This is a genomic window from Natronorubrum daqingense (genome assembly GCF_001971705.1).
Taxonomy (GTDB): domain Archaea; phylum Halobacteriota; class Halobacteria; order Halobacteriales; family Natrialbaceae; genus Natronorubrum; species Natronorubrum daqingense.
The window spans coordinates 2,616,096-2,727,003 of the sequence record NZ_CP019327.1; the positions used below are offsets into that span (position 1 = coordinate 2,616,096).

Genomic DNA, 110,908 nt, shown 5'->3' on the forward strand with positions numbered 1-110,908 from the left:
AGAACGGAATTCCGGTGGTGACGATGGGCGACGTCGTCAGACAGGAAACCGCCGATCGCGGGCTCGATCCCTCGAAAGACCACGGTAGCGTCGCGAAGGCACTCCGCGAGGAACACGGCCCGGCAGCGATCGCCGAACGCTCGCTGCCGATGATCGCCGACCGACTCGAGGATCACGAGACGGTGCTGGTCGACGGCATTCGCTCGGATACCGAAGTCGACGTCTTCGAATCGGAGTTCGACGACGCGTTCACGCTCGTGAGTATCGAAGCGCCCTTCGAGGTTCGTGCCGAGCGAATCGACGCCCGCGGTCGCGACCTCGGCGAGGACGACGGCGGGGAAGCCCTCGCGACTCGCGACGAGCGCGAACGCGGCTTCGGGATGGACGACGCGATGGCTCGCGCCGACGTCGTCATCGACAACACCGACTCGCTCGAGGCGTATCACGACCGAATCGAGCGGATTATCCACCAGCAGACGCACGATACGGAGGTCCACCACTCATGACCGATATCTACCGCGTCGACGTCGAGATTACGGCTCCGGTGTACGATACCGAAGTGACGAGTCGCGTCGCCGATGCCATCGTGAACATCTTCCCCAACGCCGATCTCGAGGAGGGATTCGGCGAGATCAGCGCCAGCGCACACTCGATGGATCACTTCTCGGAACTGCTCCATCGACAGGAAATCTTAGACACCGCACGCGGCGAATTCTTTGGAAGCCGTGAGGGAGACACGTTCTCCTTCGCACTCAAGAAACAGGCCGCATTCGAGGATCGGGTCAACTTCTCGGTCGGTGAACCGGACGAACTCGGCGAGATTGCCGTCCGCGTTCGCGTCGAAGAACCCACGCTCGAGGAGTACGTCGACCACATCGCCCCACCGACGGAAGACGGGCGCCCGATCGACCCCTGAGTCTCTCGCTGCGCGACTCGAGTCAGGAGTGGCTGTGTGCGCACGACGTTCTCGCTCGATAGACCTGCCAGCCACAGTACAACGAGCCGAGGGCGAAGATGACGACGGCACCCGCATACTGCGAGGTGGGGGCACTCGCGTACGCGATTGCGGCGAAGCCGGTCATTCCACCCGTGAACGCGAGTCCGGTCACGTGGGTCATGCTCGCCTCGAAGAGTGCCGCGAGGAGCAACACCACCGCGGCGTAGACTCCTCCCAGCCCCATGCTAATCTGGTCGATCCCGCCGTCTTGAATCGAACTGTGGAGTACCAACACCTGCAACACGACCAATACTCCGAACACGACGACGAGCGGACGATTTCGGGCGGCACGACGGCCCACCGTTGACCGACCTGACATACTGTTGCACTATTTCCGTCGGGGAGTTAATTCTTTCTCGAGTGTTCAGAGCGGAATCGAACGTTTCCGAACGGGGATTCGTGCCCGCGGTGAGGTCAGTTACTCGCCTCGACGTAGTGGCAACCGAACGGTTTCGACGAGAAAAACGATCGAATTTGCTCGAATTGTACTGGCTGGAACGATCGGTACGTTCGATACCGAGGGCCACGCGCACTTTCGATTAGCCGAATGGGCCCATTCCGCCCATGCCACCACCGCCGCCACCGCCGCCTTGCATCTGCTTCATCATCCGTTGCATCTCCTGTTCGGAGCCCATGCCCTGGAACTGCTTGATGGTCTTTTCCATCATCTTGTACTGCTGGAGTAACTCCCGAACCTTCTCCTCCTCGGTGCCCGACCCGCGGGCGATGCGTTCGATCTGGTTCGCGCCGATGGCCTTCGGATACTCCTTTTCGGCGTCGGTCATCGAGTCCATGATGACGCTGAAGGTTCGCATTCGCTCTTGGGTGACGTCCATCGCGTCGTCGGGCAACTGGTCTTTGATCCCGCCGCCGAAGCCGGGGATCATGTCCATCACCTGATCGAGGGGACCCATGTTGTTCATGGCCTCCATCTGCTTTTGCATGTCGTTCAGGGTGAACTGGCCCTGAAGCATGTCCTCTGGCTCCCAATCCTCCTCGTCCATCTCGGTCTGTTGCATCGCGCGCTCGACGCGCTCCGTGAGTTGTCCGAGGTCGCCCATGCCGAGCAGTCGGGAGATGAAGCCGTCCGGTTCGAAGCGTTCGACGTCTTGGACCTCCTCACCGGTCCCGAGGAAGGCGATCGACGAATCGGTCTGGTCGACCGCAGTGAGCGCGCCACCACCCTTCGCCGTCCCGTCGAGTTTCGTGATGACGACGCCGTCGATACCGATCGACTCGTCGAACTGCTGGGCCTGGTCCTTCGCACCCTGCCCGATTGCCGCGTCGAGCACGAGCAACGAGGTGTCGGGTTCGACGACGCCTTCGATCTGCTCGATCTCGTCGATTAGATCGTCCTCGAGCGCGTGGCGACCCGCCGTGTCCACGATGTGGACGTCGGCCTCGCTGGTCTCCTCGAGTCCCTTTCGGGCGATTTCGACGGGGTCCTCGGCGTCGGGGTTGCCGTAGAAGTCGACCTCGGCGCGCTCGGTCATCTCCTTCGCCTGATCGTACGCACCGGGCCGGAAGGTGTCGGTCTGGATCACGGCGGGACGGAGCCCCTTCGTCGAGAACCACCAGGCCATCTTCGCCGCGGATGTCGTCTTCCCTGACCCCTGCAGTCCGGCGAGCAGGATGGTCTGTTCCTCGAGGGGCAGATCCGTCGATTCGCCGATGAGGTCTACCAGTTCCTCGTAGACGATGCTGAGAACGAAGTCCCGTGCCGGCGTGCCGGCCGGAGGCTCTTCCTCGAGCGATCGCTCTTTGATGTTGTCCGACAGTTCCATCACGAGCGAGACGTCGACGTCGGCCGAAAGCAAGGAGCGTTGGATCTCCTTGACGATCTCCTCGATGTCCTCCTCGCTGAGTCGTGACTTCCCGCGGAGTTTGTCGAGGGTACCCCGCAGAGAACTCCCGAGATCGTCGAGTACCATTTGCCAGGACTACGGGGCGACGGTGTTAAAGGCTTTTTCTACGGTCGACAGCAGGGGTCCGGTCACTCGTCCGTCGCCTCCACTTCGTCCCACCACTGCTCGATTCGCGTTTCGACGGCGGCCAATACGACAGAGAGAACGTCTCTCGGGTGCAACGACGGCAACTCGAGATCGGTCGTGTCGTTCCCAGCAGGCGGCTGGTGGAAGTGAAGCCTGTCGTTGTGCGCGTTCGGATGGCGATCCCAGCGACACTCCCACCGTTCGTCACTCGCCATCGATTCGACGTAGTGAAACGAGAAATCGCCAGTCGTGAACCAACGGCAATCGAGCCTCCCTGCCGTCACCTTCGACGGGTACTGCTCGTCGTCGAGGCGCACACGAAGCTCCCGAGGTTCGTCGCTGTTTGGATCGAACACAGTCTCCTCGACGATGGGTTCAGCCGAGAACTGGCGCTCGAGCAACCGAAGCGTTCGACGGTCGGGTGGGCCAGTTGTCGGCTGGCCCCCGCTTTCGGGAGCCGTCATCTAAGCCGGAATGAGATGACCGTTGTTCTGTGAGATTTGCCGTGCGAGTTCGTAGAGGCGGATGTCTCGTTCCAGTGCGTGCCACTCGCTGAGTCGGTCCATTCGTTCGTGGACGCGCTCGTGATCGGCGTGATCGAAGACCGAGACTGCCGACGGATCGTCCGTTCCGAACTGGTCAACGAACTCCTCGCGACGCGCCTCTAACTCGCCGACGCGGTCGATAAGTTCGTCGACTGTCCGATCCTCGACCAACCGATTTGCTTCTTGCCACTCGAGATAGCTGTCGTTGCGCTGGTACTGGGCGGGCTGGACGCCCTGATCCGCGCGCACGATGCCCATCTCGGCGAGTCGATCGAGGTGCTTTTTCGCCGCGTTCGGCGAACACGCGGCGATCGACGCGATTTCGGCGTACGACGTCGACTCCGTCACCCCGAGCACAGTATCGTAGACGCGGTCAAACGTATCCGTTCGCTCGCGCCACCGGTCGCGGACCCCATCGACGGCGTCTTGGTCCGGCACCGGATCGAAATCGGTCATAGTCGTCGTACGCACTCGAGACTAATATGTGTTCACGGTCGCAAATATTTGCGTGCTGTGCGCCCATATTGGCACAGGCGCACTGTCGTCGATGCGTATTTCAGCCGTCCAGACCAACGCCTTCCTATGAGTAACGACGCAGATGTCGACCCCTCGACCTACGAGGGACTCGAGGACGCGGAGGTCTCGATGCGCGAGAACGACCACGGCTTGCACATCGCTGACGACGAAGTGACGGGCGTCTCGAGCCAGGGTCCGACGCCCGAAACGGCCCTCGAGAACCTCGCGGAGGCTGTCAAGTCCTACCGGGAAGCGACGGACGACGACCCGGGTGACGACTGGCTTTAGCTACCTGAAACCGGCCACCGCACGCTCGTGTTTTACGGACCTGTTCGTGGACGAATAGTGGTATGGACGAGTACGATATCGTCGTGGTCGGCGGCGGCTCCGGCAGTCAGGTCGCGACGGCAGCGGCCGAAACGGGCCTCGAGGCGGCCGTCGTCGAACCCGGCCCGCTCGGGGGTACCTGTATCACTCGAGGCTGCGTGCCGTCGAAGGCGCTGATTCATCGAGCAGACTTACTCGAGGAGATTCGACACGCCGAAGCGTTCGGCATTCCAGCCGACGTCGGGGAGATCGACTACGGCGCGATCACGGACGCGATTCACGACACGGTCTACGAAAAGGCGGACCGACAGGAGGCGAGCCTCGAGGACGCCTCAAACGTGACGCGCTATCGCGGCGAGGGTCGCTTCCTCGACGACCGAACGCTCGAGGTCGCGTTGAACGAGGACGCCGCCACTGGCGACGCTGCGGGCGATTCGATCGAGATTCGCGCCGACACGATCGTTCTCGCGGTCGGCAGCAGACCGATGGTTCCGCCGATCGACGGCCTCGACGAGGTCGACTTTCTCACGAGCGAGGACGCGCTCTTTCTGGACGATCAACCAGATTCTCTCGTGATCGTCGGCGGGGGCTACATCGGTGCCGAACTGGGGTACTTCTTCGGCGCGCTCGGAACGGACGTGTCGATGGTCGGGCGCAGCGAGACGCTCGTTCCGAGAGAGGACGACGACGTCAGCGAGTTCGTCACCGACTCGCTCGAGGACTACTGTGCGGTGTACGCCGGCTACGAGGCGAACGAGGTCGACCAGCGGGAGGACCAAACGGTCGTCACTGCCGTCCCTGCCAACGACGGCGGCGAGGGTGGAAACGGCGACGGCGACAGCGACGATTCGGTGGAACTCGCGGCCGACGACCTCCTGCTCGCGACCGGCCGCCGTCCGAACACGGACACGCTGGCCCTCGAGAATACGGGCGTCGAGGTCGACGATCAGGGCCACGTCGAGACGGACGACCGTCTCGAGACGACCGTCGACGACGTCTGGGCGCTCGGCGATATCCTCGGCGAGGAGCCGTACAAGCACGCGGCTGACTACGAGACGAGGATCGTCACGGCGAACGTGCTTGGAGACGGTGCTACCGTGCCCGAGGACGGCGAGACGGGTTCGGCGTTGGACGAGGGCGGCCGGACCGTCGACTACAGTGCGATGCCTCACGCGATCTTTACCACGCCACAGGTCGCGAGCGTCGGCCAGACGACGGGCGAACTCGAGGCGTCGGGAATCGAGTACGAGTCGACGAGTGTCCCCTTCGACGCCGCGCCGCTGGGATTAATTCGCGAGGCCGAGGGCTTCGTCAAGGTCCTCGCGGCTCCGGACGGCGAGATTCTGGGCTGTCACATCGTCGGCCCGGACGCGTCGACGCTGATTCAGGAGGTGGTCGTCGCGATGGACGCCGGTGACGGAACCGTCGACGACGTCGCCGACTCGGTCCACGTCCACCCGGCGCTCTCGGAGGTGGTGTACGCCGCGTTCGACGAAGCGTCCTCGAGTCGGTTCTCGACCGCGCCGGACTGGCGGGACGTGCGTTAATCGCTGGCCCCCGTTTCGACAGCGCCGTCGTTCGCCAGCCACTCCGTCAAACTCCCTTCGTAGAAACTGACGTCCTCGTAGCCCAGCGCGCGGAGGACGACGTAGGTGTGGCTGATCCGTCGGGCCGTGTTGCAGTAGAGGACGATTTCGCTCCCGCGCGTAATGCCTGAGGACTCGAGTACGTCCTCGAGTTCGGTCTCCGATTTCAGCCGGCGCGTCTCGTCGTCGACCACTTCGCGCCAGTTAAACCTGAGCGCGCCGGGCAGTCGGGCCTCCTCGAACTCGGCTTGCTCTCGAGTGTCGACGAAGAGCGCGTCGCGCTCGAGGGCCGCTTCGACGTCCTCGAGACCGATCAGTGGACTCTCTGCGCGAGAAAGCGGGTTCGGTTCGTACTCGGTCGGCTCGCGTTCGGGCGCTTCGCTTTCGGTTTCGTACTCGAGGTTCCACGCGCTGTAGTCGCCGTCGAGTAGGCGAACGTCGTCGTGGCCGTACTCGAGGGCAGTCAGCACGAACCGGGCCGCAAACACGCCGTGGGTGTCGTCGTAGGCGACGATGGTATCCCCGGGCGAGATACCGGCCTCGGAGAGCAGCGTCGCGAACGCGTCGGAACCGGGAAGCGTTCCGCGGTCGACGTCCGTCTCGTCTCGGTAGCGTTCGAAGGGGATATTCACGGCACCCGGAACGTGTCCGATGCCGTCGTACTCCCACGGATCTCGTACGTCGACGACGCTGAGGCGGTCGTCCTCGAGTCGATCCGCGAGCCAACCGGGGCCGACGACGAAAGAGTCGTCCATTGGCTGGAGGTTGCTGACTCACCCCTGAGAACACTCCGATTCCGACACCATTCCCCTGAGTACCGAGGTGGCGGCAATAATTGTGAGTACGTGCCGATTTTCCGAGTCGCGCACCCCGTCAGTTGACGGCTGGGACTATAACTCACCGTCCGTGAATGCGCTGGCGGATCGAGCGGAATTCGCCCGTCCGAGATAGCGGCAACAGTCTCCGACACGATCGACCGGCGTCCGAATTGTCCGCTTCGAGAGGCCCTATGACCCTCCCAGCCCACGTTTCGAGTATGGCAACAGAATACGCCAACGACGTACTCGTCACGGCTGAGTGGGTCGAAGACCGACTCGAGGAGTTCCAGGACGACGATTCCGACCTGCGACTCGTCGAGGTCGACGTCGACACGGAGGCCTACGAGGACGAACACGCGCCGGGCGCGATCGGGTTCAACTGGGAGACCCAGCTTCAGGACCAGACCACGCGGGACATCCTGACGAAGGAGGACTTCGAGGACTTACTCGGTTCCCACGGCATCAGCGAGGACTCGACGGTCGTCCTCTACGGCGACAACTCGAACTGGTTCGCCGCCTACACCTACTGGCAGTTCAAGTACTACGGCCACGAGGACGTCTACCTACTCGACGGCGGCCGCGAGTACTGGCTCGAGAACGACTATCCGACGACGGACGAGGAGCCGAACTTCTCGGAGACCGAGTACGACGCTGCGGGTCCACGCGAGAGCATCCGGGCCTACCGCGAGGACGTCGAGAACGCGATCGAACGCGGCGTTCCGCTGGTCGACGTTCGCTCGCCCGAGGAGTTCAGCGGCGAGATCCTCGCCCCGCCGGGACTCCAGGAGACCGCCCAGCGCGGCGGCCACATTCCCGGCGCGAAGAACATCTCGTGGGCGGCCGTCACGAACGACGACGGGACGTTCAAGGACTACGACGAACTCGAGGACCTCTACGCCGACGAGGATATTGACGGCGACGAGACGACCGTCGCGTACTGCCGTATCGGCGAGCGTTCGTCCGTCGCGTGGTTCGCGCTGCACGAACTGCTCGGCTACGAGGACACCGTCAACTACGACGGTTCGTGGACCGAGTGGGGTAACCTGGTCAACGCGCCGATAGAGAAGGGCGAGTAACGCGACATCGTCCCCTAACCGGCCCGTATTTTCCTTTTTTGAACGGTCGCTAGCCACGCCTCGAGCTATTCGGGTCCGTTCGATCGGCCATAAAATAACGGTCCGCGCCCGCGGTGGGTGCTACTCGAGTCGGGGTACGGACGTCTCAGTCGAGGTACTCCGACTCAAGGTCGGCTGGCGTGATGACGTCGATGTCGGCGTCGTCGATCGCCGACAGCGCGGCTTCGATCTCGTCGACGGAGTCGCCCACGTTTCGGTAGGAGAGCGTCGCGATCAGACGCTGGTCGGCGGCCCACTCGAGCAGTTGCTCGACGTCGTCGCCATCCGGGTTGGTCGTGCGGGGGGCGAGATGGGGGTTGCTGAGGTGGCCGTGGCCCGTGTAGCTACTCGCGAACGCCACGTCGGAGTACTCTTCGGCGAGTTCGACGGCGCTCTCGTCGTAGCGGTTGAGACCGTAGGAGTAGTAGCCGGCGTCGAAGCCGTTGTCCTCGAGCCACTCGGCCGCGTTGGCGAGTTCGTCTTCCTGTCCGCCTTCGTCGTGCTGGGTGAGGTTGGTTCCCGTCGCGCCGGCGCTCGCGATGGTCCAGCCGTCGTCCTGGAGGCCCTCGAGGTCGTCCTGCGAGAGGCGACCTTCGCTGCCCACGTAGTCGGTGGCGACGAACACGGTTCCGGGCACGTCGTACTCGGCGAGCAGCGGGGCGGCCTCGCTGGCGACGTCGTCGTAGGCTTCGGGGAACTGGACCATGACGGCTCCCGTCTCGGGGCGCTCGACGAAGTGGTAGTCGTCACACCACAGGGACAGTTCGCGCTCGCCGGCCCAGACGGAGATTTTCGTGTGGTCGATCGAACTCAGGTCCGGGTCGCCGTCGGTGTCGACGACGCCGAGGTCGCGGTGAGCGAACGGCCCCGCTTCGCGGACGCTACACTGGAGGAACAGCCGGTCGCCGTCGGTGTCCGTCAACTGGATCGTCGGGCTGACGTCGTGATCGCTCGCGAACGCCAGCGCGGGGAACTCGGTGGAGAGATCCCGCGGAGTGTCGAACTCCCGCTTGATCATGACGCGTTCGCCGTCGCCGTCGGATTCCATTCGGGCGGACTGGGAGCCGGCGTAGACGCGGTCTTCGTCGGCGCTGAGCGATCCTTCTTCGACCGTCCACTTGTCGAGGTCTTCGAAGTCGTCGAACGCGCCGGGTTCTTCGTCCACGGGATCGGAGGATCCGTTGTCGTCACCGTTACCGTCGTCGCTGTCGTCGCTTTCGGAGTCGGTCAGGGCGGAACAGCCGGCGACGGTGACCGCCGCCGCTGTCGCGAGGTATGCTCGTCGTTTCATTCCGATCGAAGACTGTTCGCCATCAATGATTGTTATGACTGCTCTAGAGTCTCGATTCCGTGAGTAACGGCTGTCTATCGACTCGAATGGGGTCCCTACCCTCCCCGTGAAACCGAGTGACTGCAACCGAACGACTATAACTCGAGTGAGCGCGGTCGCGACACATCTAACTCGCGGGCGAGCGAAACACCCACCATGACCGACGCTGGCGCGTTCGTCGACACCGTCCGTGAAGAAAACCAGACCGCCCTCTCCCGACTCGGTTCCTCGAAGTCCCTCTACGCCGAGACCGGCGGCGACATCGACACCGAACCGGTTCTCCGTGCGACAGCGGACGCCGAATACGCGGCCTGGCAAACGTTCAGCGGATGGGCCGAGGACGCAAACGGGGAGGCTCGCGAGGCCTTCGAAACCACGGCAGCGGAAGAACGAGACCACTACGAAACAGTTCTCTCCCACCTCGAGACCGATGAATACGACCCGGAGACCCTCCCTGCACTCCACGAGTATCTCCGCGGCCTCGAGTCGACGGTCGAGCGAGTCGGCGGATTGATCGGTCGCATCGTCGCGAGCAAACGCTCGAAAGAACAGGTCGTCGGCTACTTCGTCGGCGACGCGGATCCACAAACGGCGAGCGTCTTTCGCGAGTTCGGTTCGGATCTGGACGACCAACTCGAGCGCGCACAGGTTCTCGTCGAGTCCGTTTGCGACGACGAGTCGGACCGCGAGCGCGCGCTCGAGGCCGCGACGGGTGCGATCGAGGCCGCCTACGGCGAGTACGTCGAGAACATGGAGGAACTGGGCGCGAATCCGAAGCCGGTCTGCTGACGTCCCGTCGTCGCTCAGACGCCCTCGAGCGTCTCTCGGTACGCGTGAATCGACTCGAGGGCTTCCGCGATCAGGTTCGCGACGGCACCGCCTTCTTCGTCCGCAATTTCGGTGAGCACGTGCTCGTGACGCGCGAGTTTGCCGTGATCCGGTCCTCGGTTCGCGTCGGCGAGGGATTCGAACTGCGAGGACTGGCTTTCGAGACGCTGTTTCGTTTCGTCGTCCGACGCTGCGTTGGCTGCTTCTTCGAGTGTCGACGCGGCGCGCTCGAGGGTGGTTCGTGACATACGATCCGATTCGCTCGTCGGCGATAAAACAGTTTCACACCTGAAGGTCACGCTGGCAAACCCGGATGACGAACCGCTGGTATGCGCCGACTCCTCGGTGTCTCACTCGAGGCGTTCGATCCGACCCTCGAGTGCGAGGTCAGCGACCCCGTCGGCTACCAATCCGGCGACCGTGTCGTGAAAATTCGTTCGATAACTCGCCGGTCCGGCGTACTCGCGCTCAGCGGCTTGCTCGCCCGCGATACCGAAGGCAAGCGTGGCGTGGATGGCGGCAGTCGTCGGGTCCTCGAGTGCGCCCCGGAAGACGGCGACGGTCGCGCCGAGCATACAACCGGTGCCGACGACCGCGGCGAGCATCTCGTGGCCGGCGCTGAGCCTGATCGCCCCGTCTGCGGTCGCCACGACGTCTTCGACGCCGCTCGCGACGACCGTCGCGCCGGTCGACTCGGCGAGCGACTGCGCCGCTGTCTCGATCTCGTCGTACTCGCCGACCGATTCGACGCCTCGCACCTCGGCGTCGACGCCCGCGAGCGCGCTGATCTCGCCGTAGTTGCCCTTGACGACCGAGAAGTCGACCGCCTCGAGGAGCGACTCGGCGACCTCGCCTCGAGTCGGGGTCGAGCCGACGCCGACGGGGTCGAGGACGATCGGAATGTCGTGTTCGGCTGCGGTCTCCGCCGCATCGTGCATCGCCTCGACTTTCCCCTCGGGTACCTGGCCGGTGTTGAAGAGGATCGCGGCCGCACCGGCGGCCATCTCGCCGGCGTCGCCGGGCGAGTCGGCCATCACCGGAAGCGCGTTCCAGTGAAGGGTGAGGTTCGCGACGTCGTTCATCGTCACTTCGTTCGTGAGGTGCTGGACGAGTGGTGAGGTTTCGTCGATCGCTCGCAGCGAGTCGCCGAGTTCGGCCCCGGTGACGCTCGAGGGAAGTGTGCTAGTCATCGAATATCATTCAGTCCTCGACTGTCTTCGCCGTTTCGACCGCCTCGGCGAGTGCGGCCGTCGCGGCCGCCGGGTCCGTGGCGGCCGTAATTTCGGAGATGACGGCGACCCCGGTGGCCCCCGCTTCGACGACGGGTCCGGCGTTTGCGGCCGTGATTCCGCCGATTCCGACGACGGGAATCGAGACGCTGGCCACGATGTCGGCGACTCGCTCGGGTCCGACGCCGTCCTTCTCGGCGGCGACATCCTTCGAGGTCGTGCCGTAGATCGTTCCGACGCCGAGGTAGTCCGCACCGTCCGCCTCGGCTTGCCGGGCCTCTCCGAGCGTCGAGGTCGAGCAGCCGACGACGGCGTCGGGATCGAGAAGATCACGGACGGCGGCGACCGGGAGGTCCGATTGGCCGACGTGGACGCCGTCGGCGTCGATCGCCCGTGCGATGTCGACCCGGTCGTTGACGATCAGGTCCACACCCGCCTCGGCAGTCAGTTCTCGGAGTTCTCGCCCGAGTTCGTATCGGAATCGAGCGTCGGTGCCCTTTTCGCGGAGTTGAATCGCGTCGACGCCGCCGTCGATCGCCGCGCGAACGATCTCGAGGGTTGTCCGTCCCTCCGAGAGCGACGCGTCGGTCACGAGATAGGTGTGCCAGTTCGAGACAGTCATATCGGAGCCTCTGTCCGCCGAGATAAAAGAGACGATGGTCCACGTTCGAACCCGATAGACGCCCGATCGCTTCTCAAGCTGCGTCACTCGAGCGCCGAGGTGGGGCGAGTTTCCACGTCGAGAGCGCCGTGTTTCTCGACGATAGATCGTGGAATGTCTTCGAGTGCGTGGAGTTCGCGTTCGAAGAACTCGCGATTGGCACGCATCGTCTCCTCGTCCCACTCCCACCACTCGAGGGCGAGAAGCGCTTCCCTGACTCCGTTCGGAAATCGCCAGTTAATGCGTTCGGCTGGAACGCCGGCGACGACGGCGTAGGGGTCTACGTCGCTGGTGACGACCGATCCAGCGCCGATGACCGCGCCGTCGCCGACCGTAACGCCCGAGAGTATCGTCGCTCCGGTGCCGATCCAGACGTCGTTTCCGACCGTGATCGGGCCCTCCGCGGTCGGGGGTAAGTCGCTGTCGAGAACCTCATCGTAGAATCGAATCTGCATCGACGGCTGACTCATCCGGTGGTTCGTCTGTTGAAACGTCGATTCCCTGGCTATCGCACAGTACTTCCCGATCTCGACGTCTCCAATGAGATCGCAGTTCGGTTCGAGGTTCGTCCGCTTTTTGACGGTGACGTCGCCCCCGAGTACACACCCTCTGCTCAGGCGCGTCTGTGGCTCGAGTGTGACTTCTCCGCGGAGTAAACAGCCCATCGAGATTCGTGCCGACGGGGCGATATCGAGCGTCACCGACTCGGCGTAGCGATTGAGTAGTTCGTGTGTTGGAGGCGGGTATCCGAGTAGCGACACCGATCGTTCCACGAGCATACCGAGGGACATATCGCATGGACGACGAGTAGATAAATATCACTTGTCCACCTTTGTTGAACACTTTTCAAAAAGAGGGGTTCAACCGGCACGATAATTGTTCAGAGAGACATAAATTGCCTGTCCGATGAGGTGTGGAGATTCGTTGAACTGCTCCTCACTCACGCCGACGTTCCGACGTTCACCTCGTGATTTTCGCTCCCACCAACTCACTGTCTACTTTGTCATTCACTCGCTCGCATGTGCGTCTTCCTCGAGGACGCGCTCGCCCGCCCGAATCATCGACCGCCCGTCGTCGTCTTCGCGGACGGCTGGGAACGGTCGAATCGGATCCGGGTCGTCCGCTTTCTCGGTGAGTTGTCGACGCCACCAGGCGACGTCGTACCACTCGTCTTCGATGTAGCCCATCGCGGGGAAATCGACGGCACGTTCGAAGCCGAGTCGCTCGTGAAACCGTTCCGTCTCGGGATTGGGAACCGTCGTCACCGCGTACGCGTCGCAGACGCCCTGTCGCTCGAGCACCGCGAACAGGGACTCGTAGAGCGCTCGACCGACGCCCGCCCGACGCGTCGATTCGTCGACGTACACCGAGAGCTCGACCGTCCACTGGTACGCTCGGCGCTTTCGCAGTCGACTCGCGTAGGCGTAACCGACGACGTCCTCCTCGAGTTCACAGACGAGCCAGGGGTAGGTCTCGAGGGTCGACTCGATGCGCTCGGCCATCTCGGCGTCGGTCGGTGGGGTCTCCTCGAAGGTAACTGGTGAGGATTCACAAAATGGTGCGTAAATGTCACGAACGTCGGTCGCGTCCGCCGGTCGTGCGATCCGAATTCGGGGATCGGCGTTCATACTCGAGCGTTTTCGGGAGCCCTGATAAGCGCGCGGGAACGCTCCGATACGAGTCGGTCGCCGGTCGCCGATCACTCGGACCTGCGTGCCCGAATCCAGCGGTGGAGCCGTCCAACGTACCGTTGCCCCCCGGCGTACCCTCGCCGCCACGTCGTCGGTCGGAGCAGATACCGGAGGCCGAGTCCGGCCATCGTCACCCAAAAGACGAGTGCCTGCCAGACTCGAGTCGCCCGTTCGGAGTGGCGCACCGCTGGAATCGTTACGAATACGCCACAGGCAAGGCCGAGTACAGCGCCGATAGCAGGCACCGAAAGCGGGTGAAACACCTCGAGTGCACTCGCCAGGAGTGCGAACCCAGAGGCTGCGAGCCCGCCGTTGAGGACGAGGGGACGAACTGCCGTGGACGGTTTCTCCGCGACTGCGAGGGCCCGCCCGAGACGGATCAGCTGCCACCCGCCGAACGTTCCGAGTGCGGCCCCGAGTAGCAAGACGGCGTCCGGATCGGCGCTGCTCGCGACGACTGCGAGTGCACTCGAGACGACCGCCACCGAGAACGCGATGGTCGCGTGTCCGCTCTCGACTCGAGTGAACACCCACTCGATAAGTGCGAGGAACGCCAGCCCGACGGCGATTCCGACGACGATATCGACCAGATAGTGGACGCCGAGTGCGACGCGCGAGAGGCCGACGAGCGCGATGATCGCCGCTGCGCCGCCCAGTCGTTGACGAGACGTTCCGATCGACAGTCGCCGGGCGAGACTGACGTAGACGACCGTGGTCATGAGCGCGTGCCCGCTCGGGAAGCCGTAACCACTGGCCATGGCCGTCGCCTCGTACACCGGCTGAATCAGGCCGGGAAGCGCCTCGAGCGCCACGAGCGGCTGCCCGGGCCGTGGGAGTGCGAAGACGTGTTTCAGCGCCGTAATCACGGCGAGTCCGGCTATCGTGAGTCCGATGATAATCGCGCTGTCCTCGCGGTTGTCCGCGGACAGCCAGTACAGTGCACCCACGAGTATTGCGAGAAACCAGACGTCGCCGAGTTGCGTTAGGAGTGCAACGAGGAGGGCCGCCCACTCCGGAACGAATTCCTGTATGGGTTCGAACTCCCCGATTCCTCTGGACATAGCGGACACTACGGTAGACGATCACTAATCGGTATCGTCTCTGTATCACTTCGGGAACCCTGGCGAAAACGGACGATTCGAACGCGGCGCTCGGCGAGTACACTACTGTGTTCGCCACGGGTACGCCGTCACTTCTTTTCCCTCAGGTCGACGTTGGGTTCCGCATGGACGACCGCTCACAGCAGTTACTGGAACTCGACGACGACGAAACGGACGCGCTCGCACAGCGAGCACGCGAGTCCGAGTACGTCGACCGACTCGAGACGTTCCTCGTCGACGAGCGCGGCGTCGACGTTCCGGCCGAGAACACCCGCGCGTTCGAACGACGTGACGGCCTGCAGGTCGTCTCCGTTTCAGCGGACTCGAGCGTCGAGGACAGGCCAGCCGTCTCGATGACGGTCCACTTCGACGACGGCGACGTTGTGCAGGCGACGACCGAGCGTCACGACCCGGTTGCCGAAGGCACCGTCGAACTCGCGTTCCCGACCGAACTCGCCCCCGACCCGGAAGCCGCGGTGACCGACATCCTCGAGCCGGAGGGCCAGTCCGTGACCGTCACGGTCGACGAGGTTGACGACGTCACGGTGTATCTGATAACGTTGTAGCGAAAGCGGATAAACTCGAGTACGTGTGCCGAAAAGAGCGCACAACAGCGAAAATCGCTCGGCAACCCGAACCCGTTCAGTGACCCTGATCGTGCGGGTTCAGTGCCGTCCCGTACTGCTCAGCGTGGTCGGTGTAGTCGATGAACCGCGGCGCGTCGGGGTCGAACGGCCGCTCGAGACTCTCGAAGGCCTTCTTCTTGTCCCAGCCCTGGAGCTTGCCGACCGCCGACTTGTCCTCGAGATCGTGGTAGTCGAGTTTCGGTTCGGTGAGCTCCCACGCGTCGACGCCCTGCTCGGTCCGGAGGATGACGCTCGAGTACTCGTCGGAGCTCCCGACGGAGCCGACGGTGATGTCCGAACAGAAGCCGGTAAAGTCCGCACACTCGTCACAGCCTTTGAGCGCGGCGTCGTGGAAGTTCTCGACGTCTTCCTCGACGATCATGTTGCCGTCGTGGTCGTAGACCATCATCTTGCCGTGGAGCACGTCCATCTTGCCGATCTCGTCGGGTGAGATGTCGCGTTTTTCCTCCAACTGCTCGCCCATGAGGCTGTAGTAGTTGAAGTTCTTCGTACACATGAGCGAGATGGTGTAGTCGACGGCTCGGATGCCCTCGTTCTGGGCCTGATAGTCCCACTCGAAGTCCTGCAGGGCGCGGATGCCCTCGATCTCACACGGCGTGCCGACTAAGGCGAGCGAGAGTTCGTCCCAGTCCTTGTCGGGAAGCTTGTGCTCCCACTGTTTTAGGTCGAGGTTGCCGAGCGCGAGCGTCTGGTTGTAGACCGTGCCCGCGTTTTCGATCAGTTCTTCTTCCGTTGTCGCGAGGAAGCTCTCCGCCTTCCAGGCTTCCTCCTCGCTCTCGGTCGCGATCAGCGCACCGTCGATTTCGCCTTCCTCGAGCAAGGTCGCGAGGATGCCGGTCACGACGCCGCCGTCCTGTGCGCCGTCGGTCCAGTCGTCGTCGACCTTCGCCGAGAACTCCGTAATCGGGTCGCCGGCACCCTTGACGTTGTCCTCGCCGCCGGTGATCTTCCACTGGCGTTCATAGCGCATGCCGCCGCGGGGACAGAAGTCCCAACAGAGCGAACAGCCGGTACACATCTTGACGAGTTCCGGCAGGTCGTCCTCGCCGACGCCGATGGAGTCGGAGGGACAGGCGGCGACGCAGGTCCCACACTGGATACACCGACCCTCGTCGATGACGGCCTCGTCCAGTTCCATGAACCAGGTCTTCTCGTCCGGCGTCTCGATGTCGTTCATCTCCGAGCGAATCGAGTACTCCGGCGTGTCGAGGTCGACGCCGTCTGGCACGCCGACGCGCGTATCCGGCGAGTCGTCGTACACGTCCTGACTGACGTTTTCAGCGGGTTCGGTAAACTCGAGGTCGCCGAGTTCGCCCATCTCGTCGACGTTCGCCACACCCGCACCGTCTGTCGCAACGCGCTGGTCCTGTGACGACGTGTCCGGGCCCTGCGGTGACGAATCCGCGGTCTTCTCGCCGCACGAACAGGTGTTCGGCGAGCAACTGCCGCCGCTGGCGTCGTCTGCACTAGTCTGAACTGCACCCTCTCGAGCGTGGTCCGTTCCCTCTCGGGATCGCGGCGCTGCACTTCCCGATTCGGGGAACATGACTGCCTCATCGTCGTCGGTGTTCGACTCAGGAACGGCCGGGAACGTTTGCTCATCCTCGCGGCTCGCGTGTCGCTCCTCGCTCGCGGTTTCACCGCTCGCATCATCGAGGTCCTCGCTCCGCTCGGCCCCCGCAGCTCCCGCTCGCTTCTTCGAGGACTCGCTTCGCTCGTCCTCGCGGTCAGTCCCCATGGGCAACACCTCCAGCAACCGGGGCCTCGGCCCCTTGCATGATCGTCCGGAGACGCCCGTTGTCGACGCGGCGACACCACTCGTAAAACTCCTCGCCGTCGTGACGGTCGGCGTTGTAAGCCTCGAACAGTTGCTCTAAGGCCGGGATCACGGAATCGGCGGGAACGGCGCTCTCGATCCAATCGAGGAACTCATTGTCAGCGCCGAGTGAACCACCGAGGCCGAAGTCCATGCCTTCGACGATGTCGGATTCGCCGTCTTCGTCGATCTTGACGGTCTCGCCACGGAAGCCGATGTCCGCGATCTGGGGCTGAGCACAGGACGCCGAGCAGCCGGACATGTGCATTCGGATGGCCTCGATATCGTCGGGGACGTCGATTCGCTCGTCGAGTTCGCGAGCCCAGCGCTTGGTTCGCTTTTTGGTCTCGATGATCGCGTAGTTACAGAACTCGCTGCCGGTACAGCCGACGGCACCGCGAGAGAACGCGCCGGGATCTGGCTGGTAGTCCGCGGCGAATGGCTCGGCGAGGAGATCCTCGACGTTCTCCTCGGGGATGTGGCTGATGAGGAAGTTCTGGTCGGTCGCGAGGCGTACGGAAGCGTCCGCTGTGCCGTACTTTTTGGCCGCGCGAGCGGCCTCGGCGAACTCGGTGCCGCCCATTCGGCCGGCGACGACGTTGAAGCCGACGTACTGCAGTCCGCCCTGTTTCTGGTCGTGGACGCCGACGTGGTCGCCCTGGTAGCCGACAGTCAGGTTCTGACCCGCAGTCGGGAACTCGAGGCCGGTTCGGTCGCGGATCGCTTCCTCGAATTTGTCGGGGCCGAGTTGCTCGACGAGGTATCGCATGCGGCAGACGCCGCGGTTGTTTCGGTCGCCGATCTCTTTGAACGTCTGTGCGACGGCGCGACAGAACTCGACGGCGTGTTCCGGCTCGATGAAGAGGTCGAGTTCCGAGCCCATTCGCGGGCCGTCGGAGAGGCCACCACCGACGCGGGCGTGAAAGCCGTAGCGATGTTCACCCTCGAGTTCTTTCTTCGCGGGGACGAGTCCGATATCGTTGATCTGAGACTGCGCGCAGTCGTGTGCACAGCCCGTGATCGTGAGCTTGAACTTCCGCGGGAGGTTTGCGTACTCGCGGTTGCCCGTGAAAAACTCGGAGACGGCGTCGACGACCGGCTGTGCGTTGAAACACTCGTGGTCGTCGAGTCCGGCAGCGGGACAGCCGAGGACGTTCCGGGCGGAGTCGCCACAGCCCTGAACCGTCGTCAGGCCGACTTCGTCGTAGCGGTCCCACATCTCTGGCACGTCTTCGACACGAATCCAGTGTTTCTGGATGTCCTGACGGGTCGTGATATCGAGGTAGGCGTCGCCCCAGAGTTCGTTTTGCTCTTCCCCGCCGTACTCCTCGGGTGCGACGGCCAGGTCGTCGGTTACTTCGCCGATGACCTCGGCCTGTTCGGGCGTGAGCTTTCCGCCCGGAACCTTCGTCCGGATCATGAAGTAGCCCTCCTGTTTCTGGGCGTACATGCCGGCCCACTTCAGGCGCTCCCACTCGCCGTCACCGGCTCGCTCTTCGATTTCTTCGAAGGAGAGCCTGTCTTCTGCGTATTCGTAGACGTCGTCGATCACGTCGAGGGGGTGTTTGTTCTGTTTGTACTGCTCCGTCGTGTTCATCTGAACCACCGCCGGTGCGTCCACCGAGTGGCAAGCACTGTGTGCGGCGTCTCTCGTACGGTCATCTAGTAGCAAGTACTCACACCCGAACCCTATACCAGCCTGCAATTCGGCGAATCCTGACGTCGGTCCGTTCCACCAGCAACTCTTGCCTCATTCGGATCGACGTGCTACTCACTGCGACCCAAATTTACTGTAAATCGCAACTGAGACGCACCGATCCAGTCGTACCCGGAGAGAACTGTCATCGGTAGCGGTCACAATTGCCGATACGAATGCGGACGACTCGCGTCGAGTACCGACCCCCGACCGTCGTCCATGTCTCTCAGCAACGGCTGTATCACTCGAGAAACGACGATTCAAAGCCGAATTCGGCGTTACTCCGAACACGCGACGACGGTACCGGTCTCCCCACGCGGATCGGGTTCGAACTCGGGTTCGTCGGCGATACCCTGATTTCGTGCCCGAATCGTGACGTTTTCGTCGATATAATAGGTAACGCGCGTCCCTCGTTCGGTCGGGTTCGACCCCTGTGAGGTCGCCGTCGTATAATCGTAGACGATCGACACCACCACCGCCTCCGTCTCCATCTCTGCATCCGACTCGACATCTGGGTTCCCCTCGATTTCGGTCATCCGATTTCGCTCCAGATCGAAGTGCACGTCGTGTGCTTCCGAGCCGTACTCCTCGAGGAAGGCGTTTTGCCGATAGGCCTGCTCGAACTCGAGTGCGTACGTCTCGGCGTCGTCGCTCACCGACTCCGGTGCCGTGGGATACGAGACTCGCTCGAGCGCCTCGCCGGCTACGGGTTCCTCAGGATCCGGACGGTCACGGTCACCACAGTCGTACTCGTCGGGTGAAACCAACTCCGCATCGTCGTCATCTGTGCGTGCGAGTTGTCCGTCGAAACAACCGGCGAGGGCCGCTGTAACCGGCAGTACTGACGACAGGAGGGACCGACGAGTCCGGGGAGTTCGCATACTGTAAACTAAGTTACCTGTATTATGGGCTTTTCGTTTACTCGCTCGCTCGTGATTGTCACTCGTGGACTGGTACGGTCTCTCGACGATCGAAAAATAGGGCCGGGTTCGACGGCTACACGTCGTCTTCGAGCAACCGATCGATCATCTCGTCTGGATCGAAGCGCTCGATGTCGTCGTAGCCCTGTCCGACACCCAAGAAGAGAATCGGCTTCCCGGTGACGTGAGCGATCGAAATCGCGGCACCGCCGTTCGAGTCGGCGTCGGCCTTCGTCAAGATTGCACCGTCGATTTCGGCAGCCTCGTCGAACTCGCGAGCGCGATTGACCGCGTCCTGTCCGGCGACCGCTTCGTCGACGAACAGCGTCATATCGGGGTCGACGACTCGACCGATCTTCTCGAGTTGGTCCATCAGCCCTTCGTCGGTGTGGAGTCGCCCCGCCGTGTCGCCGAGCACGACGTCGATGTCGTTGGCTTCGGCGTACTCGACGGCGTCGTACAACACGGCGGCGGGGTCGCCGCCTTGTTCGTGACTGATGAGTTTCGTGTCGAGCGCGTCCGCGTGCTCTTGGATCTGCTCGTTCGCTCCGGCGCGGTACGTATCGCCGTTCGCCATCACTGAGGAGTACCCTCGTTCCTCGAGATACTGACTGAGTTTGGCGATCGACGTCGTCTTTCCGACGCCGTTGACGCCGGTGAAGATGATCGTGACCGGCGCGTCCTCGGCCGCGAGGCGTTCTTCGAAGTCGAACTGGCCGACGCTGATGACGTCGTAGATCGCGTCGTGCAGTGCTTCCTCGACGACCGCACCCGTCGAGGTCGTAAACGTCCGCGTCTCGCCGATCAGTTCCTCGCGAATGTTATCGAGAATTTCTTGGGCGACTCCCATCTCCACGTCACTCGAGAGCAACGCCAACTCGAGTTCCTGGAGTGGCCCCTCGAGGTCTTCTTCCTCGATGACGAACTTGCCCTTGACGAGCGAGCGCGCTTTCGCACCGAAGCCGGTTCCGTTATCCTCGTCTGCGTCCGCTGTGTCGGCGTCTTCAGTGCCGTCTGCGACCGAGGCACCTGCTGCGTCCTCGGTCTCGACGGCCCCGGTGTCGTCGGCATCCTCGACAGTTTCGCTTTCCGGTGTCTCCTCGCCGTCGACGTCCGGTTCCTCGTGGATCGGTTCCGAGGCCTCGTCGACGGTGTCTGTGTCGGAGGCTTCAGACGCCGCCGGTGTGCTGTCGACAGTCTCGGTCGAAGCGTGCTCACCCTGAGGCTCGTCCTCGAGCGCTGATTCGCTCGTCGCGATAGCTGTCTCGTCGCTCGCAGTCGCCGTTTCCCGCGTCTCGGGTGCATCCGCCGGCTCGTGATCGTCTTCTCGCGCGGTGGGTTCGTCTCCAGTCGACTCCGTAGTCGCCGCTGGGGCGTCCGACGTCTCGGGTGCTGTCGTCTCTTCGGCAACCTCGGAGTCTTCGTCCTCGAGTTCTTCCTCGTCGTCGACTTCCTCGACGTTCTCCTCAGCCGCCGCTTCGGCGTCTTTGCGGAAGCTCCCGAGTTTCTCCTTCAAATTATCGAACATGATGCGGATAGTCGCCCGACGTTATTCGTCGGGGTTCTGGCCCTGCATCTGTTGCATCTGCTGTTGCATCGCCTGCTGTTGGAGCTGTTGGGCCTGCTGTTCGAGTTCGTCACTTTCGGACTGCAACTCAGAAATCTCGCCGTTGACCTCGTCGATTCGGTCGTCGAGATTCTCCTGTTTGCTCTCGAGGGCGTCGATTGCGTCGTCCTGTTCGAACTCCGCGGCGTAGTCTGCACCGAGTTCGACGATCACTTCGTCGATGTCCTCGACCGTCGCGCGAAGGTAGGCACCGCCGCCGACCGGAACCTGCACGGTCGATCCGGTCTCGAGCGTCTCGAGCGCCTCGGTTGCCTCGTCGGCTTCGTCTTTTTGTTGTCGGATCGCTTCGACGTTCTGCTCGAGCGTTTCGATCTCCTCTTCGATCTCTTGAAGCTGCTGTGAGAGTTGCTGAAGCTGTTGTTGACTCATCGTTGTGCCACCTCCTCGAGGTCGATTTCCGTTCGCTTGAGTCCGTGTTCGCTCCCGAACTGGGAGAGCGCGTGTTCTCGAGCGACGGATTCGTTTACTGCGTCGATCGTCGTTTCGAACGACGAGTACCCGTCGCGGTTCTTGAACCGGCCGGTGACCGTATATTGATTCATGTCTCTCACTCCGGCAGGCAGTCGGAAGAATCTTCCCTTCCATCGGAGTCAGGAGTGTTCGACTTCCGACATTGATCGCCTCAGATCTGTCCGGGCTGTTGGCCGGACGGGTCGCTCGACACCGACTTCGACCCTCGCTTTCGCGAGGCGAGGTTCTGCGGGTCGATCCCGTCGAACTGTGGTGGCAGTTCGCCGCCGTCTGCGTACTGGTAGAGCGCCGTTTTCGCGATCGCCGTCGCAGCCGTGTGGACGACGACGAGCGCGCCCAACAGGAGAACGGTCACGGCGACCGAGTAGGGCAATACGCCACTGGGGTCCTCGAGGAAGAATAGCGGCGCCCCGATTCCCGTCGCGAGGACGACCAGCGCGAGCGGAACGATCACGAGGCCGATGCCGAGGCTGACGCCGCCGACTTCGCCCCACGTCTCGCGGAACGTTGTGACGCTCTCGCGCATCGACTCTCGGACGCCACCGTCCTGAAAGACGATCACCGGAACGATGAAGAACGTCATCGCAAACCAGGCGAAGCCGGCGATACCGCGAGCGATCTGTGCACCCAGTCCGTCTCGGCTCTCGAGAGCCTGGAAGATGAGGCCGACGACTGCACCGACGACGCCCCACGCGAGAATCGTTCGGTGGGACGCCCACGCGCCGGCGAGTCCGTCTCGGACGCTCGTCTCTTGGCCCTGAAACAGTTTTCCGACGGAGTGGACGAGCGCCGCGCTGAAGAACGTCGCCACGGCGGTCGCGACGAACATCACGCCGAAGGAAGCGAGGATTGCGACGACTTGAAACACGCCGTCGACCGTGCCGTCGGACGCGCCGGTGAACTGCTCGAGGACGCCGACGCCGATGCCGGCACCGACCAACGCGACTAGGAGACCGGCGATGAGGAGGGCGATTCCGACAGTCCACGTGAGCCCGTACAACAGCGGGAACACGAGCAGCCACTTCTCGCTGCGAAGGACGCCGAACGACGCTTTCGCGATCGTGAACCCGGTCTTGATCCGGGCGAAGATTGATTGGAGGACCATACATTTCACTTCACTGTTCACTCTTATAACTCTTCAGGAGCGGTTCGCTACTGCGAGTGTGCGCCGGTTTTGGGCTTCGTTCGACGCACGTCGTCGCACCTGAACTCGCCTGTGGCAAGCACCTGAACTCGCCTGTGGCAACGAATTTTGCGCTGGCGCACGCACGAACGAGTATGAGTCAACTCGAGCCAGCCGAATTACTCCCGAGCGAGCGCATGCAAACGCAGGTCCTCGAGGGCGAGGTGACCCAGATCCACCGCGGCCACCGCTACGCCGAGGTCGGCGACACGTTCACCATCGAGGGAACGACGTTCGAGGTGACTGACGTAACCGAACGAACGCTCGGCGACCTGACCGACGCGGACGCCCAGGCAGAAGGGATGGACGACCTCGAGTCCTACGAGCGACTTCTCGAGCGCGCACACGACTCCTTCGAGTGGGACGACGACAGCGACGTCGTTCGCCACCAGTTCGAACCCAAGGGCCACGAATAGCGCCGTTGGGAAGCGGAGACTCGAAGCCTCGAGCGGTGTCGTCACTACCGTCCCAACTGAAACGGATCACACGCTGCTCGCCAGACGGTTTAGCGATCAGGTGTACACTGACGTGCAGTGGCTACTATCGCCATTCGAGAAATCGAGAACGGGCGATCCAGCCCGTGAAAATGGGGAGTCACTCAAGATAGCCGAGCGCGTCTTCGATCCGGCCCAGCTCGGGTCCGGTCGTATCCTCACCGATGACGTAGCCGGCTTCGTTCGCGATCAGTCCGGAGCCGACAAGCGGTGCACCGTAGTTGACGGTGCCGACGTCGGCGCGAACGTCGAGTGCGTCCTCGAGGAAGTCGAGTTCCTCGTCGGTCGCTTTCGGGTGACAAAGCACCCCGGCGTTGGTCGCGACGGCGGCGGTGCCGACGGTGCGAACGCCCGCGAGGTCGCCGCGTTCGACGGGCACCTCGAGCGTGTCTTTGATCGTTTGGATCGTTTCCCGAGGGAGGTCCGGATGGACGTACGCGCCGTAGTCGTTCGCGAGGACGACGTTCCCCGCGGCGTTGATCTTTCCGGAGAGTTCCGTCACCGGAACGTCCACTTCGTCCTCGAGTCGTTCTCGTTCGTATTCGAGAATACGAGAACTGACGAGGAGTCCGTTCTCGTTACCCGTCGCTAACGCGCCGACCGTCGAGGAGCCGCCGACGGTCGTCTGAATTGCGGGCACCTCGAGTTCGTCGGTCAGGTCAGCGACGGTGTCGTCGTCGACGTCCGGTCGAACGAGCACGCAGGTGTCGGTCGCACGGGCGAAGACGCCGACGTAGGCTGACCCGACGAAGGCGAGTCGTTGCAAATTTAGTCGGCGACCTCGGCCTCGACGACGGCCTCACCGTCTTCGTCGAAGCGAGCCGCACGAACGCGAAGTTTTCGTGGCGGGTTGGAACGACCCTGTGACCACACTTCCTCGTTGATCGAGGGATCCAGTCGGATCGCCCCCTCGTCGACGGAGAAGTGTTTCGCGAGGTGTTCGCGGATGAGTCGCATCGCGAGGTCTGCGGCCTCGTGGTTGGCTCCTTTCTTGACGTCGCGCAGGGGAACGGTTACGACACGTTCCTCGAAATCACTTGCACTCATCGTTACTCGTCAGTGTCGTTACGCCGCCAGTTGCGTCGCTTTGGGTTTCGCTGGACTTCCATGTCCGTCTTCATCATAACCCACGCCGGAACGCGGCTGTTCTGGTTCTCGAGTTTGGCAAGACGCTTTTTCTTGCCCTTCGTTTTCTTACCCATAGTAGGCGGACGTAGCCCGCGGTGGCTTAAAATGTTGTCCATCTCGGCGCCAGCGTGCGAAGGCGACCCCACGCGGCCGTGTAGCGATCTCCGTGCGCTCGCGTCGGTCGGTCATTCGCCGTCTCGTGCGTCGCTCGTTCGTGCCCTTTCACTACGCTCGGTACCTCCCGATTTCTGGAGAGATGGTCGCTCTCGAAGTCCGATTACTCGAGCGAGAACGAGTCGACACTCGAGTACGTCGGCCCGTCGTCGGTGAGTGTGCTCTCGGTCAGGTGAATCGAATCGACGTGCATCTCTCCCACCGTCGGCTCGTGCTCGCGGACGACGTCCTGGACGAGTTCTTTCCCGCCGGCGTGGTCCATCCGCGCGAGCGTCACGTGGGGCGTGAACTCGTGGGATTCCGGATCGAATCCCATCGCGACCGTCCGCGACTCGACGGCTTCCTGGAGGCGCGTGAGTGGGTCGCCTCCAGCTTCGACACCGAGCCAGACGACGCTGATGTACTCGAGGCTCGGGAACACGCCCAGCCCGCCGAAGCGGACGGAAAACGGCTCGACGGACGCTTCGGAAACGGCAGCGGCGAGTTCGCGTCGGAGTTGACCTAGCCGGTCGTTGTCGACTTCGCCGAGGAATTTGAGCGTCACGTGTGCCTGTTCGGGATCGGTAAAGCGAAGCCCGCTCGCGTCGCGAAACTCGTCCTGAACGGTCGAAACCGACGCCGCGAGGTCGTCGGGAAGGTCGACGCTCACGAACAGTCGCATGTGCTGTCCGTAGGAGCGAATGCCTTTTCAACGATTTGGCGGTGGGGTGGGTTTCCCCGTCTCCTCACTCCTCGAACTCTCCCTCGAATTCCTCCTCGAGTTCGGAGAAATCTTCGATGACGTGGAAGCTGATTAGCTCTCCTGGCCCTTCCTGTGCGATTCCGACCACGAGTCGCTCCTCGTCCGGGTCGTCGACAGTGACGGTGTCGGTTCGTTCTGGACCGAGCGGAGTGTCGTTGTCGTCGCCGTCGTCGCTGTCCTCCCCGTCGTCCGCTGACTCGCCATCGTCACTCGCCTCGTCGGGTTCGTCCTCGAGTTCGACGCTGACCTCGTACTCGCCGGCATCGGACCAGGTATCGTCGTAGAACGCGGCCGCCTCGTTGTCCTCGTCGTCGCCGTCGCGGTCTCGCTCGAGGTCGAACGATTCCTCGAGTGCGACCTCGCCGTCCGGGTCGACGATTTCGATCGTGCCGGTAATCGGCTCGTCAGCGCCGTTGAACACGTTCACCTCCTCTAAGGTCATATCTGCGAGGAAGTCGACGGCGCTCGAACAACCCGCTACGGAAGCCACTGCCGCGGTGGTCCCGACGGTAAGAACGCGTCGTCGAGTGAACTGTCGTGAAACGGGGCGGTGCGTACTCGATGTATCGGGCGCCGGTGTCGGTTCGGAGGGGTTATCACGCGGAGACATTCGAGTTGTCGTACCAGCATGTTATATTAAATTCCTGCTATTTCCCCGTTCACTTACCAACACCAGTACCTCGAGAAAACAGACGATAGCTCAGTTTCGCTCCACTCTCGTTCGGACTCGACGAAACTGCTCGCACCGCAACAGGCGAACGCCTATTCGACGGTTTCATCGCTCGTGTTACCCCCCTCCTCAGAGATCGACTCGGCCGAACCGTCGATAGCCGAGTGCGATCGGGACGCCGATCCAGAGGCCCAGGACGAGCAGTGCCGTCCAGGAGTTGACGAACCACGGCGCGTCGGCCGCGAGATGCGCCCTCGAGCTATTGAACTCGAAGAGGCTGCTGACGAGGTGTCTGTACGCTTCGCTCGGTGAGAGGAGTTGCGCGAAGACGGCCCACTCGGGGAGGTCGTTCGCGACGGACAGATCGTAGCGATACAGGGCGACGGCGAACTCGTTCACTAACACGACCCATAGCTGGTCGAGAACGACGTAGGCACCGATCGAACCGAGTAGGACGCGTCGACCGGCCGTCGTCGACATCGAACAGGCGAGGGCGATGGCAACGAACGCGACCGTGTAGAGGACGCTCACGGCGATGAATGCCAAAAACGCGAGCACCGCGACAGACTCGTAGCGTCCCATGCCGACGACGCCGGCGGCGAGGAGGCCGACGGCCATCGGGATCACGATTACGAGCGAGCGCCCGATCAACTTCCCGAGGACGAAATCCAGTCGGGATTGGGGGAGTGAGAGCGCGAGAACGATCGTTCCCGAGGTGCGCTCGTGGAGGACGGCTTTGTACCCGACGACGAGTGCCACGATCGGCATCAGCCACGTCAGATCGGCGTACACGTTCTCGACGAACTCGTCGAACGAGCCAGAACTCGAGGCGAACGCGACGTGTCCGACGACGAACACCCCGACGAACACGACGAGTAAGAGTCCGATCGTCCGCGAGCGAATCGCGTCGCGAACGTCCTTTCGTGCGCTCGAGCGCCAGTTCATGCGAACTCACCGGTGTGTGAGGTGGATTCTTCGGTCATAGGTCGGTAGTGGAAAACCACAGGTAACTGAGCGTGAGCGGCACGACGAGCCAGGCGACGAACGCGACGAGTGCGAGCCACTCGCTGAAGTACCAGGCGTCGGAGCCCGCTGTGGTTCCCGAGCCGCCGGCGATGAGACCGTCGACGATCCGGGTGTACAGCCGCACTGGATTCAGGCTGAAGACGAACGCGAGTGCGTCCGGCAATCCGCCTTCGATCATGCCGATCGTCTCGAGGCCGTACTCGAGGCTGGATTCGACGGTGCCCCAGATAGCGACGAACAGGCCGTAGCTGCCGAACGCACCGATGGTCGCGACGTGTTTCGACGACGTGAGCATGGAAATCGAAACGGCGAGGCCCGTAAAGATCACGCCGTAACAGACGGTCACCACGACGAAAGCGATGTACCAGCCGAGCGAAAGCGAGCCGAAGGGGTAGACGACGAGCGCTCCGGCGACGGCCAACGCGGCGACGAGCGCCGTCGCGAACACCAGCGAGCGGCCGACGACTTTGCCGACGACGAGGTCTCGCCGACTGTAGGGAAGTGAGAGCAACAGCGTCAGCTTCCCGGACGTTCGTTCCTCGACGATGGCCCCGTAGCCGAGCACGACGCCGATCAGCGCCAGGAGGTAGTTGATGCTCTCCGTCAGAAACGAAAACCCCGCGAATTCGCGGGTCGTGATCGAGCCACCGGTGACTTCCGGGAAGAGATAGCCAGCCAACACGCACGCGCCGGCGAGCAGCCACAGGAGCCACCTCACCGCTCGCGACTCTTTTGTCGTCTCGAACTCGGTACGTGCAATCGTCACCCAGGACATTAACGATTTCCGTCCGTGTACTCGACGAACATCTCCTCGAGCGACGCCTCTTCGGTCTGGAAGTTCTCGACGTCGACGCCGGCGTCGTTGAGCGCGACCAGTACGTCCATCTTCGCGTCGTTCGAACAGGTGACTTCGACCCGATTGTCCGCTTCTTCGAGCCAGGCGTGTTCGACGCCCTCGAGCGATTCGATTCGCTCGAGAACGCCTGCATCGCAGCGATCGACGGTGATCTGGAGTTTCGTTCCGCCGCCGATCGATTGCCTGAGCCCGGAAATCGTATCCGTCGCGACGAGTTCGCCGCCGTAGAGAATGCCGACGCGGTCACAGACAGCTTCGACTTGCTCCAGGATGTGACTCGAGAAGAAGACGGTCGCCCCGCGTTCGTTCTCCTCGCGGATGATCGTCCGAATCTGCTTGATTCCGTGTGGGTCGAGGCCGCTCGTGGGTTCGTCGAGGACGAGTAGGTCCGGTTCGCCGACGAGGGCCATTCCGAGGACGAGTCGCTGGGACATTCCCTTCGAGTAGCCTCCCGCTGTCTGATCGGCGGCGTCGTGGATCCCGACCCGCTCGAGGACGTCCATCGGATGGACGTCGGCGTCTTTGGCCTCGATGGCGTACTCGATGTGCTGACGACCGGTCAGTCGGTCGTAGACGGTGTAGCCGTCGGGAAGGACGCCCATTCGCGCTTTCGCGTCGACTCCGTTTTCCTGGCAGTCGTGACCGAAGATGGTCACCGCGCCGGAATCCGGGTGAGCGTAGTCGAGAAAGACGTTGATCAGCGTCGACTTCCCCGCGCCGTTTGGTCCCAAAAATCCGAAGATTTCGCCCTCGTCGACCGTTAGATCGACGCGATCGAGTGCCCTAACGGTCCCGTAGCGTTTGGAGACGTTCTCGACCGTAATTGCAGCCATATCGCAACATAGTAAAAACTATCCTATAACTTTTACCTTTACTGAACCAATCTCATCTGTGATTTAACCGTCCTCCTAACGGCTCGTCTGTGTGGCACACGTCGCGACGAATCGTAATCGGTCGAACGGACAGGGGTAACACTCGAGGTCGCAGCCCTTAACAGTCCTCGACGCCACATTCCGCCAATGACTGACCGAGAGGGCGATCGCGACCACCGATTCTCCGAGGGCGAGGGGTTCGGTGACACCTACGACGAGTTCGATCTGGATCCGCCGGAACTGGGCGTCGACCCCTCGAAGGTCGACCCCGTCGACTCCAGGGTCGTCACCGACACGCTCGATTCGCACAACATCGATCAGGACGACGTCGCGGCGAGTGAGTTACTCGACGTCGGCCTCAACTACATGCAGATCAACCGCTACGAGCAGGCGACCGAAGCGTTCGAGCGGACCGCGCGCTTCGCCGACGACGAACGCATAACCCAAGAAGCGTGGGTGAACAAAGGCGTCGCCCACGCGGAACTCGAGGAGTGGGACGAAGCGATCGGGGCCCACCGAGAAGCGCTCAAGGTGGACGACTCGAGTGAACACGCCGCGACGGCCGAAACGAATCTCGCGTACGCGCTCTGGGAATTCGGCGAGACGGCGCAGGCGCTCGAACACGCCGAACGCGCCATCGAAATCGACGAACGCTTCGCCGAGGGCTGGTTCAACCGAGCCTTCTTCCTCTCGGAACGCGGCCTCGCAGAAGACGCCCTCCACTGCATCGACAACGCGATTCGCCTCGGCTTGCGCAATGCGAAGGTCCTCGAGGAAAAGGCCGAAATTCTCGAGGAGTTAGGCGAGTACGACGAAGCCGAAGAGATCGCAGAGGAGGCAAACGCGTTGCTCGAGCAGGCTGAACAGGACGTCATGGAAGAACGCCGAGACATGCAGGGGCAGGGACAGGGACAGGCTGCCGGCAGCGGTGGTCCCGCTGGTGGGCCCCCTCGAGAGAGTCTCGACGCACAGGATCTGACCGACCCCGGCCGCAGCGCTCCCGACGCCGACTCCGAAAACGGCGACGAGGAGTGGCGACTCGAGTAACGGATGATCGTCACAGAACAGGAGACGCCGGAGGGGTTGTTGGTCACGGTCTGCGACGAGGACGCCCTCGGCGAGACGTTCGAAACGGACGACGTATCCTTGACCGTCACCGAGGAGTTCTACGGCGGCGAGGTGGCCGACGAGGAGGCCGTTACCGATAGCCTCGCACGGGCGACCGTCAGTAACATCGTCGGGACGCGCTCGGTCGAGTTCGCGATCGAAGCGGGGTTCGTCGACGAAGCGAACGTCCTCGAGATCGGATCGACGCTTCACGCGCAGACGCTTCGGCTCTGATTCGAGGCTGGCGGGTATCGAACGTCGCTCAGAGATCCGCTCTTTTGAACCGGTAGTAACCGATCGCGATGGGAACGACCAGCCAGAACACTAAGACGACGAGGCCGAACCAGTCGTCCAGATAGAACGGCGCACCGTCACCGTAGCGCTCGGCGGGCGTCATCTGACCGGCTTCCCAGTCCTCGAGTCCGTACTGGAACGCGAAGGGAATGACCTCGCCTTCGACGACGTTGCTCGCCATCGTCGTGTAACTCGTTATCGGGTTGAACTGCTCGAGGAGCAGGTACCACGTCTGGGCTTCGACGGGCGGCCCGTCGCCGTAGATGAGGTAGTAGGGGCCGGCCGTGAGGAGTTCCCAGAGGGCGACGAAGATCATGTAGAGGCCGACGACGAGCGCCATGGATTTTCCGCGTGAGTCGACGCCGGCGGAGACGCCGACGGCGAGGCCGGCGAACGAGAGACCGAAGAGTAGCGTGAGGGCAGCGAACGCGAGGATATCCGTAAGCGGAACGGATCCGAAGAAGGCCGCCCCGAGGACGAGCGCGACGAGGAACGCGAGGACGATGGCCGCCCCGACGACGGCCATTCGGCCGAGGACCTTCCCGAAGACGACGTCGGTGCGATTGGGCGGGAGCCCGAGCAGGAGTTTCATGCTGCCGGAGCGTCGCTCGCCCACGACGGCCATGTACCCCGTGATCAACGCGGCGATCGGGATGATCGTCTGTAACGGGAGGCCCAAAAATCCGAGCATCTCGTCCGCGGCGACGTCGCCTCCGGTGTACCAGACCGCCGTGTACCCGACGACGACGATTCCGACGAGCAACGTCACAAGCACCCAGAGAAGCTTCGATCGCCCGGCGTCCTCGAACTCTTTGCGGGCGACGGTGGTGATGTGTGAACTCATTTCGCCACCTCGGATTCGGTCGCGACGGCACTTGCCGGTGATTCACGCGCGTCTCCGGCTTCGCCGCCGTTCGTCAACGCGGTGAACAGCGTCTCGAGCGAGACGTCCTCGATCTGTACGTCGTGAACCGTCGCGCCCGCGGCGTCGAGTTCCGTGACGACGGTCGCTTTCGCCGTCGGATCGGTGATAGTACACTCGAGGCTGCGTTCGGTTGCACTGACCTCGCTAATCCCGGACACCGAGCGAGCGATGTCGGGGAGATCGCCGACAGGATCGGCGAGCGTCAGTTCCATCGTCGCGCCGCCGCCAATGGATTCGCGAAGGCCGTCGATCGTGTCGACGGCGACCAGTCGCCCCTCGTTCAAGACGCCGATTCGATCGCAGACCGCCTCGACGTGTTCGAGAATGTGACTCGAGAAGAAGACGGTCGTTCCGCGTTCGGCCTCCGAGCGGACGAGGGACTGCATCTCGCGTATCCCGTGTGGGTCGAGCCCGGACGTGGGTTCGTCCATGATCAACAAGTCGGGATCACCGACCAGGGCCATGCCCGTCGCGAGCCGTTGACGCATTCCCTTGGAGTAGCCCCCAGCCGGTCTCCTCGCGTCGTCGGCAGATAACCCGACGCGCTCGAGGATCCTGTCGGGGTCGTCGTCGGCGGCTTTGGTTTCGATCGCGAACTCGAGGTGGCGACGACCCGAGAGGCGCGGATAGAGGTCGAACCCTTCCGGGAGGACCCCGACGCGGGGACTGATCGCGTCGGCTTGCGCTTGCGTGTCGTAGCCCAGCACCGTCGCCGTCCCCGCCGTCGGTCGAGCGAAATCGAGCAACATGTTGATGGTCGTGGATTTACCGGCCCCGTTTGGCCCCAAAAACCCGAAGACCTCTCCGTACTCGACGCTCAAATCGAGGGTGTCGACGGCGGTTAACTCACCGTACGTTTTCGTGAGTCCCGACGTTTTAATCGCAGCCATCGTATCTGTACGTTCACATGTATTGTATATAATTAGTCGGGTGCTCCGTTCGGACATCGAGAACCGTTGCATGTCGGAATCCAAAACTCATCCTGCGTTATTTTTCGGAACAGATCCAAAGTAGCCAAACTATTTTGGAAATACTGATATGGTCCTTGCGCTGAACAGTCTACTTGGCAGGGCACGAACAGTGGTTGGTTAGCCGTCCCTGCTGAGGCACCCACCCACCAGTCCGTTCACATCTTCGGTCCCCCTTTCGACGCGTTCTCCTCGAGCGACCGTTCGACGTCCGCGCGTCTCCTCACGCCGAGCGTTTCGATTTTCACACCCTCGCCCTGTCACGGACCGAAGGAGTGTTTTGTCTCGAGTCCCTCCCCGTACGTAATGAGTCATCAGAATTTCGAGGGTCTCGACGTCGAGTCCATCCGCGCGGAGTTCCCCATTCTCGAGCGGGAATTCGACGGCCAGCAGGTCGTCTACCTCGACAACGCGGCGACGACGCAGACGCCGGATCCGGTCGTCGACGCGATGAGCGAGTACTACCGCCGGCACAACGCGAACGTCCACCGCGGTATCCACCACCTGAGTCAGGAAGCCTCCGAACGCTACGAAGGGGCCCACGACCGCGTCGCCGAGTTCGTCAACGCCGACGGCCGCGAGGAGATCATCTTCACGAAGAACACGACCGAAGGCGAGAATTTGATCGCCTACGCCTGGGGATTGAACGAACTCGAGGCCGGCGACCGAGTGGTCCTCACGGAGATGGAACACCACGCCTCGCTCGTCACCTGGCAACAGATCGCCAAGCAGACGGGCGCCGAGGTCGAGTACATTCGCGTCGACGACACCGGGCGACTCGATATGGATCACGCCCGCGAACTGATCGACGACGACGCTGCTATCGTCTCGGCGGTCCACGTCTCGAACACGCTCGGCACCGTCAACCCCGTCTCCGAACTCACCGACCTTGCCCACGAACACGACGCCCTCTCCTTTATCGACGGCGCACAGGCCGTCCCCAACCGGCCCGTCGACGTGAGCGAGATCGACGCCGACTTCTACGCCTTCTCGGGGCACAAGATGGCCGGCCCCACCGGTATCGGCGTCCTCTACGGCAAACGGGACCTGCTCGAGGAAATGGAGCCGTACCTCTACGGCGGCGGCATGATCCGCAAGGTCACCTTCGAGGACTCCACGTGGGGCGACCTCCCATGGAAGTTCGAACCCGGGACGCCGCCAATCGCCGAAGCCGTCGGACTCGAGGCCGCAATCGACTGGCTCGAGGGAATCGGCATGGAACGAATCCAGGCCCACGAGGAGGAACTCGCCGCCTACGCCTACGACCGACTCGAGGCCGAAGGCGACGTCGAGATCTACGGCCCCGAAGGCGGCCCCGACCGCGGCGGCCTGGTGAGTTTCAACCTCGAGGGCGTCCACGCTCACGACCTCACCTCGATCATGAACGACCACACGGTCGCCGTCCGCGCCGGCGATCACTGTACTCAGCCACTCCACGACAAACTGGGCGTTCCGGCGTCGACTCGAGCGTCGTTCTACGTGTATAATACGCGCGAAGAAATCGACGAATTGGTCGCGGCGTTGGACGATGCGCGGCAGTTGTTCGCCTGAGCCTGAGTCGGCGTTCTCCGGCTTGGATGGACTTCTGTGACCTCGAGTACAGCCCCGTTACCGTACAGATTGTTCTACTCGAGAAAGAGAGAGCGACGTCGCACCATGGTGTGTCTGTGCGACGTCGACGGCCGAGAACCCACTCGATTACTCGAGCGAGATCACTCGAGGTACTGTTGTTCCCACGATCGTCGGTCTTTGATCTGATCGAGGCCTTGATCGCCGAGCGCGTAGTAGTTCGTTCGGCGATCGAGTTGGCCCTTTTCGACGAGTTCCTTGTTGACGAGCGTATCGAGATTGGGATACAACCGGCCGTGGTTGATCTCGCTGTTGTAATACGTCTCGATTTCGTCCTTTACTTCCTGCCCAGACGGCTCGTCAGCTCCGGCGATCACGTACAGAAGATCGCGCTGAAATCCGGTCAAATCGTCCATGTTACAACCACAGACGACACACCAACTGTCCGACTATTTGTTATCGTTCTCGTATCAACTGTTTCTTTACTGTGGTGGCGGTCTAACTGAGAGACAACTGGTGAATATCCGGTTCACTGCCGGTAACGGGCAATTACACGTCGGTTTTCGAAACTGTTCAGAAATCGTCAATATACTCCGCATAACGGATACTATCGTCTTTTCGAACCCAGATGGGGCGGATTGCACTGCATAAAACAATCACGGCCGCTATCCACGGCTCATTTCCAGGTTCGACCAACTGAATGCCACCACTGTCGTTGGACTCTCGACATATTTTATGCGGACGACAACGAGTGTGAATGACACTCGAGGACGACTCTCTGACTCGGGGATAGGTGTTAGCGGTGAGTGTCGAGTGTTCGTGTGGGGTTGCGACGTCAAGTTACCTGTGCGAGTAAGTCGAACGCCGTCTCTGAGTATCGGGTCGGCTGCGTTACTCGCCAGTATGCACGTACACTGTCCGAAGAATGGTTGGTAAACTGTGAAACCCGTTACCGAACGTGATTAGCCGTGTTACAGGCGGGTGACGTTGGTGGCGCGGGGGCCTTTTGGGGCCTGTTCGATGTCGAATTCGATCTCTGTACCTTCTTCGAGGTCCGGACCGCCAACGTCTTCCATGTGGAAGAAAACGTCGTCGTCTGCGTCGTCCGTCTCAATGAAACCGTAGCCGCCTGTGTCGTTGAAGAAATCAACGTTTCCTTTCGCCATTGCATCCAAAACAAACCCCGGGACACGTATAACAGTTGTGTTGTGCTCGTCCTCTCGAAGAACAGACAAACGAATGCTGAAAACTGCGGATAATTGGAGAATGTTCTGTAGTTTGGAGAACCTGGAACTATATTGGGACTGATAGAATATCCCTTAGACACGACAATTGCCCCGTAGCGTCGCTCGTGGTGCGGTGTGGCCGTACAAGGGGTGGTAGATGCGGACGCTGAAACCACCAATTCTGCTTGCACTCGTTTCTCGCTGTCCTGTGAACGAACTGCCAACAACCCCGATGCGATTGCTGATTCGCGACTTCTCGAGGGCATCTCGAACCGTTTAGGTAGCTCCGATGGATACGCCGTGTGCATGACCCAGTCGGATTCGCACTCGCAGACGCCCCCAGCGCCCTCGATTGCGCAGGTCGCGTTGATCGGGCTCTTCGTGACGGCGTTGGTGACGGCGCAGGTGACGGCCTCGAAAGTACTCGCGTTTCCCATGCCCTTTTCACTCCCGATTACCGGTGCAGAGTTGGTCCTGCCCGGCGCAGCGCTCGCGTACGCGTTGACGTTCTTGGCCAGTGACTGCTACGCGGAACTCTACGGTCGTCGGGCCGCACAGGTCGTCGTCAACGTCGCCTTCGCGATGAACTTCGTCGTTCTTCTCCTCATCTGGTCGACGATTGCGGCCCCAGCGGACGTCTCGAGCATCGACCCGGAGATGTTCGAGGCCGTCCTCGGCGCGTCGACGAACATCGTCCTCGGCAGCCTCTTTGCGTACGTCGTCAGCCAGAACTGGGACGTAATCGTCTTCCATCGAATCCGGGACCACACGGGTCGAGAGAAGCTCTGGCTTCGAAACATCGCGTCGACGGCGAGCAGCCAGGCGATCGACACGGTCATCTTCGTCGCGATCGCGTTCTCGCTCTCGCCGGCCCTGCTCGGCGTCGGCCCGAGCCTGGGAGCAAGCGAAGTGCTCGCCTTGATGGTCGGTCAGTACCTCCTGAAACTCGCGATTGCCGTCGTCGATACACCGATCGTCTACGCCGTGGTCGCGTTCGTTCGCGCTCGTAATCGAGGGGCCGCCGACGAACCCTCGCCGAGTTGACCCGGCGGCGTTGCTGACTCGGGGTCGATCGATCTCTCTCGACTCGTCTTGGAGACGGCGGCCGCGAACGGGGAGCGTTTAGTGGCCCGCTCGTAAGTGTCTGGTATGGACGAACGCGTACGCGAACACGCCGAGGTACTGGTCGAGTGGAGCGCGCGGGTCGAAGCGGGGGACGACGTCGTTCTCTCCGTCGGCCCCGATGCACACGAACTCGCGGTCGCAGTCGCCGAGCAACTCGGCGAGCGAGGTGCGAATCTGCTCGCGACGTACAGTTCGGGAGAGATTACGCGCGCGTACCTGCGGGCGCACGACGGCGAGTTCGAGGCGGATCCGGCCCACGAACTCGCGTTGGTCGAGAACGCCGACGTCTACCTCTCGCTCGGCGGCGGGCGAAACACCAGCGCGACGGCTGACGTTCCCGGGGAGACGCGACAAGCCTACCGAAGTGCCAGAACCGAGATCCGCGAGAGCCGACTCGGGACGCGCTGGGTGTCGACCGTCCACCCGACGCGCTCGCTCGCCCAGCAAGCGGGGATGGCCTTCGAGGAGTACCGAGACTTCGCGTACGACGCCATCCTCAGAGATTGGGAGTCGCTGGCCGAGGAGATGGGGCGGATGAAGTCGATTCTCGACGACGGCAGCGAGGTTCGGATCGTCTCGGAGGACACCGATCTCACCATGCAGATCGGGGGCCGAACGGCGGTCAACAGCGCGGCGTCGGTCGCCTACGATTCGCACAACCTCCCCAGCGGCGAGGTGTTCACCGCGCCGTACGCCACCGAGGGCGAGGTGACGTTCGACGTGCCGATGACGCTTCGCGGCGAGTCGGTCCGCAACGTCCGATTCGAGTTCGCAGACGGCGAGGTCGTCGACTACGACGCCGAACAGGGCGAGTTCGTGATCGGCGAGATTCTCGAGACGGACGAGGGCGCACGCAGACTCGGCGAACTCGGCATCGGCATGAATCGAGGCATCGATCGCTATACGGACAACATCCTCTTCGACGAGAAGATGGGCGAGACGGTCCACCTCGCGCTCGGGCGGGCCTACGACGCGAACCTTCCCGACGGGGAGACGGGCAACGACTCCGCCGTCCACGTCGATCTAATCGCCGACGTGAGCGAGGAGTCCAGACTCGAGGTCGACGGCGAAGTCGTTCAGGAAGACGGACAGTTCCGGTGGGAGTAACGCTGTTGTCTCCACTCGAGCGAGCGACGCACCCAATCTATCGGAGGCGTTCACAGCGCTAATTACGCTGTTAAGCGGTGCCTTCTCGCCTCTCGTGTCCTGGCAGAGACTGCATAATAATAGGTCGGTCTCGCCACAGTTCGTATACCGCCATAACCGGTGGCGGCCAGTAACCGGTCGGGGACTCGCTGCTCGTCCCACGTATCGATCGTCACACGCGACGATCGGTGTATTCCCTTCCAAACTCCCGACTCGCCCTGCCGGAGGCGATCCGTATCCGGCCAACACTGTCTCTCCGCAGCCGATCCATCCGATATACTCACCAGTCTCGAGTGGCTACGCTTCCTATGCGCGATCACCTCCGAGCCGGGGCCGCGATCTACAACGCGGGGTTCTATCACGCCGCTCACGACGCCTGGGAGGACTACTGGCTCGACCTCGAGTCCGGAACCGACGACGAGCGCCTGCTTCACGGGCTGATCCAGTTCACCGCCGCCGTCTACCACGCACGCGAACGCAACTGGGAAGGGGCCATCGGGCTGGCGGCCAGCGCTCGAGCGTACCTCTCGGGATTGCCCGCGGAGTATCGCGATATCGAACTCGAGTCCGTGCGCGCGTTTCTCGTCGCCCTCGAGTCCGACCCCGAACTGATCGAACGTCGGCCACCGATTCGACTGGTTCACGAAGGCGACGTTCCGACCCGATCATCGCTCGGATTCGAGCCGACGGCCATCGCGGCGACCGTCCTCGCGGACGAACTGGGATTCGAGGAGGAGCCGATCGAACGAGCGAGGTCGTACGCCAGACGGGATCTCGAGGCGGGCGACGACGGAAGCCGATTCGTCACGCTCCTGTTCGATTTCGTTCGCGAGGACGAGCATCGGGGAATCATCTTCCAGCGACTGACGGAGCACGTCGACCGGCGCGAGGCTCGAGAATCGGACGTCGAAGGGCTGTTCTGACCGTTCGGTTCGAACAGGCGATCACCGCGACCCTGGCGGTCGAAGCGTCCTCACTCGTGGCCGGCGATCGGTAACGGCTCGTAGGGCTCCTCGAGATAGCTCATATCCGATGCCGTCAGGTCGATTTCGAGGGCTTCGACGGCCTCCTCGAGGTGGTCGATGCTGGTCGTGCCGACGATGGGGGCGTCGACCCATTCTTTGTGGAGCAACCAGGCGAGTGAGATCTGGGCCATCGTGACGCCCTTCTGGGCGGCGAGTTCCTGAATTCGCTCGTTGATCTCCTCGCCGCCCCCGTCCAGGTACGGAATCTGTTCGAGGTACTCGTCGGTCTGCCCCCGGGTCGTCGACTCGAGGTCCTCGAGCGGACGGGTCCCGACGCCACGAGCCAGCGGTGACCACGGAATGACGCCGACGTCCTCCGTTCGACAGAGGGGAAGCATCTCGCGTTCTTCCTCGCGGTAGAAGACGTTGTAGTGGTTTTGCATCGTCGCGAATCGCTCGAGGCCCAGCGAGTCGCTCGCGTGGAGTGCCTCGGCGAACTGGTGGGCCCACATCGAGGAGGTGCCAACGTACCGCACCTTCCCCCGACGGACCGCGTCGTCGAGCGCTCGAAGGGTTTCCTCGATGGGCGTCTCGTCGTCCCAGCGGTGGGTCTGGTAGAGATCGATCGTGTCCATCCCGAGTCGGTCCAGACTCGCCTCGAGTTCCTGCTCGATGGCCTTTCGCGAGAGGCCACTCGAGTTGGGATTCGCGGGGTCCATCTCGGCGTACGCCTTCGTCGCGACGACCTGTGCGTCCCGGTCGTAGTCTGCGAGCACGTCACCCAGAATACGCTCGGAGTCGCCCGACGAGTAGACGTTCGCCGTGTCGAAGAAGTTGATCCCGAGGTCGATTGCCCGTTCGATGAGTTCCCGACTCTCCTCGCGGTCGAGCATCCAGTCTCGACCGGTCCCGAAACTCATGCAGCCGAGGCCGATCCGACTAACGGACATGCCGGTCGACCCGAGCGTCGTGTACTCCATACGTGTCGTTGTCACGTCCGAGGACAAAACGCCACGCCTCGAGGTGACCGGTTGCCGGCTTCGGCCGTCAGGGTAGTCTCTCGCTCGTGGCGCTTCGTCTCAGTCGTCGTGACGCGCCGAATTGTCCCGTGGTTCGTAGCCGAGGACGTCCTTCGCTCGCTCGAGTGAGTAGTACTTCCGGTCGTTGTCGGAGATGCCGTAGACAATTTCGTAGTCGTAGTCGGCCCGAATACAGCGATCGAAGAGGTGTGCACAGTCGCGATAAGAGAGCCACATCGCCTGTCCGCGCTCGTAGTCGATCGGCGGGTGACCCTCCGTGAGGTTGCCGATGCGGACGTTGACGACCGAGAGACCGTACTCGTCGTGGTAGTACCGACCGAGGGATTCTCCGGCAACCTTCGAGACGCCGTAGAGGTTCCCGGGTCGGGGAAGTTCCGTTCCGTCGAGCAGGTAGTCGTCGTGCGTCCGGTACAGGTCGGGCGTCCGCTCGTCGGTCTCGTAGTGGCCGACGGCATGATTCGAGGAGGCGAAGGCGACCTTCTCGACGCCGGCGTCGATGGCCGCCTCGAAGACGGTTTGCGTGCCGTCGATGTTGTTCGTCAGGACGCTCTCCCAGGGTGCGGTCTTACGAGGGTCGCCCGCGAGGTGGAGCACGACGTCGATACCGTCCATCGCCTCGCGGACGGTCTCGTCCTCGGTGATGTCCGCGACGACGAACTCGCCGGGATGGTCTTCCGTCGGCGGGTCACGATCTAACAACCGCCACTCGTGTTCGTCCGCGAGGCCCTCGAGGATGGCCTCTCCGACCCGCCCCGCAGCCCCAGTAAGCAGGACCGACTGTGCCATTCGTTCGGTGTGAGGGAGACGGGCGATAAGTACCATGCGGTTCCGCGTCGATGGAACCGATCGGAATGCCCTTCCCTGACGCCCGCGAGGACGCACGTATGTCGACCGAGACGAGTCCCACCGACGCCGAAGCCGCCTGTTTCGAGGCGGGTATCAAGTTCGGAACGCTCTACCACCAGTTCGCCGGCACGCCGATTTCACTCGAGAGCGCACCCAGTCTCGCCACGGCGATGGAAGACTCGATCGAAAACCAGCCCCACTGCGACCGCGTCACCGTCTCCGTTCGAACCGACGAACTCGAGGCCGCACTCGCCGAGTCGGCGGCCGACTACACCGAGTTGACGGGTCGGTTTCTCGAGGTGGAAATCGTCGTCGACTACGAGGGCTGTGAGGTCCTGACGCGAATGGAGATGGAAGACGGCTATCCGTTGATGCGCATCGATTCTGTTCGGGGTCGAACGTAGGCCATCGCCACTTTCGAATCCCACAGCAGACGCGAGACGAACCGATTGACTACCCTTTCGAAATCTCGCTGCTATTTCCGCGATATCGTCTCTCTCCAGGCAGGTTTCACTTTCACTTTCGGGCTACCTTTTAACCTCGGTCGTCGTGTAGACACCGACATGAGTCAAGCGACGCTCGGCGACGACGAGGAACTGTTCGGTGAAGCGGCCAACGAGATGCGCGAAGACGTGGAGTCATCGCTCGAGGACGCCTGGGACGCCCTTCCGGCGGCGGACGAGATCTGGGAAACCGACGCGGACAACGTGTTGGGCGTACTCAACGGCCTCAAAACCGCACTCGACGTCGGTGACGCCGAGGACCACCTTCGCGACGCCAAAAAGTGGTTCACGATGGGCCAGCGAGCGGACGCCTTCGAGGACGCCGACGACCTCGAGGCGGAAATCGAGACGCTCGAGGAAGCCATCGGGGACATCGCCGACGCGGGCGAGCAAGTCGGCGACCTCACCTCGACGATTCCAGCCCTCCGTGGCACGCTCGAGGATGCTGGATCCGTCGACGATGCCGACGCAGACGAGGAGTAACGAACCGATTCGCGGTCGTCGACACCGACGCCCGTCCGAACGTCTCGCGAACGCCGGTTGCAGTTCCTGAGCCGTTCGTCTCTCTGTTTCCGTCTCCGTCGCCCGTCGTGTCCCGCGTCCTATCGTCGCTCCGGCCGCGAGACGTCGCGGTCGGCGACCGCCTCGAGGAGGTCCGCGAGCGACGCTGCGGCCAGTTCGAGCAGTTCCTCGCCGCGTGCCTCCTCGCCCGCTTCCGGATCACCGACGACGCCGTTTTCCGTAAACTCCGCCGCATCGTAGGCCAGATTCGCGTGACTCTGCCACTCGCCCCAACCGTCGGCGCGGCCGTCTTGGGCCTCCTCGAGTCGGTCCTCGCGAACCAGATCGGGTGCGCAGTGGCGAAGGAGTGCCGTCTCGAGGGGCCCGCCGTGGCCCATATCGCTCGAGTGCTCGCCGACGGCCTCGAACCAGGTGAACGGGACGGCGTACGCGTCGCCGCTTCGGGTGAGTCGGCCGCCGACCGCTCGCAGCGCGTCGACGTTGCCACCGTGGCCGTTGACCACCACGACTCGCTCGAGACCGTGGTGAGCGAGGCTCTCGATCGATTCGCGGACGTAGTCTCGGAACGTGTCTTCGGACACCCACATCGTCCCGGGGAACTGGCGGTGTTCCTCGGCGATTCCGATTGGAATCGCCGGCGCACGGACGACCGCGAGATCTGTTTTCTCGAGGCCAGCGTCGGTGACGGCCTCCGCGGTGATCACGTCAGTTCCGAGGGGGGCGTGGGGGCCGTGTTGTTCCGTACTCCCGACGGGGACGACCGCGATGTCCGTCCCGAAGTCGCGAACGTCGGTCCACGTCGCGTCGCGTAAGTCCATGTTGGTGTACTCCCACGGGAGCGGCATGAAACTCTCGGTGACCGGGTTCTCGGTCCGCTCTCCTCTCTGTCCCCACGGTGGCCTGACGAAGTTCACTCGTCGGCCAGTGCGACACTCTTCCGATCACCGTACGTTTTCGAACACCAGAACCGAAAAATCACGTCGTAGCCTGCTGAACGGAACGAATTCCGGCCATCAAGTACTTTCCGCTGTCCGTTCTAGCGTCGGAGTGACTCCGCCGTGAACGCTGGTCTCTTTCGCGCTGGCTTCGATGCATTGCCCTTCGAAATCGCCCTGGTGGATACAGCAGGTACCATCGTGTACGCGAACGAAACGTGGGTCGAATTCGGCGACGCCAACGGGAACACCCACGATACCTGCTGGGTCGGTGAGAACTATCTTCGCGTTTGTCGCCGGGCCGACGACTCGACGGCGACGCTGGTGGCAGACGGTATCGAGGCATTGCTGGCCGGAACGCGGACGCACTTCCAACTCGAGTACCCGTGTCACTCTCCCGACGAGTACCGCTGGTTCCACCTCGAAGCGACGTCGCTTACGCACGACGGCGAACGGTACGCACTCCTCGCACACGTCGATATCACGGCTCGAAAACAAGCCGAACTCCAGCGGGATACGCAGATCGAACAACTGAAAACCATCGTCACGGTGCTCTCTCACGACATTCGAAACCCGCTCGGAGTGATTCAGGGATACGCTGCCAAACTCGAGACTGCTGAGGCTGATTCCGACGCGGTCGAAGCGATCCAGGAAAGCGCAGATCGGATCGCTGATATGATCGAGTCGATCCTCGAGTTCGCCCGAACACAGAGCCTCAACGATGTCTCTCGGGTTACCGTCGCAGACGTTGCGCGGGAATCGTGGGCGCAGACGGCGACCGTCGAGGCGTCGCTGACTATCGACTCGTCGGGCAGTGTCTAGTTAGGCCAGTTTGAGAAGTGAGCAGGTCGTAGAGTTAGTTTGGAACAATGCTCGTAGACCTGCTCAGCGAGAGCTACGCGGCGGAATTTGATGAATGTTGGGAGCGTGAGCGGACGGCGACGCCCGTCAGGGTGTTCGCAGTCCGTCTCCACGCGACCGGTTGTTCTCTTCGAGAGACACAAGCAATTCTTCGCTTGATCGGTGTGGAACGCTCTCATCAAGCGATCTGGAACTGGGTACATCGGCTGGCTGACAGCGTTCCAGACCCGCCGACGGCGAAGCCGTCGCGGGTCGCCATTGATGAAACCGCTGTCAGGATTAACGGAGACTGGTCTTGGGTATACGCTGCAATAGACTTGGACTCAAAACTAATTCTCGATGTCGCAGTGTTCGGACGTCGAGGCACCGATCCAGCTGCTGCGTTTCTGCATCGGTTGACCGAGAAACACGATCTATCCAATACCGTGTTTCTCGCTGATGGCTATGGATATCTGACTGCCCTCTCTCGATTAGGATTGAGCGGTCAGCTCGACTACGTTGATCGAAACCTGATCGAAAAGTGGTTTCACACCTTGAAGATGAGAGTTGACCGCTTCCATAACTCGTGGGTGGGCAGTCGGGCGAGCGTCAGAGAATGGCTTGAACAGTTTGTACACTACTACAACACACAACGACCACATCAATCACTCAACGGACAGACGCCAGCGGAGGTGCTAAACTAGACAGTGCCCGAGTTTGTGAATCATCACGATCGCATCCTCTCCGTCCCGATAGTACTCGGGCACCGTTCGCAACGCCTCGAAACCGAACTGTCGGTACAGGCGTTTTGCCCGCTCGTTCGACCGTCGTACCTCGAGTTTGACCGAATCGGCTCCCCGCGCGGCAAGGACCGCGAGCGCTCGAGAGAGTAGTGCCGACCCGACACCCGTCTTCCGATTGTCGGGGTGGACGGCGATATCCTTTACGTGGCCGAGTTGGCGGCCGAACCCGTCGGTGAGGTCAGCAACGATGTAGCCGGCGACGGCCCCACCCTCGAGCGCTACGAGAAATCCGGGAGAGCCCAAAAACCGTTCGAACGCGTCGTAGGGCCACGGCTGGGCGAACGATTCGTTCTCGATACGAGCGATCGCGAGTAAATCCGCACGCTCGGCGGGTCGAATGGAGAAGCCTTCGTCCGCGTTCACCCAGGAAGCCGGCCGTGTCACGGGTGGACGTACTCCCGGCGCGCTCAAAGAAGTAGCGCTGGCCAACGCGATGTCGGCCGACGAGACGGCAATCCACGCAACGGCGCCAGCACGCCCTACCACCTCACTGCGCCGGAATCGCGTCGGTGTCGAATTGCTCCGTCAGCCGCTTGAGTTCTTCGAGTGCGTCTTGTTCTTCCCGAAGATTCTCCTCGAGCAGGTCCGCACCTTCGTCTAGCCCGAGTTGATCTGCGAGTGGAATCAGGTTGCCGTAGGCCGCAATTTCGTAGTGTTCCGTCTTTTCCGCAGCCGCCATATTGTGGTAGTCGAGGACCTCCTGGGAGGGCGACTCGGCCGCAAACTCCTCGTACTCCTGAATGAGCCCCTCGATTCCTTCACACTCTTCTTTCTCGGGGGGCTCGCCGAACAGGTCGAAGACTTCCTCTAAGCGTTCGATCTGGGTTTCAGTCTCCTCGCGATGTTCGGCGAACGCCTGTGAAATCTCCTCGCGTTCGGTGTTCGACTCGAGGTCCTCGAGCGTGTCCATCAGCTGATGCTCGGCGTGATAGATGTCCTCGAGACCGTGTTCGAACAGGTCCTGAATCGTGTCCATGCTCATAGCGGGATCAGCCGATCGTTCGCCACTCGCGCGAAAAAGTCACGAGCCTGCGACGGCAGGTCACGAGGGCCGCCTACGGCTCGTCTCCACCGTCGTCACCGCCAGTTACTGTACTCTCGACTCGATCCGCGTACGCCTCGAGATCCGCCGCCAGCGTCCGCGCTTGATCGGACGTCAGTTCACACTCGATCAGATGCTTCGGCAGATGTTCTTCGGCGAGATTGTCGAGTTCGAACTGCAACCGGACGGTCGTCGGCTCGTCCGCATCGGTCGTCGCGTTTACGACCGCGACCGACTCCCACTCGAAATCCCGGCCCGTCGCCGTCGCTTCGACGTACTCGAGCGTCGTGTGTGCAGTGACCGAAATCAGTCGATCGGACATACCCTATCAACCATCGTCCGAATACTTAGCAGCCGCGACCAGGCACCATCGTCCATTCGATGTCGGGCGACGCCTCGTCCCGGTCACCTCGGACCCATTCGGTGACCCTCGAGTCCGTCTCTACTGCGCTACTTCGAACGGTCAGTCCAACCGGGCTACAAACTCGACCGGAGTACTGCCCCATGTTCCGGTTGTTTTTGCCCCTACACCGTGCCCGATCGAACATCCTACTGGAGTTCAACAACTGAACAGACCAATCGAGACACAGCTGCGACAGTCACGACCGCACGCACCTGCTGATACCCCAACCGACACACGACCACCTCTCGAGAGTGAATGTGACCAACCACAGGTGACGTCTACGTCGTTCACACCTCCCCCTCTCACCTCACAAGATAACACGCCGCTGAAAACTCCAGATTTTTACGTCAAAGATAGCGGCAGAACTAACCGATAGAGCCGAGTACGGGTATCGCTTGCGGGCGAAGCGGTACTTATGCCGATCCTGTTCGAAAGAGTAGCCATGACTGATGCGGGCAACTGCAACCCCGAGCCACTCGACTCTGAGGAAGACTCAACTAACCGTGACGACGCGCATCTCGACGACATCGAAGAGGGTGCCGGTTGCACAGAGATCTGGGAACACCTCGCCGAAAAGCGCAATGAGTGAGTCCCCAACGGCAGCATCGCCATTTATTACGTTGAGAGGGCTAGCAAGGTTATGACTGACAATCGGGCCGGCGACCGCTCACGAACCAGGCGCGATCGAAGGCGCTCAGTTCCAACGGATCGTGAATCACCCGTCGGTGAGCCAGTTATTCGTGGAGACGAATCAGTCACCGGTACACGAGCCCGTGACGCCGTCCAATTTGACCCAGATAATCCAGACAGCCTCGCCGATGCCGCCGAAACCGTCCGCGAATTTGCGAGTGGCTCGACGAACGACGACCACCTCTACATGCTCCGCGGCGCCGCCGCATGTGCCGCTCTCGTCCGCGGTGAAGGATCGTACAAAGCAGCAGCCGAACGTACCGACGGCGAAGCCACGATCTCCTTCATCCGAAAATGGGCCCGCGTTCACGACCTTCCTCGAGCAGTCCGCAAGCAGGTCGCACTCGGCGGAATTGCACCCACTGCTGCAAAACACATCGCCCGCGTCGGTGGCGAAGCGAGACACCTCCTCGCGTGGGCCACACTCGATGGGAACCTCACCGTCCGCGACGTCCGCGCGGTCGCAAGCGCCGTCAACGACGGCACCCCTATCGAACACGCCCTCGCCGACCACAACGTCACACTGGGACAACTCGAAATAACACTCTCTCCGACAACCTATCGCGATCTCCGCCGCCGCGCCTCGATCGACGGAACCAATCCCGGAGCGATCGTCACCGACGCACTCGAGCAGTACTTCGAGTAAGTGGTGACGAAGCGGTCACCAGATTACAAGTCGATGACGCTTCTTTCTCGTACCAGCAGCCACTGACTGACGAAGAAAGAAACGTTTAACCATTACTCGACGGAAGTAGCATACGAAGGGCCGGTAGCTCAGTCTGGCAGAGCGTCTGGCTTTTAACCAGACGGTCGCGTGTTCAAATCGCGCCCGGCCCGCTTTCCTGTCGCGAGCAAATTCGCGAGCGACAGGTAACGGAACCGGCGCGATTTGAAGTAGACCAGAAAGGCACAGCGAAGCGAGCATTTCTGGGCGTAGTTCACAATCGCGCCCGGCCCGCTTTCCTGTCGCGAGCAAATTCGCGAGCGACAGGTAACGGAACCGGCGCGATTTGAAGTAGACCAGAAAGGCACAGCGAAGCGAGCATTTCTGGGCGTAGTTCACAATCGCGCCCGGCCCGCTTTTACTCGAGCAATCACTCGAGCGACGGGTAACGGGCTTGGTATAATTTGAAGGAGACGGATCGAAGCCTGCACGACGGACCGAGCAAGAACGTCTCGGTATAATTTACGACAGTTAGATTGATACTAGCGAATTCTACGAACTGGCACCACACGAGTTAGTGTACGGTATTCCGCGGATCGGCTCCATAATGCAGTTCCAGGCTAGCTACCAAGAGGTTCCACCGACGCTTCAATTGCGCTGTAAGCAAGGTTAACGACTGCAAAGTCGGATCACGGGCCAATGTCACGATAAAATTACGAGAACTCAAGCCAAGGGCCGGATTTGAACCGGCGGTGGGCGGCTCTGCAGGCCGCTGCGTTCGGCCGGACTCTGCCACCTTGGCGCAATCTCGTCTTATCACCCCGTTCGTTTAAGCATAGCGGTACAGTACAGCCGTTGCTATCTAACTGTATTGGCTATACGCAAAAAACCCACAGAGCGATTGCTGTTGCTCTGTGGGCTTGTTATGAGTTCAATCCCGTGAGGGATTGAAAGAGTATGAGTGAAGGCGGCGAATCGGGGATCCCAGAGGCTCGCGCACTCCAGTACGTGCCGATACGCAGACGAGCTTATCTTCCGTGTTCGGGATGGGTACGGGAGGCACCTCGTCGCTCTGGCCGCCGTAACGCCGATCGACGGACTCGAACCGTCGCTAAACCGTAATCGGTGGTCTCCGACCGTGTGTATGTGTAGTCCAGTTTGCGTCCGGACCCGTTCACCGCGTCACGGATCCAATGCGATAATGTATGACTGTGTGGCTCGATCGATTAGTGCTCGCGGGCTCAACGCCTCGTTGCCTTGGCGCGTACACCCCGAGTCTATCGAACTCGTCTTCTACGAGTGATCTCAGTGGTATCTCTTTTCCAGGTGGGTTTCGAGCTTAGATGCGTTCAGCTCTTACCCCGTGGTGCGTCGCTGCCCAGCACGTGCCCTCTCGGACAGCTGGTACACGAGTGGCACCCATTCGTAGTTCCTCTCGTACTATACGAACGTTCCCGTCAGATACCGTAACACCCCCAATAGATAGCAGCCGACCTGTCTCACGACGGTCTAAACCCAGCTCACGACCTCCTTTAATAGGCGAACAACCTCACCCTTGCCTGCTTCTGCACAGGCAGGATGGAGGGAACCGACATCGAGGTAGCAAGCCACCCGGTCGATATGTGCTCTTGCGGGTGACGACTCTGTTATCCCTAAGGTAGCTTTTCTGTCAGCAATTGGCCGCATCAAGCAGCCTAATTGGTTCGCTAGACCACGCTTTCGCGTCAGCGTCCGTCGTTGTGCCGGACACTGTCAGACTTCCGTATGCTCTTGCGCTCTTTCCCGCGTCTCCGACGCGGGTGAGGAAATCTTGGGGCGCGCTCGATATCTTTTCAAGCGCGTACCGCCCCAGTCAAACTGCCCGGCTACCAGTGTCCTCCGCCAGGAGTGAGAGTCGCAGTCACCATCGGGTAGTATTTCAATGCTGGCTCGGTGAGCCGCTAGCGCGGCTACCTGTGTAACGCCTCCTACCTATGCTGCACAATGGCGACCACGTCTCAGTGACAGCCTGCAGTAAAGCTCTATAGGGTCTTCGCTTCCCCTTGGGGGTCTCCAGACTCCGCACTGGAACGTACAGTTCACCGGGCCCAACGTTGGGACAGTGGCGCTCTCGTTGATCCATTCATGCAAGCCGCTACTGAAGCGGCAAGGTACTACGCTACCTTAAGAGGGTCATAGTTACCCCCGCCGTTAACGGGTCCTTCGTCCCCTTGTAAGGGGTGTTCAGATACCCGCACTGGGCAGGATTCAGTGACCGTACGAGTCCTTGCGGATTTGCGGTCACCTATGTTGTTACTAGACAGTCGGAGCGCCCGAGTCACTGCGACCTGCCTCTTTCCGAGGCAGGCATCCCTTATTGCGAACGTACGGGACTAACTTGCCGAATTCCCTAACGTCGGTTATTCCCGACAGACCTTGGCTTTCGCTGCCACGAGTACCTGTGTCGGATCTCGGTACGGACTGTGTGCTTACCTTTTCACGGGCTCTAGGTTGACCTCTCTTTCGCTATCCAGCCATTCGATCGCTTCCTGCCATTACGGCTTCCACGATCTTCGACTGTTCGACCGGGCGAAAACCCGGTAGAGGCGGCCCCAAAGCGTCGGCTTTGAGTGCACACTGGCGTAGGAATATTAACCTACTTCCCTGTTGTCAGCTTCGACTTACGGGCTGACTTAGGACCGGCTAACCCTCAGCTGATCAGCATTGCTGAGGAACCCTTACTCGTTTGGCCGTCGAGGATCTCACCCGACTCACGCTGCTACTATGACCAGAATTTTCGTTACTGCACGGTCCACACGACCTCTCGGCCGTGCTTCCGCCCGAACAGTACGCCAACCTACAGGATCACTCCGTCAAGAGTGCCGCTAGGTCTCGGTGGTGGACTTGAGCCCCGATCATTTTGGGCGCCTCAAACCTCGGCCGGTAAGCTGTTACGCTTTTCTTAGAGGGTAGCTGCTTCTAAGCTCACCTCCCGGCTGTCTAGGGCTTGAGACCACCTTCGATCGCACTTAGTCCACACTTGGGGACCTTAACCCAGCTCTGGGTTGTCTCCCTCACGGTACACAGGCTTACCCCGCGCACCGGACTCCCTGCGTCAAACGACGTTCGTAGGTTCGGAGTTGGACAGGGGGGCACACTCCTCTCGGAGTGCGATCCCCCAATCCGTTGCTCTACCCCACGAACTATCTCGGCAGAGGTCATGCTTCGACATGTTTCGGTTGGAACCAGCTGTTTCCGGACTCGATGGGCCTTTCACCCCTAGACATAGGTCACGCGAGGGTATTGTAGGACACCAACGCTAACAGGCCTCCACGTGGCTTTCGCCACGCTTCACCTTGCCCATGCCTAGATCGTCCGGTTTCGGGTCGTGCCCGATTGACTCCCCGCGCTTGAACACGGCGGCCCTTGTGCAAAGCACTGCGGCCATGTCGGTTTCCCTACGCCTTCCCCGATACCCGGGTTAGACTCGTCAATCAGGCACACTCTCTGGTTCGTTTTTCAAAACGTACGACGGAACACCGGCTTCCCGTGATGCTTACTACAGGTTCGCACCTGATTCATTACTCACAGGACCTTGTGTGCCCCGTCGCTCTATCGCCAACTGATTTCACGCCCTATTGCACCTCCCTTCTGGGGGTACTTTTCAGCGTTCGTTCACACTACTTGTTCGCTATCGGTCTTGAGGAGTGTTTAGTCTTCCCAGTCGATGCCTGGGATATTCACGAGGGATATCCAACCCCCGATACTCTGGAGCTGACTCGTCTCATACTAATCTACACTACGGGACTGTCACCCTGTCTCGTGCTCTATTCCAAGAGACTTCCTGCAGATCTTCTGAAAGTGATCGTCAGTCCGAACACCACATTGCCCGAAGGCTTCGGTTTGGACTACATCGCGTTCCTTCGCCAGTACTAACGACATCACATTACGTTTTCTTTTCCTGCCGATACTGAGATGTTTCAGTTCTCGGCGTTCCCCATTGCGCGAAGCAATTGCGGTGGGGATTCCCATTCGGAAATCCTGAGTTCTTTCCCTCCGTGCGGGTCCCTCAGGCTTATCGCAGCTTGGCACGTCCGTCTTCAGCTCTCAAGCCGAGCGATCCACCAGCTGGCACAGTAGCCACGTTCATCGGATCGGGATTACATCAAAGATGTAATCGTTAAGTGACCCGGGAACGGGTCCAGTGGACGCCTGGACTACACGTACACACGGTCTCATCTGCACGCCGGTAGACGGCCGGCCTGCATTGACCCTTCCCAGCCACACTTGCGCGGGCTGGTGCATCGGTTCTGCTTCGGATTCAATCCTCGGGCCGTCTCCCACTTAAGAGACACGATCCGTGATTGACTCCGAGTCATGGACCCACAGGGATTCGAACCCTGGGCATCCTCCTTGCAAAGGAGGCACTCTACCACTGAGCTATGGGCCCACGTCCACCACTCGATGGTGGACACGAGATGACTGTTAGCCTTGGTAGTTCTGAGGTGCTCGATCGGCCTAACGGTGGGCGATCGAACGTGAACTGCGTGACGGATAACCGTCACGACTTCTGGGCTGGGGCAACGCCCCAGTCCCGGTCTGTGGAGGTGATCCAGCCGCAGATTCCCCTACGGCTACCTTGTTACGACTTAAGCCCCCTTGCGAAGCCCAGATTCGACCCCCGTACAGGGGCCTCATCCGGACCTCACTCGGGTGCTTTGACGGGCGGTGTGTGCAAGGAGCAGGGACGTATTCACCGCGCCCTTCTGAGGCGCGATTACTACCGAATCCAGCTTCATGAGGGCGAGTTTCAGCCCTCAATCCGAACTACGACCACGTTTCGGAGATTAGCGCCCCCTTTCGGGGTTGCATCCCACTGTCGTGGCCATTGTAGCCCGCGTGTCGCCCAGCACATTCGGGGCATACTGACCTACCGTTGCCCGTTCCTTCCTCCAGTTTGGCACTGGCAGTCCTCCTAATGTACCCAACCACCACAAGGGTGTTGCTGGCAATTAGGAGTGCGGGTCTCGCTCGTTGCCTGACTTAACAGGACGCCTCACGGTACGAGCTGACGGCGGCCATGCACCTCCTCTCAACGGCTCCAGTAAGCTCATCACACTGACCTTCACGGCACGTTGTCGATGCTGGTGAGATGTCCGGCGTTGAGTCCAATTAAACCGCAGGCTCCTCCGGTTGTAGTGCTCCCCCGCCAATTCCTTTAAGTTTCATCCTTGCGGACGTACTTCCCAGGCGGTCTGCTTCACGGCTTCCCTACGGCACAACACTGGCTCGTAGCCAGTGTCACACCTAGCAGACATCGTTTACAGCTCGGACTACCCGGGTATCTAATCCGGTTCGTGACCCGAGCTTTCGTCCCTCACCGTCGGATCCGTCCTTCCAGAGCGCTTTCGCCACCGGCGGTCCGTCCAGGATTACGGGATTTCACTCCTACCCCAGACGTACCCTCTGGATCTTCCGGTCCCAAGCCACACAGTTTCCACCGGACGCCTGCGCGTTAAGCACGCAGATTTCCCGATAGACTTGTGCGGCCAGCTACGGACGCTTTAGGCCCAATAATAGCGGTCATCACTCGTGCTGCCGGTATTACCGCGGCGGCTGGCACCGGTCTTGCCCAGCACTTATTCCACCACCACCTTACGGTGGTGAAAAGCGAGGACTATATGCCCTCGCACTCGGAGTCCCCTTATCGCACTCGCGTGCAGTGTAAAGGTTTCGCGCCTGCTGCGCCCCGTAGGGCCCGGTATCTTGTCTCAGATACCGTCTCCGGGCTCTTGCTCTCACAACCCGTACCGATTATCGGCACGGTGGGCCGTTACCCCACCGTCTACCTAATCGGCCGCAGCCACATCCTATGGCGCCTGAACGTTTCGCGCTCGCGCCACTTCCAGGCAGCGAGCGGTATTCCGCATTAGCCTCAGTTTCCCGAGGTTATTCGGATCCATAGGGTAGTTTGGCCACGTGTTACTGAGCTATCTGCTACGAGTCTGAACTCGTGCAACTAGCATGGCTAAATCGGACTCCAATAGCAATGACCTCCGGCAGGATCAACCGGAATGCTATATCTAACTCCCAGCCCCAATGGGCTGGGAGGGCTAAATTTGGCGGTGAATGTCGTATCCAAGATACACACTCACACATGGGTCCACGTTCGATGTCCCCCAGATCGTCGACCGATCAAGCGACACCGAACTACCAAGGCTAACATCAAATCCCATCTATACGGCGGACCGCAGGGGTGAGATTCTCATTTCCTTCGGATCTACTCCTAAGCCATCCGGGGTACATAACCCCTTCGGACCGGAGCGATCCATGCTGATGGAGCGAGTTGAACGCCCCATCGATCACATTTTCTTTTGCATTCCATCCGAGTTGCCTTATACACTTAAGGGCGTCGGATCGAAGCTCGCCGGAAGTCGCATCCGGCGAGCGATTACGATTCAATCTGAACGCCCTGGGACGTATAAGGGCACCGGATCGTCGAGCCAATCGACATCGACCCAACAGATCAACGGCAGATACCCCCATACGACACACCCCCTGGATGAACCAGCGGGATCGGTACAGGTGGATGGAGTGTCAACCTCCGTGCCGGGAAACGGCCAGAGGGGACGTAGCGGAGTGCGCCACGTCGTTCGCATTACTATCGGATGGTGGGTACATACATAAGGCCGTCGAACGAGACGGCCATAGAAACCCGCTACCATGGGACGATTTTACACTGTTCGAAGAACACTGCCATCGACGTACCGTACGCTCGAGGAACGGTCGCTACTCCAGAACGAGCACTAGCAGCCGTAGAATATCACGCGGGCGGAGGTCGGCCGGTCATTCCACCCTTGCAGGCACGGTCGGGCCGAATGAGACCCGCGTAAATTGGTCTCGAGCGTGCACGCGCAAGAACCTGTCGTGACCGAGTGCGACTGAGCCGGTGTGTACGTGCGAATGTATCGATGGCGATAAACCCCGCGCGTCGTAAGAGATACACGAATGGTCCGGGATCCGATCGCGTCGGAGTCAACGCCGCCAGCAGAGGAAATCTGTGCTGCGCTCGACGACCCCGATTGTCGTGAAATTATCCGGAACCTCGAGGAGCCGATGACGGCGTCGGAGCTCACGGCCGCGTGTGAGATTCCACAGTCGACGCTGTACCGGAAACTCGAGGTGTTGACCGATGCGACGTTACTCGAGGAGTCCACCGAAATTCGTCAGGATGGACATCACGCGAGCAAGTACGCGGTTGCGTTCAACGAGATTACGATCGTGTTAGACGACGACCGCTCGCTCGCAGTCCAGATCGAGCGTCCAGCTCGGACGGCGGACGAACGACTGGCCGAGTTGTGGTCGGAGGTGCGAAAGGAGACATGAGTCCGATCGATGTCGGTGGAACCGAAATTGCGCTCGCACTCGCGGTCGTCAAGACGCTCGTCCTCGTCGTCGGGAGCGCGATCACGTATATCGCGTTCAAGGCGTACAGACGGACGCGCCAGCGTGCACTCGGAATGCTCGCACTCGGGTTCGGCCTCGTAACGCTCGGACTCGTGCTGGCGGGGTTGCTCTACGAGTTGCTCAGCGTGCGACTCGCGACGGGGATCTTGCTCGAGAGTCTGCTCGTTCTCGCCGGGTTCGTCGTCATCGCGTACTCGCTGTACGTGCAATAAGAAAGAATACCGGGTCTGTTTTCAGCCGTCGTAGCCGGCTTCCTCCATAATTTCTGCGAATTCGTCGGTTTCCATAGCGCTCTCGTAGACGATGGCGGTCGCCATTCCGCCGGGATAACTTCCCTCGGTAGTGACGTGGTGGACCTTGTGGCAGTGAGCCGGGTAGATTCCGGGGTCGGCGTCGGCTTCGAACTCGAGGGTGTAGCGTTCGGCGGGTCCGATGGTGATGACGTCCTCTTCGTGCTGGGCAGATTCTGGAATCGGCGCGCCGTCCTTCTCGATGGCGGTGAACCGGTGACCGTGCGTGTGGAAGGGGTGTGATTCGTAGCCGTTGTTCGCGATGTGGAGGTGGACGGTGTCGCCTTCCGAGACGATCAGCGGCGTTCCGAGTTCGGGGTGGAACGTCGTTGGCGCGCTACGGCCGTTGAGCGTGTACGCGTCGGAGGATCGTTCGACCGGGTCGTACTCGGCGTCGCCGCCTGCTTCCCACTCGTGGAGGTCGGTATCCCAATCCCGCAGCGTGAAGAAGTACTCCCGATCCGGTGGTTCGTACCCCTCGGGATCGACGCGGAGGATCCCGTACATTCCCATGTCGAGGTGATTGTGCGTTTGGTAGTGACAGTGGTAGACGTGCGTGCCGGGGACGTCGCCTTCGAGCGTGTAGGTGTGGCTCTCGCCAGCAGTGACGTGTTCGCGGGTGCTGACTGGTGCGCCGTCGTCCTCCCAGGATTTGCCGACAGCGTGGACGTGGACGGTGTGTGAACGATTGTGATCGCTGTTGTCGTAGGTGAGTTCGAACGTGTCGCCTTCGGACAGTCGGTAGATGGGACCGGGAACGGACGGACCGAGGTCGTCCGCCTGCCAGGCCCAGACTTCGGGGAGCTCGACGGGACCGTCCGGCGAATCAGCACTGACGAGTTCGTGACGGGCCGGAACCGTCCGGAGGGTCGATTCGTACCCCTGATCGGCGATATCGACGATCTGTGGTGGTTCGGTGTACTCGTAGTCGGTGAGTGGTTCGTCCTCGCTTTCGTCATCAGTATCGCCGGTATCGTCGTCGCTCTCGAGCAACGACGCACAGCCGGCGAGTCCACCGAGTGTGCCCGTGGCTGCGATCGATAGGACGGTACGTCGGCGAATTCGGTGGGGAGTGGTGGGCGTCATGCCGTCAGTCGATAGTCGGGACCGGGGAGAGAAGATGAAAGCGAGAGTTCCCATCGGTCGGGAAGTTCGACGCATACTCCAGCGCGTAATGGAGTCATACGGTCCGAAAACGGGAGAGTCGGCGAAGTGAAATCTCGACGCGACGGCGGACTACCGGTTCAGCGTGTGAATCGCGTGGCCGAGCGCGTTCTCCGCGGCTTCCATCACCGATTCGGAGAGCGTCGGGTGGGCGTGGACCGTCGACGCGACATCCTCGAGCGTGGCGCCTAACTCGATCGCGAGACAGAGTTCGGCGATCAGTTCGGAGGCTTCGGGGCCGACGATACTGGCTCCGAGGACGTATCCATCGGATTCCTCGGCCACAATTTTGACGAAGCCGTCGGCGTCGCCGGTCGTCAACGCGCGACCGCTGGCCCGGAAGGGGAACTGTCCGACGACGGGGTCGTAGCCCGCTTCTTCGGCGTCGGTTTCGGTCAGCCCGACGGTCGCGATTTCGGGATCGGTGAAGACGACGGCGGGCATCGCCTGGTGGTCGATCGCGGCCGGTTCGCCGGCGATGACCTCCGCAGCGGTCTGTCCTTCCATGCTCCCCTTGTGGGCGAGCATCGGCTCGCCGGCGACGTCGCCGACCGCGAAGATGTGGTCGACGTTCGTACGCGCGCGCGTATCGGTTTGGATAATTCCACGGTCGTCCGTTTCGACGCCGGCAGCCTCGAGATCGAGCGTGTCCGAGACTGGTTCGCGGCCAACGGCGACGAGTACCTTCTCGACGTCGAGTTCGAGGCGTTCTTCGTCGATCGCTTCGGCGCTGCCGCCGTTGGCCGCCGCACCGTCGACGGGTTCGGCGACGACGCGGATGTCCTCGTCCGGTTCGTACCACTCGGAGGCGGTGTGCTCGAAGACGAACTCGATTCCCAGATCGTTCGCCCGCTGTTTGACCGGCCGTTTGAGGTCGTCGTCGTATCCCGGTAAGATCGAATCCAGCATTTCGACGACGGTGACGTCGGTCCCGAGTTTGGCGTAGACGCTGGCCAGTTCCATGCCGATGTAGCCCGCACCGACGACGACCAACGAGTCGGGGACGGAATCGAGTGCGAGCGCCTGTCGCGAGTCGATGACCGGATCGGCGTCGAACGAAAAGTCGGGAATCGCGATCGGACGCGAGCCGGTTGCGACGATCGCGTGTTCGAACTCGAGGCTTTCAGAGCCCTGCCCCTCGCCGCTGTGAGAGATTCGGGCGGTGTGCTCGTCGACGAACGTGGCGGTTCCCTCGAGCAGGGAGACTTGATTCGCCTTGCAGAGCTTCTCGACGCCGCTCGTGAGCTGGTCGACGACGCCGTCTTTCCACGAGACCATTCCCGAGAGATCGATCGCCGGGTCGGCGTGGATACCCATCTCCTCGGCGGTCGCGGCTCCGTGTGCGACGTCGGTCGCCGTGATCAGCGCCTTCGAGGGGATACAGCCGTGGTTCAGACAGGTACCCCCGTAGGCTTCCTTCTCGACGAGCGTGACGTCCAGATCGAGTTGCCCGGCGCGGATCGCAGCGACGTAGCCCGCGGGGCCGGCCCCGATCACCAGAACGTCCGTCGCGGTCGTGACGTCTCCGACGACCATCAGTTCGGTCCCTCCCTCGTGTGTCGTGTGTCAGCGTTCATAGGTCGTAGTAGTCGGTAGTTCTGCTACGGTCACTCGAGCAGTAGTAAGTGTGGGTTTTCGAGAGACTCCATCACGGTGTTCATAAACTGTGCGCCGATTGCACCGTCGATGAGTCGGTGATCGAACGACAGCGAGAGCGTCAGGACGGATCGCGGTTCGATCGTCTCGGTGCCCTCCTCGTCGGTCACGACGCGTGGCTTGCGTTTGATTTCGCCGACGGCGAGGATGCCCGCTTCGGGGTAGTTGAGAATCGGCGTCGCGTACTCGCCGCCGATGCCGCCGACGTTGGTGACGGTGAACGTCGATCCCTGCAGTTCGGTGGGACTAACCGTGCGCTCGCGGGCCTTCTGAACCAGTTCGTTCATCGAGGACGCGAGCGCTAAGAGCCCCTGCTGGTCGGCGTTCTCGACCACCGGCACTAACAGCCCGGCGTCGGTCGCGGTCGCGATGCCGACGTTGTAGTAATCGCGGTAAACGATCTCCTCGGCGTCGTCGTCGATGACCGCGTTCATCTCGGGGTATTCCTTCAGCGCTGCCACGACGGCCTTCACGATGAAGGGCATGTAGGTCAGCCGAATTCCGCGATCAGCAGCGCGAGGTTTCAGGTCCTCGCGAGCCTCGACGAGGGCGGTGACGTCGACCTCGTCGTGGTGGGTCACGTGTGGGGCGGTGAACTTCGACTCGACCATCGCGTCGGCGGTTCGTTTCCGGACGCCCGCGAAGGGTTCGCGGCGTTCGCGTTCACCGTCCGAGAAGTCGACACCGGTCGCGTCGGCCGCTCCGCCGGCCTCGAGTCCCTCACTCTCAGCCCCCTGTCGCTTGGCCTCGGCGTACTCGCGAACCGCGTCGGGGGTGACGAACGGTTGGCCGTCACGCTCTTCGACGGCGGGGACGGCGTCGATGTTTACTCCTTCCTCCTCGGCGATCCGACGAGTTGCGGGCGCAGCCAACGTCTGCTCACGGTCTGCGTCCTCGAGGTCGGTCGACGGAGCGGACGTGGCTCCGGAAACGGAGGAAGTCGTCGGCGTCGCCTCCGTCCCTGCTCGGTCGTCGACAGTGTCACTCGAGTCGCCAGCCGTCTCCGTGTCGCTCGACCCAGAATCAGGGGTTTCCTGCCCGCCATCGTCGGCTGCGCTCGCCGCTCGAATGTCGGCCGCGGTGATCCGACCGCCCGGGCCGCTGCCCCGCACGCTCGAGAGGTCGAGGCCGTCCTCGCGGGCTTTGCGTCGGAGTCTGGGCGGGACGAAGACGCGATCCTGGGGCGTTCCAGTCTCCTCGGTATCGGCACCGATCGCACCGGGACTGCCGGCCTCGCTCTCCTCGTCTGTCGGGGCGGATTCTGCGTCAGTTGTTGGTTCAGTTTCCTCGTCCGCGCTCGCGGATCCGCTGTCCGGCTCGGCCGTCTCCGCGTCCTCGCCCTCGAGCGCGAACGTGACGAAGACGTTGCCGACGGGGATCACGTCGCCTTCCGCGTAGTGTAACTCGCTGACCGTGCCGTCGACCGGCGAGGGAACCTCGACGAGCGCTTTGTCGGTTTCGACCTCCGCGACCGGTTGATCCTCCGTGACCTCGTCGCCTTCTTCGACCAGCCACGAGACCAGTTCGCCCTCCGCGACGCCCTCGCCGACGTCCGGCAGCTTGAACTCGCGAACCATCTCAGAACCCCACCGCGTCGCGAATGCCGTCTTCGATGCGCGCCGGTTCGGGCAGGTAGTAGTCCTCGAGCGCGTACAGCGGGAACGGCGTGTCGAAGCCCGTGATCCGTTCGACCGGCGCTTCCTGATAGAGCAGGGCCTCCTCCTGGAGCGTCGCGGCGATTTCAGCGCCGAGACCGCCCGTTTTCGGTGCCTCGTGAACCACCGCCGCGCGGCCGGTTTTCTTGAACGACTCGACGATCGTCTCCTCGTCGAGTGGCGAAAGCGTCCGCAGGTCGATCACCTCGGCGTCGATCTCGCCCTCGAGGTTCTCCGCGGCCTCGAGCGTCGGCCGAGTCATCGCACCCCACGTGTAGACCGAGATGTCGCTTCCCTCCCGGCGAACGGCGGCCTCGCCGATCGGTACCTCGTATGAGTCCGTGGGAACGTCCTCTCTGAACGCCCGGTAGATGAGCTTCGGCTCGAGGAAGATCACCGGGTCCGGATCGCGAATCGCGCTCGTGAGGAGGCCTTTCGTGTCGTAGGGGGTCGACGGCATGACGACCTTGAGCCCGGGCTGGTGGACGAACATCGCCTCCGAGGACTCGGAGTGGTGTTCCGGCGCACGGATCCCGCCGCCGTAGGGGGCGCGGACGACCAGCGGACACGTGTATCGCCCGCGCGAGCGCGTTCGGAGGCGCGCGGCGTGGGAGACGATCTGGTCGAATGCGGGGTAGATGAATCCCAGAAACTGCATCTCGGCGACGGGGCGCATTCCGTAGGCGGCCATTCCGATGGCCGTTCCGACGATACCCGACTCCGCGAGGGGCGTGTCGACGACGCGATCATCGCCGAACTCCTCGTAGAGGCCCTCCGTCGCCCGGAAGACGCCGCCGTTTTTCCCGACGTCTTCGCCCATGACGAGGACGTCGTCGTCGCGTTCCATCTCGGTGTGCAAGCCGTCTCTCACTGCTTCGACCAGCGTGAGACGCTCCGATTCGTCGTGCGTTTGCGATCGTGTCTCGTGTGTTGCCATGTTATCCTTCCAGGAGCTCGTCGTCGCCGTGTCGCTCGCGGATCGATTCGAAGTACTCGAGCTGTCGTTGTAAGCGTCGGGGCATACCCTCGTAAACGTGTGCGAAGATTTCCTCCGGATCCGGGCGTGTAACCGACTCTGCGGTGTCGATTGCGTCGGCGACGCGCTCCTCGATTTCCGAGTCGATTCGCTCGACGCGCTCGTCGTCGAGGATCCCCTCGTTGCGAAGGTACTGCTCGAGTCGCGGAATCGGGTCCTTTCCTTTCCAGTGTTCGACCTCCTCGTCGTCGCGGTAGACGGAGGGATCGTCGGCCGTCGTGTGCGCGCCGTAGCGGTACTGGACGGCTTCGATCAGCGTCGGGCGCGTCGCGCGGCCGGCCGCGCCGTCGCTCTCGACTGAGTCGGGATTCTTGGCCTTCTCGACGGCGTCTCGAGTGACCTTATAGACGGCGAGCGGGTCCATGCCGTCGACCTGGACGCCCTCGAAGCCGTAAGCCTCGGCCTTCTGGGCCAGCGTGGCGCTGGCGGTCTGGCGCTCTCGAGGAACGGAGATGGCCCACTGGTTGTTGTTACAGAAGAAGACGTTCGGGGTGTCGAAGACGCCCGCGAAGTTGAGCCCTTCGTGGAAGTCGCCCTCCGACGTGGCACCGTCGCCGAAGTAACAGAGGAACGCCTTCTCTTCGCCCTTGAGCTTCGAGGCCCAGGCGGCCCCCGTCGCGTGGGGAATCTGCGTCGCGATGGGGACTGCGACGGTGAAGATGTTCGCATCGTCTGGAATCTGGTTGCCCCGTTCGTGGCCCATCCAGTAGAGCAACGTTCGTTCCAGGCTCATTCCACGAACCAAAGCGGTGCCGTGTTCGCGGTAACTCGGGAACACCCAATCGTCGTCGGCGAGTGCGTACGCGCTGGCGATCTGAGAGGCTTCCTGGCCGGACAACGGGGGGTACGTCCCCATTCGGCCCTGGCGCTGGAGGCTCACGGCCCGTTCGTCGAAGTGACGAATCAGGCACATCTGCTCGTACATCTGGACGAGTTCCTCGTCGGTCAGGTCGGGGACATCGGCACCCTCGAGAACCCGTCCAGACTCGTCGAGAATCTGTACTCGGTCTCGGGGGCTGCGTTGTAGCGTACTCACGGGTAAACCCACCTGTACATACCCTAGGGAACAATCGCTCACAATAAAGGAGTTTCCCAAAATAGGGTATCAGAGAGGTATTTCTTTCACTCGAGTCCGTCAAAAGTGGACGTGTTTGATCAGTTTTGGCTAGTATCGTCCGAATTGGGGACGGCAAGTTTCGACGGCGAGGCGACGGCCGCGCGGGGCGCGCCGGTGAGCGACGTTCGCGTCGGTCGCAACGGAAGGGTGCAGACAGTACGAACGAGGCTGGCTCGAGCACGAAACAGGAACCGACGCGCTCGCAAACCGATACCGCTCCCAAACCGACGCGCACGCGAGTAGAGAATGAACTCGAGAGGAAGTTAGCTTCGAGAGTGCGTCTGGCCGGCACCGCCTGCACTTCGAGCCTCGGCTCTCGCCTCGGCGACGCTCTTGCCCTCGCGCAAGACGGCGTCGACGAACAGTTCGCCGGCCTTGTAGGACGAGCGAACCATCGGCCCGCTGGCGCAGTAGAGGAAGTTCAGTTCGTCTTCGGCGACGCGACGCCACGTCTCGTACTTGTCCGGGTGGTCGTAGCGTTTCACCTCGAGGTGATCGCTCGAGGGCCGGAGGTACTGTCCGAGGGTGACGATGTCGACGCCGCGCTCGCGCAGGTCCGCCATCGTCTGGTAGACTTCGTGGTCGTACTCGCCGTGGCCGAGCATGATCGACGTTTTCGTGTAGATGTCGGACTCGCGTTCGACCTGCTCGAGAACGGAGAGGCTCTGCTCGTAGCCCGCACGACGGTCACGGACGGGAAATTGCAGGCGTTCGACGGTTTCGACGTTGTGTGCGATGACGTCCGGTTCGGCGTCGATGATCTTTCGGACGAGGTGAGCTTCCCCCTGAAAGTCCGGAATGAGGACTTCGACGAGAATCCCCGGGTGTCGATCCTTGATCTCGCGAATCGTCTCCGCGAAGTGACCCGCCCCCTGATCCGGCAGGTCGTCTCGGTCGACGCTCGTCAGGACGACGTAATCGAGTCCGATCTCGGCGACCGCGTCCGCGACGTTCGCGGGTTCGTCGGGGTCGAGCGACTCCATTCCCCCGGTCTGGACGTCACAGAAGTTACAGGCTCGAGAGCAGCGATCGCCCATCAACATGAACGTCGCCGTGCCGCCCGAGCCCTCGCCCGTCCCGGCCCCGCCGGACCAGCACTCACCGAGGTTCGGGCAGTTGGCCTCCTCGCAGACGGTATGGAGGTTCCGCTCGCGCAGCGTCTCCCGAATCCACGCGAACTCCCGACCCGACGGCGGCCGCATCTTGAGCCAGTCGGGCTTGCGAGTGGTGCTCATACCGGAACGAGGGGAGCCACCGTGAAAAACCGTGGTGATCCGGGGGCCGTGGCTACCGAGAATTTCGAGACGAAGCCCCCTCGAGGCCGAGTACGGACCGGTTTCCACCACCGGGCAGGCCACTCTCGAACCGGTGCTATCGCCGCTGGCTACGATCGAAACCACCCCGTTCGTTTCGTTTGGAGCGGATGAGTTTCAGCCGAGAAGGACTGTATGGGCATCGTACTCCCGGTAGATTTACCAGAGAGAGTAGAATAGCCACGGTTCATGGCGTTCAGCACGACTCCCGACTGGTTTCACATCAGCGACGAAGACGATGTCGTCTGGGAGAGTCGGCCACATCCGATCACGATGGGAGTCGGGCTCCCCGCCGGACTCGTCCTCATCCTCTTCGGATTCGTCCTCGCCGGGTGGACCGCGAGCGACGGCGTCGGCGTTCTGACGGTGCTGGGCCTCCTCCTCTTGATCGCCGGCCTCGCCCTCGCCGGCGCTCGCTACCTCGTCTGGACGAACACCCGCTACGTGATCACGACCTCCGAGTTGTACAAGAAACACGGCGTGATCTCGAGGGACGTAACCCAGTTTCGCCTCGATCGCGTCCAGAACACGAGCCTCAACCAATCGATGATCGGCCGTGCACTCGGCTATGGCGACCTCACGGTGTACACGGCCGGGTCGGGCGACCCCGAGCTGACGTTCGAGCGCGTGCCGAGTCCGGAGCGGGCCTCGAGTCTGTTGAGCGACCAACTCGACGAGACATCGGCAAACGATCAAGTCGTCTGAGACCCCATACACCCGGATTCAACCGTTTTAGAGTGGTTTTGGTATTGTAGTTATTATTACATAAGTTTCCGTGAAAACCACAAGACTCATTATATCAACTGGCTTTCGGACCCGATACAATGTCACGATTGGCGACAGCCAACGACGGTCCAGCATCGCGTGGCTCGAGCGTCGCGGCGAGTGCCGGACTCGGCGTGCTGGCGGCCGCGATCGGCTACCTCGCGTCGTACGTGCTCATCATCGACGAGGCCCGCGAGGCCGTGGGCGACGGCGTCGCCGACTGGAAAGGCGTCGCCTGGTACTTCTACAACGCACATCTCGTTGACATCGAGACCAGCGGAGAGTTCGGCGCCTGGGGCGGAACTGATACCGCTAACCTCATCGCCGAATCAGGAAGTACGAGCGCGACGTTGCTGTACGTGCTGCCGCCACTCGTGTTGTTCACGATCGGGGCGATTCTGGCCGCCCAGTGGCACGTGAACGATATCGGCGGCGCAGTCCTCGCCGCCGCACCGGTCACGATCGGGTACGCAGTCGTCCTCAGTATCGGCGCACACGTCGCCGAATCCAGCAGCGAAGGGACGTTCGGACCGATCGAGATGAGCGGATCCGTTGCGCCGGAACTCCTCCCCGCAATCTTGCTCGCTGGCATCCTCTACCCGCTGGTGTTCGCGACCGCGGGGGCAGTCCTCGCGTCGACTCTCACCGGTCGATAGTCGGGTCGCGAAACCGAGACGCCTCCGTTTCGCTGCGTGACTCGAGTCAATCTCGCGACTCGAAGGAAACGCCTTTGACCCGCCGCTCCCCGTTTTCGTGTGATGGAGGTCGCCGAGGTTCTCCCCGAATTCGCCGACGCCTTTGCCTTCGAGGAGTTCAACCGGATGCAACGCGAGGCACTGCCCGGATTGCTCGAGTCGAACGAAAACGTGGTCGCGAGCGCGCCGACCGCCTCGGGCAAGACAGCCCTCGCGGAGCTGGCGATCTGTAAGGCGCTCGCCAACGGCGGGACGGCGCTGTTTATCGCCCCGTTGCGAGCGCTGACGAACGAAAAGGAAGACGACTGGGACCGATTCGAGAGCCTGGATTACTCCGTTTACGTCGTCACCGGCGAGCGGGATCTGAATCCGCGGCGCGCGCGACGCGCGGACATCCTCGTGATGACGCCCGAGAAACTCGACTCGGCGACCCGCAAACACGAGTCGCGACGGTACGACTTCGTCACGGATATCGACGTCTGCGTCATCGACGAGGTCCACCTGCTGGACGCCGACCGACGCGGCTCGGTGCTCGAGGTGACGGTCTCTCGCCTGCGCCGGCTCTGTGATCCCCGCGTGGTCGCGCTCTCGGCGACGATGCCGAACGTCGACGACGTGGCGGCGTGGCTCGACGCGCCCGCGGAGACCACCTTCGAGTTCGGCGACGACTACCGACCGGTCGACCTCAACGCTGGCGTCAAGACCTACACGCACGGCGAGAACTCCTTCGCGGACAAGTACCGACGGCTCTACCGCGCGATCGACCTCGCGGAGCCCCACCTCCGAGATGACGGTCAGGCGCTCGTCTTCGTCTCTTCCCGTCAGGACACCGTGCAGGCGGCCAAGAAGGCTCGAGACGAAATCGCCGAGCGAGACGTTCCGATGGGCGTTCGCGGCGACATCGAGTTCCACGACGAGTCGAAAGCCGCACTCGACAACGACACCCTCCGAAACTCCGTCCTCGACGGCGTCGCGTTTCACCACGCGGGCCTCTCGAAGACGGAGCGAGACCTCGTCGAGCAGTGGTTCAAGGAGGGTCACATCGAACTGCTCTTCTCGACCTCGACGTTGGCCTGGGGCGTCAACATGCCCGCGCGCTGCGTCGTGATTCGCGACACGAAGATCCACGACCCCCTCGAGGGCGAAGTGGACATGAGCCCCCTCGACGTGCTCCAGATGCTCGGCCGTGCTGGACGGCCCGGCTACGACGACGTCGGCTACGGCTGGGTCGTCTGCGACGGGTCGGACGCGGACAAGTACCGCCGACTACTGCGAGACGGCAAGGAGATCGAATCCCGTCTCGCGGAGACGCTCGAGACCCACCTCAACGCCGAAATCGCGATGGGGACGATCACCTCGCTCGAGGAGGTGATGGACTGGCTCGAGACGACCTTTTACTACGTCCGCGGCCAGTCGAAGCCCGAAGAGTACGACTTTCCGAACCTCCGCGGGCGCGTCCGCGACTGCCTCGAGGAACTGGTCGAGCGCGGCTTCGTCGAGATGGACGCCGACGATCTCTCGATCGAGGCGACCCCGCGGGGCGTTCTCGCCTCGAAGTACTACCTGCGCCTCGAGACGGCGGCGACGTTCGCGGAACTCTGTGATCGAGTCAGCGAGGACGGCGCGGTTCTCGAGGCCGACGACGTGCTCGAGGCCGTCGCGACGGCGGAGGAGTTCGACTCGGTGTCGGCGCGCCAGTCCGAGCGCGACGCGATCAGCGCGACGCTGGTCGGCCACGAGACGGGAGACCTCGAGGCGGGCCAGCGAAAGGTGCTCGCGATCCTGCGCGGCGCTGCGAACGGCTCGACGCCGACGGAACTCGCGAGCGACGCCTGGGTGATCCGACGCAACGCGACGCGACTCATCTCGGCGCTCGGCGCGTTCCTCGATCGACTCGCCGGGCCACACGCGGCGAACCTCGCCAAGCGAGTCGAAGCCAGAATAGAGAACGGCGTCGCCGAAGACGCGGTCGGATTGACGGCCATCGATCAGGTTGGCCCGGGTCGGGCGAGCAAACTCGCCTCGGAAGGGCTGACGACGCCGGGAGACATCGTCGAGGAGGGAATCGGCGGCCTCGTCGACGCGGGGCTGACGGAGGGGGTCGCCGAATCGGTCTACGAGGGTGCCCAGTCGCTGCCCTCGATCGAATTCGACTGGGGACAGTTCCCCGAAACCGTCGCAACCGGGGAGAACGAAGTCTGTGACGTGACCGTCAGGAACGTCGGTGAACCCGCCCGCGCGGGCGTCCGCGTCACCGTCAACGGCGTCGAGATGACCAGCACGAAGACCTACTTGCGAGGCGAGGAGACCGTTCCCGTGGGCGTCTTCGGTGCCGACGCCGAGGAACTCGAGTTCACCGTCACCGTCACGTTTCCCGAGGAGTCGCTGTTACCACTCGAGTCGACGCGGACCGTCGACGTCGTCTGAGACGGTTCGCCGTAATTGTGTATCGGTGCAACTGCAGACGTGTCGCGGTTGCACCGGGAGTGACTTTCAGTGGATCGTATGAGCGCGCACGAGTAACGGGCCCGGAATTCGCGCGTCGTGTTACTTTCACGTCGGCCAGTGGAGATGCTCGTGATGGAATCACAGAATCGACCGCGAGATCCGGCACCGACGATGGACGAGTTGGACGGCGATTACGAAGACCTCGATCCGATGGCGTTCGGGTTCGCCTGCGGGACGACGATGGCACTCAGCGTCGGATTGATCGGAATGCTCTCTCGAGTCGGTATCGCCGAGGAGTGGCGAGGGCTCTTCGCGGATATGTACCCCGGCTTCGAGTCGGACGACGGCGGCACCCTCGCCGGCGTCGTGTGGGCCGGTGCCGACGGCTTCGCGATGGGGATCACGTTCGGTTGGCTCTACAACGTGTTCCAGCGAGGCGGGCAACGACGGTGAACGCGACACGGTAGCGGTCGCACGTGAGATGGGCAAAGCCGCACTTAGCGTACCTCCTCGAGCACCGTCTCTCGAACCTCGGCGGGCGTTTCGACGACGTGGTCGGCCGACGAGTAGTCGAGGTCGTCGTGAGCCTCGATTCGGTAGGCGACGACGGTCGTTCCGGCTCGAGAAGCGGCTTCGATCCCGTTTTCGGAGTCTTCGACGACGAGCGAGTTCTCAGGCGAGACGTCCAGTTCGGCCGCCGCGTGTTCGAAGACGTCCGGATTCGGCTTGCTCGGCGCGTCGATGTCGTCGGCGCTGACGACGCGGTCGAAGGAACCCTCGAGGTCGAATCGCTCGAGAACCTGCTCGATCCAGTGGTGGGGAGACGAGGAGACGAGTGCCGTGTGGACGCCCCGCTCGTCGAGTTCCTCGAGTAAGTCGTGGAGACCGTCGAGGAGGGACACGCGTTCGGTGTAGACGGTTTCGGCGGCCGCGTCGAAGCGATCGATCCACTCGGAACGAGAGATTTCGGTTCCGTACTCGGTCTCGAGGTAGTCGTAGACGTCGCGAAAATTCATGCCGCTGGTTTCGGCGCGGTCGATGTCTTCGTCGGGGACGGCGTCGGGAAACAACTCCTCGTGTTCGAACGTCGACCAGTAGGTCTCGCTGTCGACGAGGACGCCGTCCATGTCGAACAACACTGCCTTCATTGTGACTGGGCGTACCCGACCGTCGCATTTAGCGGTTGGGCTGGATTCGGGTTTTGTTTGTGAGGGCGAGTGTGACTGCGGTCGAACCCCTCCGTCGATAGGTTTACCAACTGGTAAGGCAATACTTGTCACGAGAGAAGTACTCGGGGTGTATGTTCGCAAGTAACGCGCTCGAGCGGACCACGTCGATTACACGATACCATGGAATACGGACACACTAACGATAGGCATCGAACCGAGGGGAACGGATGAGCGAACGCGATAAGATTCTCGAGGGAGTCACCGTTCTGGATCTCTCGACGTTCGTTACCGGCGGGTTCTGCTCGGCGATGCTCGCAAATCAGGGAGCGGAGGTGCTCAAAATTGAACAACCCGGATACGGAGACGCGATTCGCCACTCCGGACCGCCGTTTATCGAGGGCGAGTCGCCGTACTACTGGACGGTCAACTACGGAAAGAAGAGCCTCGAACTCGACCTGAAAAACCCGCGAGCGAAGGAGGCGTTGTACGAACTCGTCGAGGAGACCGACATCTTCATTCAGAACTTCCGGCCGGGCACCGCAGAGCGACTCGAGGTCGATTACGACACGATCGCACAGCACAACGAGGACGTCATCTACCTCGCGATTTCCGCGTTCGGACAGACCGGCCCGTGGCGAGAGCGAGCGGGCTACGACCTGCTCATACAGGGAATGGGCGGAATCATGGACGTGACCGGCGAGGAAGGTCGCCAACCCGTCAAAACTGGGCTACCGATGACGGATCTCATCACTTCGATGTGGGCATCTTTCGGGGCGATGACGGCACTCTACCGGCGAGAACGGACCGGCGACGGCGAGTACATCGACCTCGGGATGCTCGAGTCGACGCTTCCCTGGCTCACTAAACAGGCCGGACAGGTCTTCGCGGGCAACGAGACGCGGCGGATGGGGACGAAAGATCCGGTGCTCGCACCGTATCAAACGTTCGAGACCAAAGACGGGTTTCTCAACGTCTGTATCCTCAACGAGAAGCTCTGGGGTGAGCTGTGTGAGGCGCTCGAGCGACCCGACCTCCCCGAAGACGACCGATTCGAGACGAACGCCGACCGCGTCGACCACTTAGATGCGTTAGAAGCCGAAATCGAAGCCACGCTCGGGACGAAGACGACCGACGAGTGGATCGAGATCATCGCCGAGGACGCCGGCGTCCCGGCCGGCCCCGTCTACGACGTTGAGGAAGCGTTGACGAATCCACAGATCGAGGCCCGCGGCACGATCACCGAACTCGAGCACCCCGAACTCGGAACGGTACCGGTCATCGAACACCCGCTGAAGTTCGACCGCGCGGAGACCGGATTCGACCGTGCGCCGCCGCTTCTCGGCGAGCACAACCGAGACGTATTCCGTGATCTGGGATACACCGAAGCCGAACTCGACGAGTTGGCCGAAGAAGGCGTCTTCGGCGCTCGAGAGGAAGAGTGATCGGGCGGCCATCCGGAATCAAAACCGGTGAGTTTGGTGACTCGAGGGAGCAGCCACGTTCCACCTCGAGTGCGGCCACGTTCCACCTCGAGTGCGGGTCGAGTTAGCCCTCTGCGTACAGCGAATCGAGGATGAACTCGTCGATGGCCGCTCGAGCCTCCGCCGGGGCGTCCTCGTGGCCGAGCGAGATGCGTCGGCCGCGTGCGGCGTGGATGACGTCCGTCACGAGTTGGCCCATCAGTTCGGCGTCGACGGCCCGGAACGCACCCTGCTCGATGCCCGTCTCGATGACGTCGACGATACTCCCGCGAATTCGGTCGTAGTGGTCGGTGAAGATTTTCCGGTGTTCGCCGTCGTTCTGGGCGTAGGTGTACAGTTCGTGGTAGACTTTCATCCGATCCCAGTGGGAGAACTCCTCGAACTCCGGGCCGAACAGGCACTGGTCGATCCGTGCGTCGAGTTCCGTGCGCGGGTCGGCGTCCTCCTCGACTTCCACGCTTCCCTCGTACTGCTCGATGACGTGTTCTAAAAACGAGGAGAGGAGGTCGTACTTTCCGTCGAAGTGATAGTGGATTACCTGCCGCGTCAGATCCATTTCCTCGCCGATGTCGCGCATTCGGAGGTCCTTGTAGCCGTGCTCGCTCAGCGCACGGAACGTCGCTTCCATGATCACCTCCTTCGTGTCCGCGGTGGACTCCCCCTCTCGAGCATCGCTCATACGCCTACTGCGGGTGATGGATATATAACAAATTTGTTCCAGAAACGCTCGAGGAGAATCCTTTACCAGACGGTAAATTTTTGCCTCCGTGGTTAGATTATCTACCCGACTATGTCACGTACGATCATACAACACGGGACGGTCGTCTCGCTCGATCCGGAGATCGGACAACTCGAGGACGCGGATATCCTGATCGAGGACGGGGAAATCGTCGAAATCGGAGCGGGGCTGTCCGCGGAGAACGCGGAGGTCATCGACGCGAGCGACCACATCGTGGTTCCCGGGTTCGTCGACTCGCACATCCACCTCGCACAGACGCAGGTACGGGGTATCGCCGGGGACTGGTCGCTCATGGGCGACTACTTCGACGACATGCTCGGCAACATCACCGGGCTCTACCAGCCCGAAGACATGTACCTGGGCGGCCTCTTCGGCGCGCTCGAGAAGCTCTATACGGGGACGACCACGGTCTTGGATTGGTCGTACCCCAACACGCCCGAGCACGCCGAACGGGCCGTCGACGCGCTGCAGGATACCGGGGTGCGAGCGGTGTACACCTACGGCCCGCCGGGTGACGACGCGGCGACGTGGTGGTTCGAGAGCGACGTCGGTCTCCCCGAACAGCAAATCCGCGAGTTCGACGCCGAGAAGATCCGCGACGACGACCGACTCAGCCTCGCACTCGGGTTGCGAGGGCCGGATTTCTGTACCGACGAGACCGCCCGCGGCGATCTGGAACTGGCCCGCGAACTCGACGCCCTCGCCACGCTTCACATGGGCGCTGCATGTTGGCCGTCCTCGGTCTACGGCGACGACTACCAGGGCTTTGGTTGCCTCGAGGACATGCTCGGCCCGGACGTCAATGTCGCCCACGGGAACCACTTTGCCCAGGAGGACATCGACCACGCCGTCGAGCAGGGGGTCTCCTTTTCGTCGACTCCGGAAGTGGAAATGCAGATGGGCCACGGCATCCCCGTCACCGAAAAGGTCATAGAGGCCGGTGGCCGGCCGGCGTGGGGCGTCGACGTCTGCTCGGACATCAGCGGCGACATGACCAGCCAGATGCGGATCGGCCTGCAAGTCCAGCGGATGTTCGAGAACCAGGCGGTCCTCGAGGGAGACGAGGAGGTCACGGAGCTCCAGACCACTGCACGGGACACCCTCGAGATGGCCACCATCGAGGGGGCGAGAGCCCTGAACCTGGAGGACGAGATCGGAACGCTCACGCCGGGTAAGCGCGCGGACATCGTGATGATTCGGACGGACGACTTCATGACCGCGCCGAGTCACAACCCAATTCAGACCGTCGTCTTCCAGTCCGACACTTCTCACATCGACACCGTACTCGTCGACGGCGAACCCGTCAAGCAAGATGGCGAACTGCGCAATCCGCTCGTCGAGGAGGAGTTCGACCGCTTCGTCGCGTCCGGCGAGCGACTGATCGACGAGGCCGGAATCGACCTCGAGTAACTCACACCCACCAATTCACTCACGATGCGACTCGGACAATACACGACGACGAACACGGAACAGCCCTGGTATGGCGCCAGGACGGACGAACAGACGGTCGTCAACCTCGCCGAGGCGGGCGCTGCCACCGGCGTCGACCTGCCCCGGCGGAGTACCGAATTGCTAGCCGGCCGGGAGTGGCAACGGAAGGCAGAACTCGCTCTCGAGCACGCCGAGGAGACTGGAACCGGCGTCTACGACCTCGACGGTCTGGACCGGCACGCTCCCGTAGGCGATCCGCAGAAGGTCGTCTGCGTCGGGCTGAACTATCGGGACCACGCAGAGGAGGGCGACAACCCGATTCCGGACGAACCCGTGCTCTTCTCGAAGTTTCCGACGACCGTGACCGGCCCCGGGAGTACGATCAGCTGGGATCCCGACCTCACCGAGAAGGTCGACTACGAGGCCGAACTCGTCGCCGTCATCGGAAAGGAAGCGCGACGCGTCGACGAGGACGAGGCCCTCGAGCACGTGGCGGGTTACGTGGTGGGCAACGACGTCTCCGCTCGCGATCTCCAGCACGGCGACGGGCAGTGGGTTCGGGGGAAGAGCCTCGACGGCTTCGCACCCATCGGGCCGGAACTCGTGACCGCGGATGAAGTGTCAGACCCTCACGACCTCGAGATCTGGGCCGAAGTCAACGGCGAGCGCTTGCAGGAGTCGACGACCGCGAACCTCATCTTCGGGATCGACGAGCTGGTCTCGTTCTGCAGCCAGGCGTTCACACTGAAACCGGGCGACCTCATCTTCACCGGCACGCCGCCGGGCGTCGGCGTTTATCGAGAGCCACCCGTGCTGCTCGAGGACGGCGACGAGGTGACGATCGGCGTCGACGAACTCGGGGAACTGACGAACACCTGTTCGTTCGATACGCAGTAGTCGGGAACACGACTTTCGGTTCAGTTTTCCTCGAGCGCGCCGACGGATTCGAGATGGTCACGGACCTCGATAAGGAACTGCCGATACCGCTCAAGGTCCTGTAAGGCGTTGTAGACGACATCATGCTCGATGATCTCTCCGTAGGTGTGTGCGAGGACGTTACGGAATCGAGCTCCCTGTGCCATTTCGGTGGCTGTCGAAGCCGAAAGGATGTCGAGTTCCTCGAGTGCGCGCATCGATTTCGGATTGCTCTTCGGCGGTGAGCCCCGTTCGTGTTTGACCAGTTCCTCCGCGATATCGATCGCTGCCTCGGTCATTTTCACGAACCTGCGCTCGACGATATCCTGGCTATCGGTGTCGGCGTAGTACTCCTTTCTGGGTAGTGACTGTTTCCGAGCAAGGATACCCAAGCTGACCTCGATCGTCTCGACAGCGTTCAGGATCCTGTTGAGTCGATCTGGTGGGAAGGGCTCATCCGTCATTCGTTGTGCGTCTCGCCGTCCGTTGCTGTCACAGCAGATCCGCTTAGATGTTCGTCGATTTTGGTTAGTGCCGCATCGAACCGTTCACGCGGAGACTGAGGGGACGACTCCGTCTCCATCAGCCGGTCTCGAAGGGCAGTTGCATGATTTGGATTACCGACGAGGAGTATTCCACGGTCGAAAACTGTCGCTGCCAGTTCCGGTGAAGCTCTGTGAAGATCCACGAGGTCTACCTCATCAGTCTCGAGTGTCTCACTGAGATCGGCACTCAGTCCGAAGAAGCGTTCGTTGTACTCCGGATCGGTCGGTTGGACGTCTTCGAGTTCGACTGCGAGATCAATATCACTTCGAGAATGGGTTTCTCCGCTCGCGTGAGATCCAAACAAGATCGCCAGTTGGATCTCGTGTTCCTGGAACACTTCCTGTAGCCTCTCGAGTGGGAGCGAGTCGTCGAGAGTAGCCTCCCTCCAGGTTCTCATCGTCCGAAAACACGTCCTCGGTGTACATAAACGCTCAGGGAATATCGATGGAACAGAGTACTGATCTCGAGATTGCGACTATACGCAAGGACAGAGAATAGTTTGCATACCTGACGAACGATACGGACAGGTGGACGACGAATCACTTCGGATCAACCCTTCTTTCTGCGGTGGCGCGCGCTGTCGGACGACCGAGTGTAAACGAGAGCGGCCGACAATGCTGCGCGAGGGATGAGCGAACGCAGTGAGCGAATCGGCTGGGGAGGGCGTGGCCATCCCGTGTGGCCATGTGAGGAGAGTCTGCTTCCGTAGTTATCACCGCGAAAGCCCTGGCCCCTTTCAGTCCCACCCGACGGTGGTTGGTCAAGGCTGCAGACTCGACGGCGAACGTTCCGTGACCTTCTCTACGTAACGATCGGTCGCCTCAGATCAAACACCCTCACTGAATACCAAAACCGTCGTACCAATTACTGCTAAACGTCGACAGTTCCCTTTGCGAAGCTCACTGGCCGATGTCGAACACGTCGCGCGGGTTCTCGAGCACCACCTGCCTGATGGCCTCCTCGTCGATCCCGTACCGATAAAGTTCGAAAATCGCCCGCTTCAGCGCGAACGGGTCCGTTCTCAGGACGTTGGCACAGTCGGTGTCGATCATGATCCGATCGGGTCCGTACTCGTCGATGGCGTCGGCGACGTCTGCAGCGTCGACGCCGATCAGCCACGAGTGACCGATCGTGTAGCTCAGGTAGCAGTCGGTCTCCGCCATCAGGTACTCGGTGTTGTTCTCGTCCGCGTGTGAGGCGACGACTCGCTCCTCGTCTAATCCGGCGTCTCGGGCCGCCTCGACGTCGATTTTTACCGCCTCGAGCGCGGGATTCTCCCTCTCAATGACCGGTTCCTGACCCAGGCCGGGGTTCTTCTCGTAGCCCGGCGTTCCGAGTTCCGGGCGGTAGGAACGGCCCGAATCGCTCGAGGTGTTCGGCGTGTGGAGGAGCACCGGCAGGTCGTGGGCGTCCGCGAGTTCCATCTGGGCCTGGACGACCGCGCGCTGCTCGTCGAGGCCCCACGAGCTAACGTGCTGGGAGGGGGTAACTCCGGTTTCGCCGATCGCGACGACCTCCTCGAGGTCGCAGTAGTCGGCCATCGCCTCGAGCAACTCGTCCGGGTTCTCGATCCGAACGCCCGTGTGGATCCCCAATCCGAGTTTGGCTTCGAAGAAGTGGTTCCGTTCGATCGCCCCGCGTCGGTTGATCGCGTCGTCCCAGAGGTAGCGGACGTCGGACGCCTGCACGGGTTTGTACGGCGTCCAGTGATAGCCCGAGGAGACCATCACCATGGATCGACACCCCGAGAGGGCGTAGCGCTCACGGTCGTCCCACGAGAGCGTGTGTGCGTGGTTGTGAACGTCGATCCACGGGAGGTTGAGAAGCTCCGTCGGGAGGTCGACGTCTCGGTCCTCGAGGTGCGCTGCGTCCGTCGGCCGGGCGGTCGGATGCGGTGAGGTCATGGGTAACGTAGCGTTTTACAGGCTGGTAAAACTTTATTGTGCGAGTGATACACAAACATAGTATGCCACTGTTGATCGGGACAGATGACGGTCTGTACCGAGTCGAAAGCGTGCCGTTCGAGCGTGAGGAAGAAGAATTGGTCCTCGAGTGTGGCGTCGTGACGGCGCTTCGATCGTGGGGCCACACCGACGGCGTCTTCGTCGCGTCCTCGAGCGGAGCGTACCGGTCGCTCGACGGCGGGGAGACGTGGGAGGACCTCAGCGTGCCGCTGGGCGATCGCTTCTGGCACGCCGGCGAGAGCGAGGTGTGGTCGATCCTCGCGACCGCGGACGGCGCGCTCTACGCCGGAACGAACGACCCCTACATTTACCGATCCGTCGACGAGGGCGAGTCGTGGTCGGAGCTGAAGGGATTCCGTGACCTGCCGTCTCGCGGCCACTGGGAGTCGCCGATCGATCCCCACTACGCGCGCTTGCGCGCACTCGAGACCGTGCCGGGACGACCCGAGCAACTGATCGCCGGCGTCGAAGCCGGCGGGATTCACCTGAGCGAGGACGGGGGACAGACGTGGATCGACCGCCGCGAGACCATCGTCGACGACGTCCACCAGATCCTGCCGATTACCGAAGACGTCTGGTTGGCGACGGCGGGATACCTCGACATCGACCTCGAGAACCTCGGACTCGGCCACGCGGTCGGCGAAGGGGGGCTCCATCGGACGACCGACGGCGGCGGGTCGTGGACCCGCCTCGATCGGGGCAACGACTTCTCGTACATCCGCTGCGTGTTCGTCCACGACGGCACCGTCTTCTTCTGTGGGGGCGAAGAGGCTCCGCCGGCGTGGGTCGACGACGACCACGAGGTCGCGCTGTTCGAGTCGACGAACTTCGGTCGCGACTTCGAACGGGTCTCCTTCCCCGGCGAGCCACACGAGATCATCGAAGCGTGGGCCGTCCACGACGGGGACGTCATCTGCGGCTCGGGACTCTTCGACGTGCCCGATCAACGCGACGACGTGAACGGCCGAATCATGCGCCGGACGGATGCTGGCGAGTACGAGACGGTCGGCCGCGTCGGGGCCAACGTCGGCCGACTCGAGGTTGTCAACGCCGGTTCGGAGGGTGAACGATGACGGAGCGGACTGCGCAAGCCGATCCACCCTCGTTCGTCGGCCGGGCACTCTACAGCGGCATTCTGGCGTACATGGCCATCGACGGATTCCAGAACAACGAGAAGCGCGTGGAGGTCGCCAGAGAGAAGGGGGTGCCCGCCCCGGACGTCCTCGTGCCGTTCGTCACGGGGATGCTCTTCGTCGCGAACGTCGGTATCTTGCTCTGGAAGTTCCCGCGGGCGTCCGCCGGCGCGCTCATCGTCTTCTTTCTCGGGACGACGCCCGGCATTCACGACTTCTGGACGATGGACGGCGAGGAACGCCAGGCGAACAAGATCAACTTCCTCAAGAACGTCGCCCTGCTCGGTGGCGCACTGTTGCTCCTCGAGCAGGCGGGGGATCAAGCCGAGTGATCGGCTAGAATTCGAGCCGAGTGATAAGCGGGGGCTCGAAGCGAGTGACCTGCTGGAACTTGAACTGGGTGATCAGCGGGGACTCGAGCCGAGTCATGCTCCCCACTCGAGAAACTTGATCAGCCGAAAATCTCGTCGCGCTCGTAGGCCATCTCCTCGCTCACCGTACTCGAGACGTCCGCGCCGAACTCGCGTTCGACGAGCCACAGCGCCAGGTCGAGGCCGGACGTGACGCCGCCCGCGGTCAACACGTCGCCGTCGTCCACGACCCGCTCGTCGACCACGTTCGCGGCGTGGGATGCGAGGTCGTCCTCCGCAACCGGGTGGGTCGCGGCGGGACGGCCCTCGAGCAGGTCCGCCTCCGCAAGCACCATCGCGCCAGTGCAGACCGAGGCGACCGTCGCGCCGTTCGTGAAGCGCTCGTCGACGGCGTCCGGCAGCTCGCCGTCGTCGACGACGGCCCGAACGCCTTCGTTAGCGGTCGTCCACCCGCCGCCGGGTACGACGAGGATATCGGGCTGGTCGAGGGTCCCTTGCGTCTCGACGCGCAGATCGTGACTCGCCGTCACGAAGTCGGAATTATCGAGCGTGACGAGGCTCGTCTCGAGGGACGCGCCGGCCTGGGCGGCGTTTTCGAACACTTCGTAGGGACCGATCGCGTCGAGTTCGTCGAAGCCGTCGAACAACACGATTTCTGCGGTGGTGTCGGCCATGTCGAAGGCGTCGACTCGCTCGGGCAAACGTGTTGTGCCGGCGCGTCGACAGCCGGATTCGCCGACAGGTCCGCGCTCGTGAGGGTCGCGGGTCGTTATTTGGCCCTCGGCGGCGGAGTCTGCGAGCACATGATTCGCGCATTCGTGTTGATCGACGTTGCGGCTGAAATGCCCGACTCGGTATGTCGAGCCGTCCGCGACAGCGACGACGTCCTCGAGGCCCACGTCGTCGCGGGGGACTTCGACGTGATCGCCGACCTCGAGGGCGACGATCCACACGACGTTCTCACGACGGTCACGTCGGACATCCGGCCGCTCGAGGGCGTCGGAACGACGCGAACGTACATCTGCCTCGACTGAATTCGGATCGTTTTTTCACGCGGCTGAAAAATTAGCTTCTATGGACGAACAACAGACCGTCGCCGCGTTCGTCGACGAGTACGACCTCGAGACGCCCCCCGAGTTCCGACTGCTCGACCTCGTCTCGGAGGTCGGCGAACTCGGGAAGGACGCGAACACGTCGACCGGCTACGGCGATCTGCCGGCCGAACTGACCCTCGAGTCGGACGAGATCGGCGACGTGCTCTTTGCACTGCTCGCGCTGGCCGACTCGCTCGAGGTCGACGCCGGCGAGGCACTCGAGGAGGCACTGGAGAAGTACGAGCGGCGACTGGACGACGGCGGGACGGCCGGTTCGGGCGAGTAGCACGGTTGTCGGGGTCACCCCCGGATCTCGTGGTCGAGATCCGCGACGGAGGTTCCACTTCGGACCGACCAGACCTCGAGCGGTGGCGCGTGCTGTGTCGCGGCGAGCGAGCAGCGAGCCGCGGGACAACGGCACGCGAGGGAGAGCGAGTGAGCGTGCGAACGAGTGAATCGGTTGGGGAGGGTGTGGAATCCCGAGGTGCCAGTGTCTCAGGAGACATCGTAAGTTGACGATACTCTGTCTCTCTTCGATAGATATCTCTCTTCGACAGATGTCTCTCTTCGACAGTGTAGAATCGAAACGTCGAATTCGAAACGTGCGTGTGAGTAGTTGCTGTTCCGCTTCTTGGAGCGAGTGTACCGACGACGAGACGACGAGACGACGAGTGCGCTGCAATTGCTGGACACGGTGATTTCCACGTCCTCCCCAGCCGATTCGTTCGGTCACTCCGCTCCCTCACTCATCCCTCGCGCAGTGTCAGTGGCGCACCCTCGCGAGACTCGAGTGCGCCACCAGCGCGCGCCACCGCAGGTCACGCAATCGAAGCGACGCGACGCCGTTCCAACACCGATCGAAAACGACGGTTACGGAACCACATCGGCCTCGACCGCGAGCACCGACGAGGCCGCCTCCCGGACCGCCTCGAGGTCGTCCGGCCGCGCGTAGACGCCCAGACGCCATATTTCGGCGGCACAGGCGTCCAATCCGGCGACCAGCGACGATCGTTCCTCGAGGCGCCGAAGTTCGCCGTCCACGACGATCCGAGCCCTGGATTCGGGCGAACTCGGTTCGGAGGGACTGTCGACGATGACCGCGGCGGGATCGACGCCGGCTACGTCGGCGATTTCGCGCTCGAGGTCGCGCGTGCGCTCGTACTCGAGGCCGGCGAATCGGTCGGGAACGTCGTCGCGTCGGGTCCAGACCGCCCGCTTATAGAGTCGGCGTTCGCGCAGACGGGTCGAAAACTCGGCCGTCGGCGCGTGGTCCTCGAGTGTGGCGAGCAGTTCGGCGTCGGTCAACCGGGCGAATCGCTCGGCATCGATCGCGCCGTCGGCGAGGAGTCGTTCGCTGGCGCGATCGAGCATCGCGCCCGCGATCCGCGAGACGTGGTGTCGGTAGACGGTCGCGTTCATCAATGTTCGGGCGATCAGCGCGCTCTCGGCGGTCGCGACGTCGTCCGCCTCGAGGGCGAGCGTGCCGTCGACGGTTTGCAGCGAGTACAGCAATCGCGCGTGGTCGATCGTGCCGTAGGGAACCCCCGTGTGGTGGGCGTCCCGGACGAGGTAATCGAGGCGGTCGACGTCGAGCGGGCCGGAGACGAGTTCGCCGAAGGGACCCCGGCCGTCGACGGTCGCCGCGACGGCTTCCGGGTCGAGACCCTGCTCCTCGAGGGCGTCTCCAAGATCGCTGTCGGTCAAGAACCACTCGATCTCGTCGTGGTGACGGCCGAGGTGGCGCTCGATGGCGGCTTCGGTCTGGTGGCCGAAGGGACCGTGGCCGACGTCGTGGACCAGCGCCGCGGCGCGCAGGCGCTCGGCGAGGTCAGCCTCGAGTTCCAGTCGGTCGACGGCGCGCGAGGCGAGGTGGTAGACGCCGAGGCTGTGTTCGAAACGGGTGTGGTTCGCGGAGGGATAGACGAGTTGAACCGTGCTCAGTTGGCGGATCGACCGCAGTCGTTGCATCGCTGCGGTGTCGAGGAGCGCCTCGGCAGTGGGACCGAGTTCGATGTAGTCGTGGACGCTGTCCTTGATCATCGTCATCTGCAGATGTGTAGACTCTCGAGGGGAACGCCTTAGACGCGATGGTTCGACGACAACTCGGTCGGAGCCGTCGCATTCGCCGGCGATCGGCGGTCACACGCGTACGCGCTCGGTTCGAGCGTGCGACCGCCACCGATCCGCCTACAGTACCAGTCGCTCGAGTTGTCGGTCCGCTACAGTACTAGTCGCTCGAGTTGGTCGTGGGTTTCCTCGATCGTCTCCGAGTTGTCGATCACGACGTGTGCTCGCTCGAGCGGATCGAACGACTCTCGGAGGAGCATGTGCTGTTCGAATTCGGCGTCGCTGATCGTCTCCGTCCGACTCTCGATGCGCTCTTTGACGACCTCGAGCGCGCAGGTTACGTGGACGAAGCGAATTTCGGCACCGACCTCCTCGGCAACCGTCGCCGCGCGTTCGCGCTTCTCAGCCGACTGGAACGTCGCGTCGAGGACGACGTGGTCGCCGGACTCGAGGGTGTTACGTCCGCGTGAGAGGAGTTCCTCGTACGTCGCGGCGCTCTCATCGGCGGTGTACGACGGGTCGGAGAACAGCTGTTTTCGAACCGCGTCACTGCGATATCGCGTCGCCGGGAATCGATCCGCCGTGTACGACGACGCCATCGACTTGCCGACGCCCGGGAGCCCGCAGTAGACGAGGAGCGTGGGGCGAGTCACGGGCGCTAGTGGGGGAAACGGATACTAAACCGGTCCGGTTCTCGAGTGCGTTCACCCCGACTCGAGCGACCGTGACAGAGATGTCGACGATCCGAAATCGATAGCAGGCTCGCGGATGTAACACACGATTCAACTGCAACTTGAATGGACAGAGACATATATTGACGGACGTTACGCAACTATCATTATTTTTATAGTGTCCGAATCCTCGTACTACGTATGCCGGAACACACGCGCGGTGGGAGTGGCACGCGACGAACGTTTTTGAAAACGACTGGTGCAATCTCGCTCGCCGGACTGGCGGGTTGTTTGAGCGAAACCGATCACGGTATTCGGTTCATCCTCAACCCGGCGGAAGAACAGACCGACATCGTCGAAGAGTACACGCCGATGAAGGAGTACCTCGAGGACGAAACCGGCGAGGAGATCGACTTAGAGCCGGCGGGAAGCTACGTCGAAACGCTCGAAGCGCTCGAGACCGAGCAGGGAGAGCTCGCCGACACCTCGCCGACGGGCGTCCCCGGCGGAGACGGGTTCGCGGACGTCATCGGGATGCGAACGGCGTTCGGCGGGAATCAGTACTTCTCGACGATCGTGACGCTTCCGGACAGCGACATCGAGGAACTCGCAGACCTCGAAGGCGAGCAGATCGCCGTCGGGGCCCAGCTCTCGGTGAGCGGAACGCTCGTGCCGGCGCTGATGCTCCAAGACGCTGGGCTCGATATCGGTGATTTCCCGAACACGCAGGACGCGCCTGATCTGGACATCAACGTCGCGGACGATCACGACACGGCTCGCCAACAGTTAGAAGACGACCCGGACGTCGTCGCGGCGACGACGGGTGCATTCGCATCCGCGCCACAGATTCCACAGGAGCAGTTCGACGAGTACGAGGAGTTCGTCGAACACTCGGCCGAGTACGAGGGTGCCGGCAGCGACATCGACGACGACGACAGTCCAGAACTGCGACTGCTCGACGTCTCGGAATCGCTGACTCGAGCCCCGATCATGGCTCGAAGCAACTGGGACGATCCAGCTCGCGACGAGATCGAACAGGCGCTGATCGACGCCGAAGAGGAGGACCTCATTCCGGAGGGAACCGACGAAGACCTCGAACTCTGGTTTACGGGTATCGACGAAGCCGACCGCGACGACTACGAGTACGTCGACGAGGTCTTCGACGACCTCGGCCTCGAGTTCGAGGACTTCGACGACGAGGACTAACCGGTTAGTACCGTCCGCGGATTTCGACGGCGATTAAACAGGCAGCCAGCAATACTAGATAGAGAGTACAAAATGGCCGGCATTCGTGTAGAGAACCTTACCAAAGAGTACGGGGACACGGTCGCACTCGATAACGTCTCGTTCGAAATCCACGAGGGAGAGTTCACCGTCGTTCTCGGAATCTCGGGATCGGGGAAATCAACCCTTCTCAGGTGTATTAACGGGCTTACGAAGCCTACGGAGGGACAGGTTGTTATCCAGGACGGACCAGTCGTCGCACCTCGAGAAGAGATCGCGATGGTGTTTCAACAACACAACATCATCGGCGGAATGAGCGCGTACTCGAACGCGCTGAGTGGCGCGCTGGGACGGAACGGACTGACGACGAGTCTCCTTCGAACTCACGACCGGGAGGACAAATTGCAAGCGCTCGACGCCCTCGAAACCGTCGGGCTGCTCGACGAAGCCGAACAGCGCGCCGGGCAGATGAGCGGCGGACAACAACAGCGCGTCGGAATCGCCCGCGCGCTCGTTCAGAACCCGGATATTATCCTGGCCGACGAGCCAGTTGCGAGCCTCGATCCGGGAAGCGCCCAGGACGTGATGCGGTATCTCCTCGAGGCGGCCGACGAGCGAGGGTTGACGGCGATGATCAGCCTCCACCAGGTCAACCTCGCCCGCCAGTTCGGACAGCGGTTTATCGGCCTCGCTGACGGGCAACTCGTCTTCGACGGCTATCGCGACGACCTCACGTTCGACGTGATCGACGACATCTACGGCGGTATCGATATGGAACAGTTTCTCTCCGGAGACGACACCGAGACCACGACCGAGGCGGTACGATGAGTACGGATTCCACGCTCGAGCGACGCCTCGAGAAGATCAAACTGACGCGCCGGATTCGGTGGGTTACGTACGCGTTTCTGGCGGTCGCCTTCGCCGCCGCGTTCTACGGCTCGCTGCTGTTGGTCAACTTCTCGGTCGGTGACCTCGTCAACCAGATGCCGACGTTCATCGATCGGGTCCAGCAGTATAACCCGAACTGGGAGTTCATCAGTGAGGCAAACCTCTTCCGCGAGTCGGGCATTACGCTCGCAATCGGCTTCGCCGGAACGGTCATGGGTATACCGTTCGCGTTGCTACTCGGCGTCCTCGGAAGCGGACGGGTCATGCCGTTCCCGTTTAACTTCCTGTTCAGGACGATCATGGGCATTTCACGGGCGATTCCGGCCCTGATCTGGTTCCTGATCTTCGTCCCGCTTGCCGGGCTGACAGCCGTGACGGCGACGATTGCCATCGCGGTGAGCACGGTCGGCAATCTCGGCCGACTGTTCACGGACGAACTCGAGGAGGTCAAAACGGGGCCGATCGAAGCGATGGAAACGACGGGGGCCTCCCAGTCACAGACCGTCGTATTCGGAATGCTCAGTCAGGTCAAGACGTCGTTCATCGCGTGGACGCTGTACATCTTCGAGGTGAACGTCCGGCAGGCCGTCACGCTCGGACTGCTCGGCGGTGGCGGTATCGGATACATCATCCAGGCTCGACAGGGAATGCGGGCCTACGGGGACATGATGGCCGGTATCGTCGTCGTCCTCGTCCTGATCGTCCTCGTCGAGATGGCCAGCCAGCAGCTTCGATCCTACCTCCGGGACGACGAAGAGGCAGACGGACTGGTCGAACTCGTCCTCGGACTTCCACAGCGAATGGCCGAATCGGTGCTCAAGTAACGACGCGATTTTCTTCTCCGTTTTCCGCCGAGCCAGCTACTCCGTTCGACTCGAGTGCACAGCAAACCCGAGTGCTCGAGCGCGCTGGACGAACAACGCTGCGACGTCTTCTCCCCGCTCGAGGACGGGAGGTTCGCACTCGAGGGTCGGACGCTCGTGGTCGCCGTTCGGGAGGTACCGTGCGAGTTCGTCCCGACCGACGGCGCTGTCGGCCGCGTCGACCAGTCGTTCGTCGGCGCTCGAGAGGTCGATTTCGAACGCCTCGCGGACGACCTCGGCGAGGTTGGCTTCGGCGCGGGTGTAACCCGGAAGACTTCGCTTGACCGGCGCGGGGACGTCCGCCAGGTACGCCTCGGTGGCGTCGTGGAGGAGCCCCCACCGGATCGCGTCCCGACTGCCCCCGCGCGCTTCGACCTCGTGGCTCACGTGAACCGAGTGACGAGCGACGCTGTAGAACTCCGTCCCCTGACCCGCAAATCGGGTGAGATGGGAGAGTGCGTGAGCGATGTCGTCGAGCGAAAGAGCGTCGGGATCGGCCTCGAGCGGCGTGATCCGTCCGCCGGTTCGCGTGTCGATCGTCCCGTGGCCGCCGTTCGCCTCGGCGAGGAGCGCCTGCAGTTCGCCCACGACGGCTTCGACTCGAGTCCGAAGAGCCGATCCGCCCTCGTGACTCGTTCGCTGCGTCCGTCTGAGCGTGGCGAGTTCGTCCTCGAGTTGCTCGAGTCGTCGCTCGAGGGAGCCGTTCTCGTCGCCGCCGAGACCATTCATGGGCTGACGTTCAGGGTAGATTGACAAAAGCGATCCGTTGAACGGCGGCTGCAGTACGCAAGGAAAACACACACCCGACTCGGCATCGTGTTCTCCTCATCACCGTGTTCGACGGACGCGAGGCGCTCCGATCCCCACCGAGTGCACACCGACGAGCGGTCGTTCTCGGCGTCTGCTCGACAGAACTGGCGTCGTTGGCTGGCTGTCTCGAGGAAACCGATCCCGGATCACCCGCATCGGGCGACGACGGCGACGACGCTGCGCGCGAGACGTCGTCCGACGAGGTGGAGACGATCGACGCGCCGGGGAGCACGGCGGGAACGGTCGCCGTCCCAGCACCCGAACGGATCCAACTCGTCAACTTCACGCGACGACTGTGTCCGACCAGCGAGGGGCTGCTGGCGGAGATCGACGACGCTCGCGCGGAACTCGCCGAATCCGAGTCGATCGAGGCTGACGAAACCGTCGACACGCTCTCCGTCATCGACGGCGACAGCGACGAACGACCCACGGAGGACGAACTAGCCGAGTGGTGGGACGACCACGACGGCGACTGGCCGATCGGGTTCGACGACGACGGCTCGCTCTCCGAGGCCCTCGAGATAGCCGTGCGCCCGACGACGGTCGTCCTCGACGACACCGGGACGGTTCACTGGCGAACCGAAGGCGACACGAGCGCAAGCAACATCGCCAGCGCGGTCGAATCGGCGCTCGAGGACGGTGACGGTGACGTCGATGCCGACGATGACGGTGATGTCGATGCCGACGATGACGGTGACATCGATACCGACGACACTGATAGCGACGACGAAACGTAACCACCGGGCAACCCGGCATCGCGTCGCTCGCCCTCGAGTTTAAATACGAACGGGCGGCCAACCGTGGCATGATCGACGACGCGATTCGCGTGCTCGCGGGTGACTGTACGGTCATCGCCGAGGACGCAGACCGCGAGGAGTACCGCGGGCGTGTGACGACCATCGTCAAACCCGATAACACCGTCTTAGTCCACGACAGCGACGGCTACCAGCCCGTCGCGTGGCTCACTCGAGCCGACAGCGTCTCGAGCGACCGCGCGGGCGACTTCACGCTCGTCGCGAAAAAAGACACGCAGACGCTGCGAATTGCCGCCCACGAGCAGGACGGCTTCGCGCACTATCCGGTCTCTCGAGCGGGAACGCCGATCGGGCACTGTCCGGCGTGTGAAGGTGCACTCGTGCGCTCGAACGGCGTCAACTGTGTCAGTTGCGAAACCCGCTATGCCATCCCCTCGGATGCGACGATCCGCGACGAGCACAGCGACTGTGCGTGTGGCTTGCCACGGATGCGCGTCGAGCGCGGCCTCGCGTTCGACATCTGTCTGGACCGTGGCTGTGAGTCCCTCGACGAGGCCGTTTCGACGGCCTTCGACCGCGAGTGGGAGTGCCCGGTAGACGACTGCGACGGCGACCTTCGGATCCTCCGTCGCGGCGGCCTCATCGCCGGCTGTGAGCACTACCCCGACTGCGACACCGGCTTCGTCGTTCCCACCGGCGTCGTCGACGGTGAGTGTGGCTGTGGGCTCCCGACGTTCGAAACCCGGAGCGGAACGCGTTGTCTCGACGCGACCTGCGAGCAGGTCCGAAAACGGACGCTCGAGGCCGAGTACACGGCTGGTAACTAACGAGCGGGTGAGCGCCGAGCAACACGGCTACCGATCGAGTGAGCGGCGGGCAGCACGAACTCGAGGCGTACCCGGCGAGAATCGATCCGCACGCACTTAATCCCGCACGCCAAAAGCCGGGTATGGGACTCGAGGGGCGATTCGACGAGGACGCTGGCGTGATCCGCGTCGGCGGCGACGCACGCCAGCGCTATCACGATTCGCGGGGGTACGGCTATCCGCTCGAGGGCAACGAGATCGCACTCGCACCCGTCGAGGCGGCACACCTGCTCTATCGCGGGGATCTCGACGCTGTCGTCGACGCCTCGAGCGGGGAGCGACTGGACTTTCGCTCGTTCGCGGCCCGCGAGCCGGGCGAGCGCTTCGGCGTTCGGTTTCTCGTCTACGCAGACCTCCGATCTCGGGGCTTCTACCTCTCGCCGGCCGCGGAGCCGTGGATCGACGTGCCGCCGGAGGGACCGACGGATTTCGCCGTCTTTCCCCGCGGCAAGGGGCCAGGGGACGGCGAAATCGAGCACGCCCTCCGCGTGATCAGCGAGCGAACCGACGTTCCGGCGGCCGGCCTTCAGGACTGCGTGCTCGCCGTGGTCGACGAGGAGAGCGAAATCACGTACTTCGACGTCTCGCAGCGAGATCCGACGGGATCGTCGAATCCGGACGCGTCGCTTCCCGATCGCTGCGAGGCCGACCTGTTGACCGACCGGGTCATCGTCTGGGAACCCCCACGCGACCTCTACGAAGCCACGTTCTACGGCCAGCCACTCGAGGGGCGAGAGTACGAGGAGCCGACGCTGCAGTGTTCGTTGCTCGAGGCGACCTATCTCGCCGAACGCGACGCGATCGACCTCGAGGTGGAGACCCTGCGAGCGCGCGGCGAAGCCGTAGAGGGCGAACGATTCGGGCGTCGGCTGACGGTGTACACCGAACTGCGCGAGCGAGAAATCGTCCCCAAGACGGGCTACAAGTTCGGCGCGGACTTTCGAACGTACGCCGACGTGGAGTCGGTCGAGAACCTCGGCCACTCCGAACTCTTGATTCGGGTTCACCCAGCCGATCACGTCTTCGAGCCGCGAGATCTCGCACTCGACGTTCGCCTCGCCCACGGCGTCCGCAAGACGATGGTGTTCGCGCTGGTCGACGGCGGCGAGATCGAGTGGTGGTCGCTCGAGCGACTGACGCCCTGAAGCGACTCGAGACTCCAGGATCGGGTTCCACGCGAGCGCAACCGTAAAAACCCCGACGGACGAGCATGGGAGCATGCAACTCGAGGTGATCGGCGTCGGCGGCGCGGGCTGTCGGCTCGCCGACGCGATCCGTGCGGCGGAGCCGGCGAACCACGCTTTTCTCACCGACGTCTACGCGTTCGATACCGACGAGGCGGCGTTAGGACGGACGGTGATTCCCGAATCGAACCGCCATCGCTACGGCGAGGGGGACCCAGCCCAGGGAGCAACTGACGGTGGGGACGGCGACGGCTCGAGCCCGATCGAACGCGGCTTCGAACGCGGACAGGAACGCGCCGACGAACTGCTCGAGGTGCTCGGACGCGGCGAGCCGTCGGCAGCCGACGCGTTTCTCGTCACGGTCGGCCTCGGGGGGACGACCGGCGGGGGAACGGTACCGGCGCTCGTCGCGACGCTCCAGCGGACCTCCGAGCAGCCAGTGTACGTGCTTGCGACGCTGCCGGCCGACCGGGAGTTCGACGCGTCAGCGGGCGAGACCGACGGACTCGCCGGTCACGCGAGAACGGCCACCGCCACTTCAGACACCGAACCACCGCGTCCGGAGGCAGCGACGAACGCCCTCGCCACGCTCGAGCGACTCGAGGGGGTCGCGAGCGCAATCGTGCTGTTCGACAACGAGGCGTGGCTTCGCCCGGGGGAAACGCTAAGCGACGCCCGAGATCGATCCAACCGGGAGGTTGCAACGCAGGTTGCGGCCGTGTTCTCGGGGAGTGCTGGCGAGTCGGGCGAGACGACCGCCCAGACCGTGATCGACGCGAGCGACGTCGAACGGATCGTGGGGAGCGAGTCCGCGTTCGTCACGCTCGGCTACGCCGAGCAGGCCGTCGAGACGACGAGTTCGCGCTTCGGGCTCGGCCTCCTCACGACGGAGCGCGACGTCGACACCGCCGAGGCCGTCAGCGCCGTCGAAACCGTGGTCAGGAAGGCGATTCGCGGCAAACGCAGCCTCGAGTGCGACCCCGAGGCTGCCGACCGCGGGCTGTTGATCGTCGGCGGCCCGCCGGCGTGGCTCAACCGGAAGGCGATCGCCGACGGTCGACGGACGCTCCAGACGGCGATCGACGGCTCCGGAATTCTCGGCGGCGACGCGCCGCGCCCCGACGGTGAGACGGTGTTCGCGGGCGTCGTCCTCGCCGGTATCGGGCCGGTGGAGCGACTCGAGGAGTTGCGCGAGACGGCGGGTACGAGATAACGTTCGCTGTCGCTCGCGCTCTACTCGGAGTCGGACAGCGCATCGCCGTCGGCGGTCGTAATTCTCGGTTCGGCACCGATCTGTGGCGCGTCCCCGTCCTCGAGCACGAGCATCGTCGCGGTTCCGACGGACGGCGCGTCCACGACATCGTGCCCGCGGTCCTCGAGGTCATCGAGCACGTCCGAGGGGTACGACGATTCGATCTCGAGCGTGTTCTCGGCGTCGTAGGGGACGTCGGTCGCCGGAAACGCGGTGCTGACGAATCGAGGGTGGGAGATGGCGTCCTGTGCGTCGAGTCCGAACTCGACGACGTTGAGAAACTGTTGGGTCTGGCCCTGGGGTTGGGTATCCACGCCGGTGTTTCCGCCCAGAATGTAGGGGTCGCCGTCGCGGAGGGCCAGGTAGGGATTCGACGTGTGCCGGACCTTGTAGCCGGGGGTGACCTGATTCGGATTCTCGTCCTCGAGCGCGAGCATCCGCATTCGGTTGTTGATGTGGATCCCGGTCTCGCCGACGACCAGAAACTGCGCGCCCAGGCTGGTCGTCACGGCTGCCGCGTTGCCCTCCTCGTCGACGACGTGGAACGTGGTGGTGTGGTCGGCGTCGCCGACGGAGGCGGTGGAGCTTGAAGCGGAGGCGTTCGTGTCCTCGAGTTCTGAGTCGATCGGCCACTCCATGGCCTCGTCCGTGTCGATTCGGTCGCCCTGGTCCGCCGCGTACTCCTCGTCGAGCAGTTCGTCGACCGGCACGTCGACTCGCTCGGGGTCGCCGACGTGGTGGTAGCGGTCGGCGAACGCGAGTTTGATCGCCTCGGCTTGCAGGTGTACCGCGTCCGCGTCGTCGGGCTCGAGGTCGGAGAGGTCGTACTCCCGCAAGATCGCCAACGCCAGGAGCTGCGTGATTCCCTGACTGTTCGGGGGATTCTGATAGACGTCGATCTCCTCGTCGTACTCGATCGAGATCGGGTCGACGAGTTCGGCCTCGAACGTCTCGAAATCCTCGTCCGTGAGGTACCCGTCGTGTTCCTCGGAGAACGCGACGATCTCCTCGGCGATCGGCCCGCGGTAGAAGTAGTCTCTCGCGGCCTGTACCGCCTCGGATCGACCCTCGTCGCGTTCGTCGTCGTACGCGTCGACGAGCGACTCGAACGTCTCCGCCATCGCCTCCTGGGAGACCGTCTCGTCCTCCGCGAGGAGGTCGCCATCCGGCATGTAAATCTCCGCCGCGTTGGGTCGATCCTCGATTGGGCCTGATTCGTCCTCGAGCCAGTTGGCCATCTCCTCGCTGACCGGGTAGCCCTCTCGAGCGAGCGTTGTCGCCGGCGAGAGCACCTCCTCGAGATCGAGCGCGCCGTACTCCTCGAGCCACAGCATCCAGCCGTCCCAGGCGCCGGGGACGACTGCCTGGTGCATGCCGTCTTCTTCGGCGCGCTCCTCGAAGTCTTCGACCGTCGCATCGGAGCCGACGGGACCGACGCCGTCCACGCTAGTCACCTCCTCGTCGTCGGCGTCGTAGTAGAGCGCCCAGGTGCCCCCGCCCAGCGCGGAGGAAAACCAGGGCTCGACGACGCTCAAGGCACAGGCGACGGCGATGGCGGCGTCGGCGGCCGTTCCGCCCTCCTCGAGGACCTCGAGGCCGGCCTCGGTCGCGAGGTGGTGCTGGGAGACGATCGTTCCGGAGCCAGATTCCACGTGCTCCTCGGAGTCCGTCCCCGGAACGTTGGTACAGCCGGCGATGGTCGCCGCGCCGATCCCGCCGCTGCTCGCGAGAAATGCGCGGCGAGAGCGATTGGTTCCCATAGGGGGTGGACGGCGCGAACGGGGTAAAATGGCGTGGGGTGTTTCGACGCGTAGTGTGACATTACGACTGCACGCGCCGTCGAACGTGAGTCGAGCGAGTCGAGGAGCCGCGTCGGAACTGGCTCCGTATATCGTTCACTCCGCCGAAGACGCAAACGCCTCGAGAAAGCTGTTTCCGAGGACGACCTCCGTTCCGGCGAGGCCGACCGAACAGAACACCGTGAGGTCGTCGGCGCTCGAGCGCCCGCGGTCGGGGTCCGCGAGTACGTCGGCGAGTTCGACGAGTTCGTCGTCGGTCTCGCGTCCGACGATCGTCGGTCGGTCGGCGGCCTCGAGTTGTGGTATCGAGTCCGTCGTGATCGCGTCGGCGCGCTCGAGCACCTCGAGTGGCAGTTCGTGTGCGGTTTCGAACTTCGGGCCGATGGTCGTGACGTGCGTGCCCGACTGGAGCCACTCTGGGTCGAAGACGGGGTCCGTGCTGTTCGTCGCACAGACGAGGGCGTCGGCCGATCGAACGACCGGTTCGGGGTCCTCGAGTGCACGGACGGAGGGGGCGACGTCGTCGTCGGCCGTCTCCGCGAATTCGCGTCGACTGTCCGGCGTCGGGCTGTAGACGAGGACCTCCTCAAAGTCGCGGACCGCACAGGCCGCGCCGACCTGCGCTCGAGCCTGAAAGCCGCTTCCCAGCACGCCCAACGTGGCGCTTTCCGCGGGTGCGAGTGCGTCGATCGCGACGCCACCGATCCCGCCGGTTCGCAGGCCGCCGACGGCGTGGCCGAGGAAGAGCCCCCTGAACGCGCCGGTCGTCGCGTCGAAGACGGCCACGAGTTCCGTGTGGTCCGCGCCAGTCTCGGGATGGGTCTCGTAGACTCGGAAGCCGGCCGCGTTCGTCGAACCGGTCGCCGCACCCGCGGTGAACACCAGATCACCCTCGCCGGCGGCGACACGCCAGCGCGGCGGGGCCTCGAGCGTTCCCGCGGCGCGCTCGGCGAAGGCGTCTCGCACGGCGTCGACGACCAGCTCGTAGTCGTACTGTGAATAGACGTCGCCGTCAGTGAGGATCGGAACGGTGGACATACGGAACCAGTCGGTCGCGGCGACTATAACAGTTAGAGCGACGCTTGCTGGAGAGTGGCCGGCTACGGCTCGCCCGGAATCGCCGCCCCCTCGTGCTCGAGAAGCCGTCGTTTCAGGTCCAGACCGCCGGCGTAGCCCGTAAGCGAATCGACGCCGACGATACGGTGACAGGGGACGATGACGGGGATCGGATTCCGTCCGCAGGCCTGCCCGACCGCGATTGACGCGCTCTCGAGGGCCGTCGCGACCTCGCCGTAGGTTCGCGTCTCGCCCGCCGGAATGTCTACCATCGCTCGCATGACCCTGCCCGTGAACCCCTCGAGATAGTCGACCTCGAGGTCGAACTCGGTGCGCTCGCCTGACTCGTACTCGCGGATCTGCTCGCGAACCGTCGCCGGGTCGGCGTCGATCCGCGACGCGTCGATGTCGCGCGTCGTGTCGAATAGCTGGATCTCCATGAGTGGGTATCGATATGGACGTGCGAGGTAATGGATCACACGGATAGTGTCGAGGCGCACGACGGCGAAGCCGAAGGCTTTTGCGCGCCCGAACGCGAAGAAAACCAGTAATGACCGGAGACGAGCCACTCGAGGGAGCCGAGTCAGGGGAACCGACGACCGATGGAGGTGAACGCTCCGTGCCAGCGCAGTCAGCGCTTCGTGCCGACGGCGGCGCTGCCGGAGCCGACGACGTTGCCCTCGATCCGTGGGGTTCCTCGAGCGTCTCCGACTATCGGAACCTCTTCGAGGAGTTCGGCATCGAGGAGTTCGACGAGGTACTCGGGGAGGTACCCCATCCACATTACCTGATGCGCCGAGGCGTCATCTTCGGCCACCGGGAGTACGGGCCGGTCGCGGAGGCCCTCCGGAACGACGAGCCCGCAGCCGTTCTCTCTGGCTTTATGCCCACGGGCGACCCCCACATCGGCCACAAGCTCGTCTTCGACGAGATCATCTGGCACCAACAGCAGGGAGCCGACGCCTACGGGTTGATCGCCGATCTCGAGGCCAATGCCGCCCGCGGCATGAGCTGGGAGGAGATCGACGAGCACGGTCGCGACTACCTGCTCTCCCTGCTCGCACTCGGTTTCGACCCCGAGGAAGGCACGCTCTACCGCCAATCCGAGAACCGCGAACTGCAGGATCTGGCGTTCGAACTCGGTGCCGAGGCCAACTTCTCGGAGTTCCAGGCGATCTACGGCTTCGACGGCGAGACCGACGTCTCGCACATGCAATCGGTCGTCACCCAGATGGCCGACATCCTCTATCCCCAACTCGAGGAGCCAAAGCCGACCGTCATCCCCGTCGGCCCGGATCAGGACCCCCACGTTCGACTCGCTCGAGACCTCGCCGAGCGGATGCGCTTTTTCAAGGTCTCGAAGGCCTACGCCAGCTTCGAACTCGAGCCTGCAGAGCGCGACCTCGTCGCCGGCTTCTACGAACGACTCAATCCGGCCGACTGGAACGACGACGACCTTCGGTGCGTCCACGTCGCGGAGGCGCTCGAGGAGACGCCGCTTTCGGACCTCGACGTCTCTGCCGACACGCTCGCGTCGGTTCTGACGAAACTCGAGGAAGCCGGAATGGAACCGGTTCGTCCCCGCACTCGATTCTTCGACCGGCGGGCGACCGAGGACGCCTTCGACGCCCTCATCGACGCCATCGAGGGCGAGAAACGGGTCTACGAGAGCCACATCGACGCCTTCGAGATCGAACTCGAGGAGGCGGCCGAACTCGCTCGCAAGGTCGAAGTCGACAACGGCGGCTACGGCTTCCAGCCACCCTCGTCGATCTACCACCGGTTTATGACCGGCCTGACGGGCGGCAAGATGTCCTCCTCGATTCCGGCGAGTCACATCTCGCTGCTCGACGACCCCGAAGACGGCTACGATAAGGTGAAATCGGCGACGACCGGCGGCCGCGAGACGGCCGAAGAACAACGCGAGAAGGGCGGGAAGGCCGACGAGTGTCCCGTCTACGAACTCTACGCGTACCTGCTCGCCGGCGACGACGACGAGTTCGCCAAGCGCGTCTACGACGAGTGCGTCGGCGGCGAGCGTCTCTGTGGCGACTGCAAGGAACAGGCAGCCCAACTTATCAAGGAATTCCTCGCAGAACACCAGGAAAAGCGCGCCGAGGTCGAGGAGTTGCTCGAGCGAGCGGACATCGAACTCGAGTCTCCGCGTCGTCGCTCGTAACGGATTTTGCGGCGAGTGGCTCCCCGTTCGTTCGATCCTCGGGATGGCTGCAATCGTGAAATCTCGAGCGACACAAGATTTTTCGAGTGGTAACTCGATGCGAGACGTATGGCACTCGAATCCCCCGTCCGTGTCAGGCGAGACGCCAGACGACTGCGCGACAGACGGGGATTCGGTTTCTTCTTCGCCCGGTGACGTCGGGCCGGTGGATCCCCGAACGCACACACCGTGTGATCGGGGCGAAACCGCACCGTCGAATCGGCTGTCGGGAGCACCGACGAGTATCGGAACCGCTAACTGAGAGACACGCAGCCATACGAACAAGCGAATGCAACTTCCCGAACAACAGGTCGCGGTCGTCGAGGCCGCGAGCGCAGACGAGGCCCAATCCGTCGACGCCCTCGCTGCGGCGACCGACCTCCCCCCCGAGACCGTCACCGGCGCGGTTTTCGCGCTCGAGGAGGAGGGGTTGGTCGCCGTCGACGAACGCGTCGACGAAACGATCGCGCTCACCGACGAAGGGCGCGAATACGCGGACGCACAGCTCCCGGAGATCCAACTCTACGAGGCCGCACTCGAGGCCGGTGCCGACGCCGACGCCGTCGGAATGGGCCAGGCGATCGGAACGAGCGGCCTCGAGGGGCCACAGGTCGACATCGCCCTCTCGAACTACGCCCGGAAGGGCTACGGCGTCGTCGACAGCGGCGAGATCACCGCCGATCCGGACGCCGACCCGACCGCCGACGCCGAGGCGAACGCACTCGACGCCCTCGCCGGCGAGGACGGCGTTCCCGCCGATAGCGTCGACGCGGACGAGGAGACCCTCGAGCACCTCGAGCGACGGGGCTTACTCGAGGTGAGCGAATCGACCGTTCGCGAGGTGACGCTCACCGAGGTGGGCGTCACGGAACTGATGGCCGGTATCGAGACGGCCGAGACGGTCGGCCAGGTCACGCCCGAACTCCTCACGAGCGGCGACTGGGAGTCGGTCGAGTTCGCCGAGTACAACGTCGAGGCCGACGCGGAGTCGGTCGAGGGCGGGCGCGTCCACATCCTCCGACAGATGTCCGAGCGGGTCAAAGACGTGCTCGTCGGCATGGGCTTTCAGGAGATGGACGGCCCCCACGCCGACGCGGACTTCTGGATCAACGACTGTCTGTTCATGCCACAGGACCATCCCGCGCGCACGCACTGGGACCGGTTCGCCCTCGAGCAGCCGACGCACATCGACGAGTTGCCGGAGGACCTCGTCGAACGCGTTGAGCGCGCCCACAGAGAGGGCGTCGGCGAGGACAGCGAAGGCTACCACTCGCCGTGGGACGAGGACTTCGCGCGGGCGCTCGCCCTGCGCGGACACACCACCTCGCTCTCGACGCGGTACCTTTCGGGGACCGAAATTGGCGAGATCGAACCGCCCGCACGATTCTTCAGCGTCGAGAAGGCCTACCGAAACGACACGCTGGACGCGACGCACTTGCTCGAGTTCTACCAGATCGAAGGCTGGGTCATGGCGGAGGACCTCTCCGTGCGCGACCTGATGGGCACCTTCGAGGAGTTCTACGCCCAGTTCGGGATCGAGGATATCCAGTTCAAACCCCACTATAACCCCTACACGGAGCCCAGCTTCGAACTGTTCGGTACCCACCCCACGACGGGCGAACTGATCGAGATCGGCAACTCGGGTATCTTCCGCGAGGAGATGTTAGAGCCCCTCGGCGTCGACTGCGACGTCATGGCCTGGGGGCTCGCCTTAGAGCGCCTCGCGATGCTCACCACGGGCGCGGAGGACATCCGCGACCTCCACGGCACGCTCGCCGACCTCGAGTTCCTGCGAAACGCGGAGGTGACCTACTGATGCCAACCGTCGACATCGACCCAGACGAACTCCGAGAACTGACCGGCCACGAGGAAACGAGCGACGACGATCTCATCGACGACCTCTTCGGCCTCGGCCTCGAGTTCGAAGGCCGAACCGAAGACGGCGAGTTCGAACTCGAGTTCGCCCCGGATCGACTCGATCGCCTCTCCGTCGAAGGCGTCGCCCGCTCGATGCGCTATCACTACGGCGACGCTCGAGGGGTCCACGTCCCCTCGCCGAACTCGGCCGAGTGGACCATCGAGGTCGACGAGTCGGTTCCGGTCGAGCGACCGTACGTCACTGGCGCGGTGATCCGCGACGTGAACCTCGATGAGGACGCACTGGACTCGCTGATCCAGCTGCAAGAAAAGCTCCACGCGACGATGGGGCGAAAGCGCGCGAAGGGAGCCATCGGGATTCACGATCTGACGATGCTCAAAGGGAGTACGGCGACGGACGGCGGCGGGTCGGCGATCCAGTACGTCGGCGTCGACCCCGAGGAGGATACGTTCGTTCCGCTCGATTCGGACGTCGAGATGACGCCGGCACAGGTCCTCGAGGACCACCAGACGGGCCAGACCTACGCCGACCTCGTCAGCGGCTACGAGCGCTACCCCGCGATCTACGACGATCTCGGGCTGTTCTCGTTCCCGCCGGTGATCAACGGCCGGCGCACCGAGGTCTCGACGGACTCTCGAGACCTCTTCGTCGAGATGACGGGCACCGATCAGTGGACAATCGACAAGATGCTGAACATCGTCTGCTACGCGCTCTCTGCGCGCGGGGCGACGATCGAGGATGTTTCCGTCGAATACCCCGATCACGAGTTGGTGCGACCGGATCTCTCGACGAAGACGAAGACGGTCGCACACAGCCGTATCGAAACCATTCTCGGGATCGATTTCGATCCTGCGGAAGTGATCGACCTGGCCGAACGCTCGGGACTCGATGCCATGAAACGCGAGGATGGAGAGACGGGCAATGGCGAAGAGAGCATCACGCCGCTGGCAGATCGAGATGGACTCGAGGAACGAGACGCCGCGAACAGCTCGGACACGCCCCAGGCACCCGACGACGCCGCGTCATCGGGCGACCTCGTCTACGAGGTCACCATCCCGCCCTACCGCGTCGACGTGCTCCACCCGCTCGACGTCATCGACGACCTCGGGCGCGCCTACGGCTTCAACGACCTCGAGCCCAAGTACCCCGACGTGGGCACCGTCGGCGGCCGCCACGAACGTTCGCGACTCGAGCGGGCCGTTCGCACGCAGCTAACCGGCCTCGGCTTCGAGGACATGCTCAACTTCCACATGATCAACGAAGAGGAGAACTACGAGCGCCTCGAGCTACCCCCGGATTCGGCGGCCTACGGCGCCGGCGAGCCGGCGACGATCAAAGAGCCCTACAGCGAGGACTACACGATGCTCCGGACGTGGGTGCTCCCCTCGCTCGTGATGGTTCTCGAGCGAAACACCCACCGCTCGTACCCACAGCACCTCTCCGAGATCGGCTTCCGCGCGGCACTCGACGACGGCGAGAACACCGGCGTCGGCGAGAGCCGACACGTCGGGGCCGTCCTCGCGAACCACGACGCAGGGTACGAAGACGCCAAGGCGCGGCTTCAGGCGGTCGTCGACGATTTCGACGGCGACCTCGAGACCCCGCCGACCGACCACCCATCCTTCATTTCGGGTCGAACGGCAGCAATCGTCGTCGACGGCGAAGAAGTCGGCGTAATCGGCGAGGTTCACCCCAAAGTGCTCGTCGAACACGACCTCGAGGTTCCCGTTGCGGCCTTCGAGTTCGATCTCGAGGCGTTGCGGTAAGATAATCGACGGTTTTTGGTCCAGATTTTTGCGCGAACGGCGACGCCGTGAGCGGAAAAAGGTGGGTTGCAGCCTTCGAGTTCGATCTCGAGGCGCTGCAGTAAGCGGTCTTCGTTCGCTCTCGAGTTCTGGAGCCGACCTGTGGTCGCGGTCCAGCGTATTGTACCGCGAGCGAGTGAAACGAGCGAGCGGGCCGACGACTGATGTGAGCGAGCAACGCGAGCGAACGGAAGGAGGAGTGCTTTTCATCGAAGTTTTGCCGAGCGACGACGCGCCGTGCGGCAGCGTAGCTGCCGTCGGCGCGAAAAAGCGCAGCGCAAAAGTTCGTTAGAATTCGTGTTCGACGTCCTCTTTGTCGGCCTTTTGGATAATGATCTTGCCGTCCCGAACTCGAACGAAGACTTCGTCTCCGATATCCATCCCCGCGACTGCGAGTTCGTCCTCGTGGAGATTGAGGTGGACGTTGTGATAGTTGCCATCTTCGTCTTTCGCACCGCTTGGACTCAGCTTCTTTTTCCGTACCATCGCGGGATTCTATTCCGAACTTCGCCGTAGGATATACTTAAGTGTTTTCGACGCCTCAAGGAATAACCGGGACGCTCACGAAACGCACTCGGGGCCGAGTCGGCGAAGACGACAGTCGGAGGGACTGAAGAGACTCTTAGAACACTGGCGCAGGCAATCTACATAAAAGTAGTGGCACGTTCACTCAGTTTTCAGGGATATCTTTATGTCGGACCATGTGCTGAGTTGGCATGGAGTCGAAAACCATGGTACGTGAAGACGGTAAACGAAACTTTGCACTGCGCGAGTCGGGCGGCGACGAGTCGAGCGTCTTTTCGGGTAATACACCCCGTCAGGCGGCGCTCAAGGCGGCCCGACGACTCGAGCCTGGCTCGAGTGAAAGTGACGCAGAACGTGTCGAACTCCGACTACGGGAGAAAGGAACGAGCAAGGTACACATCTACGAGGGGTGGGCGTGGGAGGAGACGGCACCCGACGACAAGCCCAACTGGATGCCCGACGAGATCACCGAAGCGAACGTCTCGAAGGAAGGCATCGAACACTTAGAAGAGTAACGTTGTCCTCGAACGTGCTTTCGCGTTCCACACACCTCGAGTGTGGGTTGTCGAATTATTGCAGCGATTAGCTGAGATATCGTCGTTTTTCGAGCTGCGAGAGGTAGTTGTCAGATCCTTAAACGGCTCTAGGTTGGATGAGTGGTATGCCCACGTCGTGTTATTATTGGGTGTGACTAATAAATACGTTTAACCGACTCTGTGCGTCCACTGTATAGCGTGATATGAGTCCAAACGTCCATGGAATCTCGAATTGGGAAGAGACTTGTGTTCCGAACCTCCAAGAATTGTGGCTGTGTACAACAGAACGGTTCGTCTCGAGTGCGACGCCACTCGAGCGTGACGGTCGTTTTAGCGGCGGGGGAACGCGATGATCGACCGAAAGTGGATCAACCTGTTGCTCGCGACCGCGATGTTCAATCTGGGGTTCGTCATCTGGTTCTCGTTCGCCCCCTTTACCGACGAAATCGCCGCGGAGTTCGGGCTATCGGTAGCCCAACTCGGATTGGTCTCGAGTGCGGCCGTGGTCGCCGTCCCCCTCGGCCGGATCGTTATCGGGCCGATCACCGATAAACTGGGTGCGCCGGTGACGGCTGGAGTCACGCTCGTCGTCGTCGGAATCTTCTCGATTCTCAGCGCGTTCGCGCCGACGTACGAGATATTCACCGTCTCGCGGATTATCGCCTCGTTGGCGGGGATCACCTTCGTCATCGGCATCCAACACGTCGCCCAATGGTTCGAAGAGGAGAACCTCGGTCTGGCTGAAGGAATCTTCGCCGGCGTCGGCAACGCCGGTGCCGGTCTCGGGGCGTACTTTACGCTGCCGCGAATTTTCGGCGAGGGGTACGCCGACCCCCTGTTCGCCTCGAACTGGCGAGCGGCGTTCTTCTACACCGGCGTTCTCGCTGTCGTTCTCGGAATCGTCTACTTCGTCGTCGGCGACGCCGCCAGGACCGAAGAACGACGGCAGGCTGCCAAAGCGGGCGTCACCAAATCTCAGTGGCTCTACATTGCGACGCGTCACGGTGCCGTCGTGCTTTCGGCCGCCTACATCATGACCTTCGGCCTCGAGGTCGCGATGAACGGCTGGCTCGGTACCTACTACCGCGAAGGGTTCGGCGAAGGCGACCTCGTGATCGCGGCGACGTTCGCGGCCACGTTCTCGATCACGGCCGGGTTACTCAGACCGCTTGGCGGGTGGATCAGCGACGTTCTGGCGCGCAACGAGCGAAACATCCTCCCGTGGTTCGAGGGCCGCTACCGCGAGCAGTGGACGTTCGCCACGATGGTGTTCGTCGTCGTGGCCTTATTCGGCATGACGGCTGCCGGGTTGTCCGGTAACATCTATCTGGCCGTGTTCGCCGGCTTCCTGGTCGGCGTCGGCTGTGCGTTCTCCGAAGGGGCGATCTTCGCGCAGGTGCCGGCGATGTTCCCCGACAACTCGGGAACCGTCGCCGGCGTCGTCGGCGGGATCGGCACGGTCGGCGGATCGGTGTACCCGCTCCTGTTCGCCGCACCCTTCCTGCCGAATCTCCACGTGGGCTACACCGTCGTCGCGCTCACGATGATCCCGATTCTGGTGCTAACCGCCTGGGTGTTCCAGCCACACATCGCCGAACACGCGACCGAAGACGGCTGGATCGTCGACGAACAGCCAGCGCCGACGACCGCCACCACCTCTCCGAGCGACGACTGAGGTGACACTGACAGACGATTGTGGCGAGATCGGCGGGCGACCGCGGCGACGCAGTCCGTCTCGAATCACGCGCCCGGAACTGCGTACTCGAGTGCGTTCACGAATACGTGACGTTCGTCTTTGACGTCAATTAACGACTTTACCGGGCGTCTCGAGTACCTCCGTATGCCGATTCGACCGCCAACGAAACAGACGCTGCGCGAACTCGGCGAATCGTTGTTTCTCGACCTCACCGACGACGAACTCGAGCAGTTCGTCTCGCTGGCCGAATCCCGCGTGAGCGCGTACGAAACGGTTCGGTCGTACGACCCCGAGTCTCGATTCGGCGGGTCAGACCGACGCGAGCGAAGCGCTGGAGTCCGTGTGCCAGACGAAGAAAATCCCCACAACGCCTGGGTGAATCGCTGCTTCGTCGCCGGTGACGACGGCGGCGAACTGGACGGCCTCGAGGTGGCGATCAAGGACAACGTCTGCGTCGGCGGCGTCGAGTTGACCTGTGGCTCGCAGGTCGTCGAGGGGTACATACCGGACGTCGACGCGACGATTGTCACGCGGCTACTCGAGGCCGGTGCGGACGTCACCGGCAAGGCGAACATGGACGACTTCGCGATGACGAGGACGGGTCACAGCACGTTCGGATCAGTTACGAATCCACACGACGACACCCACCTCGCGGGGGGCTCGAGCGGCGGTAGTGCGGTCCTCGTCGCGACGGGCGACGCGGATGCGGCGATCGGCACCGATCAAGGTGGGAGCGTTCGGATTCCGGCCGCCCTCTGTGGGATCGTCGGCCACAAACCGACCTACGGACTGGTTCCCTACACCGGCTGCATCGGCCTCGCACACGCGATCGACCACCCCGGACCGATGGCCCCGGACGTCGAGACGACCGCTCGGCTGCTCTCCGTCATCTCCGGGAGCAACGAGCGAGATCTGCGTTCGCACGCGCCAGTTCCCGTCGAACCGTATCACGAGCGACTCGAGGGCGACGCGGCCGACCTCTCGATCGGCGTGCTCGAGGAGGGGTTCGATCGGGCCGAAGCCGACGAGGGCGTCCTCGAGCGCGTTCGAACGGGACTCGACGCGCTCGCGGACGAAGGGGCGACACTCGCGGACGTTTCCGAGCCGATGCACCGCGATGCGGGCGACATTCACACCGTCTGTACGGCGGAGGGGTTACTCGACGCGATGATCGGCGAGGGGCTGGGCCACGGCTGGAAGGCCTGGTACAACACCTCCTGGATCGAGTTCTTCGGCTCCGCGCGTCGCGTGCAGGCCGACGACTTCCCGGCGCCGCTGAAGCTGTCCCTACTGATGGGCGCGTACGCGAACGAGGCCTATCACTCGCGGTACTACGCCGACGGAATGAACCTCGTCGTCGAACTCACCGAACGCTACGACGCGTTGCTCGCGGAACACGACCTGCTGGCGATGCCGACGACGCTCGACACCGCGCCGGAAACCGCCCCCGAAATGGACGAATTCGACCGAATGCGAGAAGAGATCGTCGTCGCCAACACGACGCCGTTCAACCGAACCGGCCACCCCGCGATCAGCGTTCCCGTCGGCGAGGTCGACGGCCTCCCCGTCGGACTCATGCTCGTCGGCTCTCGATTCGACGACGCGACGGTCCTCGACGCGGCGGCGACGCTCGAGGAGGCGACACCGTCGACGCCGTCGGTACCGACCTAGCGTTTGAGCGTTTCAGAAGGGGCGACTCGAGCGCGTCAGCGACGGTTCGAAAAATTTTAGCACCCGTTACGCCGATTGCGACGCCGACGAGTTTCCGCCGCCGATCAGTTTGAGCAGGCCCTGTGCGGCCAGCCCGATGATCATCCACTTCCAAGCGAGAACGGCGACGCCGAGCAAGGCGAGTGCGCGGATGCGCTTTCCGTTGTTGAACGCGGTTCGTGCCGCTGAAAGCACCGAGACCACCGTGAGCGACCGCGTCGCCGTCGAGCCGAGCAGGCGTTTGAGTACCATGCCTCGCGTTGGGAACCCGTTCGAATAACGGCCGACCCGGAAGGCGCAAGCCGAACGCCGCCGCCGCGGGCGGGAGCTTTTTCTCGCTCCGGTTTGATACGCTGCTCACGAAGCATGGATCTCGAGTCGATCCCGGGTGTGGGCGAAAAGACCGCCCGGGCGCTGGAAACGCTCGACGACCCCGAGCGCGCACTGCAACGCGGCGACGTCGCGACCGTCGCGAGCGCACCGGGAATTTCACAGGGTCGCGCCGCCCGAATCGTCCGCGGCGCGATCAGGCGACAACACGACGACCCGGGCGGCTTTTTGGCGACCGACCGCGCTCGCGACGTGTATCGCGAACTGTTGGCCCTGCTCAAAGCGCGGACGGTCACCGACTACGCCGCTCAGCGACTCGAGACGATCTATCCCAGTCCGAGCCCATCGCGAATCGAGGACGTGCAGGCGTTCGCCCGGCGAGCGATCGATCGCGAGTGTGACTCGGCCGCGGTTCGAACGGCCCTCGAGGACGTCGAATCGCTCCGGACGCCGGGCGACGTTCGAGTCCGTGAGCGCTGTCTCGCGACGACCGACGCCGAGCGCTACTCGAGCGCGCGAGAAGCGATTCCGGAGCTGTCGGTCGAAATCGTCGAGGACGCACAGGGGCTGGCCGAACTCGCCCGCGGCTACTCGACGGTGATCGCGCTGGACGAATCGTTCGCCGGGGTAACCATCGACGGCGACGTGCAGGTCAGACCCGACGCCCTCGAGAACCCGGCGGACGTCGTCCCCGAGCGTTCGCTCGCGTTCTACGCGCGCAACCGAACCCGACTGCAGGCGGCGATCGAGGTACACCGGGAGGCGGGCCTCGAGCCAGCGTGCGACCTCGACGCGCTCGAAGACGGGCTCTCCCGACTCGAGGCGGACGGGACCGTCGCCGGCGACGACGAACTCGATCGGTTGACGGTCGCCGTCGACGATCTGGACGCCGCAGCGAGCGCGGCCGAAAGCGTCGCCAACGATCGCCTCCGAGAAGCGATTCAAGCACAGGACGTGACGATCGAGGGCTCGGACCTGCTCTCGCTCGTCGAACGCGGTGCCGGCGTCGACTCGCTGCTCTCGAGAGAGCTTGCAGACGAGTACGCCGCCGCCGTCGAATCGGCGCGAGAGCACCTGATCGACGCCCTCGAATTGGATCCGGGGGAAGCCGAAATCGCTCGACGAGCGTTCGGCGACGAACCGACGTTCCCGGTCGAACGCGACGAGGACGTAATCTCGCGGCTTCGCAAAGACCTGACGGCGACCAAAGAGCGACGCGCAGGCCGGCTCAAACGAGAATTGGCGGCTGATCTCGCAGACCAGCGCGAGGACGCGCGCCGACTGGTGCGAGACGCCCTCGAGCTCGACGTCGAACTGGCCATCGCCCGTTTCGCGAACGAGTTCGAGTGTACGATGCCGACGGTCCGCGAGCCGTCGACCACTGACGACGAGCCGTCGGTCGGATTCGCCATCGACGGCGGTCGCTCGCCGCTGCTCGAGGAGCCACTCAAAGAGATCGATCCCGTCGACTACGAGGTCTCGGGCGTCGCGTTACTCTCGGGAGTCAACAGCGGCGGGAAGACTTCGACGCTGGATCTGGTCGCGAGCGTCGTCGTCCTCACCCACATGGGGCTGCCGGTTCCAGCCGAAGACGTGGAGGTGCGGAGGTTCGACGACCTACACTACCACGCGAAGACGCAGGGCACGCTCGACGCGGGCGCGTTCGAGTCGACCGTCCGAGAGTTCGCGGACCTCGCACAGGGCGGCGAGGGCTCGCTCGTCCTCGTCGACGAACTCGAGAGCATCACCGAACCCGGGGCGTCGGCGAAGATCATCGCGGGCATCCTCGAGGCGCTCTCCGAAAACGGCGCAACGGGAGTGTTCGTCTCGCACTTAGCCGGCGAGATTCGCGAAATGGCCGACTACGACGTGACCGTCGACGGCATCGAAGCCGTCGGTCTCGTGGATGGGGAACTCGAGGTAAATCGCTCGCCGGTCAAAGACCACCTGGCTCGTTCGACTCCCGAACTGATCGTCGAAAAACTGGCTGAGGAAGCCGCCGAGGAGCCAGTCGCGGCCAACGGCGGGAGCCCGGCCGAGTCGCCAGTCTTCTACGATCGGTTGCTCGAGAAGTTCAACTGAGGTCGCCTACGGCCGCTTTGCTTCGGCGAGACGGTGAGCACCTGCAAGTGTAATTCCCATATCGGTTCCCAGCCAATGGTACGTCGTGACCTACCAGTTCGAGTGTTCGACGGGGCCCTGCCAGTTCCTGATTCGCTCGAGCAGCGCCGAGGAGGTCGAACGGCTGGTGCGAGCGCACGTTCGGATGACCCACAACGGGCGAATCGATCCGGCCGACCTCGAGCGCGAAGTCGAACGAGTCGAGGCGGCGTGAGGTGAAACGCCACGTTACACGGCCAGAACGGTGAAACTGCGGCGAAGAACTAAGTAGCTACGAGAGCGTGGTGAAAGTGATGGTGGACGACCCCGACGGGGAGATGTTGTCGTGGGACGAATCCGTGTTCAAGAACGAACACGTCTTCGAAATCGACTATCTTCCCGAGACGTTCAAACACCGCGAGAGCCAGACACAGGGCCTAACGTATGCGCTCCGGCCAGCGGTGCGCGGGTCGCGACCGCTCAACGTGATGGTCCGTGGACCGCCCGGAACCGGGAAGACGACCTCGATTCAGAAACTCTTCGACGAGGTCGGTGCCCAGACCAGCGACGTGCGAACGATTCGCGTCAATTGTCAGGTCAACGCGACGCGCTACTCGGTGTTCTCGAGGCTGTTCGAAGGGACGTTCGACTACGAACCGCCGTCGTCGGGCATCTCCTTCAAGAAGCTCTTCGGGCAGATTGCCGAGAAGCTCGTCGAGGAAGACCGCGTGCTCGTCGTCGCCTTAGACGACGTCAACTACCTCTTTTACGAAAACGAGGCCTCGGATACGCTGTACTCGCTCCTGCGAGCCCACGAGGAGTATCCCGGTGCGAAGATCGGTGTCATCGTCGTCTCCTCCGATCCCGCACTCGACGTGATCGACGAACTCGACTCGAGAGTCCAGAGCGTCTTCCGGCCTGAGGACGTCTACTTCCCCGTCTACGGCCAATCCGAAATCGTCGATATCCTCTCCGAACGCGTCGAACGCGGCTTCCACGACGGCGTGATCGCCCGCGAGACCCTCGAGTACGTCGCCGACCTCACCGCCGAAAGCGGCGACCTTCGCGTCGGCATCGACCTGTTGCGACGGGCCGGCCTCAACGCCGAAATGCGTGCCAGTCGCACCGTCGAGCGCGAAGACGTGGAGTCGGCCTACGAGAAATCCAAGTACATCAATCTCTCGCGAAGCCTCTCGGGGCTCGCCGACACCGAACGAGCCTTGCTCGAGGTCATCGCCAACAACGACGGCGAGCAAGCCGGGAGCGTCTACGAGACGTTTCACGAGCGAACCGATCTCGGCTACACGCGTTACTCCGAAATCGTCAACAAACTCGATCAACTCGGCCTGATCGACGCCGACTACGCCGACGTCGACGGCCGCGGTCGCTCGCGGTCGCTTTCGCTATCCTACGAGAAAGACGCCGTCTTAGACCGTCTCGAGTGATCGGTCGCGGATCCGTTCCGACAGGTCTTGCGGACTGAAACCGCTGTTCGCTGACCGAAACCTCCGTTCGCGGATCGAAACGTCGGTCACGCGACTCGAGACATCGATTTCACGCTCGTCGATAGCTATGCCGGCACGTCACTTACCCGCTAACAGGCACGAGTGAGTGCATGACGGTCCTGATATACGGCTCGTACGGATTCGTCGGATCGCTGATCGCGGAAGAAGCGATCGAGCGCGGACTAGACCCGATACTGGCCGGTCGTGATCGCGAAAAGCTTCGCGAGCAGGTCGACGACCTCGAGCAACCGGGCCGACGCTTCGCGCTCGAGGATCCCCGAATCGTCGCCGAGGCGCTCGCAGACGTCGACTGCGTGTTGAACTGCGCCGGCCCCTTCTCGAACACCGCAGACCCGCTCGTCCAGGGCTGTCTCGAGAGCGGAGCGGACTACGTCGACATCACGGGCGAGATTCCCGTCATCGAATCGATTCGGGGCCGAGATGCAGAGGCGGATGACGCCGGCGTCACGCTCCTCCCGTCGGCCGCGCTCTCGACGGTCCCGATGGACTGTCTCGCCGCCCACCTCGCCGACAGGTTGCCCGAGGCGACGACGCTCGCGCTGGGCGTCGACTCGTTCCGCGTGCCGTCGGTCGGGACGGTTCGAACGGTCATCGAAGGTGCCGACGACGGCGGAGCGATCCGTCGGGGCGGGGAACTCGAGGACGTCCCGACGGTCTGGCGCACCCGCGAAATCGACTTCGGTCGCGGAGCGCGACCGGCGATCACGATGCCGATGGGGGACGTCTCGGTCGCCCACTACACGACCGGGATTCCGAACGTCGAGATGTACGCGGTGATGCCCGAGCCCGCCAGGACGGCCCTCAAACTCCACCGCGTTCTCGCGCCGATACTTTCGGCTTCGCCCGTTCAGTTGACGCTGAAGCTGCTCGCTGGAATTCGTGAGGGGCCGTCCAAGCGGGCACGCGAACGCGGGTCGGCCTACATCTGGGGCGAGGCTAGCACCGACGGCGACGAAACGATCGTCTCTCGCCTCCGGACGCCGGATCCCTACGTCGTGACCACCGATGCGGCCGTGACAGTGACGGAGCGGGTGCTCGCAGGCGATGCTGCGGACGGCTTCCAGACGCCCGCGGGAGCGTTCGGTCCCGAGTTCGTCCTCGATCTCGAGGGCGTCAAGGGCTTTTTCGACGAGTCGACGCCTGAGGCGTCGTCGCCGGTGAATCCGTTGCTTCGATAGCAAACGCCGACGGCGACCGGTCTGCTCAGCGCTGGGACTTCCGGAGGATCTGCGGACCGATCGCGAGCGTTCGCTTGGCGACGGTCGCCACTCGAGTGACGTACGTCGTCAACAACAAGAACGGGACGAGCGTGATCGAGAACGCGGCGCCGACGAGCCAGAGCAGGTTGTTGATACCGAGCGTCGACCCGGGAACCGTCGCCTCGTTGACGAACGTCAGCATCATCCCCGAGACGAGTAAGGCAGGGATACCGGCGTAGAGTATCAGCCGCATGAGGTCGATCAACTCCCACTGGAAGTACAGCGTCTTGACGTGCTCGCGGGCGGGTCCGAACATCGCCAGCGACGTTCGCAGGTCGTCGAACGCCGCGGTCTGCTCGTCCTCAAGCACGTCCTGGTAGTCGTCTTCCATGCGATCGATCTGGAACATCTTCCAGGAGTAGTTGTAGTCGAGCGCCGCGTTGACCACGTCGAACGTCCCGAATTGCTGTCCCTCGAGTTGTTCTCGGACGGCATCGCTGTTTCCGGTGATGCTCTCCGTGAAGTCGTTAACGTCCTCGATGAGTTCCTGATCGTCGAGTTTCTCCACCGACTCCTCGAGATCGTTGGCTCGTTTCTCGCTGGTGTCGACGATCTCGCGGAGCAGCGCCGACGGGTCCGCCGGCGCGGGTTTGCCGGTCACTTCCTTGATGTAGGTTCTGAAGTCGAGCGCCTCGCTCATTCGCTGGCGTTGATCGCCGAGGGGCCCGTTCTCCTGAGAGATGATTAACTGGCTGATCGTCACGACGAGGGTGATGCCGGTGATCAGCGCGCTGATCATCGTCGAGAACATCGCCTCGATGACCGCCCGCTCGGCGACCATGTCCGAGAGCACCGGATCGACGAACACGCCCGTCATGAACGCGAGGAAGAAGGCCACCGTGAGCAGGCCGGTGAGCACGAGCCGGTTCGCCCTGAGCAGGAACCAGAACTTGAATCGGCTCTCGCCGGCCCGCTCGCGCATCGTGTTCGCCGTTCCCGGGCCGTCCTCGTCGTTACCCATCGTCGCCCTCGCCAGCCGGCCGCTTGAAGACGAGGAACTTCGTCCCGCCGCCGCTGTAGTCGATGGTGTCGACCAGTTCCCAGCCGTCGGCAGCCATCTCGTTTAATTCCTGCTTCGGATCCGCAGCCTCCTCCATCGTCGGATCCCGCGGCGGACGAACCGTCTCGTATTCCCACCGTGTCGCGGTGCTGTCGTCCATCTATCAGATGATTGGACGACCGTCACCGAAAACCGTCACCTTGCAATCGCGTCTCGACGGGCGTACTCGAGACCGTCGCGGTCGAGTTCGACGTCCTCGATTGGTTGCTCATGGGAATCGTTCGCCCTCAAGTTGACCTCGATGCGTGAGTCAACGTGCTCGAGTGCTGTGGGACCGACCGTTCAGTTGGTTGCGATTCGAGTGATTCAATCGGTCCGTTTGTCAGCCAGCCTCCTCTCAGTTGTGTCGTCGGGTGGCATCGGTCGGTTCCGACGCCGTTCGAGTGCGTTCATCACGGGGCCCGCAGTCACTCCGTGGAGAACGATCGAGGTGAGCACCACCACGCCGACGAGAGCCCACAGCCGTTCCGCCGCGATGAGCAACTCGAGTTCTTCGAACGAGACGTGTGCGAGCGCGAAAGAGAGGTAATAGAAGGAACCGATTCCGCGAATGCCGAAAAAGGAGATTACCGTTCGATCGCTCCACGGCGCGTCGGATCCGACGAATCCGAGCAATCCAGCAAGAGGCCGGACGAGCACTATCACTGCCAAGCCAACGAGGACGTCAGTGCCGGTCAACGGGGCGAGGAGTCCGTCTGCGATCGCAGCGCCAAAGAGCACGAGAACCGCCGCCATCAGGAGTCGCTCGACGAGCGCGGCGAAATCGTGCAACTCACGGTGATACTCGTGTTCCCACTCGTATCGTCGTAACTCGAGCGCCGCGACGAATACCGCGATAAATCCGTATCCACCGAGCAGTTCCGTGACGCCGTAGGCGAGTAACGTCGCCACGATGGCCTCAGCACCCGCCATTATTTCGGCTCGGTGCGACGGCGCCGGCGCGTAGAAAACGAGTCGGGCCATCAGGTTCCCGATCGCGTACCCCAAGAGGAGCCCCACGGCAACCCGGTACAGTCCGTCGACGAGCGCCCACTCCGCGAGCCACACGTGCGTCGTCGTATTGTCCGCCGCGGCGACGGCGATCGCGAGGTACGTGAATGGAAACGCTAACCCGTCGTTGAGGCCGGCCTCCGACGTCAGCGAAAAGCGGACTGACCCCCACCGGTGGGCCGGTGCAGCTTCCTTCTCGAGTTCGGTCAGCGGTGCGCCGGCGTCCACGTCGGAGGCGAGAACGGGATCTGTGGGGGCGAGGACGGCCCCCAAGAGGATCGCCGTCGCCGGGTGGAGTCCGAGCACCATCCAGCTCAAGAGCGCGATCGCGCCGATCGTCAGCGGCATCGTAATACCGATCAGTCGCCACGTCGCCGACCAACTCGTCACGTCGAACGGTCGATCGATTTTCAATCCAGCACCCATCAGGGCGATGATCACCACCAGTTCGGTGAGGTGTTCGGTCACCGTCGAGTTGGCGACCGGATCGATCGTCGGCGCAGTCGGGACGACGGTGAAGAGCACGCCACCGAGGGCGACGTAGAACATCGGCAGGGAGAGTGGCTTGCCGGCGAGCAGACGCGGCAGGACGATCGCCCCCAGCAGTCCCACGGCGATGATAATAAGCGCCGCTTCGTACGCACTCATCGTCGTTCAGTGACGGACGGGCGTAGAAAAGGCGTTTGTCGGGTTCGCTGGACACTTCACGAAGACGGCACGAGGACACGAACCGACCGGCGAACGGAACGACCGCTCCGAAGACCGGCAGTGGAACGACCGCTCCGAAGACCAGCAGTGGAACGACCGCTCCGAAGACCGGCAATCGCCGGCCAAACGCCCACGGACGCCATCGCACAAGGGTCACGGTATGGAACGTCACGACTTCTACGGCTCCGTCCAACACGAGGCGAGCCTCGCGAGTCAAACTGACGCGGAAGTTGCGACGCAAGCCGTCCTCTCCGCGCTCGGCGAACGACTGGACGAGACTCGCTCACAGCGCCTCGACGGCATGCTCCCCAGAGAGATCGGTGACCACCTCACCGACGGGGCCTCTGACCGTCGCTTCGACTACGCGGAGTTCTGCTCGAGAATCGACGAGCGAAGCGAACACGCCGATATCGACGACCCGGAACCGGTCGCACGGGCCGTGGTCGGCACGCTCCTCGAGCACGTCGACGACGACGAGAGCGAAGCCCTGCGCGAGCGACTCGCGGAACTCGAGTTCGAGGACGCGATACCGGAGTCCGGACCGGGTGCGAAGCGTTCAAACTGAACGAAGGACGGTGGAGGTCGACCGTCTCGGCACGTCGGCCAGCAATTGCCGACCGAACAGTGAGGGAGCGCGTGACCCAACGCCGGCTATGGAACAGGCAGCCATCGTCGAGACGGTCAGCGACCGCACCGAGGCGGACGAAGACGGCGCGATGGACGCGACGAGCGCCGTCCTCCAGACGCTCGGCGAGCGTCTGAGCGAGGATCAGAGCCGGGATCTGGCGGCCGAACTGCCCGCCGACCTCAGCGAGCACCTCACGACGGGCGAGAGCGGCCAGCGATTCTCCGAGGAGGAGTTCGTCTCGAGAGTCGATCAGCGCATGGAAACCCACGACGTCACCGGCGAGCGCGCCGCGACTGCCGTCATGGCGTCGCTGCTCGAGGAGGTCGACGGGCGAGAACGCGACGCCGTCGTCGACCAGTTCGAACACTACGGCTTCGAGACGCTGCTCGGCGAGACTGACGCCGATATCGACGTGAGCGAGCGCTCGCCTCGAGAGCGGTAGCATTCTTTGAGACGGGGCGTACTCGAAGCGAGCCACCGGGTGACGGAAGAGCGTGAGTGAAATACGCCGGAGCGACGCTGGAATTTGGAACGTCCGGCGAAACCGGGAGTAACCGGTATCGCCAACCACAGCGACTTTTGGTCACACATCACTTGGTTTCGGTATCGTGACGACCATACTCGAGACGAACGCCCTCACACGGGTTGTCGGGGGCGAGCCTATCGTTGACGAAGTGTCGATTCGAATCGACGAAGGAGCAGTCCTCGCCATCGTCGGCCCGTCGGGTGCGGGCAAATCGTCGTTTCTCAGGCTGTTGAATCGACTCGACGAACCGACGGCCGGAACGGTGACGCTCTCCGGTCGTGACTACCGGGAAATCGATCCGCAGACGTTGCGCAAACGTATCGGGCTGATTCCGCAAGATTCAGCGCTCCAGTCCGGAACCGTCCGGGAAAATATCGCTATCAGCGATCGCATACGGGGTGAGCCGGTCGACGACCGGCGGGTGAGCGAGCTACTCGAGCAGATGCGACTCACCGGCTACGAGGATCGACCGATTACCGACCTCTCCGGCGGGGAACGTCAGCGAGTGAGCATCGCTCGCACGCTCTACGTCGAACCCGACGTGTTGTTGCTCGACGAGCCGACGGCCCACCTCGACGCGGCGACGGAGGCGACCATCGAACAGCTCCTCGCCGATCGGATTGCCGACGACGACCTGACGTGCGTGCTCGTCACCCACGATACGGCCCAAGCCAAACGCCTCGGCGATCGCGTCGTCGAATTCGCGGACGGGACCGTCGTCGCCGAGGGAGAACCCGACGAGGTGCTTTCGTGAGCGACGCTGCGCTCGAGACGTTTCTCGAGTACGCGGCCGATCCGGTGATCGTTACGGGGTTCGGACAGATTGCCATCGCTGCGGTGCTGACAGCGATCGTCCTCGCCGTCATCTATCTCCGCCAGT

General features: G+C 62.8%; 114 protein-coding genes, 3 tRNA genes and 3 rRNA genes (2 of these 120 only partly in view). 55 read left to right on the forward strand and 65 right to left on the reverse strand.

The genetic code is table 11. The features are described 5' to 3' along the window. Window positions 1–506 carry the 3' portion of an AAA family ATPase gene (locus BB347_RS12695; protein WP_076583898.1) on the forward strand. It extends 67 nt beyond the left edge of the window, so only the last 506 of its 573 coding nucleotides appear in the window; its start codon lies beyond the left edge, outside the window; it ends in the stop codon at window positions 504–506. Next, on the forward strand, window positions 503–916 hold the full coding sequence (locus BB347_RS12700) for an RNA-binding domain-containing protein (protein ID WP_076583822.1): 414 nt from the start codon (window positions 503–505) through the stop codon (window positions 914–916). The genes BB347_RS12695 and BB347_RS12700 overlap by 4 nt, the downstream gene beginning before the upstream one ends. Window positions 917–938: 22 nt before the next feature. Here BB347_RS12700 and BB347_RS19010 read toward each other — a convergent pair whose 3' ends face one another. The 4 genes from BB347_RS19010 to BB347_RS12720 all read right to left on the reverse strand — a co-directional run bounded on the left by BB347_RS19010 (window position 939) and on the right by BB347_RS12720 (window position 3,989). Further along, on the reverse strand, window positions 939–1,316 hold the full coding sequence (locus BB347_RS19010) for a hypothetical protein (protein ID WP_139327057.1): 378 nt from the start codon (window positions 1,314–1,316) through the stop codon (window positions 939–941). A 220-nt stretch (window positions 1,317–1,536) separates the two neighbouring features. Continuing rightward, window positions 1,537–2,928 (reverse strand): signal recognition particle protein Srp54, encoded by a 1,392-nt coding sequence (locus tag BB347_RS12710; RefSeq protein ID WP_076583826.1) that lies wholly within the window; start codon window positions 2,926–2,928, stop codon window positions 1,537–1,539. 62 nt (window positions 2,929–2,990) lie between these two features. Further along, complete coding sequence (locus BB347_RS12715; protein WP_076583827.1) at window positions 2,991–3,452, reverse strand: hypothetical protein; 462 nt, start codon at window positions 3,450–3,452, stop codon at window positions 2,991–2,993. After that, a complete protein-coding gene (locus BB347_RS12720; protein ID WP_076583829.1) occupies window positions 3,453–3,989 on the reverse strand; it encodes a DUF7342 family protein in 537 nt (178 codons plus the stop codon). A 126-nt stretch (window positions 3,990–4,115) separates the two neighbouring features. Here BB347_RS12720 and BB347_RS12725 point away from each other — a divergent pair, with 126 nt between their 5' ends. After that, window positions 4,116–4,337, forward strand: coding sequence for a type II toxin-antitoxin system HicB family antitoxin (locus BB347_RS12725; protein ID WP_076583830.1), 222 nt, complete (start codon window positions 4,116–4,118; stop codon window positions 4,335–4,337). A gap of 62 nt (window positions 4,338–4,399) precedes the next feature. Then, on the forward strand, window positions 4,400–5,923 hold the full coding sequence (locus tag BB347_RS12730) for a dihydrolipoyl dehydrogenase (protein WP_076583832.1): 1,524 nt from the start codon (window positions 4,400–4,402) through the stop codon (window positions 5,921–5,923). Here the strand turns inward: BB347_RS12730 and BB347_RS12735 are convergent. Further along, window positions 5,920–6,717 (reverse strand): sulfurtransferase, encoded by a 798-nt coding sequence (locus BB347_RS12735; protein ID WP_076583834.1) that lies wholly within the window; start codon window positions 6,715–6,717, stop codon window positions 5,920–5,922. The two genes, BB347_RS12730 and BB347_RS12735, sit on opposite strands and share 4 nt — an antisense overlap. Window positions 6,718–6,998: 281 nt before the next feature. Here BB347_RS12735 and BB347_RS12740 point away from each other — a divergent pair, with 281 nt between their 5' ends. After that, window positions 6,999–7,856: a sulfurtransferase gene (locus BB347_RS12740; RefSeq protein WP_076583900.1), complete on the forward strand. Its 858-nt coding sequence runs from the start codon at window positions 6,999–7,001 to the stop codon at window positions 7,854–7,856. Window positions 7,857–8,001: 145 nt separating this feature from the next. Here BB347_RS12740 and BB347_RS12745 read toward each other — a convergent pair whose 3' ends face one another. Further along, window positions 8,002–9,186: a polysaccharide deacetylase family protein gene (locus BB347_RS12745; protein ID WP_076583835.1), complete on the reverse strand. Its 1,185-nt coding sequence runs from the start codon at window positions 9,184–9,186 to the stop codon at window positions 8,002–8,004. Between the two features lie 195 nt (window positions 9,187–9,381). Here BB347_RS12745 and BB347_RS12750 point away from each other — a divergent pair, with 195 nt between their 5' ends. Further along, complete coding sequence (locus BB347_RS12750) at window positions 9,382–10,014, forward strand: rubrerythrin family protein (protein WP_076583837.1); 633 nt, start codon at window positions 9,382–9,384, stop codon at window positions 10,012–10,014. Between the two features lie 14 nt (window positions 10,015–10,028). On the opposite strand, the gene BB347_RS12755 is transcribed toward BB347_RS12750, so the two are convergent. From BB347_RS12755 to BB347_RS12780, 6 genes are all read right to left on the reverse strand, one after another. Beyond that, window positions 10,029–10,301: a DUF7553 family protein gene (locus tag BB347_RS12755; protein ID WP_076583839.1), complete on the reverse strand. Its 273-nt coding sequence runs from the start codon at window positions 10,299–10,301 to the stop codon at window positions 10,029–10,031. Window positions 10,302–10,403: 102 nt separating this feature from the next. Continuing rightward, the gene (gene thiM, locus BB347_RS12760) at window positions 10,404–11,243 is read right to left on the reverse strand and encodes a hydroxyethylthiazole kinase (protein ID WP_076583840.1); all 840 of its coding nucleotides are present in this window, start codon (window positions 11,241–11,243) and stop codon (window positions 10,404–10,406) included. A gap of 10 nt (window positions 11,244–11,253) precedes the next feature. Next, on the reverse strand, window positions 11,254–11,904 hold the full coding sequence (thiE, locus tag BB347_RS12765; RefSeq protein WP_076583902.1) for a thiamine phosphate synthase: 651 nt from the start codon (window positions 11,902–11,904) through the stop codon (window positions 11,254–11,256). An 83-nt stretch (window positions 11,905–11,987) separates the two neighbouring features. Then, entirely contained in the window at window positions 11,988–12,734 is a 747-nt protein-coding gene (locus BB347_RS12770; protein ID WP_076583842.1) for a CatB-related O-acetyltransferase, read from the reverse strand. A 216-nt stretch (window positions 12,735–12,950) separates the two neighbouring features. Next, window positions 12,951–13,571 (reverse strand): GNAT family N-acetyltransferase, encoded by a 621-nt coding sequence (locus BB347_RS12775; RefSeq protein ID WP_076583843.1) that lies wholly within the window; start codon window positions 13,569–13,571, stop codon window positions 12,951–12,953. A 71-nt stretch (window positions 13,572–13,642) separates the two neighbouring features. Continuing rightward, window positions 13,643–14,695: a phosphatase PAP2 family protein gene (locus BB347_RS12780; protein WP_076583845.1), complete on the reverse strand. Its 1,053-nt coding sequence runs from the start codon at window positions 14,693–14,695 to the stop codon at window positions 13,643–13,645. A 164-nt stretch (window positions 14,696–14,859) separates the two neighbouring features. Here BB347_RS12780 and BB347_RS12785 point away from each other — a divergent pair, with 164 nt between their 5' ends. Then, window positions 14,860–15,300 carry a hypothetical protein gene (locus BB347_RS12785; RefSeq protein WP_076583846.1) on the forward strand — a complete coding sequence of 147 codons (441 nt, stop codon included), beginning with the start codon at window positions 14,860–14,862 and terminating at the stop codon, window positions 15,298–15,300. A gap of 76 nt (window positions 15,301–15,376) precedes the next feature. Here BB347_RS12785 and BB347_RS12790 read toward each other — a convergent pair whose 3' ends face one another. From BB347_RS12790 to BB347_RS12820, 7 genes are all read right to left on the reverse strand, one after another. Beyond that, window positions 15,377–17,119: a Coenzyme F420 hydrogenase/dehydrogenase, beta subunit C-terminal domain gene (locus BB347_RS12790; RefSeq protein WP_076583848.1), complete on the reverse strand. Its 1,743-nt coding sequence runs from the start codon at window positions 17,117–17,119 to the stop codon at window positions 15,377–15,379. Next, window positions 17,109–18,794 (reverse strand): nitrite/sulfite reductase, encoded by a 1,686-nt coding sequence (locus BB347_RS12795; RefSeq protein ID WP_076583904.1) that lies wholly within the window; start codon window positions 18,792–18,794, stop codon window positions 17,109–17,111. The genes BB347_RS12790 and BB347_RS12795 overlap by 11 nt, the downstream gene beginning before the upstream one ends. A gap of 377 nt (window positions 18,795–19,171) precedes the next feature. Continuing rightward, window positions 19,172–19,774 carry a hypothetical protein gene (locus BB347_RS12800; RefSeq protein ID WP_076583849.1) on the reverse strand — a complete coding sequence of 201 codons (603 nt, stop codon included), beginning with the start codon at window positions 19,772–19,774 and terminating at the stop codon, window positions 19,172–19,174. Window positions 19,775–19,889: 115 nt separating this feature from the next. Continuing rightward, complete coding sequence (ftsY, locus tag BB347_RS12805) at window positions 19,890–21,341, reverse strand: signal recognition particle-docking protein FtsY (protein WP_076583851.1); 1,452 nt, start codon at window positions 21,339–21,341, stop codon at window positions 19,890–19,892. 21 nt (window positions 21,342–21,362) lie between these two features. Then, window positions 21,363–21,809 carry a prefoldin subunit alpha gene (gene pfdA, locus BB347_RS12810; RefSeq protein ID WP_076583852.1) on the reverse strand — a complete coding sequence of 149 codons (447 nt, stop codon included), beginning with the start codon at window positions 21,807–21,809 and terminating at the stop codon, window positions 21,363–21,365. Further along, window positions 21,806–21,982 (reverse strand): 50S ribosomal protein L18Ae, encoded by a 177-nt coding sequence (rpl18a, locus tag BB347_RS12815; protein ID WP_076583854.1) that lies wholly within the window; start codon window positions 21,980–21,982, stop codon window positions 21,806–21,808. Before rpl18a ends, pfdA begins: the two co-directional genes overlap by 4 nt. Before the next feature lie 80 nt (window positions 21,983–22,062). Further along, complete coding sequence (locus BB347_RS12820) at window positions 22,063–23,016, reverse strand: DUF6159 family protein (RefSeq protein WP_076583856.1); 954 nt, start codon at window positions 23,014–23,016, stop codon at window positions 22,063–22,065. 173 nt (window positions 23,017–23,189) lie between these two features. On the opposite strand from BB347_RS12820, the gene BB347_RS12825 reads away from it, so the two are divergent. Then, complete coding sequence (locus BB347_RS12825) at window positions 23,190–23,510, forward strand: ASCH domain-containing protein (RefSeq protein WP_076583857.1); 321 nt, start codon at window positions 23,190–23,192, stop codon at window positions 23,508–23,510. 178 nt (window positions 23,511–23,688) lie between these two features. On the opposite strand, the gene BB347_RS12830 is transcribed toward BB347_RS12825, so the two are convergent. The 8 genes from BB347_RS12830 to BB347_RS12865 form a co-directional block, all read right to left on the reverse strand. Continuing rightward, window positions 23,689–24,354: a translation initiation factor IF-6 gene (locus BB347_RS12830; protein ID WP_076583859.1), complete on the reverse strand. Its 666-nt coding sequence runs from the start codon at window positions 24,352–24,354 to the stop codon at window positions 23,689–23,691. A gap of 2 nt (window positions 24,355–24,356) precedes the next feature. Continuing rightward, window positions 24,357–24,635, reverse strand: a complete 279-nt coding sequence (locus tag BB347_RS12835) for a 50S ribosomal protein L31e (protein ID WP_076583860.1) — start codon at window positions 24,633–24,635, stop codon at window positions 24,357–24,359. 2 nt (window positions 24,636–24,637) lie between these two features. Further along, window positions 24,638–24,790: a 50S ribosomal protein L39e gene (locus tag BB347_RS12840; RefSeq protein WP_006092547.1), complete on the reverse strand. Its 153-nt coding sequence runs from the start codon at window positions 24,788–24,790 to the stop codon at window positions 24,638–24,640. A 203-nt stretch (window positions 24,791–24,993) separates the two neighbouring features. Next, entirely contained in the window at window positions 24,994–25,551 is a 558-nt protein-coding gene (thpR, locus tag BB347_RS12845; protein WP_076583861.1) for an RNA 2',3'-cyclic phosphodiesterase, read from the reverse strand. Between the two features lie 64 nt (window positions 25,552–25,615). After that, a complete protein-coding gene (locus tag BB347_RS12850; RefSeq protein ID WP_236995952.1) occupies window positions 25,616–26,122 on the reverse strand; it encodes a hypothetical protein in 507 nt (168 codons plus the stop codon). A 309-nt stretch (window positions 26,123–26,431) separates the two neighbouring features. Beyond that, window positions 26,432–27,247 (reverse strand): ABC transporter permease subunit, encoded by an 816-nt coding sequence (locus tag BB347_RS12855; RefSeq protein WP_076583864.1) that lies wholly within the window; start codon window positions 27,245–27,247, stop codon window positions 26,432–26,434. A gap of 34 nt (window positions 27,248–27,281) precedes the next feature. Then, window positions 27,282–28,103 carry an ABC transporter permease subunit gene (locus tag BB347_RS12860; RefSeq protein ID WP_076583865.1) on the reverse strand — a complete coding sequence of 274 codons (822 nt, stop codon included), beginning with the start codon at window positions 28,101–28,103 and terminating at the stop codon, window positions 27,282–27,284. Next, the gene (locus tag BB347_RS12865) at window positions 28,103–29,017 is read right to left on the reverse strand and encodes an ABC transporter ATP-binding protein (protein ID WP_076583867.1); all 915 of its coding nucleotides are present in this window, start codon (window positions 29,015–29,017) and stop codon (window positions 28,103–28,105) included. The genes BB347_RS12860 and BB347_RS12865 overlap by 1 nt, the downstream gene beginning before the upstream one ends. Before the next feature lie 186 nt (window positions 29,018–29,203). Between BB347_RS12865 and BB347_RS12870 the strand changes: the two genes are divergently transcribed. Both BB347_RS12870 and BB347_RS12875 read left to right on the forward strand, forming a co-directional pair. After that, on the forward strand, window positions 29,204–30,103 hold the full coding sequence (locus BB347_RS12870; RefSeq protein ID WP_076583869.1) for a tetratricopeptide repeat protein: 900 nt from the start codon (window positions 29,204–29,206) through the stop codon (window positions 30,101–30,103). Between the two features lie 3 nt (window positions 30,104–30,106). Beyond that, window positions 30,107–30,397, forward strand: a complete 291-nt coding sequence (locus tag BB347_RS12875; RefSeq protein ID WP_076583871.1) for a DUF424 domain-containing protein — start codon at window positions 30,107–30,109, stop codon at window positions 30,395–30,397. A gap of 28 nt (window positions 30,398–30,425) precedes the next feature. Here the strand turns inward: BB347_RS12875 and BB347_RS12880 are convergent, their stop codons facing one another. Continuing rightward, complete coding sequence (locus tag BB347_RS12880) at window positions 30,426–31,301, reverse strand: ABC transporter permease (protein WP_076583873.1); 876 nt, start codon at window positions 31,299–31,301, stop codon at window positions 30,426–30,428. Then, window positions 31,298–32,272: an ABC transporter ATP-binding protein gene (locus tag BB347_RS12885; protein ID WP_076583874.1), complete on the reverse strand. Its 975-nt coding sequence runs from the start codon at window positions 32,270–32,272 to the stop codon at window positions 31,298–31,300. Before BB347_RS12885 ends, BB347_RS12880 begins: the two co-directional genes overlap by 4 nt. Before the next feature lie 384 nt (window positions 32,273–32,656). Between BB347_RS12885 and BB347_RS12890 the strand changes: the two genes are divergently transcribed. Further along, complete coding sequence (locus BB347_RS12890) at window positions 32,657–33,901, forward strand: aminotransferase class V-fold PLP-dependent enzyme (RefSeq protein ID WP_076583875.1); 1,245 nt, start codon at window positions 32,657–32,659, stop codon at window positions 33,899–33,901. 161 nt (window positions 33,902–34,062) lie between these two features. Here BB347_RS12890 and BB347_RS12895 read toward each other — a convergent pair whose 3' ends face one another. After that, on the reverse strand, window positions 34,063–34,335 hold the full coding sequence (locus BB347_RS12895; protein ID WP_076583876.1) for a PadR family transcriptional regulator: 273 nt from the start codon (window positions 34,333–34,335) through the stop codon (window positions 34,063–34,065). Window positions 34,336–34,890: 555 nt separating this feature from the next. After that, window positions 34,891–35,085, reverse strand: coding sequence for a cold-shock protein (locus BB347_RS12900; RefSeq protein ID WP_006182670.1), 195 nt, complete (start codon window positions 35,083–35,085; stop codon window positions 34,891–34,893). 366 nt (window positions 35,086–35,451) lie between these two features. On the opposite strand from BB347_RS12900, the gene BB347_RS12905 reads away from it, so the two are divergent. From BB347_RS12905 to BB347_RS12915, 3 genes are all read left to right on the forward strand, one after another. Next, window positions 35,452–36,189, forward strand: coding sequence for a queuosine precursor transporter (locus tag BB347_RS12905; protein ID WP_076583877.1), 738 nt, complete (start codon window positions 35,452–35,454; stop codon window positions 36,187–36,189). Window positions 36,190–36,294: 105 nt separating this feature from the next. Next, window positions 36,295–37,377 carry an aminopeptidase gene (locus BB347_RS12910; protein ID WP_076583879.1) on the forward strand — a complete coding sequence of 361 codons (1,083 nt, stop codon included), beginning with the start codon at window positions 36,295–36,297 and terminating at the stop codon, window positions 37,375–37,377. A gap of 347 nt (window positions 37,378–37,724) precedes the next feature. Next, window positions 37,725–38,339 carry a DUF309 domain-containing protein gene (locus BB347_RS12915; protein WP_076583880.1) on the forward strand — a complete coding sequence of 205 codons (615 nt, stop codon included), beginning with the start codon at window positions 37,725–37,727 and terminating at the stop codon, window positions 38,337–38,339. A 50-nt stretch (window positions 38,340–38,389) separates the two neighbouring features. On the opposite strand, the gene BB347_RS12920 is transcribed toward BB347_RS12915, so the two are convergent. Both BB347_RS12920 and azf read right to left on the reverse strand, forming a co-directional pair. After that, entirely contained in the window at window positions 38,390–39,361 is a 972-nt protein-coding gene (locus BB347_RS12920; protein ID WP_076583881.1) for an aldo/keto reductase, read from the reverse strand. Window positions 39,362–39,460: 99 nt separating this feature from the next. Continuing rightward, window positions 39,461–40,207 (reverse strand): NAD-dependent glucose-6-phosphate dehydrogenase Azf, encoded by a 747-nt coding sequence (gene azf, locus BB347_RS12925; RefSeq protein WP_076583882.1) that lies wholly within the window; start codon window positions 40,205–40,207, stop codon window positions 39,461–39,463. A gap of 98 nt (window positions 40,208–40,305) precedes the next feature. Here azf and BB347_RS12930 point away from each other — a divergent pair, with 98 nt between their 5' ends. Next, complete coding sequence (locus BB347_RS12930; RefSeq protein WP_076583906.1) at window positions 40,306–40,671, forward strand: dihydroneopterin aldolase family protein; 366 nt, start codon at window positions 40,306–40,308, stop codon at window positions 40,669–40,671. A gap of 159 nt (window positions 40,672–40,830) precedes the next feature. Then, complete coding sequence (locus BB347_RS12935; RefSeq protein ID WP_076583884.1) at window positions 40,831–41,253, forward strand: DUF5790 family protein; 423 nt, start codon at window positions 40,831–40,833, stop codon at window positions 41,251–41,253. Between the two features lie 119 nt (window positions 41,254–41,372). Here the strand turns inward: BB347_RS12935 and BB347_RS12940 are convergent, their stop codons facing one another. After that, a complete protein-coding gene (locus BB347_RS12940) occupies window positions 41,373–42,110 on the reverse strand; it encodes a creatininase family protein (protein ID WP_076583908.1) in 738 nt (245 codons plus the stop codon). A 240-nt stretch (window positions 42,111–42,350) separates the two neighbouring features. On the opposite strand from BB347_RS12940, the gene BB347_RS12945 reads away from it, so the two are divergent. Further along, window positions 42,351–43,049, forward strand: coding sequence for a histidine kinase dimerization/phospho-acceptor domain-containing protein (locus BB347_RS12945; protein WP_076583886.1), 699 nt, complete (start codon window positions 42,351–42,353; stop codon window positions 43,047–43,049). 47 nt (window positions 43,050–43,096) lie between these two features. Beyond that, window positions 43,097–43,771 carry an IS6 family transposase gene (locus tag BB347_RS12950; protein WP_077202633.1) on the forward strand — a complete coding sequence of 225 codons (675 nt, stop codon included), beginning with the start codon at window positions 43,097–43,099 and terminating at the stop codon, window positions 43,769–43,771. Here BB347_RS12950 and rimI read toward each other — a convergent pair. The 3 genes from rimI to BB347_RS12965 form a co-directional block, all read right to left on the reverse strand. Then, window positions 43,763–44,254: a ribosomal protein S18-alanine N-acetyltransferase gene (gene rimI, locus BB347_RS12955; protein ID WP_076584440.1), complete on the reverse strand. Its 492-nt coding sequence runs from the start codon at window positions 44,252–44,254 to the stop codon at window positions 43,763–43,765. The two genes, BB347_RS12950 and rimI, sit on opposite strands and share 9 nt — an antisense overlap. Window positions 44,255–44,357: 103 nt before the next feature. Continuing rightward, complete coding sequence (locus BB347_RS12960) at window positions 44,358–44,852, reverse strand: DUF892 family protein (RefSeq protein WP_076584441.1); 495 nt, start codon at window positions 44,850–44,852, stop codon at window positions 44,358–44,360. Window positions 44,853–44,925: 73 nt separating this feature from the next. Next, the gene (locus BB347_RS12965) at window positions 44,926–45,234 is read right to left on the reverse strand and encodes a DUF6360 family protein (protein ID WP_076584443.1); all 309 of its coding nucleotides are present in this window, start codon (window positions 45,232–45,234) and stop codon (window positions 44,926–44,928) included. A gap of 523 nt (window positions 45,235–45,757) precedes the next feature. On the opposite strand from BB347_RS12965, the gene BB347_RS19365 reads away from it, so the two are divergent. The 3 genes from BB347_RS19365 to BB347_RS12975 all read left to right on the forward strand — a co-directional run bounded on the left by BB347_RS19365 (window position 45,758) and on the right by BB347_RS12975 (window position 46,842). Further along, window positions 45,758–45,904 carry a hypothetical protein gene (locus BB347_RS19365; RefSeq protein ID WP_168170954.1) on the forward strand — a complete coding sequence of 49 codons (147 nt, stop codon included), beginning with the start codon at window positions 45,758–45,760 and terminating at the stop codon, window positions 45,902–45,904. 51 nt (window positions 45,905–45,955) lie between these two features. Then, window positions 45,956–46,651, forward strand: a complete 696-nt coding sequence (locus BB347_RS12970) for a DUF7119 family protein (protein WP_076584444.1) — start codon at window positions 45,956–45,958, stop codon at window positions 46,649–46,651. Window positions 46,652–46,768: 117 nt separating this feature from the next. Continuing rightward, window positions 46,769–46,842, forward strand: a tRNA-Lys gene (locus tag BB347_RS12975). 553 nt (window positions 46,843–47,395) lie between these two features. On the opposite strand, the gene BB347_RS12980 is transcribed toward BB347_RS12975, so the two are convergent. The 5 genes from BB347_RS12980 to BB347_RS13000 form a co-directional block, all read right to left on the reverse strand. Continuing rightward, window positions 47,396–47,471: transfer RNA gene (locus BB347_RS12980), tRNA-Cys, on the reverse strand. Window positions 47,472–47,631: 160 nt separating this feature from the next. After that, a 5S ribosomal RNA gene (gene rrf / locus BB347_RS12985) occupies window positions 47,632–47,753 on the reverse strand. Window positions 47,754–47,877: 124 nt separating this feature from the next. Beyond that, window positions 47,878–50,797: ribosomal RNA gene (locus tag BB347_RS12990) — 23S ribosomal RNA — on the reverse strand. A gap of 229 nt (window positions 50,798–51,026) precedes the next feature. Next, window positions 51,027–51,098, reverse strand: a tRNA-Ala gene (locus BB347_RS12995). 152 nt (window positions 51,099–51,250) lie between these two features. Next, window positions 51,251–52,724 (reverse strand): 16S ribosomal RNA (locus tag BB347_RS13000). Together the 16S, 23S and 5S rRNA genes with 2 tRNA genes alongside form the textbook arrangement of a ribosomal RNA operon. A gap of 932 nt (window positions 52,725–53,656) precedes the next feature. On the opposite strand from BB347_RS13000, the gene BB347_RS13005 reads away from it, so the two are divergent. Further along, window positions 53,657–54,034: a winged helix-turn-helix domain-containing protein gene (locus BB347_RS13005; RefSeq protein ID WP_076582958.1), complete on the forward strand. Its 378-nt coding sequence runs from the start codon at window positions 53,657–53,659 to the stop codon at window positions 54,032–54,034. Continuing rightward, window positions 54,031–54,327, forward strand: a complete 297-nt coding sequence (locus BB347_RS13010) for a DUF7521 family protein (RefSeq protein WP_076582959.1) — start codon at window positions 54,031–54,033, stop codon at window positions 54,325–54,327. The genes BB347_RS13005 and BB347_RS13010 overlap by 4 nt, the downstream gene beginning before the upstream one ends. Window positions 54,328–54,348: 21 nt before the next feature. Here BB347_RS13010 and BB347_RS13015 read toward each other — a convergent pair whose 3' ends face one another. The 6 genes from BB347_RS13015 to lipA all read right to left on the reverse strand — a co-directional run bounded on the left by BB347_RS13015 (window position 54,349) and on the right by lipA (window position 62,268). Further along, complete coding sequence (locus BB347_RS13015; protein ID WP_076582961.1) at window positions 54,349–55,491, reverse strand: multicopper oxidase domain-containing protein; 1,143 nt, start codon at window positions 55,489–55,491, stop codon at window positions 54,349–54,351. A 150-nt stretch (window positions 55,492–55,641) separates the two neighbouring features. Then, complete coding sequence (gene lpdA, locus BB347_RS13020; RefSeq protein WP_076582962.1) at window positions 55,642–57,105, reverse strand: dihydrolipoyl dehydrogenase; 1,464 nt, start codon at window positions 57,103–57,105, stop codon at window positions 55,642–55,644. A gap of 71 nt (window positions 57,106–57,176) precedes the next feature. Beyond that, on the reverse strand, window positions 57,177–58,802 hold the full coding sequence (locus BB347_RS13025) for a dihydrolipoamide acetyltransferase family protein (RefSeq protein WP_076582964.1): 1,626 nt from the start codon (window positions 58,800–58,802) through the stop codon (window positions 57,177–57,179). 1 nt (window position 58,803) lies between these two features. Then, window positions 58,804–59,817, reverse strand: a complete 1,014-nt coding sequence (locus BB347_RS13030) for an alpha-ketoacid dehydrogenase subunit beta (protein WP_076582965.1) — start codon at window positions 59,815–59,817, stop codon at window positions 58,804–58,806. Window position 59,818: 1 nt separating this feature from the next. Further along, window positions 59,819–60,952: a pyruvate dehydrogenase (acetyl-transferring) E1 component subunit alpha gene (gene pdhA / locus BB347_RS13035; RefSeq protein WP_076582967.1), complete on the reverse strand. Its 1,134-nt coding sequence runs from the start codon at window positions 60,950–60,952 to the stop codon at window positions 59,819–59,821. Window positions 60,953–61,296: 344 nt separating this feature from the next. Next, a complete protein-coding gene (gene lipA, locus BB347_RS13040) occupies window positions 61,297–62,268 on the reverse strand; it encodes a lipoyl synthase (protein ID WP_076582968.1) in 972 nt (323 codons plus the stop codon). A gap of 267 nt (window positions 62,269–62,535) precedes the next feature. Between lipA and BB347_RS13045 the strand changes: the two genes are divergently transcribed. The 4 genes from BB347_RS13045 (at window position 62,536) to BB347_RS13060 (ending at window position 66,707) form a co-directional block, all read left to right on the forward strand. After that, window positions 62,536–63,051, forward strand: a complete 516-nt coding sequence (locus BB347_RS13045; protein WP_076582970.1) for a PH domain-containing protein — start codon at window positions 62,536–62,538, stop codon at window positions 63,049–63,051. Window positions 63,052–63,170: 119 nt separating this feature from the next. Beyond that, entirely contained in the window at window positions 63,171–63,767 is a 597-nt protein-coding gene (locus tag BB347_RS13050) for a hypothetical protein (protein WP_076582971.1), read from the forward strand. 102 nt (window positions 63,768–63,869) lie between these two features. After that, window positions 63,870–66,233, forward strand: a complete 2,364-nt coding sequence (locus BB347_RS13055; protein ID WP_076582973.1) for a DEAD/DEAH box helicase — start codon at window positions 63,870–63,872, stop codon at window positions 66,231–66,233. Between the two features lie 153 nt (window positions 66,234–66,386). After that, entirely contained in the window at window positions 66,387–66,707 is a 321-nt protein-coding gene (locus BB347_RS13060) for a bacteriophage holin (protein ID WP_139327039.1), read from the forward strand. A gap of 44 nt (window positions 66,708–66,751) precedes the next feature. Here the strand turns inward: BB347_RS13060 and BB347_RS13065 are convergent, their stop codons facing one another. Beyond that, complete coding sequence (locus BB347_RS13065) at window positions 66,752–67,402, reverse strand: HAD family hydrolase (RefSeq protein WP_076582974.1); 651 nt, start codon at window positions 67,400–67,402, stop codon at window positions 66,752–66,754. 248 nt (window positions 67,403–67,650) lie between these two features. Here BB347_RS13065 and BB347_RS13070 point away from each other — a divergent pair, with 248 nt between their 5' ends. After that, window positions 67,651–68,865 (forward strand): CaiB/BaiF CoA transferase family protein, encoded by a 1,215-nt coding sequence (locus tag BB347_RS13070; RefSeq protein ID WP_076582976.1) that lies wholly within the window; start codon window positions 67,651–67,653, stop codon window positions 68,863–68,865. Between the two features lie 103 nt (window positions 68,866–68,968). On the opposite strand, the gene BB347_RS13075 is transcribed toward BB347_RS13070, so the two are convergent. Next, the gene (locus BB347_RS13075; RefSeq protein ID WP_076582978.1) at window positions 68,969–69,583 is read right to left on the reverse strand and encodes a TetR/AcrR family transcriptional regulator; all 615 of its coding nucleotides are present in this window, start codon (window positions 69,581–69,583) and stop codon (window positions 68,969–68,971) included. A gap of 111 nt (window positions 69,584–69,694) precedes the next feature. Here BB347_RS13075 and BB347_RS13080 point away from each other — a divergent pair, with 111 nt between their 5' ends. Together BB347_RS13080 and BB347_RS13085 are read left to right on the forward strand one after the other, a co-directional pair. Next, window positions 69,695–71,053, forward strand: coding sequence for an amidohydrolase family protein (locus BB347_RS13080; RefSeq protein ID WP_076582980.1), 1,359 nt, complete (start codon window positions 69,695–69,697; stop codon window positions 71,051–71,053). Window positions 71,054–71,077: 24 nt separating this feature from the next. Further along, window positions 71,078–71,971: a fumarylacetoacetate hydrolase family protein gene (locus BB347_RS13085; RefSeq protein ID WP_076582981.1), complete on the forward strand. Its 894-nt coding sequence runs from the start codon at window positions 71,078–71,080 to the stop codon at window positions 71,969–71,971. A 20-nt stretch (window positions 71,972–71,991) separates the two neighbouring features. Here BB347_RS13085 and hepT read toward each other — a convergent pair whose 3' ends face one another. From hepT to BB347_RS13100, 3 genes are all read right to left on the reverse strand, one after another. Then, a complete protein-coding gene (gene hepT, locus BB347_RS13090) occupies window positions 71,992–72,453 on the reverse strand; it encodes a type VII toxin-antitoxin system HepT family RNase toxin (protein WP_076582983.1) in 462 nt (153 codons plus the stop codon). After that, window positions 72,450–72,932 (reverse strand): type VII toxin-antitoxin system MntA family adenylyltransferase antitoxin, encoded by a 483-nt coding sequence (gene mntA / locus BB347_RS13095; protein WP_076582984.1) that lies wholly within the window; start codon window positions 72,930–72,932, stop codon window positions 72,450–72,452. Before mntA ends, hepT begins: the two co-directional genes overlap by 4 nt. A 502-nt stretch (window positions 72,933–73,434) precedes the next feature. Then, a complete protein-coding gene (locus BB347_RS13100; protein ID WP_076582986.1) occupies window positions 73,435–74,439 on the reverse strand; it encodes a TatD family hydrolase in 1,005 nt (334 codons plus the stop codon). A 62-nt stretch (window positions 74,440–74,501) separates the two neighbouring features. On the opposite strand from BB347_RS13100, the gene BB347_RS13105 reads away from it, so the two are divergent. Together BB347_RS13105 and BB347_RS13110 are read left to right on the forward strand one after the other, a co-directional pair. After that, window positions 74,502–75,572 (forward strand): WD40/YVTN/BNR-like repeat-containing protein, encoded by a 1,071-nt coding sequence (locus tag BB347_RS13105; RefSeq protein ID WP_076582987.1) that lies wholly within the window; start codon window positions 74,502–74,504, stop codon window positions 75,570–75,572. After that, complete coding sequence (locus BB347_RS13110) at window positions 75,569–75,964, forward strand: DoxX family protein (RefSeq protein ID WP_076582989.1); 396 nt, start codon at window positions 75,569–75,571, stop codon at window positions 75,962–75,964. The genes BB347_RS13105 and BB347_RS13110 overlap by 4 nt, the downstream gene beginning before the upstream one ends. Before the next feature lie 119 nt (window positions 75,965–76,083). On the opposite strand, the gene BB347_RS13115 is transcribed toward BB347_RS13110, so the two are convergent. Beyond that, window positions 76,084–76,677 carry a DJ-1/PfpI family protein gene (locus BB347_RS13115; protein WP_076583327.1) on the reverse strand — a complete coding sequence of 198 codons (594 nt, stop codon included), beginning with the start codon at window positions 76,675–76,677 and terminating at the stop codon, window positions 76,084–76,086. Between the two features lie 129 nt (window positions 76,678–76,806). Between BB347_RS13115 and BB347_RS13120 the strand changes: the two genes are divergently transcribed. After that, a complete protein-coding gene (locus BB347_RS13120) occupies window positions 76,807–77,037 on the forward strand; it encodes an Lrp/AsnC family transcriptional regulator (RefSeq protein WP_076582990.1) in 231 nt (76 codons plus the stop codon). A gap of 40 nt (window positions 77,038–77,077) precedes the next feature. Then, complete coding sequence (locus tag BB347_RS13125) at window positions 77,078–77,383, forward strand: MazG nucleotide pyrophosphohydrolase domain-containing protein (protein ID WP_076582992.1); 306 nt, start codon at window positions 77,078–77,080, stop codon at window positions 77,381–77,383. 584 nt (window positions 77,384–77,967) lie between these two features. Here BB347_RS13125 and BB347_RS13130 read toward each other — a convergent pair. Continuing rightward, a complete protein-coding gene (locus tag BB347_RS13130; RefSeq protein WP_076582993.1) occupies window positions 77,968–79,143 on the reverse strand; it encodes an HD domain-containing protein in 1,176 nt (391 codons plus the stop codon). A gap of 173 nt (window positions 79,144–79,316) precedes the next feature. Beyond that, a complete protein-coding gene (locus tag BB347_RS13135) occupies window positions 79,317–79,817 on the reverse strand; it encodes an AAA family ATPase (RefSeq protein ID WP_076582995.1) in 501 nt (166 codons plus the stop codon). 219 nt (window positions 79,818–80,036) lie between these two features. Here BB347_RS13135 and BB347_RS13140 point away from each other — a divergent pair, with 219 nt between their 5' ends. From BB347_RS13140 to phnE, 3 genes are all read left to right on the forward strand, one after another. Continuing rightward, a complete protein-coding gene (locus BB347_RS13140; RefSeq protein ID WP_076582997.1) occupies window positions 80,037–81,041 on the forward strand; it encodes a PhnD/SsuA/transferrin family substrate-binding protein in 1,005 nt (334 codons plus the stop codon). A 72-nt stretch (window positions 81,042–81,113) separates the two neighbouring features. Further along, window positions 81,114–81,887, forward strand: a complete 774-nt coding sequence (gene phnC, locus BB347_RS13145) for a phosphonate ABC transporter ATP-binding protein (protein ID WP_076582998.1) — start codon at window positions 81,114–81,116, stop codon at window positions 81,885–81,887. Then, window positions 81,884–82,771, forward strand: a complete 888-nt coding sequence (gene phnE / locus BB347_RS13150; protein WP_076583000.1) for a phosphonate ABC transporter, permease protein PhnE — start codon at window positions 81,884–81,886, stop codon at window positions 82,769–82,771. Before phnC ends, phnE begins: the two co-directional genes overlap by 4 nt. Before the next feature lie 36 nt (window positions 82,772–82,807). On the opposite strand, the gene BB347_RS13155 is transcribed toward phnE, so the two are convergent. Beyond that, a complete protein-coding gene (locus BB347_RS13155) occupies window positions 82,808–83,539 on the reverse strand; it encodes a hypothetical protein (protein WP_076583001.1) in 732 nt (243 codons plus the stop codon). Between the two features lie 104 nt (window positions 83,540–83,643). Here BB347_RS13155 and BB347_RS13160 point away from each other — a divergent pair, with 104 nt between their 5' ends. The 4 genes from BB347_RS13160 (at window position 83,644) to BB347_RS13175 (ending at window position 87,638) form a co-directional block, all read left to right on the forward strand. Then, window positions 83,644–84,357 (forward strand): TlpA family protein disulfide reductase, encoded by a 714-nt coding sequence (locus BB347_RS13160; protein WP_157524997.1) that lies wholly within the window; start codon window positions 83,644–83,646, stop codon window positions 84,355–84,357. Between the two features lie 68 nt (window positions 84,358–84,425). Continuing rightward, window positions 84,426–85,202, forward strand: coding sequence for a DUF91 domain-containing protein (locus BB347_RS13165; protein WP_076583003.1), 777 nt, complete (start codon window positions 84,426–84,428; stop codon window positions 85,200–85,202). 122 nt (window positions 85,203–85,324) lie between these two features. Next, window positions 85,325–86,386, forward strand: coding sequence for a tRNA-intron lyase (gene endA, locus BB347_RS13170; RefSeq protein ID WP_076583331.1), 1,062 nt, complete (start codon window positions 85,325–85,327; stop codon window positions 86,384–86,386). Between the two features lie 73 nt (window positions 86,387–86,459). Next, window positions 86,460–87,638 carry an FtsZ/tubulin family protein gene (locus BB347_RS13175; RefSeq protein ID WP_076583005.1) on the forward strand — a complete coding sequence of 393 codons (1,179 nt, stop codon included), beginning with the start codon at window positions 86,460–86,462 and terminating at the stop codon, window positions 87,636–87,638. 20 nt (window positions 87,639–87,658) lie between these two features. Here BB347_RS13175 and BB347_RS13180 read toward each other — a convergent pair whose 3' ends face one another. The 3 genes from BB347_RS13180 to BB347_RS13190 all read right to left on the reverse strand — a co-directional run bounded on the left by BB347_RS13180 (window position 87,659) and on the right by BB347_RS13190 (window position 90,972). Beyond that, window positions 87,659–89,437, reverse strand: coding sequence for a gamma-glutamyltransferase family protein (locus tag BB347_RS13180; protein ID WP_076583007.1), 1,779 nt, complete (start codon window positions 89,435–89,437; stop codon window positions 87,659–87,661). 135 nt (window positions 89,438–89,572) lie between these two features. Then, window positions 89,573–90,514 (reverse strand): ornithine cyclodeaminase family protein, encoded by a 942-nt coding sequence (locus BB347_RS13185; RefSeq protein ID WP_076583008.1) that lies wholly within the window; start codon window positions 90,512–90,514, stop codon window positions 89,573–89,575. Between the two features lie 62 nt (window positions 90,515–90,576). Then, on the reverse strand, window positions 90,577–90,972 hold the full coding sequence (locus tag BB347_RS13190) for a methylated-DNA--[protein]-cysteine S-methyltransferase (protein WP_076583010.1): 396 nt from the start codon (window positions 90,970–90,972) through the stop codon (window positions 90,577–90,579). Between the two features lie 110 nt (window positions 90,973–91,082). On the opposite strand from BB347_RS13190, the gene BB347_RS13195 reads away from it, so the two are divergent. The 3 genes from BB347_RS13195 (at window position 91,083) to BB347_RS13205 (ending at window position 96,395) form a co-directional block, all read left to right on the forward strand. Next, on the forward strand, window positions 91,083–92,711 hold the full coding sequence (locus tag BB347_RS13195; RefSeq protein WP_076583012.1) for a tryptophan--tRNA ligase: 1,629 nt from the start codon (window positions 91,083–91,085) through the stop codon (window positions 92,709–92,711). A gap of 328 nt (window positions 92,712–93,039) precedes the next feature. Further along, on the forward strand, window positions 93,040–94,566 hold the full coding sequence (gene pheS, locus BB347_RS13200; protein ID WP_076583013.1) for a phenylalanine--tRNA ligase subunit alpha: 1,527 nt from the start codon (window positions 93,040–93,042) through the stop codon (window positions 94,564–94,566). Beyond that, entirely contained in the window at window positions 94,566–96,395 is a 1,830-nt protein-coding gene (locus tag BB347_RS13205; protein ID WP_076583015.1) for a tRNA ligase subunit PheS family protein, read from the forward strand. Before pheS ends, BB347_RS13205 begins: the two co-directional genes overlap by 1 nt. Window positions 96,396–96,722: 327 nt before the next feature. Here BB347_RS13205 and BB347_RS13210 read toward each other — a convergent pair whose 3' ends face one another. Then, on the reverse strand, window positions 96,723–96,920 hold the full coding sequence (locus tag BB347_RS13210) for a hypothetical protein (protein ID WP_076583016.1): 198 nt from the start codon (window positions 96,918–96,920) through the stop codon (window positions 96,723–96,725). Window positions 96,921–97,165: 245 nt separating this feature from the next. On the opposite strand from BB347_RS13210, the gene BB347_RS13215 reads away from it, so the two are divergent. The 3 genes from BB347_RS13215 (at window position 97,166) to BB347_RS13225 (ending at window position 100,862) form a co-directional block, all read left to right on the forward strand. Continuing rightward, entirely contained in the window at window positions 97,166–97,474 is a 309-nt protein-coding gene (locus BB347_RS13215) for a non-histone chromosomal MC1 family protein (protein ID WP_076583332.1), read from the forward strand. A 370-nt stretch (window positions 97,475–97,844) separates the two neighbouring features. After that, window positions 97,845–99,170 (forward strand): MFS transporter, encoded by a 1,326-nt coding sequence (locus BB347_RS13220; RefSeq protein ID WP_076583018.1) that lies wholly within the window; start codon window positions 97,845–97,847, stop codon window positions 99,168–99,170. Window positions 99,171–99,335: 165 nt separating this feature from the next. Next, window positions 99,336–100,862: an amidase family protein gene (locus BB347_RS13225; protein WP_076583020.1), complete on the forward strand. Its 1,527-nt coding sequence runs from the start codon at window positions 99,336–99,338 to the stop codon at window positions 100,860–100,862. Between the two features lie 66 nt (window positions 100,863–100,928). On the opposite strand, the gene BB347_RS13230 is transcribed toward BB347_RS13225, so the two are convergent. Next, window positions 100,929–101,153 carry a hypothetical protein gene (locus tag BB347_RS13230; protein ID WP_076583022.1) on the reverse strand — a complete coding sequence of 75 codons (225 nt, stop codon included), beginning with the start codon at window positions 101,151–101,153 and terminating at the stop codon, window positions 100,929–100,931. 114 nt (window positions 101,154–101,267) lie between these two features. Here BB347_RS13230 and BB347_RS13235 point away from each other — a divergent pair, with 114 nt between their 5' ends. The 4 genes from BB347_RS13235 (at window position 101,268) to BB347_RS13250 (ending at window position 106,035) form a co-directional block, all read left to right on the forward strand. Continuing rightward, window positions 101,268–103,313 carry a MutS-related protein gene (locus BB347_RS13235; RefSeq protein ID WP_076583024.1) on the forward strand — a complete coding sequence of 682 codons (2,046 nt, stop codon included), beginning with the start codon at window positions 101,268–101,270 and terminating at the stop codon, window positions 103,311–103,313. An 85-nt stretch (window positions 103,314–103,398) separates the two neighbouring features. After that, window positions 103,399–103,566: a DUF1059 domain-containing protein gene (locus BB347_RS13240; RefSeq protein WP_076583026.1), complete on the forward strand. Its 168-nt coding sequence runs from the start codon at window positions 103,399–103,401 to the stop codon at window positions 103,564–103,566. Between the two features lie 79 nt (window positions 103,567–103,645). Next, entirely contained in the window at window positions 103,646–104,776 is a 1,131-nt protein-coding gene (locus BB347_RS13245) for an ORC1-type DNA replication protein (RefSeq protein ID WP_076583028.1), read from the forward strand. A 170-nt stretch (window positions 104,777–104,946) separates the two neighbouring features. After that, window positions 104,947–106,035 (forward strand): saccharopine dehydrogenase family protein, encoded by a 1,089-nt coding sequence (locus tag BB347_RS13250; RefSeq protein WP_076583030.1) that lies wholly within the window; start codon window positions 104,947–104,949, stop codon window positions 106,033–106,035. A gap of 25 nt (window positions 106,036–106,060) precedes the next feature. On the opposite strand, the gene BB347_RS13255 is transcribed toward BB347_RS13250, so the two are convergent. The 3 genes from BB347_RS13255 to BB347_RS13265 form a co-directional block, all read right to left on the reverse strand. After that, window positions 106,061–107,077, reverse strand: coding sequence for a hypothetical protein (locus BB347_RS13255; RefSeq protein ID WP_076583031.1), 1,017 nt, complete (start codon window positions 107,075–107,077; stop codon window positions 106,061–106,063). Next, a complete protein-coding gene (locus tag BB347_RS13260) occupies window positions 107,070–107,276 on the reverse strand; it encodes a DUF4177 domain-containing protein (protein ID WP_076583032.1) in 207 nt (68 codons plus the stop codon). Before BB347_RS13260 ends, BB347_RS13255 begins: the two co-directional genes overlap by 8 nt. A gap of 206 nt (window positions 107,277–107,482) precedes the next feature. Continuing rightward, window positions 107,483–108,814 (reverse strand): cation:proton antiporter, encoded by a 1,332-nt coding sequence (locus tag BB347_RS13265; protein WP_076583033.1) that lies wholly within the window; start codon window positions 108,812–108,814, stop codon window positions 107,483–107,485. 220 nt (window positions 108,815–109,034) lie between these two features. On the opposite strand from BB347_RS13265, the gene BB347_RS13270 reads away from it, so the two are divergent. The 4 genes from BB347_RS13270 to BB347_RS13285 all read left to right on the forward strand — a co-directional run. Next, window positions 109,035–109,439, forward strand: a complete 405-nt coding sequence (locus tag BB347_RS13270; protein WP_076583034.1) for a DUF2267 domain-containing protein — start codon at window positions 109,035–109,037, stop codon at window positions 109,437–109,439. Between the two features lie 88 nt (window positions 109,440–109,527). Next, window positions 109,528–109,944 (forward strand): DUF2267 domain-containing protein, encoded by a 417-nt coding sequence (locus tag BB347_RS13275; RefSeq protein WP_076583036.1) that lies wholly within the window; start codon window positions 109,528–109,530, stop codon window positions 109,942–109,944. A 166-nt stretch (window positions 109,945–110,110) separates the two neighbouring features. Then, the gene (locus BB347_RS13280) at window positions 110,111–110,782 is read left to right on the forward strand and encodes an ABC transporter ATP-binding protein (protein ID WP_076583037.1); all 672 of its coding nucleotides are present in this window, start codon (window positions 110,111–110,113) and stop codon (window positions 110,780–110,782) included. Continuing rightward, window positions 110,779–110,908 carry the beginning of an ABC transporter permease gene (locus BB347_RS13285; RefSeq protein ID WP_076583038.1) on the forward strand. The gene runs 695 nt beyond the window's last position, so 130 of the gene's 825 nt are visible here — the first part of the coding sequence; the start codon lies at window positions 110,779–110,781; its stop codon lies beyond the right edge, outside the window. The genes BB347_RS13280 and BB347_RS13285 overlap by 4 nt, the downstream gene beginning before the upstream one ends.

What these genes read in the sequence shown, in the direction of transcription:
- BB347_RS13155 (WP_076583001.1), bottom strand. Translation starts at nt 83,539, where the DNA reads ATGAATGGTCTCGGCGGCGACGAGAACGGCTCCCTCGAGCGACGACTC.
- BB347_RS12920 (WP_076583881.1), bottom strand. Translation starts at nt 39,361, where the DNA reads ATGGAGTACACGACGCTCGGGTCGACCGGCATGTCCGTTAGTCGGATC.
- mntA (WP_076582984.1), bottom strand. Translation starts at nt 72,932, where the DNA reads ATGAGAACCTGGAGGGAGGCTACTCTCGACGACTCGCTCCCACTCGAG.
- BB347_RS13245 (WP_076583028.1), top strand. Translation starts at nt 103,646, where the DNA reads ATGGTGGACGACCCCGACGGGGAGATGTTGTCGTGGGACGAATCCGTG.
- BB347_RS12865 (WP_076583867.1), bottom strand. Translation starts at nt 29,017, where the DNA reads ATGGCTGCAATTACGGTCGAGAACGTCTCCAAACGCTACGGGACCGTT.
- BB347_RS12900 (WP_006182670.1), bottom strand. Translation starts at nt 35,085, where the DNA reads ATGGCGAAAGGAAACGTTGATTTCTTCAACGACACAGGCGGCTACGGT.
- BB347_RS13265 (WP_076583033.1), bottom strand. Translation starts at nt 108,814, where the DNA reads ATGAGTGCGTACGAAGCGGCGCTTATTATCATCGCCGTGGGACTGCTG.
- BB347_RS12700 (WP_076583822.1), top strand. Translation starts at nt 503, where the DNA reads ATGACCGATATCTACCGCGTCGACGTCGAGATTACGGCTCCGGTGTAC.
- BB347_RS13215 (WP_076583332.1), top strand. Translation starts at nt 97,166, where the DNA reads ATGGTACGTGAAGACGGTAAACGAAACTTTGCACTGCGCGAGTCGGGC.
- BB347_RS13235 (WP_076583024.1), top strand. Translation starts at nt 101,268, where the DNA reads ATGGATCTCGAGTCGATCCCGGGTGTGGGCGAAAAGACCGCCCGGGCG.
- phnC (WP_076582998.1), top strand. Translation starts at nt 81,114, where the DNA reads ATGGCCGGCATTCGTGTAGAGAACCTTACCAAAGAGTACGGGGACACG.
- BB347_RS12905 (WP_076583877.1), top strand. Translation starts at nt 35,452, where the DNA reads ATGACCCAGTCGGATTCGCACTCGCAGACGCCCCCAGCGCCCTCGATT.
- BB347_RS13220 (WP_076583018.1), top strand. Translation starts at nt 97,845, where the DNA reads ATGATCGACCGAAAGTGGATCAACCTGTTGCTCGCGACCGCGATGTTC.
- thpR (WP_076583861.1), bottom strand. Translation starts at nt 25,551, where the DNA reads ATGCGACTGTTCGTGAGCGTCGACCTTCCCGACGACCTCGCGGCGTCG.
- BB347_RS13110 (WP_076582989.1), top strand. Translation starts at nt 75,569, where the DNA reads ATGACGGAGCGGACTGCGCAAGCCGATCCACCCTCGTTCGTCGGCCGG.
- BB347_RS12870 (WP_076583869.1), top strand. Translation starts at nt 29,204, where the DNA reads ATGACTGACCGAGAGGGCGATCGCGACCACCGATTCTCCGAGGGCGAG.
- BB347_RS12930 (WP_076583906.1), top strand. Translation starts at nt 40,306, where the DNA reads ATGTCGACCGAGACGAGTCCCACCGACGCCGAAGCCGCCTGTTTCGAG.
- BB347_RS12840 (WP_006092547.1), bottom strand. Translation starts at nt 24,790, where the DNA reads ATGGGTAAGAAAACGAAGGGCAAGAAAAAGCGTCTTGCCAAACTCGAG.
- BB347_RS12885 (WP_076583874.1), bottom strand. Translation starts at nt 32,272, where the DNA reads ATGGCTGCGATTAAAACGTCGGGACTCACGAAAACGTACGGTGAGTTA.
- BB347_RS13115 (WP_076583327.1), bottom strand. Translation starts at nt 76,677, where the DNA reads ATGGCCGACACCACCGCAGAAATCGTGTTGTTCGACGGCTTCGACGAA.
- BB347_RS12855 (WP_076583864.1), bottom strand. Translation starts at nt 27,247, where the DNA reads ATGAACTGGCGCTCGAGCGCACGAAAGGACGTTCGCGACGCGATTCGC.
- BB347_RS12715 (WP_076583827.1), bottom strand. Translation starts at nt 3,452, where the DNA reads ATGACGGCTCCCGAAAGCGGGGGCCAGCCGACAACTGGCCCACCCGAC.
- BB347_RS12935 (WP_076583884.1), top strand. Translation starts at nt 40,831, where the DNA reads ATGAGTCAAGCGACGCTCGGCGACGACGAGGAACTGTTCGGTGAAGCG.
- BB347_RS12820 (WP_076583856.1), bottom strand. Translation starts at nt 23,016, where the DNA reads ATGGTCCTCCAATCAATCTTCGCCCGGATCAAGACCGGGTTCACGATC.
- thiE (WP_076583902.1), bottom strand. Translation starts at nt 11,904, where the DNA reads ATGACTGTCTCGAACTGGCACACCTATCTCGTGACCGACGCGTCGCTC.
- BB347_RS13065 (WP_076582974.1), bottom strand. Translation starts at nt 67,402, where the DNA reads ATGAAGGCAGTGTTGTTCGACATGGACGGCGTCCTCGTCGACAGCGAG.
- BB347_RS13180 (WP_076583007.1), bottom strand. Translation starts at nt 89,437, where the DNA reads ATGGGAACCAATCGCTCTCGCCGCGCATTTCTCGCGAGCAGCGGCGGG.
- BB347_RS13045 (WP_076582970.1), top strand. Translation starts at nt 62,536, where the DNA reads ATGGCGTTCAGCACGACTCCCGACTGGTTTCACATCAGCGACGAAGAC.
- azf (WP_076583882.1), bottom strand. Translation starts at nt 40,207, where the DNA reads ATGGCACAGTCGGTCCTGCTTACTGGGGCTGCGGGGCGGGTCGGAGAG.
- BB347_RS13205 (WP_076583015.1), top strand. Translation starts at nt 94,566, where the DNA reads ATGCCAACCGTCGACATCGACCCAGACGAACTCCGAGAACTGACCGGC.
- BB347_RS13050 (WP_076582971.1), top strand. Translation starts at nt 63,171, where the DNA reads ATGTCACGATTGGCGACAGCCAACGACGGTCCAGCATCGCGTGGCTCG.
- thiM (WP_076583840.1), bottom strand. Translation starts at nt 11,243, where the DNA reads ATGACTAGCACACTTCCCTCGAGCGTCACCGGGGCCGAACTCGGCGAC.
- pheS (WP_076583013.1), top strand. Translation starts at nt 93,040, where the DNA reads ATGCAACTTCCCGAACAACAGGTCGCGGTCGTCGAGGCCGCGAGCGCA.
- lpdA (WP_076582962.1), bottom strand. Translation starts at nt 57,105, where the DNA reads ATGGTCGTCGGAGACGTCACGACCGCGACGGACGTTCTGGTGATCGGG.
- BB347_RS12910 (WP_076583879.1), top strand. Translation starts at nt 36,295, where the DNA reads ATGGACGAACGCGTACGCGAACACGCCGAGGTACTGGTCGAGTGGAGC.
- BB347_RS13125 (WP_076582992.1), top strand. Translation starts at nt 77,078, where the DNA reads ATGGACGAACAACAGACCGTCGCCGCGTTCGTCGACGAGTACGACCTC.
- BB347_RS12745 (WP_076583835.1), bottom strand. Translation starts at nt 9,186, where the DNA reads ATGAAACGACGAGCATACCTCGCGACAGCGGCGGCGGTCACCGTCGCC.
- BB347_RS12895 (WP_076583876.1), bottom strand. Translation starts at nt 34,335, where the DNA reads ATGGACGATTTGACCGGATTTCAGCGCGATCTTCTGTACGTGATCGCC.
- BB347_RS13260 (WP_076583032.1), bottom strand. Translation starts at nt 107,276, where the DNA reads ATGGACGACAGCACCGCGACACGGTGGGAATACGAGACGGTTCGTCCG.
- BB347_RS12755 (WP_076583839.1), bottom strand. Translation starts at nt 10,301, where the DNA reads ATGTCACGAACCACCCTCGAGCGCGCCGCGTCGACACTCGAAGAAGCA.
- BB347_RS12950 (WP_077202633.1), top strand. Translation starts at nt 43,097, where the DNA reads ATGCTCGTAGACCTGCTCAGCGAGAGCTACGCGGCGGAATTTGATGAA.
- BB347_RS13015 (WP_076582961.1), bottom strand. Translation starts at nt 55,491, where the DNA reads ATGACGCCCACCACTCCCCACCGAATTCGCCGACGTACCGTCCTATCG.
- BB347_RS13230 (WP_076583022.1), bottom strand. Translation starts at nt 101,153, where the DNA reads ATGGTACTCAAACGCCTGCTCGGCTCGACGGCGACGCGGTCGCTCACG.
- BB347_RS19365 (WP_168170954.1), top strand. Translation starts at nt 45,758, where the DNA reads ATGACTGATGCGGGCAACTGCAACCCCGAGCCACTCGACTCTGAGGAA.
- BB347_RS13100 (WP_076582986.1), bottom strand. Translation starts at nt 74,439, where the DNA reads ATGACCTCACCGCATCCGACCGCCCGGCCGACGGACGCAGCGCACCTC.
- rpl18a (WP_076583854.1), bottom strand. Translation starts at nt 21,982, where the DNA reads ATGAATCAATATACGGTCACCGGCCGGTTCAAGAACCGCGACGGGTAC.
- BB347_RS13255 (WP_076583031.1), bottom strand. Translation starts at nt 107,077, where the DNA reads ATGGGTAACGACGAGGACGGCCCGGGAACGGCGAACACGATGCGCGAG.
- BB347_RS12740 (WP_076583900.1), top strand. Translation starts at nt 6,999, where the DNA reads ATGGCAACAGAATACGCCAACGACGTACTCGTCACGGCTGAGTGGGTC.
- BB347_RS13030 (WP_076582965.1), bottom strand. Translation starts at nt 59,817, where the DNA reads ATGGCAACACACGAGACACGATCGCAAACGCACGACGAATCGGAGCGT.
- BB347_RS12825 (WP_076583857.1), top strand. Translation starts at nt 23,190, where the DNA reads ATGAGTCAACTCGAGCCAGCCGAATTACTCCCGAGCGAGCGCATGCAA.
- BB347_RS12720 (WP_076583829.1), bottom strand. Translation starts at nt 3,989, where the DNA reads ATGACCGATTTCGATCCGGTGCCGGACCAAGACGCCGTCGATGGGGTC.
- BB347_RS13080 (WP_076582980.1), top strand. Translation starts at nt 69,695, where the DNA reads ATGTCACGTACGATCATACAACACGGGACGGTCGTCTCGCTCGATCCG.
- BB347_RS13225 (WP_076583020.1), top strand. Translation starts at nt 99,336, where the DNA reads ATGCCGATTCGACCGCCAACGAAACAGACGCTGCGCGAACTCGGCGAA.
- BB347_RS12880 (WP_076583873.1), bottom strand. Translation starts at nt 31,301, where the DNA reads ATGAGTTCACACATCACCACCGTCGCCCGCAAAGAGTTCGAGGACGCC.
- BB347_RS13185 (WP_076583008.1), bottom strand. Translation starts at nt 90,514, where the DNA reads ATGTCCACCGTTCCGATCCTCACTGACGGCGACGTCTATTCACAGTAC.
- BB347_RS13195 (WP_076583012.1), top strand. Translation starts at nt 91,083, where the DNA reads ATGACCGGAGACGAGCCACTCGAGGGAGCCGAGTCAGGGGAACCGACG.
- BB347_RS13130 (WP_076582993.1), bottom strand. Translation starts at nt 79,143, where the DNA reads ATGACGATGATCAAGGACAGCGTCCACGACTACATCGAACTCGGTCCC.
- BB347_RS13210 (WP_076583016.1), bottom strand. Translation starts at nt 96,920, where the DNA reads ATGGTACGGAAAAAGAAGCTGAGTCCAAGCGGTGCGAAAGACGAAGAT.
- BB347_RS13275 (WP_076583036.1), top strand. Translation starts at nt 109,528, where the DNA reads ATGGAACAGGCAGCCATCGTCGAGACGGTCAGCGACCGCACCGAGGCG.
- lipA (WP_076582968.1), bottom strand. Translation starts at nt 62,268, where the DNA reads ATGAGCACCACTCGCAAGCCCGACTGGCTCAAGATGCGGCCGCCGTCG.
- hepT (WP_076582983.1), bottom strand. Translation starts at nt 72,453, where the DNA reads ATGACGGATGAGCCCTTCCCACCAGATCGACTCAACAGGATCCTGAAC.
- BB347_RS12790 (WP_076583848.1), bottom strand. Translation starts at nt 17,119, where the DNA reads ATGGGGACTGACCGCGAGGACGAGCGAAGCGAGTCCTCGAAGAAGCGA.
- BB347_RS12780 (WP_076583845.1), bottom strand. Translation starts at nt 14,695, where the DNA reads ATGTCCAGAGGAATCGGGGAGTTCGAACCCATACAGGAATTCGTTCCG.
- BB347_RS13165 (WP_076583003.1), top strand. Translation starts at nt 84,426, where the DNA reads ATGATCGACGACGCGATTCGCGTGCTCGCGGGTGACTGTACGGTCATC.
- BB347_RS12965 (WP_076584443.1), bottom strand. Translation starts at nt 45,234, where the DNA reads ATGTCCGATCGACTGATTTCGGTCACTGCACACACGACGCTCGAGTAC.
- BB347_RS12860 (WP_076583865.1), bottom strand. Translation starts at nt 28,103, where the DNA reads ATGTCCTGGGTGACGATTGCACGTACCGAGTTCGAGACGACAAAAGAG.
- BB347_RS13075 (WP_076582978.1), bottom strand. Translation starts at nt 69,583, where the DNA reads ATGAGCGATGCTCGAGAGGGGGAGTCCACCGCGGACACGAAGGAGGTG.
- BB347_RS12710 (WP_076583826.1), bottom strand. Translation starts at nt 2,928, where the DNA reads ATGGTACTCGACGATCTCGGGAGTTCTCTGCGGGGTACCCTCGACAAA.
- BB347_RS13005 (WP_076582958.1), top strand. Translation starts at nt 53,657, where the DNA reads ATGGTCCGGGATCCGATCGCGTCGGAGTCAACGCCGCCAGCAGAGGAA.
- BB347_RS12725 (WP_076583830.1), top strand. Translation starts at nt 4,116, where the DNA reads ATGAGTAACGACGCAGATGTCGACCCCTCGACCTACGAGGGACTCGAG.
- BB347_RS12960 (WP_076584441.1), bottom strand. Translation starts at nt 44,852, where the DNA reads ATGAGCATGGACACGATTCAGGACCTGTTCGAACACGGTCTCGAGGAC.
- BB347_RS12750 (WP_076583837.1), top strand. Translation starts at nt 9,382, where the DNA reads ATGACCGACGCTGGCGCGTTCGTCGACACCGTCCGTGAAGAAAACCAG.
- BB347_RS13190 (WP_076583010.1), bottom strand. Translation starts at nt 90,972, where the DNA reads ATGGAGATCCAGCTATTCGACACGACGCGCGACATCGACGCGTCGCGG.
- BB347_RS12915 (WP_076583880.1), top strand. Translation starts at nt 37,725, where the DNA reads ATGCGCGATCACCTCCGAGCCGGGGCCGCGATCTACAACGCGGGGTTC.
- BB347_RS12735 (WP_076583834.1), bottom strand. Translation starts at nt 6,717, where the DNA reads ATGGACGACTCTTTCGTCGTCGGCCCCGGTTGGCTCGCGGATCGACTC.
- ftsY (WP_076583851.1), bottom strand. Translation starts at nt 21,341, where the DNA reads ATGTTCGATAATTTGAAGGAGAAACTCGGGAGCTTCCGCAAAGACGCC.
- BB347_RS12835 (WP_076583860.1), bottom strand. Translation starts at nt 24,635, where the DNA reads ATGAGTGCAAGTGATTTCGAGGAACGTGTCGTAACCGTTCCCCTGCGC.
- BB347_RS13025 (WP_076582964.1), bottom strand. Translation starts at nt 58,802, where the DNA reads ATGGTTCGCGAGTTCAAGCTGCCGGACGTCGGCGAGGGCGTCGCGGAG.
- BB347_RS19010 (WP_139327057.1), bottom strand. Translation starts at nt 1,316, where the DNA reads ATGTCAGGTCGGTCAACGGTGGGCCGTCGTGCCGCCCGAAATCGTCCG.
- BB347_RS13250 (WP_076583030.1), top strand. Translation starts at nt 104,947, where the DNA reads ATGACGGTCCTGATATACGGCTCGTACGGATTCGTCGGATCGCTGATC.
- BB347_RS13055 (WP_076582973.1), top strand. Translation starts at nt 63,870, where the DNA reads ATGGAGGTCGCCGAGGTTCTCCCCGAATTCGCCGACGCCTTTGCCTTC.
- endA (WP_076583331.1), top strand. Translation starts at nt 85,325, where the DNA reads ATGGGACTCGAGGGGCGATTCGACGAGGACGCTGGCGTGATCCGCGTC.
- BB347_RS12730 (WP_076583832.1), top strand. Translation starts at nt 4,400, where the DNA reads ATGGACGAGTACGATATCGTCGTGGTCGGCGGCGGCTCCGGCAGTCAG.
- BB347_RS13085 (WP_076582981.1), top strand. Translation starts at nt 71,078, where the DNA reads ATGCGACTCGGACAATACACGACGACGAACACGGAACAGCCCTGGTAT.
- BB347_RS12800 (WP_076583849.1), bottom strand. Translation starts at nt 19,774, where the DNA reads ATGCGAACTCCCCGGACTCGTCGGTCCCTCCTGTCGTCAGTACTGCCG.
- pfdA (WP_076583852.1), bottom strand. Translation starts at nt 21,809, where the DNA reads ATGAGTCAACAACAGCTTCAGCAACTCTCACAGCAGCTTCAAGAGATC.
- BB347_RS12770 (WP_076583842.1), bottom strand. Translation starts at nt 12,734, where the DNA reads ATGTCCCTCGGTATGCTCGTGGAACGATCGGTGTCGCTACTCGGATAC.
- BB347_RS12890 (WP_076583875.1), top strand. Translation starts at nt 32,657, where the DNA reads ATGAGTCATCAGAATTTCGAGGGTCTCGACGTCGAGTCCATCCGCGCG.
- BB347_RS13105 (WP_076582987.1), top strand. Translation starts at nt 74,502, where the DNA reads ATGCCACTGTTGATCGGGACAGATGACGGTCTGTACCGAGTCGAAAGC.
- BB347_RS13175 (WP_076583005.1), top strand. Translation starts at nt 86,460, where the DNA reads ATGCAACTCGAGGTGATCGGCGTCGGCGGCGCGGGCTGTCGGCTCGCC.
- BB347_RS13120 (WP_076582990.1), top strand. Translation starts at nt 76,807, where the DNA reads ATGATTCGCGCATTCGTGTTGATCGACGTTGCGGCTGAAATGCCCGAC.
- BB347_RS12940 (WP_076583908.1), bottom strand. Translation starts at nt 42,110, where the DNA reads ATGGACTTACGCGACGCGACGTGGACCGACGTTCGCGACTTCGGGACG.
- BB347_RS12775 (WP_076583843.1), bottom strand. Translation starts at nt 13,571, where the DNA reads ATGAACGCCGATCCCCGAATTCGGATCGCACGACCGGCGGACGCGACC.
- BB347_RS12970 (WP_076584444.1), top strand. Translation starts at nt 45,956, where the DNA reads ATGACTGACAATCGGGCCGGCGACCGCTCACGAACCAGGCGCGATCGA.
- BB347_RS12795 (WP_076583904.1), bottom strand. Translation starts at nt 18,794, where the DNA reads ATGAACACGACGGAGCAGTACAAACAGAACAAACACCCCCTCGACGTG.
- BB347_RS13010 (WP_076582959.1), top strand. Translation starts at nt 54,031, where the DNA reads ATGAGTCCGATCGATGTCGGTGGAACCGAAATTGCGCTCGCACTCGCG.
- BB347_RS13060 (WP_139327039.1), top strand. Translation starts at nt 66,387, where the DNA reads ATGGAATCACAGAATCGACCGCGAGATCCGGCACCGACGATGGACGAG.
- BB347_RS12785 (WP_076583846.1), top strand. Translation starts at nt 14,860, where the DNA reads ATGGACGACCGCTCACAGCAGTTACTGGAACTCGACGACGACGAAACG.
- BB347_RS12875 (WP_076583871.1), top strand. Translation starts at nt 30,107, where the DNA reads ATGATCGTCACAGAACAGGAGACGCCGGAGGGGTTGTTGGTCACGGTC.
- phnE (WP_076583000.1), top strand. Translation starts at nt 81,884, where the DNA reads ATGAGTACGGATTCCACGCTCGAGCGACGCCTCGAGAAGATCAAACTG.
- BB347_RS13070 (WP_076582976.1), top strand. Translation starts at nt 67,651, where the DNA reads ATGAGCGAACGCGATAAGATTCTCGAGGGAGTCACCGTTCTGGATCTC.
- BB347_RS13270 (WP_076583034.1), top strand. Translation starts at nt 109,035, where the DNA reads ATGGAACGTCACGACTTCTACGGCTCCGTCCAACACGAGGCGAGCCTC.
- BB347_RS13140 (WP_076582997.1), top strand. Translation starts at nt 80,037, where the DNA reads ATGCCGGAACACACGCGCGGTGGGAGTGGCACGCGACGAACGTTTTTG.